General features: G+C 65.9%; 118 protein-coding genes and 3 pseudogenes (1 of these 121 cut by a window edge). 67 read left to right on the top strand and 54 right to left on the bottom strand.

All coding sequences use genetic code 11. The features are described from left to right. Window positions 1-494, top strand: partial view of an aspartate transaminase gene (locus tag JYA52_RS07395; RefSeq protein WP_205652540.1) — the 3' portion only. 715 nt of this gene lie to the left of the window's left edge; only the last 494 of its 1209 coding nucleotides appear in the window; its start codon lies off the left edge, out of view; it ends in the stop codon at window positions 492-494. 25 nt (window positions 495-519) lie between these two features. Next, window positions 520-1197: a 4-carboxy-4-hydroxy-2-oxoadipate aldolase/oxaloacetate decarboxylase gene (locus JYA52_RS07390; RefSeq protein ID WP_205652539.1), complete on the top strand. Its 678-nt coding sequence runs from the start codon at window positions 520-522 to the stop codon at window positions 1195-1197. Window positions 1198-1291: 94 nt separating this feature from the next. Here the strand turns inward: JYA52_RS07390 and JYA52_RS07385 are convergent, their stop codons facing one another. The 3 genes from JYA52_RS07385 to JYA52_RS07375 form a co-directional block, all read right to left on the bottom strand. Next, entirely contained in the window at window positions 1292-3100 is a 1809-nt protein-coding gene (locus JYA52_RS07385) for an HNH endonuclease (RefSeq protein WP_205652538.1), read from the bottom strand. A gap of 180 nt (window positions 3101-3280) precedes the next feature. Then, window positions 3281-3514: a hypothetical protein gene (locus JYA52_RS07380; RefSeq protein WP_205652537.1), complete on the bottom strand. Its 234-nt coding sequence runs from the start codon at window positions 3512-3514 to the stop codon at window positions 3281-3283. A 130-nt stretch (window positions 3515-3644) separates the two neighbouring features. Beyond that, entirely contained in the window at window positions 3645-4565 is a 921-nt protein-coding gene (locus tag JYA52_RS07375; protein ID WP_205652536.1) for a LysR substrate-binding domain-containing protein, read from the bottom strand. Between the two features lie 556 nt (window positions 4566-5121). On the opposite strand from JYA52_RS07375, the gene JYA52_RS07370 reads away from it, so the two are divergent. The 11 genes from JYA52_RS07370 (at window position 5122) to JYA52_RS07320 (ending at window position 15052) form a co-directional block, all read left to right on the top strand. Continuing rightward, a complete protein-coding gene (locus JYA52_RS07370; protein WP_205652535.1) occupies window positions 5122-5910 on the top strand; it encodes a LamB/YcsF family protein in 789 nt (262 codons plus the stop codon). Between the two features lies 1 nt (window position 5911). After that, window positions 5912-6637 carry a 5-oxoprolinase subunit B family protein gene (locus tag JYA52_RS07365; protein ID WP_205652534.1) on the top strand — a complete coding sequence of 242 codons (726 nt, stop codon included), beginning with the start codon at window positions 5912-5914 and terminating at the stop codon, window positions 6635-6637. Further along, window positions 6634-7647, top strand: coding sequence for a 5-oxoprolinase subunit C family protein (locus JYA52_RS07360; protein WP_205652533.1), 1014 nt, complete (start codon window positions 6634-6636; stop codon window positions 7645-7647). Before JYA52_RS07365 ends, JYA52_RS07360 begins: the two co-directional genes overlap by 4 nt. Before the next feature lie 54 nt (window positions 7648-7701). Beyond that, entirely contained in the window at window positions 7702-9039 is a 1338-nt protein-coding gene (locus JYA52_RS07355) for an MFS transporter (protein WP_205652532.1), read from the top strand. A 94-nt stretch (window positions 9040-9133) separates the two neighbouring features. Next, the gene (locus JYA52_RS07350; protein ID WP_205652531.1) at window positions 9134-9883 is read left to right on the top strand and encodes an SDR family oxidoreductase; all 750 of its coding nucleotides are present in this window, start codon (window positions 9134-9136) and stop codon (window positions 9881-9883) included. Window positions 9884-9947: 64 nt separating this feature from the next. After that, the gene (locus tag JYA52_RS07345; protein WP_205652530.1) at window positions 9948-10889 is read left to right on the top strand and encodes a 2-hydroxyacid dehydrogenase; all 942 of its coding nucleotides are present in this window, start codon (window positions 9948-9950) and stop codon (window positions 10887-10889) included. Further along, window positions 10889-11659, top strand: a complete 771-nt coding sequence (locus JYA52_RS07340; protein WP_205652529.1) for an SDR family oxidoreductase — start codon at window positions 10889-10891, stop codon at window positions 11657-11659. The genes JYA52_RS07345 and JYA52_RS07340 overlap by 1 nt, the downstream gene beginning before the upstream one ends. Beyond that, entirely contained in the window at window positions 11659-12723 is a 1065-nt protein-coding gene (locus JYA52_RS07335; protein WP_205652528.1) for an L-idonate 5-dehydrogenase, read from the top strand. Before JYA52_RS07340 ends, JYA52_RS07335 begins: the two co-directional genes overlap by 1 nt. 11 nt (window positions 12724-12734) lie before the next feature. Next, window positions 12735-13277: a gluconokinase gene (locus tag JYA52_RS07330; RefSeq protein ID WP_205652527.1), complete on the top strand. Its 543-nt coding sequence runs from the start codon at window positions 12735-12737 to the stop codon at window positions 13275-13277. Window positions 13278-13425: 148 nt separating this feature from the next. Further along, window positions 13426-14349, top strand: coding sequence for a DUF817 domain-containing protein (locus JYA52_RS07325; protein ID WP_205652526.1), 924 nt, complete (start codon window positions 13426-13428; stop codon window positions 14347-14349). Between the two features lie 187 nt (window positions 14350-14536). Further along, complete coding sequence (locus tag JYA52_RS07320) at window positions 14537-15052, top strand: OsmC family protein (RefSeq protein ID WP_205652525.1); 516 nt, start codon at window positions 14537-14539, stop codon at window positions 15050-15052. Here JYA52_RS07320 and JYA52_RS07315 read toward each other — a convergent pair. Then, window positions 15049-15519 (bottom strand): NUDIX hydrolase, encoded by a 471-nt coding sequence (locus tag JYA52_RS07315; protein ID WP_205652524.1) that lies wholly within the window; start codon window positions 15517-15519, stop codon window positions 15049-15051. The two genes, JYA52_RS07320 and JYA52_RS07315, sit on opposite strands and share 4 nt — an antisense overlap. Window positions 15520-15628: 109 nt before the next feature. Between JYA52_RS07315 and JYA52_RS07310 the strand changes: the two genes are divergently transcribed. Then, window positions 15629-15994, top strand: coding sequence for a VOC family protein (locus tag JYA52_RS07310; RefSeq protein ID WP_205652523.1), 366 nt, complete (start codon window positions 15629-15631; stop codon window positions 15992-15994). A gap of 19 nt (window positions 15995-16013) precedes the next feature. Here JYA52_RS07310 and JYA52_RS07305 read toward each other — a convergent pair whose 3' ends face one another. From JYA52_RS07305 to JYA52_RS07290, 4 genes are all read right to left on the bottom strand, one after another. After that, the gene (locus tag JYA52_RS07305) at window positions 16014-16490 is read right to left on the bottom strand and encodes a TspO/MBR family protein (protein WP_240460056.1); all 477 of its coding nucleotides are present in this window, start codon (window positions 16488-16490) and stop codon (window positions 16014-16016) included. A 130-nt stretch (window positions 16491-16620) separates the two neighbouring features. Beyond that, window positions 16621-18381 (bottom strand): acetyl/propionyl/methylcrotonyl-CoA carboxylase subunit alpha, encoded by a 1761-nt coding sequence (locus JYA52_RS07300; RefSeq protein ID WP_205652522.1) that lies wholly within the window; start codon window positions 18379-18381, stop codon window positions 16621-16623. Next, complete coding sequence (locus tag JYA52_RS07295) at window positions 18381-20111, bottom strand: 5-oxoprolinase subunit B/C family protein (protein WP_205652521.1); 1731 nt, start codon at window positions 20109-20111, stop codon at window positions 18381-18383. Before JYA52_RS07295 ends, JYA52_RS07300 begins: the two co-directional genes overlap by 1 nt. Window positions 20112-20162: 51 nt before the next feature. After that, complete coding sequence (locus tag JYA52_RS07290; protein ID WP_205652570.1) at window positions 20163-20921, bottom strand: LamB/YcsF family protein; 759 nt, start codon at window positions 20919-20921, stop codon at window positions 20163-20165. A gap of 106 nt (window positions 20922-21027) precedes the next feature. On the opposite strand from JYA52_RS07290, the gene JYA52_RS07285 reads away from it, so the two are divergent. From JYA52_RS07285 to JYA52_RS07275, 3 genes are all read left to right on the top strand, one after another. Beyond that, on the top strand, window positions 21028-21753 hold the full coding sequence (locus JYA52_RS07285) for a GntR family transcriptional regulator (protein ID WP_240460055.1): 726 nt from the start codon (window positions 21028-21030) through the stop codon (window positions 21751-21753). Window positions 21754-22092: 339 nt separating this feature from the next. Further along, complete coding sequence (locus JYA52_RS07280) at window positions 22093-23454, top strand: MFS transporter (protein ID WP_205652520.1); 1362 nt, start codon at window positions 22093-22095, stop codon at window positions 23452-23454. After that, window positions 23451-24248 carry a putative hydro-lyase gene (locus JYA52_RS07275; protein WP_205652519.1) on the top strand — a complete coding sequence of 266 codons (798 nt, stop codon included), beginning with the start codon at window positions 23451-23453 and terminating at the stop codon, window positions 24246-24248. Before JYA52_RS07280 ends, JYA52_RS07275 begins: the two co-directional genes overlap by 4 nt. Before the next feature lie 44 nt (window positions 24249-24292). Here the strand turns inward: JYA52_RS07275 and JYA52_RS07270 are convergent, their stop codons facing one another. After that, on the bottom strand, window positions 24293-25087 hold the full coding sequence (locus JYA52_RS07270; RefSeq protein ID WP_205652518.1) for a carbon-nitrogen hydrolase family protein: 795 nt from the start codon (window positions 25085-25087) through the stop codon (window positions 24293-24295). 32 nt (window positions 25088-25119) lie between these two features. Here JYA52_RS07270 and JYA52_RS07265 point away from each other — a divergent pair, with 32 nt between their 5' ends. Continuing rightward, entirely contained in the window at window positions 25120-25776 is a 657-nt protein-coding gene (locus JYA52_RS07265) for a GntR family transcriptional regulator (protein WP_205652517.1), read from the top strand. A 7-nt stretch (window positions 25777-25783) separates the two neighbouring features. Here JYA52_RS07265 and JYA52_RS07260 read toward each other — a convergent pair whose 3' ends face one another. Next, window positions 25784-27205 carry an MFS transporter gene (locus JYA52_RS07260; protein WP_205652516.1) on the bottom strand — a complete coding sequence of 474 codons (1422 nt, stop codon included), beginning with the start codon at window positions 27203-27205 and terminating at the stop codon, window positions 25784-25786. A 153-nt stretch (window positions 27206-27358) separates the two neighbouring features. Here JYA52_RS07260 and JYA52_RS07255 point away from each other — a divergent pair, with 153 nt between their 5' ends. Beyond that, on the top strand, window positions 27359-28045 hold the full coding sequence (locus JYA52_RS07255) for a DUF2848 domain-containing protein (protein WP_205652515.1): 687 nt from the start codon (window positions 27359-27361) through the stop codon (window positions 28043-28045). 72 nt (window positions 28046-28117) lie between these two features. Here the strand turns inward: JYA52_RS07255 and JYA52_RS07250 are convergent, their stop codons facing one another. Beyond that, complete coding sequence (locus JYA52_RS07250) at window positions 28118-28768, bottom strand: FadR/GntR family transcriptional regulator (protein ID WP_205652514.1); 651 nt, start codon at window positions 28766-28768, stop codon at window positions 28118-28120. Between JYA52_RS07250 and JYA52_RS07245 the strand changes: the two are divergent. The 6 genes and pseudogenes from JYA52_RS07245 to JYA52_RS07220 form a co-directional block, all read left to right on the top strand. Continuing rightward, window positions 28748-29104: pseudogene (locus JYA52_RS07245) on the top strand (RpiB/LacA/LacB family sugar-phosphate isomerase); the annotation flags it as partial. The gene JYA52_RS07250 and the pseudogene JYA52_RS07245 overlap by 21 nt on opposite strands. Further along, the gene (locus JYA52_RS07240) at window positions 29088-29942 is read left to right on the top strand and encodes a triose-phosphate isomerase family protein (RefSeq protein WP_307869331.1); all 855 of its coding nucleotides are present in this window, start codon (window positions 29088-29090) and stop codon (window positions 29940-29942) included. The pseudogene JYA52_RS07245 and the gene JYA52_RS07240, both read left to right, overlap by 17 nt. Then, window positions 29939-30739: a sugar phosphate isomerase/epimerase family protein gene (locus JYA52_RS07235; protein ID WP_205652512.1), complete on the top strand. Its 801-nt coding sequence runs from the start codon at window positions 29939-29941 to the stop codon at window positions 30737-30739. The genes JYA52_RS07240 and JYA52_RS07235 overlap by 4 nt, the downstream gene beginning before the upstream one ends. Window position 30740: 1 nt before the next feature. Continuing rightward, complete coding sequence (locus JYA52_RS07230) at window positions 30741-31601, top strand: phosphogluconate dehydrogenase C-terminal domain-containing protein (RefSeq protein ID WP_205652511.1); 861 nt, start codon at window positions 30741-30743, stop codon at window positions 31599-31601. Between the two features lie 131 nt (window positions 31602-31732). Further along, window positions 31733-32065, top strand: a complete 333-nt coding sequence (locus JYA52_RS07225; RefSeq protein WP_205652510.1) for an ArsR/SmtB family transcription factor — start codon at window positions 31733-31735, stop codon at window positions 32063-32065. Window positions 32066-32078: 13 nt separating this feature from the next. Continuing rightward, a complete protein-coding gene (locus JYA52_RS07220; protein ID WP_205652509.1) occupies window positions 32079-32576 on the top strand; it encodes an SRPBCC family protein in 498 nt (165 codons plus the stop codon). 27 nt (window positions 32577-32603) lie between these two features. Here JYA52_RS07220 and JYA52_RS07215 read toward each other — a convergent pair whose 3' ends face one another. The 3 genes from JYA52_RS07215 to JYA52_RS07205 form a co-directional block, all read right to left on the bottom strand. Then, window positions 32604-33890: an ATP-binding protein gene (locus tag JYA52_RS07215; protein ID WP_205652568.1), complete on the bottom strand. Its 1287-nt coding sequence runs from the start codon at window positions 33888-33890 to the stop codon at window positions 32604-32606. Window positions 33891-34337: 447 nt separating this feature from the next. Next, window positions 34338-34541 carry a hypothetical protein gene (locus JYA52_RS07210; protein ID WP_205652508.1) on the bottom strand — a complete coding sequence of 68 codons (204 nt, stop codon included), beginning with the start codon at window positions 34539-34541 and terminating at the stop codon, window positions 34338-34340. A gap of 360 nt (window positions 34542-34901) precedes the next feature. Next, the gene (locus JYA52_RS07205) at window positions 34902-35633 is read right to left on the bottom strand and encodes a GntR family transcriptional regulator (RefSeq protein ID WP_205652507.1); all 732 of its coding nucleotides are present in this window, start codon (window positions 35631-35633) and stop codon (window positions 34902-34904) included. Window positions 35634-35681: 48 nt separating this feature from the next. Between JYA52_RS07205 and JYA52_RS07200 the strand changes: the two genes are divergently transcribed. From JYA52_RS07200 to JYA52_RS07190, 3 genes are all read left to right on the top strand, one after another. Beyond that, on the top strand, window positions 35682-38558 hold the full coding sequence (locus tag JYA52_RS07200; protein WP_205652506.1) for an FAD-binding and (Fe-S)-binding domain-containing protein: 2877 nt from the start codon (window positions 35682-35684) through the stop codon (window positions 38556-38558). 4 nt (window positions 38559-38562) lie between these two features. Next, window positions 38563-39555 (top strand): zinc-binding dehydrogenase, encoded by a 993-nt coding sequence (locus tag JYA52_RS07195; protein ID WP_205652505.1) that lies wholly within the window; start codon window positions 38563-38565, stop codon window positions 39553-39555. 236 nt (window positions 39556-39791) lie between these two features. Continuing rightward, on the top strand, window positions 39792-40583 hold the full coding sequence (locus tag JYA52_RS07190) for a ZIP family metal transporter (protein WP_205652504.1): 792 nt from the start codon (window positions 39792-39794) through the stop codon (window positions 40581-40583). 15 nt (window positions 40584-40598) lie between these two features. Here the strand turns inward: JYA52_RS07190 and JYA52_RS07185 are convergent, their stop codons facing one another. After that, the gene (locus tag JYA52_RS07185) at window positions 40599-41309 is read right to left on the bottom strand and encodes a TetR/AcrR family transcriptional regulator C-terminal domain-containing protein (protein WP_205652503.1); all 711 of its coding nucleotides are present in this window, start codon (window positions 41307-41309) and stop codon (window positions 40599-40601) included. Between the two features lie 106 nt (window positions 41310-41415). Between JYA52_RS07185 and JYA52_RS07180 the strand changes: the two genes are divergently transcribed. The 3 genes from JYA52_RS07180 (at window position 41416) to JYA52_RS07170 (ending at window position 43507) form a co-directional block, all read left to right on the top strand. Next, the gene (locus JYA52_RS07180; protein WP_205652502.1) at window positions 41416-42090 is read left to right on the top strand and encodes a DUF2306 domain-containing protein; all 675 of its coding nucleotides are present in this window, start codon (window positions 41416-41418) and stop codon (window positions 42088-42090) included. Between the two features lie 421 nt (window positions 42091-42511). After that, the gene (locus JYA52_RS07175) at window positions 42512-42754 is read left to right on the top strand and encodes a hypothetical protein (RefSeq protein WP_205652501.1); all 243 of its coding nucleotides are present in this window, start codon (window positions 42512-42514) and stop codon (window positions 42752-42754) included. A gap of 528 nt (window positions 42755-43282) precedes the next feature. After that, a complete protein-coding gene (locus tag JYA52_RS07170) occupies window positions 43283-43507 on the top strand; it encodes a hypothetical protein (RefSeq protein ID WP_205652500.1) in 225 nt (74 codons plus the stop codon). 20 nt (window positions 43508-43527) lie between these two features. On the opposite strand, the gene JYA52_RS07165 is transcribed toward JYA52_RS07170, so the two are convergent. Together JYA52_RS07165 and JYA52_RS07160 are read right to left on the bottom strand one after the other, a co-directional pair. Beyond that, window positions 43528-44547, bottom strand: a complete 1020-nt coding sequence (locus tag JYA52_RS07165) for a matrixin family metalloprotease (protein ID WP_205652499.1) — start codon at window positions 44545-44547, stop codon at window positions 43528-43530. A gap of 223 nt (window positions 44548-44770) precedes the next feature. Then, complete coding sequence (locus JYA52_RS07160; RefSeq protein ID WP_205652498.1) at window positions 44771-44953, bottom strand: hypothetical protein; 183 nt, start codon at window positions 44951-44953, stop codon at window positions 44771-44773. Here JYA52_RS07160 and JYA52_RS07155 point away from each other — a divergent pair. Continuing rightward, window positions 44952-45146, top strand: a complete 195-nt coding sequence (locus tag JYA52_RS07155; protein WP_205652497.1) for a hypothetical protein — start codon at window positions 44952-44954, stop codon at window positions 45144-45146. The two genes, JYA52_RS07160 and JYA52_RS07155, sit on opposite strands and share 2 nt — an antisense overlap. Before the next feature lie 117 nt (window positions 45147-45263). Then, window positions 45264-45860, top strand: a complete 597-nt coding sequence (locus tag JYA52_RS07150) for a DnaJ family domain-containing protein (protein WP_205652496.1) — start codon at window positions 45264-45266, stop codon at window positions 45858-45860. Here JYA52_RS07150 and JYA52_RS07145 read toward each other — a convergent pair. Then, window positions 45857-46186, bottom strand: coding sequence for a DUF6221 family protein (locus JYA52_RS07145; protein ID WP_205652495.1), 330 nt, complete (start codon window positions 46184-46186; stop codon window positions 45857-45859). The genes JYA52_RS07150 and JYA52_RS07145 overlap by 4 nt on opposite strands. Window positions 46187-46328: 142 nt before the next feature. Between JYA52_RS07145 and JYA52_RS07140 the strand changes: the two genes are divergently transcribed. After that, the gene (locus JYA52_RS07140; RefSeq protein WP_205652494.1) at window positions 46329-46664 is read left to right on the top strand and encodes a hypothetical protein; all 336 of its coding nucleotides are present in this window, start codon (window positions 46329-46331) and stop codon (window positions 46662-46664) included. 1 nt (window position 46665) lies between these two features. Here the strand turns inward: JYA52_RS07140 and JYA52_RS07135 are convergent, their stop codons facing one another. Continuing rightward, a complete protein-coding gene (locus JYA52_RS07135; RefSeq protein WP_205652493.1) occupies window positions 46666-47337 on the bottom strand; it encodes an FMN-dependent NADH-azoreductase in 672 nt (223 codons plus the stop codon). A 231-nt stretch (window positions 47338-47568) separates the two neighbouring features. On the opposite strand from JYA52_RS07135, the gene JYA52_RS07130 reads away from it, so the two are divergent. Next, window positions 47569-47979: a winged helix-turn-helix transcriptional regulator gene (locus JYA52_RS07130; protein ID WP_205652492.1), complete on the top strand. Its 411-nt coding sequence runs from the start codon at window positions 47569-47571 to the stop codon at window positions 47977-47979. Between the two features lie 30 nt (window positions 47980-48009). On the opposite strand, the gene JYA52_RS07125 is transcribed toward JYA52_RS07130, so the two are convergent. Together JYA52_RS07125 and JYA52_RS07120 are read right to left on the bottom strand one after the other, a co-directional pair. Continuing rightward, window positions 48010-48231, bottom strand: a complete 222-nt coding sequence (locus JYA52_RS07125; protein ID WP_205652491.1) for a hypothetical protein — start codon at window positions 48229-48231, stop codon at window positions 48010-48012. A gap of 149 nt (window positions 48232-48380) precedes the next feature. Further along, on the bottom strand, window positions 48381-48542 hold the full coding sequence (locus tag JYA52_RS07120; RefSeq protein ID WP_205652490.1) for a hypothetical protein: 162 nt from the start codon (window positions 48540-48542) through the stop codon (window positions 48381-48383). A 134-nt stretch (window positions 48543-48676) separates the two neighbouring features. On the opposite strand from JYA52_RS07120, the gene JYA52_RS07115 reads away from it, so the two are divergent. After that, the gene (locus JYA52_RS07115) at window positions 48677-49288 is read left to right on the top strand and encodes an NADPH-dependent FMN reductase (protein ID WP_205652489.1); all 612 of its coding nucleotides are present in this window, start codon (window positions 48677-48679) and stop codon (window positions 49286-49288) included. Here the strand turns inward: JYA52_RS07115 and JYA52_RS07110 are convergent. The 3 genes from JYA52_RS07110 to JYA52_RS07100 are packed head-to-tail and all read right to left on the bottom strand — an operon-like array spanning window position 49285 to window position 53487. Then, on the bottom strand, window positions 49285-50817 hold the full coding sequence (locus tag JYA52_RS07110) for a carboxyl transferase domain-containing protein (protein WP_205652567.1): 1533 nt from the start codon (window positions 50815-50817) through the stop codon (window positions 49285-49287). The two genes, JYA52_RS07115 and JYA52_RS07110, sit on opposite strands and share 4 nt — an antisense overlap. Window positions 50818-50819: 2 nt before the next feature. Further along, window positions 50820-52049: a CaiB/BaiF CoA transferase family protein gene (locus JYA52_RS07105; protein WP_205652488.1), complete on the bottom strand. Its 1230-nt coding sequence runs from the start codon at window positions 52047-52049 to the stop codon at window positions 50820-50822. 49 nt (window positions 52050-52098) lie between these two features. Continuing rightward, complete coding sequence (locus JYA52_RS07100) at window positions 52099-53487, bottom strand: SLC13 family permease (protein WP_205652487.1); 1389 nt, start codon at window positions 53485-53487, stop codon at window positions 52099-52101. A gap of 132 nt (window positions 53488-53619) precedes the next feature. Here JYA52_RS07100 and JYA52_RS07095 point away from each other — a divergent pair, with 132 nt between their 5' ends. From JYA52_RS07095 to JYA52_RS07075, 5 genes are all read left to right on the top strand, one after another. Next, window positions 53620-54321, top strand: coding sequence for a FadR/GntR family transcriptional regulator (locus JYA52_RS07095; RefSeq protein WP_205652486.1), 702 nt, complete (start codon window positions 53620-53622; stop codon window positions 54319-54321). Window positions 54322-54325: 4 nt separating this feature from the next. Then, window positions 54326-55057, top strand: coding sequence for a glutamine amidotransferase (locus JYA52_RS07090; RefSeq protein ID WP_205652485.1), 732 nt, complete (start codon window positions 54326-54328; stop codon window positions 55055-55057). A gap of 213 nt (window positions 55058-55270) precedes the next feature. Continuing rightward, window positions 55271-55669, top strand: a complete 399-nt coding sequence (locus tag JYA52_RS07085; RefSeq protein ID WP_205652484.1) for a cupin domain-containing protein — start codon at window positions 55271-55273, stop codon at window positions 55667-55669. A 238-nt stretch (window positions 55670-55907) separates the two neighbouring features. Next, window positions 55908-56924, top strand: coding sequence for a magnesium and cobalt transport protein CorA (locus JYA52_RS07080; protein WP_205652483.1), 1017 nt, complete (start codon window positions 55908-55910; stop codon window positions 56922-56924). A gap of 273 nt (window positions 56925-57197) precedes the next feature. Continuing rightward, the gene (locus JYA52_RS07075) at window positions 57198-59306 is read left to right on the top strand and encodes an Ig-like domain-containing protein (protein WP_307869330.1); all 2109 of its coding nucleotides are present in this window, start codon (window positions 57198-57200) and stop codon (window positions 59304-59306) included. Between the two features lie 80 nt (window positions 59307-59386). Here the strand turns inward: JYA52_RS07075 and JYA52_RS07070 are convergent, their stop codons facing one another. Then, window positions 59387-59911 (bottom strand): hypothetical protein, encoded by a 525-nt coding sequence (locus JYA52_RS07070; RefSeq protein WP_205652482.1) that lies wholly within the window; start codon window positions 59909-59911, stop codon window positions 59387-59389. A 294-nt stretch (window positions 59912-60205) separates the two neighbouring features. Beyond that, window positions 60206-61042: an alpha/beta fold hydrolase gene (locus tag JYA52_RS07065; protein ID WP_205652481.1), complete on the bottom strand. Its 837-nt coding sequence runs from the start codon at window positions 61040-61042 to the stop codon at window positions 60206-60208. Between the two features lie 165 nt (window positions 61043-61207). Between JYA52_RS07065 and JYA52_RS07060 the strand changes: the two genes are divergently transcribed. Together JYA52_RS07060 and JYA52_RS07055 are read left to right on the top strand one after the other, a co-directional pair. Next, window positions 61208-62254, top strand: coding sequence for an LLM class flavin-dependent oxidoreductase (locus tag JYA52_RS07060; protein ID WP_205652480.1), 1047 nt, complete (start codon window positions 61208-61210; stop codon window positions 62252-62254). A gap of 101 nt (window positions 62255-62355) precedes the next feature. Beyond that, window positions 62356-62601 (top strand): hypothetical protein, encoded by a 246-nt coding sequence (locus tag JYA52_RS07055; protein ID WP_205652479.1) that lies wholly within the window; start codon window positions 62356-62358, stop codon window positions 62599-62601. Between the two features lie 36 nt (window positions 62602-62637). On the opposite strand, the gene JYA52_RS07050 is transcribed toward JYA52_RS07055, so the two are convergent. The 3 genes from JYA52_RS07050 to JYA52_RS07040 form a co-directional block, all read right to left on the bottom strand. Then, entirely contained in the window at window positions 62638-63303 is a 666-nt protein-coding gene (locus JYA52_RS07050) for a nucleoside/nucleotide kinase family protein (protein WP_205652478.1), read from the bottom strand. Between the two features lie 46 nt (window positions 63304-63349). Continuing rightward, complete coding sequence (locus tag JYA52_RS07045) at window positions 63350-63859, bottom strand: sensor histidine kinase (RefSeq protein ID WP_205652477.1); 510 nt, start codon at window positions 63857-63859, stop codon at window positions 63350-63352. A gap of 105 nt (window positions 63860-63964) precedes the next feature. After that, the gene (locus JYA52_RS07040; RefSeq protein ID WP_205652476.1) at window positions 63965-64195 is read right to left on the bottom strand and encodes a hypothetical protein; all 231 of its coding nucleotides are present in this window, start codon (window positions 64193-64195) and stop codon (window positions 63965-63967) included. A gap of 142 nt (window positions 64196-64337) precedes the next feature. Here JYA52_RS07040 and JYA52_RS07035 point away from each other — a divergent pair, with 142 nt between their 5' ends. After that, window positions 64338-64952: a TetR/AcrR family transcriptional regulator gene (locus JYA52_RS07035; protein ID WP_205652565.1), complete on the top strand. Its 615-nt coding sequence runs from the start codon at window positions 64338-64340 to the stop codon at window positions 64950-64952. A 51-nt stretch (window positions 64953-65003) separates the two neighbouring features. On the opposite strand, the gene JYA52_RS07030 is transcribed toward JYA52_RS07035, so the two are convergent. The 3 genes from JYA52_RS07030 to JYA52_RS07020 all read right to left on the bottom strand — a co-directional run bounded on the left by JYA52_RS07030 (window position 65004) and on the right by JYA52_RS07020 (window position 66158). Next, the gene (locus JYA52_RS07030) at window positions 65004-65588 is read right to left on the bottom strand and encodes a mucin-associated surface protein (RefSeq protein WP_205652475.1); all 585 of its coding nucleotides are present in this window, start codon (window positions 65586-65588) and stop codon (window positions 65004-65006) included. Between the two features lie 95 nt (window positions 65589-65683). Next, window positions 65684-65914 carry a hypothetical protein gene (locus JYA52_RS07025; RefSeq protein WP_205652474.1) on the bottom strand — a complete coding sequence of 77 codons (231 nt, stop codon included), beginning with the start codon at window positions 65912-65914 and terminating at the stop codon, window positions 65684-65686. Then, a complete protein-coding gene (locus JYA52_RS07020) occupies window positions 65901-66158 on the bottom strand; it encodes a hypothetical protein (protein ID WP_205652473.1) in 258 nt (85 codons plus the stop codon). The genes JYA52_RS07025 and JYA52_RS07020 overlap by 14 nt, the downstream gene beginning before the upstream one ends. Before the next feature lie 335 nt (window positions 66159-66493). On the opposite strand from JYA52_RS07020, the gene JYA52_RS07015 reads away from it, so the two are divergent. The 3 genes from JYA52_RS07015 (at window position 66494) to JYA52_RS07005 (ending at window position 68569) form a co-directional block, all read left to right on the top strand. Beyond that, window positions 66494-66943: an Hsp20/alpha crystallin family protein gene (locus tag JYA52_RS07015; RefSeq protein WP_205652564.1), complete on the top strand. Its 450-nt coding sequence runs from the start codon at window positions 66494-66496 to the stop codon at window positions 66941-66943. A gap of 151 nt (window positions 66944-67094) precedes the next feature. Further along, window positions 67095-67565: a transglycosylase SLT domain-containing protein gene (locus tag JYA52_RS07010; protein ID WP_205652472.1), complete on the top strand. Its 471-nt coding sequence runs from the start codon at window positions 67095-67097 to the stop codon at window positions 67563-67565. Beyond that, window positions 67562-68569 carry a cation diffusion facilitator family transporter gene (locus JYA52_RS07005; protein WP_205652471.1) on the top strand — a complete coding sequence of 336 codons (1008 nt, stop codon included), beginning with the start codon at window positions 67562-67564 and terminating at the stop codon, window positions 68567-68569. The genes JYA52_RS07010 and JYA52_RS07005 overlap by 4 nt, the downstream gene beginning before the upstream one ends. A 2-nt stretch (window positions 68570-68571) precedes the next feature. Here the strand turns inward: JYA52_RS07005 and JYA52_RS07000 are convergent, their stop codons facing one another. Beyond that, window positions 68572-69315, bottom strand: coding sequence for a GAF and ANTAR domain-containing protein (locus JYA52_RS07000; RefSeq protein ID WP_205652470.1), 744 nt, complete (start codon window positions 69313-69315; stop codon window positions 68572-68574). Window positions 69316-69540: 225 nt separating this feature from the next. On the opposite strand from JYA52_RS07000, the gene JYA52_RS06995 reads away from it, so the two are divergent. Next, the gene (locus tag JYA52_RS06995; RefSeq protein ID WP_205652469.1) at window positions 69541-70413 is read left to right on the top strand and encodes an NAD-dependent epimerase/dehydratase family protein; all 873 of its coding nucleotides are present in this window, start codon (window positions 69541-69543) and stop codon (window positions 70411-70413) included. 37 nt (window positions 70414-70450) lie between these two features. Here the strand turns inward: JYA52_RS06995 and JYA52_RS06990 are convergent, their stop codons facing one another. After that, window positions 70451-71197 carry a FadR/GntR family transcriptional regulator gene (locus JYA52_RS06990; protein ID WP_240460051.1) on the bottom strand — a complete coding sequence of 249 codons (747 nt, stop codon included), beginning with the start codon at window positions 71195-71197 and terminating at the stop codon, window positions 70451-70453. Window positions 71198-71329: 132 nt separating this feature from the next. Between JYA52_RS06990 and JYA52_RS06985 the strand changes: the two genes are divergently transcribed. From JYA52_RS06985 to manD, 7 genes are all read left to right on the top strand, one after another. Continuing rightward, window positions 71330-72613, top strand: a complete 1284-nt coding sequence (locus JYA52_RS06985) for an ABC transporter substrate-binding protein (protein WP_205652468.1) — start codon at window positions 71330-71332, stop codon at window positions 72611-72613. Between the two features lie 85 nt (window positions 72614-72698). Continuing rightward, a complete protein-coding gene (locus JYA52_RS06980) occupies window positions 72699-73637 on the top strand; it encodes a carbohydrate ABC transporter permease (protein WP_240460050.1) in 939 nt (312 codons plus the stop codon). Continuing rightward, the gene (locus JYA52_RS06975; RefSeq protein ID WP_205652467.1) at window positions 73634-74524 is read left to right on the top strand and encodes a carbohydrate ABC transporter permease; all 891 of its coding nucleotides are present in this window, start codon (window positions 73634-73636) and stop codon (window positions 74522-74524) included. Before JYA52_RS06980 ends, JYA52_RS06975 begins: the two co-directional genes overlap by 4 nt. A gap of 9 nt (window positions 74525-74533) precedes the next feature. Further along, window positions 74534-75682, top strand: coding sequence for a galactonate dehydratase (gene dgoD, locus JYA52_RS06970; RefSeq protein ID WP_205652466.1), 1149 nt, complete (start codon window positions 74534-74536; stop codon window positions 75680-75682). Between the two features lie 8 nt (window positions 75683-75690). Beyond that, window positions 75691-76395 carry a bifunctional 4-hydroxy-2-oxoglutarate aldolase/2-dehydro-3-deoxy-phosphogluconate aldolase gene (locus JYA52_RS06965; RefSeq protein WP_240460049.1) on the top strand — a complete coding sequence of 235 codons (705 nt, stop codon included), beginning with the start codon at window positions 75691-75693 and terminating at the stop codon, window positions 76393-76395. Further along, on the top strand, window positions 76392-77366 hold the full coding sequence (locus tag JYA52_RS06960; protein ID WP_307869329.1) for a sugar kinase: 975 nt from the start codon (window positions 76392-76394) through the stop codon (window positions 77364-77366). Before JYA52_RS06965 ends, JYA52_RS06960 begins: the two co-directional genes overlap by 4 nt. Window positions 77367-77426: 60 nt before the next feature. Further along, window positions 77427-78656, top strand: a complete 1230-nt coding sequence (manD, locus tag JYA52_RS06955; RefSeq protein WP_205652465.1) for a D-mannonate dehydratase ManD — start codon at window positions 77427-77429, stop codon at window positions 78654-78656. Between the two features lie 86 nt (window positions 78657-78742). On the opposite strand, the gene mmsB is transcribed toward manD, so the two are convergent. The 6 genes from mmsB to JYA52_RS06925 form a co-directional block, all read right to left on the bottom strand. Beyond that, complete coding sequence (gene mmsB, locus JYA52_RS06950) at window positions 78743-80062, bottom strand: multiple monosaccharide ABC transporter permease (protein WP_205652464.1); 1320 nt, start codon at window positions 80060-80062, stop codon at window positions 78743-78745. Between the two features lie 5 nt (window positions 80063-80067). After that, entirely contained in the window at window positions 80068-81597 is a 1530-nt protein-coding gene (mmsA, locus tag JYA52_RS06945) for a multiple monosaccharide ABC transporter ATP-binding protein (protein WP_205652559.1), read from the bottom strand. Between the two features lie 97 nt (window positions 81598-81694). Beyond that, entirely contained in the window at window positions 81695-82822 is a 1128-nt protein-coding gene (gene chvE, locus JYA52_RS06940) for a multiple monosaccharide ABC transporter substrate-binding protein (RefSeq protein ID WP_307869328.1), read from the bottom strand. Window positions 82823-83186: 364 nt separating this feature from the next. Continuing rightward, a complete protein-coding gene (locus JYA52_RS06935; RefSeq protein WP_205652463.1) occupies window positions 83187-84773 on the bottom strand; it encodes an alkaline phosphatase D family protein in 1587 nt (528 codons plus the stop codon). Window positions 84774-84851: 78 nt separating this feature from the next. Next, window positions 84852-85049 carry a hypothetical protein gene (locus tag JYA52_RS06930; RefSeq protein WP_205652462.1) on the bottom strand — a complete coding sequence of 66 codons (198 nt, stop codon included), beginning with the start codon at window positions 85047-85049 and terminating at the stop codon, window positions 84852-84854. A gap of 112 nt (window positions 85050-85161) precedes the next feature. After that, window positions 85162-85374: a hypothetical protein gene (locus JYA52_RS06925; protein WP_205652461.1), complete on the bottom strand. Its 213-nt coding sequence runs from the start codon at window positions 85372-85374 to the stop codon at window positions 85162-85164. A gap of 156 nt (window positions 85375-85530) precedes the next feature. Here JYA52_RS06925 and JYA52_RS06920 point away from each other — a divergent pair, with 156 nt between their 5' ends. Further along, window positions 85531-86310 carry a phosphatase PAP2 family protein gene (locus JYA52_RS06920; protein WP_372433757.1) on the top strand — a complete coding sequence of 260 codons (780 nt, stop codon included), beginning with the start codon at window positions 85531-85533 and terminating at the stop codon, window positions 86308-86310. 61 nt (window positions 86311-86371) lie between these two features. Next, window positions 86372-86677, top strand: a complete 306-nt coding sequence (locus JYA52_RS06915; protein WP_205652460.1) for an MmcQ/YjbR family DNA-binding protein — start codon at window positions 86372-86374, stop codon at window positions 86675-86677. Here the strand turns inward: JYA52_RS06915 and JYA52_RS06910 are convergent. After that, entirely contained in the window at window positions 86648-86980 is a 333-nt protein-coding gene (locus JYA52_RS06910; RefSeq protein WP_205652459.1) for a MerR family transcriptional regulator, read from the bottom strand. The genes JYA52_RS06915 and JYA52_RS06910 overlap by 30 nt on opposite strands. A gap of 140 nt (window positions 86981-87120) precedes the next feature. Between JYA52_RS06910 and JYA52_RS06905 the strand changes: the two genes are divergently transcribed. The 5 genes from JYA52_RS06905 (at window position 87121) to JYA52_RS06885 (ending at window position 90422) form a co-directional block, all read left to right on the top strand. Beyond that, a complete protein-coding gene (locus JYA52_RS06905) occupies window positions 87121-87543 on the top strand; it encodes an Hsp20/alpha crystallin family protein (protein WP_205652556.1) in 423 nt (140 codons plus the stop codon). Window positions 87544-87710: 167 nt separating this feature from the next. Then, complete coding sequence (locus tag JYA52_RS06900) at window positions 87711-88109, top strand: J domain-containing protein (protein ID WP_205652458.1); 399 nt, start codon at window positions 87711-87713, stop codon at window positions 88107-88109. Further along, complete coding sequence (locus JYA52_RS06895) at window positions 88106-88492, top strand: hypothetical protein (protein ID WP_205652457.1); 387 nt, start codon at window positions 88106-88108, stop codon at window positions 88490-88492. The genes JYA52_RS06900 and JYA52_RS06895 overlap by 4 nt, the downstream gene beginning before the upstream one ends. 120 nt (window positions 88493-88612) lie before the next feature. Next, window positions 88613-88759: a hypothetical protein gene (locus tag JYA52_RS06890; protein WP_205652456.1), complete on the top strand. Its 147-nt coding sequence runs from the start codon at window positions 88613-88615 to the stop codon at window positions 88757-88759. A gap of 94 nt (window positions 88760-88853) precedes the next feature. Next, window positions 88854-90422: a GH1 family beta-glucosidase gene (locus JYA52_RS06885; protein ID WP_205652455.1), complete on the top strand. Its 1569-nt coding sequence runs from the start codon at window positions 88854-88856 to the stop codon at window positions 90420-90422. Window positions 90423-90461: 39 nt separating this feature from the next. Here the strand turns inward: JYA52_RS06885 and JYA52_RS06880 are convergent, their stop codons facing one another. The 3 genes from JYA52_RS06880 to JYA52_RS06870 form a co-directional block, all read right to left on the bottom strand. Beyond that, on the bottom strand, window positions 90462-91520 hold the full coding sequence (locus JYA52_RS06880; RefSeq protein WP_205652454.1) for an App1 family protein phosphatidate phosphatase: 1059 nt from the start codon (window positions 91518-91520) through the stop codon (window positions 90462-90464). Window positions 91521-91611: 91 nt separating this feature from the next. After that, window positions 91612-92343, bottom strand: a complete 732-nt coding sequence (locus JYA52_RS06875; RefSeq protein WP_205652555.1) for a DUF72 domain-containing protein — start codon at window positions 92341-92343, stop codon at window positions 91612-91614. 2 nt (window positions 92344-92345) lie between these two features. Continuing rightward, complete coding sequence (locus tag JYA52_RS06870; protein ID WP_205652453.1) at window positions 92346-93080, bottom strand: GAF and ANTAR domain-containing protein; 735 nt, start codon at window positions 93078-93080, stop codon at window positions 92346-92348. Between the two features lie 149 nt (window positions 93081-93229). On the opposite strand from JYA52_RS06870, the gene JYA52_RS06865 reads away from it, so the two are divergent. The 3 genes and pseudogenes from JYA52_RS06865 (at window position 93230) to JYA52_RS06855 (ending at window position 96060) form a co-directional block, all read left to right on the top strand. Further along, on the top strand, window positions 93230-95032 hold the full coding sequence (locus JYA52_RS06865) for a glycoside hydrolase family 15 protein (RefSeq protein WP_205652452.1): 1803 nt from the start codon (window positions 93230-93232) through the stop codon (window positions 95030-95032). 93 nt (window positions 95033-95125) lie between these two features. Then, window positions 95126-95308: pseudogene (locus JYA52_RS06860) on the top strand (DUF1508 domain-containing protein); the annotation flags it as partial. Between the two features lie 62 nt (window positions 95309-95370). Then, window positions 95371-96060 carry an HAD family hydrolase gene (locus JYA52_RS06855; RefSeq protein ID WP_205652451.1) on the top strand — a complete coding sequence of 230 codons (690 nt, stop codon included), beginning with the start codon at window positions 95371-95373 and terminating at the stop codon, window positions 96058-96060. Window positions 96061-96114: 54 nt separating this feature from the next. Here JYA52_RS06855 and JYA52_RS06850 read toward each other — a convergent pair whose 3' ends face one another. Then, on the bottom strand, window positions 96115-96390 hold the full coding sequence (locus tag JYA52_RS06850; protein ID WP_240460044.1) for a hypothetical protein: 276 nt from the start codon (window positions 96388-96390) through the stop codon (window positions 96115-96117). 171 nt (window positions 96391-96561) lie between these two features. Between JYA52_RS06850 and JYA52_RS06845 the strand changes: the two genes are divergently transcribed. Continuing rightward, window positions 96562-97737, top strand: coding sequence for a zinc-dependent alcohol dehydrogenase (locus JYA52_RS06845; RefSeq protein WP_205652450.1), 1176 nt, complete (start codon window positions 96562-96564; stop codon window positions 97735-97737). A gap of 139 nt (window positions 97738-97876) precedes the next feature. Here the strand turns inward: JYA52_RS06845 and JYA52_RS06840 are convergent, their stop codons facing one another. The 6 genes from JYA52_RS06840 to JYA52_RS06815 form a co-directional block, all read right to left on the bottom strand. Next, the gene (locus tag JYA52_RS06840) at window positions 97877-98233 is read right to left on the bottom strand and encodes a VOC family protein (protein ID WP_205652449.1); all 357 of its coding nucleotides are present in this window, start codon (window positions 98231-98233) and stop codon (window positions 97877-97879) included. A gap of 44 nt (window positions 98234-98277) precedes the next feature. Then, window positions 98278-99441, bottom strand: a complete 1164-nt coding sequence (locus JYA52_RS06835) for a serine hydrolase domain-containing protein (protein WP_205652448.1) — start codon at window positions 99439-99441, stop codon at window positions 98278-98280. A 203-nt stretch (window positions 99442-99644) separates the two neighbouring features. After that, window positions 99645-100457, bottom strand: coding sequence for a bifunctional allantoicase/(S)-ureidoglycine aminohydrolase (locus tag JYA52_RS06830; protein ID WP_205652447.1), 813 nt, complete (start codon window positions 100455-100457; stop codon window positions 99645-99647). 10 nt (window positions 100458-100467) lie between these two features. Further along, window positions 100468-101742: a DUF6986 family protein gene (locus JYA52_RS06825; protein WP_205652446.1), complete on the bottom strand. Its 1275-nt coding sequence runs from the start codon at window positions 101740-101742 to the stop codon at window positions 100468-100470. Window positions 101743-101745: 3 nt separating this feature from the next. Then, complete coding sequence (gene aceB, locus JYA52_RS06820; RefSeq protein ID WP_205652445.1) at window positions 101746-103344, bottom strand: malate synthase A; 1599 nt, start codon at window positions 103342-103344, stop codon at window positions 101746-101748. A 25-nt stretch (window positions 103345-103369) separates the two neighbouring features. Next, a complete protein-coding gene (locus JYA52_RS06815) occupies window positions 103370-104854 on the bottom strand; it encodes an NAD-dependent malic enzyme (protein WP_205652444.1) in 1485 nt (494 codons plus the stop codon). A 225-nt stretch (window positions 104855-105079) separates the two neighbouring features. Between JYA52_RS06815 and JYA52_RS06810 the strand changes: the two genes are divergently transcribed. Beyond that, window positions 105080-105835 carry an IclR family transcriptional regulator gene (locus JYA52_RS06810; protein ID WP_205652443.1) on the top strand — a complete coding sequence of 252 codons (756 nt, stop codon included), beginning with the start codon at window positions 105080-105082 and terminating at the stop codon, window positions 105833-105835. A 95-nt stretch (window positions 105836-105930) separates the two neighbouring features. On the opposite strand, the gene JYA52_RS06805 is transcribed toward JYA52_RS06810, so the two are convergent. The 3 genes and pseudogenes from JYA52_RS06805 to JYA52_RS06795 all read right to left on the bottom strand — a co-directional run. Further along, window positions 105931-107412: a nucleobase:cation symporter-2 family protein gene (locus JYA52_RS06805; RefSeq protein ID WP_205652442.1), complete on the bottom strand. Its 1482-nt coding sequence runs from the start codon at window positions 107410-107412 to the stop codon at window positions 105931-105933. Between the two features lie 174 nt (window positions 107413-107586). Next, window positions 107587-108495, bottom strand: a complete 909-nt coding sequence (gene pucL, locus JYA52_RS06800; RefSeq protein ID WP_205652441.1) for a factor-independent urate hydroxylase — start codon at window positions 108493-108495, stop codon at window positions 107587-107589. 524 nt (window positions 108496-109019) lie between these two features. Then, window positions 109020-109156 (bottom strand): annotated as a pseudogene (locus JYA52_RS06795) (IS481 family transposase); the annotation flags it as partial.

Genomic DNA, 109156 nt, shown 5'->3' with positions numbered 1-109156 from the left:
TGTCCAAGGCCTACGCGATGACCGGCTGGCGGCTGGGATACGCGGCCGGGCCCGCCCCGCTGATCGCCGCGATCAACAAGCTCCAGTCCCAGATCTCCTCCTGCCCGTCCTCGGTGAGCCAGGCTGCCAGCGCCGCCGCGCTCACCGGCGACCAGGGCTTCGTGCGGGAGAGCGTAGAGATTTACCGCAGCCGGCGCGATGCGGCAGTCGCCGGACTTAACGCCGTCGACGGCCTGTCATGCGCGACGCCGGAAGGCGCCTTCTACGCCTACGTCAACTGCGCGGGGGCCATCGGGAAGACGACGCCGGAAGGGACCGTCATCCGCGATGACCAGGACTTTGTTCTCTACTTGCTCGACCACGCGTCCGTGGCGGCGATCCCCGGATCGGCCTACGGGCTGGGGCCGTACTTCCGCATCTCCTATGCCACCAGCCTCGACATCATCGAAGAATCCATCGCCGCCATCGACAAGGCCGTCCAGGCCCTCAGCTGATCCGCACCCAACGAAGGAAACCGCCGTGATTCACGTCAAGACCAATATCGACCGACCCGACGCCGACGCCGTAAGCCGCCTCGCGAAATTCTCGTCCGCCACCATCCACGAGGCACAGGGACGAAAGGGAGCGCTGAGCTCCAAGATCAAGCCGATCGACAGGAGCATGTCCTTCTGCGGCCCCGCCACCACTGTCCGGTGCGCGCCCAGGGACAACCTCATGCTGCAGGTGGCCATCCACTACGCGGAGGCCGGGGACGTCATCCTGGCCGCGGCGGGGGAGTACGAGGAAGCCGGAACGTTCGGCGACGTCCTCGGCAACGCGATGAAGGCCAAGGGCCTCGCCGGCTTGGTGACGGACTCGGGTGTCCGCGACACCCAGGACCTCATCGAACTGGGCCTGCCCGTCTTCTCCGGCAGCATCTCCATCAAGGGCACCGTGAAGGAAACCATCGGCCCCATCAACCACCCGGTGGTCTTCGGCGACGAAATCATCTACCCCGGCGACGTCCTCCGCGGCGATGCCGACGGTGTGGTGGTGGTCCGGAAGGACGAGATCGAGGAAGTCATCCGCCTCTCGCAGGAACGTGACGACGCCGAGTGCGAACTCATCGGCCTGTACAAGGCCGGCGGCACCACCATTGAACTGTGCAAACTCACCGAGGTCCTGAAGGCCAAGGGCCTGCTCGTCGAACAGGCCTAGTCAGGTAGCGGTCTAGCTGCCGTGCTTTGTGCTCTCCCGCCTTCAGTTCCCGCGACCGCGGCATGCCCGGCGCCGCCCTCGCCCTTTATTCGCCCTAAGGAGACGTGCCGCTCAGTTCGGACTGGCGTGTTTCGCGGATGCCGGCTCCGGGCAGGTTGGCTTCACTCACCCCCGTACCGGGCAGACTGGATCCGGGCAACGGGGGTGCGGTGGAGCGGTAGCTGTGGCCGGTTGGCGTGGTGATTTCTATGGTGTGCCAGGGTCCTGGTCTGGGTTGTGCCTTCCAGCCGGAGAGTTCTTTGGTGTGGTTGCAGGCCTCGCAGAGTCCCGCGCCGTTGGCCAGGGATGTTGGGCCGTCATCGTGCCAGGGGATGATGTGGTCGAGGTGGCGGATTGGGGCGTCGCAGTATGGTGTGCGGCAGGTGTCGTCGCGGATTTGGATGAAGCGGCGCAGTGGTGCCGGGAAGAGCCGCCTCCGGGAGTCCATGCCTACCAGGTCGCCGGTCTCCGGTTCCGTGTACAGACGGCGGAGCCACACCTTCAACTCTCTTACGGCGTGCTGGCCTCTGGTTGAGTGAGACGCGTTTGAGCTTCCAGCCCGAGGTTCTTGTCCCTGCATCGGTGGGTGTTCCGGTGCTTGTTGGCGTTCCGGTGCCTCTTCGTCGCTGATGAGGTTGCGGGCCCAGGCGGCGGGCACGATGCCGTAGCCAGCAAGCCTTGCGGGTTCGCTGTCGGCTTGGAGGAGGGTGCGGTCGGTCATGACGACGTTGAGCTCGATGCCGGTGATGCCGCCGGGGGTGCCGGTGGTCCATTCGACGAGGGTGTCGGCCTTGATCTGCCCCAGGCTGCGCGGGTCGCCGGCGGCGTGGAGGGCGTCGGCGTGCCGGGTCAGGGCCGCGTACACGGCGACTCCCTGATGGGCGGGCAGCAGGGCTGTCAGGTAAGTCATGCAGTCCGGTGCCGGGCGCAGGCTCACGGACCGCTCCGACGCGGCATGGCTCGCCCTCTGCGTCACCGAGCGCGAGTCCCTGCGGGTGGCGGCCGCCCTTACCGTGGCGATGACGGCCCTGGTTCCGGCGCCGGCGAAGGTTCCGGTGTCGGCGGCTAGTTCCTCATCGACGGCGGTCCGGTCGGCCACAGTCAGGCAGGCTGTCTCTTTCACGACATACAAGGCGCGCTCTTCATTGAGCTGGCCGGTGTCCAGGGCGGCCAGGGTGTGCGGCATCTCGGTGACGAGCGCCTTCGACATGCCGAGCAGCCGGCCGCCGCGATGCGGGGACTCGCCCCGGGCCAGCGCGATCTGCTCGGCCGCGCCCATGCCGTGTTCCCTGGGGCGCTTCTTGCCGAGATCCTCAGCCGACAGAGAGCTACGGCGGGCCTGCTCGAGATCTGCCTGCGCCCCGAGTTCAGCTTGTTCCTCGCGATGCCGGATGTCGAAGGCCACGGCCGCCCGCGCCTGTTGCCCGGCAATCATGCACTTGAGCTTCTCCCACGCCTGCATCTGGTCGATCAGCCCGGCGCCGTCGGCGGTGAGGTCTGCCCTCAAAAGGAGAGCAGCCGCCGCGAACCGGTCCCCGACACTCAGCCTAGGTGTATCAGCGCCGGAGGCAGTGGAGTCGGCGCTAGAGGCGTCTGCGAACAGGACGTCGGCAAACAGGGCTTCGGGAAACGGGACCTCCGGAAAAGATCCCGGATACTCATCGTCGACCGGAACGCCGTCGTCCAGGAAGATGTCGTCCGCGAACTCATCGAACGGAAAAGCCTCGTCAGAGAACCAACCGTCCGGAACCGCGACGAAGGGGAAGACCGTGTCTGGGAAAAGGTCGTCAGGAAACGCGGCAGCGTGCAGGGCGTCGCCGTGCGGCACCCTTGCTGTCAGTGCCGAATTCCCGTTGCCCTCCATGAACTCAGTCTGCCAAGGGGGTGCGACATTAAAGTGGGCGACTAGGCACCAGATGTGGGTGCAATCTAAAAGTTTTTTCGCATCCGCCCGAGAAGGAAACTGGGTAGCAGGTCCGGTGTTCCCAACCGTCAGAACGCCCTGGGCTGCCACCCAGTTGGGCGGCCGGAGGGGTAGGGCCGGTCAATCGCGGTGAGGCACCTGATAGGCCGGGGCGCCAACGACGGCATCCTCCAAGAACCAGATCGTCGATCCGCTGCTGCTGACCGGCATGATGCTGCCTTCAAACACGAAAACCGGATTGCCGGAGCGGTCCTCAGGGCGCCAGAACCCATTAGCGGGGCAATGTGAACCGGTTTTAGCCATTAGTCCCAGGCTTGCGCCGGAAGTTCTCCTGGTGGTGCTGATCTTTTTCATTGCAGGCTCCCCATTGATTGGTTGCGAAATGTTGCCGCAATTTCTCGGCTTGCTTCCAATATTAGAATCCTGGGCGCTTTGCTACTAAGACCAATGATAGGTGGCCTAATAAGCTGAGGTTATGAGCTGGCTACCGGGCGTATTTATTGCTCAGCATTTCCTGAAGCATTTCCTTCAGCACCAGAAGCACCGCCGACGCCGCCTCGGAGAGCGGGTCATGGTCCGGCGTGCACAGCGCTATCTTGCACTGCAGCGCGGGATCCACGATCCGCAGGACATGGAAGTCCTCCTCGTGGAACAGGGCGTCAGCGGCTGACTTGGGCATGATCGTGGCGCCCAGGTCCGCGCGCAGGAGCCGGGCCAGCGACGGCACCGACTCCACCTCGCCCACCAGCTGGAGTTTGAGCCCGCGGCTGTCAAAGCCGCCTTCCACCACCTGGCGCAGGGTGTGGATCTTCTCGGGGAGGAACAGCCCGAAGCCGGCGGCTTCCTCCAGCGTGATTTCGCCATTGTCCGGTGCCGCCCCGAACCTGTCGGCGTTGACCACAAAGTGCAGATCCTCAACGATCATGGTGGTGAACTGGACGCCGCGGATGGGGCCGGGCTCGTAGATGAGGGCCATGTCCAGCCGGCCGTTCTTGATCGCCTCGCTCAGCACGCCGCCGTAGATTTCCGTCACGTGCAGGACGATGTCCGGGTACCGGCGGCCCACTTCGCCGATGATCCGCGGGGTCAGGCTCGACGCCATGCTGTACGGGGCGATGGCAATGGAGACTCGCCCGGACGGCGCGGCCCCCGACGCGGCGACGTCCTGCCGCGCCTGCTCCACCAACCGCAGGATGGACTGGGCGTGCCGGTACAGGGTGTGCCCGGCGGCCGTGGGCTTGACGCCCTGCTTGCTGCGGATCAGCAAGCGCTGCTTCAGATCCGTTTCCAGGGCCGACACCTGCTGGCTGAGGGCCGGCTGGGCCACATGCAGCGCCGCCGCAGCCTTGGTGATGCTTCCCGAATCCACGATCTGGACGAAGTACGCAAGCTTCCGCGTGTCCATGGCCGCCTTCTCTCTCTGCGGCGTCCCGGACCCGGAAAGGTCATAAGCGGATGTAGTGGAGGGATACGCAATAGGTCTTTGTGTGATCCACATCGCAGACACTAGGTTGAACCCAGAACGCTATTTCACTAATCGTACATTCTAGCTCCTCCGGTGGCATGCAATTTTGAGATGACGTCAGATGCATTTCGCATAAAAGCGGTGTTTACCGGAATGGACACCTTCCTTTTACATTTCTGAAATATGCGCTCCATAGCTTGAATGCATTCGCGATTCCGCGGCGGCAAGGCAGATTCTGATGATGGGAATGAGGTGACACGCATGAGGGCAGCACTCCACGGGGCACCCGTCATAACCGGCACCTATCCCGTGACATGGATTACGTCTTTGTGTGAGCCAATTCGCGGTGCCAGACTTTTTGACAGACGCCCGGCAGGCCGGGCCGCCGGACCGCAAGCCCCGAACAGGGCAGGTTCCCGGCATTCACTTCACTACCGGAAGCTGACCTTCGCGCCCCGCGGCGCAACGGTGCAGCCAACACCCCAGGAGGGCTCACATGGGACCCACAGTTGATCTCGTGGCAGATCTCGGAGAAGGCTTCGGCGCCTACTCGATGGGCGACGACGCGGCCTTGCTCGAGGTGGTTTCCAGCGCCAACATCGCCTGTGGATTCCACGCGGGAGATCCCGACATCATGAACGCCACCGTCGCCGAATGCGTGCGCCGCGGCGTCAGCATCGGCGCACACCCGAGCTTCCCCGACCTTCGGGGCTTCGGCCGCCGCGCCATGGACCTCACCGCGGACGAGGTCCGCAACGACATCCTCTACCAGTTCGGCGCACTGAGCGCCTTTGCCGCGTACCACGGCACCGGCGTCGCCCACATCGCACCCCACGGCCGCCTCGGCAACCTCGTGGCCACCCGCGCCGACTACGCCGAAGCTGTGTCCGACGCCGCCGCCCGCATCAACCCGGACCTGATCGTCCTGGCCCAGGACGGCGAACTGGCCGACGCCGCAGCCGCGCGGCGGCTCCCCGTGGGCATCGTGGGCATCGCCGACCGCGCCTACGAGGCAGACGGCACCCTGGTGCCGCGCAGCCGCCCCGGCGCCGTCATCCACGACCCGTCAGCCATCGTGCACCGCACCATCCGGATGGTCTGCGAAGGGCTCATCGAAACCGTGGCCGGCACCGACCTGCCGATCGTCGCCGACACCGTCCTCCTGCACGGGGACACCCCCGGCGCCGTCCAGCTGGCCCGCCAGGTCCGCGCCGAACTTGAACGCGCCGGCGTGACCATCGCCCCGCTCGCCCAGGTGCTCGCCGCCAAAGTGAAGGCTGCCTGACATGTCCGCCACCACCACGCCCACTCCGGTGGAAGTCTTCGAGTCCGGGGACGCCGCGCTGCGCGTCGTCGCCTCATCCCCCGACAGTGAGGCCAACTGGAGCACCGTGCATTCCCTCGCCGAATGGCTGGAGGCTGCAGGGGCCGACGGCGTCCACGGCGCAGTGCCCACGTACGACTCCCTGCTCGTGGAATTCGACCCCGGGGTCACCTCCGCACGCCAGGTCCGGGCCTTTGTCCTCCTGGGACTGCGCCAGCTCGACTTCATCGGCGCGCCTGCCCGGGCGCCCCGCGAGTTCAGCGTTCCCGTGGTCTACGGCGGCGAGTACGGCCCGGACCTGGAACGCGTTGCCGAGCACGAGCAGCTGTCGGTCGAGGAGATCATCGCACTGCACACCGCCAAGTCCTACGTCATCCGCTGCCTCGGCGCCCCCGCCGGCTCGCCCATGATGGATGGCCCCGATTTCCCGCTCCCCGTGCCGCGGCTGAAGGACCCCCGCCTGTCCGTTCCGGCAGGTGCCGTGGCCGTCGCGGGCCGGCAGGCAGTCATAGCCCCGGCCGTGGCGCCGGGTGGATGGTGCGTCATCGGCCAGACACCCCTGACCGTTCTCGACGCCACCAGCGAACCGCTCGTTCCCTACGTTCCCGGCGACCGGCTGCGGTTCCACCGGATCCGGCCCGAAGAATTCGCTGGCTACGTTGGCCGGAAACTGGACGCGGCACGATGAGCGGCTCCCTGATCATCCAGCAGCCCGGTAACTCCGTGGTCACCGACCTCGGCCGGTTCCGCGGACCCCGGTTCGGGCTGCCCGTGAACGGTGCGCTGGACCAGTTCTCCGCACGCGCCGCCAACATCCTCGCCGGCAACGACGACGGCGCGCCGCTGCTGGAGATCACCGCCCTGGACTTCCGGATGCGTGCCACCACGGACATCCTCATCGCCGTCACCGGTGCGCCCCTGCACCTCACCGTGGGCGGCCACGAATGCCAGCAGTGGGAACCGGTCTCCGTCCGTGCCGGCGAAACGGTGGCCGTCCGCCAGATCACCGGCGGGCTGCGTGCCTACCTTGCCGTCCACGGCTCGGTGGAGGCCCCCGTCCTGCTCGGCAGCTGCGCCCCGGACACCGTCGTCGGATTTGGCCTTCGCCTGGCCGAAGGCACTGAACTCAAGACCTCGCGGAGCGTCCCGCCCATCCGGCAGCCGTACTTCGACCTGCCGCTGTTCCGGCTGGGACTGACCCGGCCCGAATTCAGCAGCCACTCGGTCGTGGAGGTTACGGACGGGCCCGACGTGGACGAATTCGGCGACACCGCCGGCCTGCTCTACACCACCGAATACACCGTCAGCGCCCGGAGCAACCACATCGGGCTGCGCCTCGGCGGGGACCTCCCCGAACGCCAGTCGAGCGCCGAGGTGCTCTCCCGCGGCGTCCCGGTGGGAGCGATCGAGGTGCCGTCCCGGGAGGAACTCCTGGTGCTGCACCGCGGCCGCGGAGTCACCGCCGGCTACCCCGTCCTGGCAGTGGTCACCAGCCGCTCCCTGGACGTGCTGGCCCAGGCCAGGCCGGGCCACACCATAACCTTCCGCAGGACCACCGTCCCCGACGCTACAGCGAAGTACCGGGCGGCCCTGCGGGAACTGGAGAACCTCCGTTCGACAGTCAGCACCGTCTTCGCCCTCCTCGGCATCGGCAGCCAGCCCGGCTGGCGACAACTCGCCCCGGCGGCCGGAAGCTAACCCCCCTCCCGTCAGAACCAAAGCCTTGTTACCATCCCCTTAGTAAGGAAAGCCATGTCAACTTCTACGCACGCGGCCCAGCCGCAAGAGCGGCTCAGCAGCAAGCAGACCCGCAAAGTTGTGACTGCCGGCTGCGTCGGCATTTTCGTGGAGCTCTACGACAACGGCATCTTCGCCTTCATGGCCGGAACGCTTGCCCTTGTCTTCCTGGCACCCGGAAACCCGGACAACGCACTGTTGTTTGTCTTCGCCGGCTACGCCGTGTCGTTCTTCGTGCGCCCACTCGGCGCCGTCGTCTGCGGCGTCCTGGGGGACCGCATCGGACGGCAAAAACTGTTGGTCTTCGTCATCCTGCTGATCAGCGTCGCCACGGCAGGCATCGGCCTGCTGCCGGCCTACTCGGCCATCGGCATCGCCGCCCCGATCCTGCTGGTGCTCCTCCGCATGCTGCAGGGCTTCTCCGTTGGCGGCGAAGCCGCCGGTGCCATGACCTTCCTCGCCGAGCACGCCCCTGAAGGCAAGCGCGGCATCATCACCTCCTACGCCCAGATCGCCTCCTTCGCGGCCCTGCTCACCGGCACCCTCGTGGCGTTCTCCATGTCCCCGTGGCTCACCCAGACCGCGATCGACGGCGGCGGCTTCGGCTCCTTCGCATGGCGCATCCCGTTCCTGGTCGCCATCCCCATGGGCGTCATCGGCTGGTACATCCGCAAGGCCATCGCGGACACCCCCAACTTCGTGAAGCTGAAGGAAGAGGGCGGACTGTCCAAGAACCCGCTGAAGGAAGCCTTCGCCTCCGCCGAACACCGCCGCGCCATGCTCCTGGCCCTGTTCATCCCGCTGATGAACGGCTCCGGCTACTACGTCCTGTTCTCCTACATGCCCACCTTCCTGAAGGGCAAGCAGCTCAACTTCACCATCGGCGAGGCACTCCTCGTCACCGCCTGCAGCCTGGTGGTCATCTGCATCGCCATCCCGTTCATGGGCGCCCTCTCTGACCGCGTCGGCCGCAAGAAGGTCATTGCCGGCTCCGCAATCGCCATGGCCATCCTCGGAATCCCGGCCTACGCCCTGATCGCCACCGGCGAGATGGCACTGGCCATCCTGGGCGCGTGCATCATGGCAGTGGTCTTTGCCGGTCACACCGCAGTGATCCACATCCTGATCGTCGAGCTGTTCCCCACCCGCGTGCGGTACTCCGCCTACGGCCTGGGCTACAACATCTCGTCGGCACTCTTCGGCGGCACCGCGCCGCTGCTGATGACCTGGCTGATCTCCTCCACCGGCAACATCTACATGCCGGCCTTCTACGCCGTCATCACCGCGCTGGGCACCCTCGCCGCCGTCAGCACAGTCAAGGACCGGGCACACCTGCCGCTCCGCGACGCCTAGCCACCCACCATCCGAACAGCAGTGCGCTGCCCAACGGCAGCGCACTGCACCACTTGCGGGGCACCAGCGCCGCCGCACCCACCAGGAGACTTACATGCCTTTTTCTGACTACTCAACAGCCGTCGTCACCGGCGCGTCCACCGGAATGGGCGCCGCGATCGCCGAACGCCTGGCAAAGCGGGGACTCACGGTCCACGCCCTGGCCCGCAACGAGGAGCGCCTGAAGGAACTGGCCGACAAGACCGGGGCCGTACCCCACGTCGTCGACCTGACCGACACTGCGGCGCTGGCCGCCGTCGTCGGTGAACTCGACGTCGACGTGCTGGTGAACTGCGCCGGTGTGTCCCGGCCCGGGAACATCCTGGACTCCAGCGAGGGCGACATCGACGAACTCATTGACGTCAACCTGCGCGGCCTGCTGCAGCTGACACGGCTGGTGCTGCCGGGCATGGTGGAGCGCGACCGCGGGCACGTCATCAACATCAGCTCCATCGCCGGCCTCTACAACTTCTACGGCCACACCGTCTATCACGCCACCAAGGCCGCGGTGCACCAGATCTCCCGGCAGCTGCGCAACGACACCGTGGGCAAGCGCATCCGCGTCACCGAGATCTGCCCCGGACGCGTCGAAACCGAGATTTTCGGCCGCAACATGGGCGGCACCCCCGAGGCCATGGAAGAGGCGTGGAAGACATACTACGAAGGCTACGAGTCGCTGACCACGGACGACATCGTCAACGCGATGGACTATGCCATCGAAACACCCCGGCACGTGAACGTAGGCATGCTGGAACTTATGCCCACCTTCCAGGTCCCCGGCGGGCTCACGTTCGACCGGCGCTAGCCGCGCTGAGGCCCGCCCTGCCCTGCACACCCCCACTTCACCCGCAAGACCGATAGGTTTCCCGATGCAAACAGTCCGCACCGTCAGCTTCCCCGACCGGCAACTGCTCGCCGATCTTTCACCCCTTCCCGCAGGGCTCAGAGGAGTCGTGTGGGACCTGAAGTCGGATCCCGACGGCGGTACGCTGAACGAGATCGACGGCGTCATCCTCCCGTACATCGACGCCTCCGCGGTGCTGGGGTCGCTGGCCAAGGTTGAGAACGTGAAGTTCGTCCAGACGCAGTCCACCGGATACGACGGTGTCATCGAAGCGGCCGGTCCGGCGGCCTGCGTCGCGAATGCCTCCGGTGTGCATGCGGCCGCGACGGCGGAACTTGCCGTGGGGCTAATTTTGGCGAAGCTGCGCGGCATCGACCAGGCCGTCCGGGACCAGCAGTACGGCCTCTGGCGGCCGGAGCGGCGCCGGTCCCTGGCGGACCGGCGCGTGCTGCTGGTGGGCGTCGGCGGGATCGGGCATGAGATCGCCCGCCGCCTGGAACCCTTCGAAGTGACCATCACCCGGGTAGGAAGCTCGGCGCGGACCGACGAGCACGGCGAAGTCCACGCCTCCACGGAACTGACCGCGCTGGCCGCGACGCACGACATCCTGGTGACGGTGCTGCCGCTGAACGAGCAGACCCATCAGCTGATTGGCGAAGAGGTCCTCGCCGCCCTGCCCGACGGGGCCCTCGTGGTGAATGTCGGCCGCGGCCCGGTGGTGGACACCGCCGCCCTGACCAAGGAAGTTCTGTCCGGGCGCCTGCAGTGCGCGCTCGACGTCGTTGATCCGGAACCGCTTCCGCAGGACCATGCGCTGTGGTCCACGCCCAACGCGCTGATCACCCCGCACGTCGGCGGCAACGCGTCCGCCTTCCAGCCAAGGATCCTGAAGCTCCTGCGGCAGCAGCTCGAAGCCCTCGCCGCCGGGCAGGCCCCGGCCAACCTCGTGCAGCGCGGCCCCTTCTAATGAATTCACTGTTTGATCTGACCGGACGGGTTGCGTTGGTGACCGGTTCAAGCCGGGGGATCGGCAACGCCCTGGCCCGGGCCCTGGCGGACGCCGGGGCCACCGTGGTGCTGAACGGCATCAATGCGGAACGGCTCAAGGACGCCGCAGCGGCGATGGCCGCCGAGTACGCGCCGGGGCGGGTGCACAGCTGTGCGTTTGACGTCACCAGCGACACCGAGGCCGCGCGGGGCATTGCCTGGGTCGAGGCGAATGTCGGGCCGCTGGAGATCCTGGTGAACAACGCCGGCATCCAGCACCGTGTGCCGATGCTGGAGCTGGATTTGGCGGACTGGGAGCGGGTGATCTCCACCGACCTGACCAGCGCTTTCCTGGTGGGCCGGGAAGCGGCCCGGCACATGATCCCGAGGGGCCGCGGCAAGATCATCAACATCTGCTCGGTGCAGACCGACCTGGCCCGGCCCACCATCGCCCCCTATATCGCGGCCAAGGGCGGGCTGCGAAACCTGACCCGCGCCATGACCGCCGAATGGGCCGGTTCGGGCCTGCAGATCAACGGCATCGCGCCCGGGTACATCCATACCGAGATGACGCAGAACCTGGTGGATGACGAGGAGTTCAACGCCTGGATCCTGGGCCGCACGCCGGCGCACCGGTGGGGCACCGTCCAGGACCTGGCGGGACCGGCGGTATGGCTGGCGTCCAGCGGCTCGGACTTCGTGAACGGCCAGACCATCTTCATCGACGGCGGAATGACGGTGGTGGTCTGATGTCCACAAGCACAGCCCTTCCTGTCTCCGGTCCTGCCGTCGTTGCCCACGCCAAGGGCGACCTGCGTATCGACGACCTCTCCCTCCGCGCTCCCGCTGCAGATGAGGCCGTCGTCGAGGTCCTGTATGGCGGCATCTGCGGTTCGGACCTGCACTACTGGCTGCACGGTGCCGCCGGTGAGTCGATCCTGAAGGCTCCCCTGGTGCTCGGGCACGAGATCTCCGGCCGGGTGGTCCGTGCCGCGGCGGACGGGACCGGCCCCGCCGCCGGCACCCCGGTGGCGGTCCATCCGGCCACCCCGGGCCCGGGCGCCGCCCGGTATCCGGAGGACCGGCCCAACCTCTCGCCCGGCTGCACGTACCTGGGCAGCGCCGCCCGCTACCCGCACACCGACGGGGCGTTCAGCCGGTATGTGAACCTGCCGGTGCGGATGCTGCGGGCGCTGCCGGAAAGCCTCGACCTGCGCACCGCGGCGCTGGTTGAACCGGCATCCGTGGCCTGGCACGCGGTGTCCCGGGCCGGAGACGTCGCGGGCAAGACCGCGCTGGTGATCGGCAGCGGCCCCATCGGTGCGCTGGCCGTCGCGGTGCTGAAGCGGGCCGGCGCCGGCCGGATCGTCGCCGTCGACATGCACGCCAAGCCGCTGGAAATCGCCGCGGCCGTGGGTGCGGATGAGGTGCTGGCCGCCGGGGACGCCGAGGCGATCGCCGCCGTCGAAGCGGACATTGTCATTGAGTCCTCCGGCAACCACCACGGCCTGGCCTCGGCCATCCAGGGTGCTGCGCGCGGCGGGACGGTGGTGATGGTCGGGTTGCTGCCCACCGGCCCGCAGCCGGTCCTGATCTCCCTGGCCATCACCCGGGAACTCGACCTGAAGGGCTCCTTCCGCTTCAACGATGAAATCGATGACGTCATCGCCGCGCTGGCTGACGGCACCCTGCACATCGAACCGGTCATCACCCACGAATTTCCGGTGGAAGCGGCTGTCGAGGCCTTCGAGGTTGCCCGCAACTCCGCGGAATCCGGCAAGGTGCTGCTGAGCTTTGGCTCCGCAGGCAAGTGAAGGACGAAGACATGACCACGAACCTCCCGCCTTTGGTTGTCATGGGCGTTTCCGGATGCGGAAAGTCCACCATCGGCGCCCAGTTGGGCGAGCGGCTGGGCGTCCCCTTCTTTGACGGAGACGACTTTCATCCGCCCGCCAACAAGGCCAAGATGGCGGCCGGCATCCCGCTCGACGACGACGACCGGGCGCCGTGGCTCGCCGAAATCGGTGCAGCCCTGGCTACGCCGGCCGGGGGTGCCGGCTCCCGCATCATCGCCTGCTCGGCGCTCAAGCGCAGCTACCGCGACCTCTTGCGCAGCTTCGCGCCGGACCTGGTGTTCATCCATCTCTCCGGTGAGGCCGCAACCATTTCCCGGCGGCTGAACGGCCGGGCGCACGAATACATGCCGAGCAGCCTGCTCGCCTCCCAGCTGGCCACGCTCGAACCACTGGCGTCGGCTGAGGCCCACATTCTCGTGGACATCCTCGATGATCCGGCGTCGTTGGTGGACGGGATCGCCAGCCGGCTGGAAACAAGCGGCAGCCGGGCCGCCGTCGACGCCGAGGCGTAGCACCGCCGGGCTCAGCCGGCGCCAGCATCTCGTCCTTTGGGCTACCGTGGATTGCGCGAACCACGCCGGGTTGGCTGCATGACGCGGTCTCCTGGGGTGGTTCTGGAAAAATACACAGTGCCACTCGTGGCGGGGGAACGGGGTAACCATGCGCAGCTTCACGTCCGTAGAGCGTCGAATCGATGAACGTGCACATCGGCTCCTGGACCGGGCACCTGCCGACGGCATCCGTTCACGGCTCCTCGAGTTTGCCGTCTTCGGTTTGAAGCAGGCCTGGGCGTGCATCTTTGGCGCCGCGCTCCTCGCTGTGATCCTGGCGGCCCGCCTGTGGTATCCCGACGACGCCGAACTGGCCAGGAATGATTTCCTGACGCTCGCGGCGGTTGCCATCCAGATCCTCATGATCGCCACGCGGCTGGAAACCGCCCGTGAACTGCGCGTGATTGTTCTCTTCCATCTGGTGGGCACGGTGATGGAGCTGTTCAAGACCGACGTCGGGTCGTGGACCTACGAGGCCGAGGGCTTCCTGCGGATCGGCTCGGTTCCGCTCTTCAGCGGCTTCATGTACGCGGCGGTCGGGTCCTATATGGTCCGTGTCTTCCGGCTCTTCGACCTGCGCTTCGCCGACTATCCGCGGCGGTGGGACACGGCGATCCTGGCCGCTGCCATCTACGCGAACTTCTTCACGCACCACTACATCTTTGACGCACGCTGGTTTTTGCTGGCCGCCGTCGTGGTCATCTTCGGCCGGTGCCTGATGCACTTCCGGGTGTTCCGCAGGCAGTTCCGGATGCCCCTTGTCCTGGCGTTCCTGCTCGTGGCCCTGTTTATTTGGGTCGCCGAGAACATCGCGACCTGGTCCGGGGCCTGGCTCTACCCAAGTCAGCTGGACGGCTGGCACATGGTCTCACTCGACAAACTCGTCTCATGGTTCCTGCTGATGATTATTTCGGTGGTTCTGGTGGCGTGGGTCTACAAGCCGTCCCCGCCCGGGGAGGACCGGGACGCGGGCGACGGCACGACGGAAGCCGGCGAGTCTCCTGCTATCACCGCGGCCACCGCGGAACGCTAGCAGACGACGGCGGGGCCTCCCGCCGTCGTCCGTTCCGGCCGGCTCCATTCGCCCTCGGCGCATGTGTGCGTGGGAGCCGGCTCTCCGCTGTCAGCGCCTGCCAGCCGCCGGGCATTTCGCCTCGGGACCGTGCGGTGTATTCTTTGGTCCGTCCTGACCGGATCCTGTTGCGGAAGTGGGTACAGACATGTCGCAGTCGGAAATAGCCCAGGCGATCACAAGCTCCCGGCAGTACCTGAACGACCGCCCGGAAAAGGCCCGCTCCCGCGACTCGAAGGCCACGGCCGTGCTGGAGGAGGGCCTCCGCGTACGGGTTGAAGGGCCGCGCGGCTGGTCCCTGGTGACGGACATGGCCCCAGGCGTCGGCGGGAAGGGTTCCGCGCCCACGCCTGGCTGGATGCTCCGCTCCGCGAGCGCCGCCTGCCTGGTCTCCCTCATTGCGATGCGGGCTGCTGAGGCGGGAGTGGATCTGTCCCTGCTGGAAGTCGAAGTCGACAGCGAATCTGACAACCGCGGCCTGCTGGGACTCGGTGATGACGTCCCGGCGGGCCCCCTCGGCCTGCGCACGTTGGTCCGTGTGGCGGCCGCGGACGCTGACGATGCCACCCTCCGGGACATCGTTCAGTGGGCGGACGAGCATTCTCCCGTTGACGACGCGGTCCGCCGCGCGGTCCCGGTGGAACTGGTCGTCATGACTGGCTAGGCGAGCTCAAGCAGCTCAATGAGCGCATCGAGGATGGCCACTTGCCCCTTCACCAGCTTCGTGCGGGCTTCCGGTACGGTGAACCACCCGGCGCCGTCGATCTCGGGATAGTCGCGGATAATCCCGGACCCTTTGGGCCATTCCAGCGAAAATGTGTTGCTCACGATCCGCTCGGGCTCGAAGTCCGCTTCGGCTGCGAAGACCGTGATGATCTTGCCTGAAGGTTGCCGAAAAGCGCCCAGCTCGATGTAGTCGCCGGGTGGCGCAGGGATGCCGATTTCCTCGGCAAATTCGCGCATTGCCGCAACGAGCGGATCCTCGTCGTCGAGGTACTCGCCCTTGGGAATGGACCAGGCACGCTCATCCTTGCCGGCCCAGAACGGCCCGCCCATATGGGCTATCCACACTTCCGGCGGCGCGTCCGCGCCGTGCCGGTACAGCAGGATGCCTGCGCTTCGAACCGTCATGTGCCCTCCACGACCCAAGGCTACCGCGGGGGCACAAGCAGCGCGCCATTGCGCCGGGACGCATTCGGCCCTACGGTGGGTGCGTTTTCATCCGGGACCAGGAGGAGCGATGTCCGGCGAGCCAGCATTCTTTGAGATCGGTGTAGAAGATCCCCAGCGGGGCAAGGCGTTCTACGGGGCGCTGTTCGACTGGGACTTTACCCCCGGGCCCTCCGCAGGAGGAGGATTCCTGATCGGCACATCCGGGATCTCCGGCGGCATGCACGGAGGGGACCCGGGTGCCGTGCCCTACCTGTTTTTCCGCGTGGACGACATGGATGCTGCCTTGGACAGGGTGCGGGCCCTCGGCGGGTCGGTCGATGAACCGGAGCTTGGCGACGAGACGAGTGCCGGGGAGTACGGCAGGTTCAAGCTCTGCAAAGACGACCAGGGCTCAGCCTTCGGCCTCCACGAACCGCCCAAGCGGGCAGGCTAGCTATGCCGCTGCGCCCGCCTCAGTTGTGTATGGCTGCGTAGAGGTTCAGGCTTCCCGAGAACACGAGCCACGAAACGTACGGCAGCATCAGCAGCCCAGCCGCCCTGCTGATGGGCCCGAAACGCAGGACCGTAAGAGTTACTGCCGCGGCGAGCGCTGCAAGAATTCCAAATGCCAGCCACAAGGCCGCAGGCCCCAGCATCGGGTACATGCCGAAAAACATCGGCGGCCACGCCAGGTTCAGCGCCAACTGGATCCCATAGAGCCTGAGCGCGCCATTCCGGGGGAACTGCCGCCAGACCAGCCAGGCCGCCACAGCCATCGCGGCATACAGGGTCAACCAGACCGCGGCGAACATCCATCCGGGCGGGGTCCACGGCGCCTTCTCGGCTGCGGCATACCAGCCGTCCGCGTTCATCCTGATCGGCAGGGACCCCAGCGCCGACACCATCCACGACACCGCCACAAAGCCGAGCAGCGCGGCGGCCTGCGACAACCACGGCCGCCTGCCGGGGTGTGGCGGGCTCGGGGCCCCATTCTCGACATTTGACCGCACCCACTCACTGTGAACAATCGCGGGCACTGCCGTCAAACGACGGCGGGAGTCCCGCCGTCGCGCTCGGCTCTCAGCCAATCAGTGCAAGAACGGAGCCGGCGGTGACCAGCTCACCGGAAGCTGCTGTAACACCGGAGAGGATTCCTCCCCGGTGGGCGGGGACGCTGCTCTCCATTTTCATGGCCTCCAGCACGAGCACCGGGTCACCGGCGGTTACCTCGGTCCCGGGTTCTACCAGCCACTTGACCACCGTGCCGCTCATCGCGGCGCGGAGTTCCGCCGGGTCGCCGGCAGCCCCGGAGCCCGCACCGGCGTCGGCTGGGATGTGTGAAACTCCGTCAGGAAGCGTCTGCCCTGACCGCGCCCAGCCGTCCAGCAGGGCGGCCGGGAGCCCGACGGCGAGCCGGCGCCCGTCCACATCGACCGTAATGGTGCGCCGGGCACTCTCGGGGCCTGTGGTGCTGAAGCCGGGATCGGCCGGGATGAGGTCGGCAAAGTCCGTTTCGATCCACCGGGTATGGATTCCCAGCCCGGTTTCGGAGGTGAAATCCGGGGACTCGAGCACGGCGCGGTGGAACGGCAGGACGGTGGCAACTCCCGTGATATTGATTTCGGCCAGCGCCCGGCGGGCCCGGCGCAACGCCTGCTGGCGGTCCGCGCCGGTGACGATCAGTTTGGCGAGGAGGGAGTCGAACTGCGGTGCCACGAAGGAGCCGGAGCGGACGCCGGTGTCCAGGCGGATTCCGGGGCCGGTGGGTCCGTGGAATTCGCCGATGGTGCCGGGGGAGGGCAGGAATCCGCGGCCAACGTCCTCGGCGTTGAGCCGGAACTCGAAGGAATGGCCGCGGGCTGCCGGGTCCTCGGTGATGCGCAGCGGTTCCCCGGCGGCGATCCGGAACTGTTCCTGGACGAGGTCGATCCCGGTGGTTTCCTCGGTGATGGGGTGCTCCACCTGCAGCCGGGTGTTCACCTCGAGGAAGGCGACGGTGCCGTCGGCGGCGACCAGGAACTCCACCGTGCCGGCGCCGGAATAGCGGGCTTCGCGGCAGACTGCCTTGGCGGCGTCGTAAATCTGCTGCCGCTGCGCGTCACTGAGGAACGGCGCCGGGGCTTCCTCGACGAGCTTCTGGTGCCGGCGCTGGAGGGAGCAGTCGCGGGTTCCGACGACGATGACGTTGCCGTGGGTGTCCGCGAGCACCTGCGCTTCAACGTGGCGCGGCCGGTCCAAGTAGCGCTCCACGAAGCATTCGCCCCTGCCGAAGGCGGCCACGGCTTCACGCACGGCCGAGTCGAACGACTCCTCGATCTCGTCCATCTTCCGCACCACCTTCAGCCCGCGGCCGCCTCCGCCGAAAGCTGCCTTGATGGCGATCGGGAGCCCGTGCTGTTCGGCGAAGGCGCGGGCCTCGGCGGCGGAATCCACGGGTCCGTCACTGCCGGCCACCAGCGGAGCACCGGCGCGTACCGCGATTTCGCGGGCAGTGATCTTGTTGCCCAACTGCCGGATGGCCTCCGGCGAGGGGCCGATCCATGCCAGCCCGGCGTCCAGCACGGCCTGGGCAAAGTCCGCGTTCTCGGACAGGAAGCCGTACCCGGGGTGGACGGCATCCGCACGGGACTCGGCAGCCACGTTGAGCAGCTTCCCGATGTTCAGGTAGGTGTCAGCGGGAGAGTTGCCGCCGAGGCTGAAGGCCTCGTCCGCAGCGGCCACATGCATGGCGTCGGCATCGATGTCTGCATAGACGGCGACGGATGCCAGCTGCGCGTCGTCGCAGGCTCGGGCTACGCGGACGGCGATTTCACCGCGGTTGGCAATCAGGACCTTGCGCATTAATTACTTCCCTTTCTGGGGGAGCCGGCCGGTTCACCGGCGGGGGCTTCGTTGGCACCGGGGTTGGGGGTGGTGTATTCGGGGGAGATGCGGAAACGGATGCTTCCGCCGATGGGAACCTGGGCGGCCAGGTCAAGCTGGTGGTCCACCACCACGCCGATGACGGGGTAGCCGCCGGTAATGGGGTGGTCCGCGAGGAAGAGCACGGGCAGGCCCTCAGGCGGCATCTGGATGGCGCCGGCCACTGTCCCCTCGCTGGGGAGTTCGCCGGTACGGCCGCGCTGCAGGGGTGTCCCTTGCAGCCTCATGCCCACCCGGTTGGATTCCGGTTTGACGGTCCATTCCTGCCCGCACAGTGAATCCAGGCTGGCCTGGTCGAACCAGTCGGCGCGCGGGCCCGGGACGATGTCCAGCACGGTGACCCCGTCGTGCGGGTAGTCGGGCTGGAGCTCCGGACTGCCTACGACGCCTGATTCAGCCTCGCCGCCGGCGGGCAGCAGCTGCCCCGCGGCCAGGGGCGCCGGCCCGATTCCGGACATGGTGTCCGTGGAACGGCTGCCGAGGACGGGGTCGGCTGCCACGCCGCCGCGGACTGCCAGGTAGCTCCGGAAGCCGGCTTCGGGAACGCCGATGGTGAGGATCTCGCCGTCGAGGAGGGCGAACGGTGAGGCCACCGGCACGGTGCGCTGCCTTTCGGTTTCTCCGGAACCGTTGTCCGACGGCGTGACGACAGAGAGTGCCGACGGCGCACCGGCAACGGCCAGGACCTGGTCTCCGACGGCCTGCACTTTCAGGCCGCCCGACACTGTCTCGATGGCGGCGGCCGACGGGGCGTTCCCCACGAGCCGGTTGGCCCTGCGGAGCGAGGCCCGGTCGAGTGCCCCGGCCGCGGAGACGCCCAAGGCAGAATGGCCCTGCCGGCCAAGGTCCTCGATCAGGCTGTGGATTCCCGGGGAAAGGACACGGAGCCCTGAGCCGGCCTCAACGACCGGCCGCTCCGCTTCCGGCGCAGCGGAAGCGGAGGGCTCCGGCGCCATCTGGACCACGTCGCGGACCGCGCGGAACCGGACGCGGTGGCCCGGGCTTGCCAGCGCGGGTTCGGGACGGTCGAGGTCCCACATGCGGGCTCCGGTGCGGCCGATCAGCTGCCAGCCGCCGGGGGACCTGCGCGGATAGACGGCGGAATAGTTTCCGGCCAGCGCCACGGACCCCGCGGGGACAGCGGTGCGCGGGGAGCTCCGGCGGGGAACTTCGAGCGCCTGGTTCTCTCCCACCATGTAGCCGAAGCCAGGGGCGAAGCCGGCGAAAGCCACGGTCCAAGTCTGATCGCAGTGCGCTGCGATCACACCCTCCACACCGAGGCCTGTCAGTTGCCCCACTTCGGCGAGGTCTTCGCCGTCGTACACGGTGTCGATGACCACCAGCCCGCCGTCCTGCGGCGTCGGGGCCGCGAGGTCCAGCTCCAGGAGGATCCTGCCAATGCGTCGGGCGGCTGCCGGCGACTCGGCCCTGACCATGACGGTCTCGGCAGCGGCCAGGACGTCCTGCTGTCCCGGAAGCGGCGCCTCAAAGAGCGCCGCCTGCAGGGCGAGCACGTCCTGCAGTCCGGAAAGCTCTGCAAGCACCGTGCGGGTTCCCACGGGCCGCACGGAGCGGACTCTGCCCGGGCGGGCCGCGTTCGCCGGCTGGGCCAATGAAGCGACTGGAGTTTCACGTTTGGTTATTGCCATCAGATCCTGAATTCTGCTGTTCGTTGCTGGTTGGCTGCCGGTGGTTGCTGGCTAGGCAAAGGCTGTGATGGTGATTCCGGCGTCATCCAGCGCGGCTTTCACTGCCACGGCCATGGCGACGGCGCCCGGCGAATCGCCGTGGACGCAAACGGATTCCGCCTGGATTTTCAGGTCGGAACCGTCAATGGCGCAGATGGTTTCGCCGGCGGTCATTCGGAGGACACGGGCGGCAACCATGTCCGGGTCTTCGAGCACGGAGCCCGGCTGGGAGCGGGAGGCCAGTGTGCCGTCCGGGTTGTAGGCCCTGTCGGCGAAGGCTTCGGAGACTGCGCGGAGCCCCGAGGCCTCGGCAAGCCGCAGGACTTCCGATCCGGGCAAGCAAAGAATGGGCAAGCCCGGGTCCACGGACTTCACCGCCTCCACGACGGCCCGCGCCTGTGCGGTGTGGTGGACGATCGCGTTGTACAGGCCGCCGTGCGGCTTAACGTAGCGGACGCGGGCGCCGGCCGTGGCAGCCAAGGCCTGCAGCGCGCCGATCTGGTAGACGACGTCGTCGGCCAGCTCCCGCGGATCGACGTCCATGTACCGGCGGCCGAACCCCGCCAGATCGCGGTAACCGACGTGTGCGCCGACCACGACGCCGGCCTTCGCGGCCGCCTCGCAGGTAGTCCTGATGACGCTCGGATCGCCGGCGTGGAATCCGCAGGCGACGTTGGCGCTGGAGACCGACGCCATCATCGCGGCATCGTCACCGAGGCTCCATCGCCCGAAGGACTCACCGACGTCGCTGTTCAAATCTATTGCGTGCATTGTGACCCTCATCTCAAATTCGTCCTTGGATAAGCATGCACCCAAACAACAAAATGTTCAACAATCCAACAATCCAATTGTGGTTGGTTCGTGTAGATTCGGACGTATGGCCCCTGTTAACGCGAACTCCGAAACTTCCCCGCTCCGCGGATCATCGGCTGCGCCGCAAGGCGGGCCGGCGGGAATCTCCCGGCTGCGCGTGGCTGTTCCGTCGGTGGCAACCCGCGTCGCCAGTGAACTCCGGCTGCAGATCGCCGAAGGCGTGCTGCCGCCGGGGACGAAGCTCAAGGAAGAGGCGCTGTCGGAAGAGCTCGGCGTCTCGCGCAATACCGTGCGCGAGGCCTTTGCCGAACTCGCCAGCGAGCGTTTGGTTGTTCGCCAACCCAACCGGGGTGTCTTCGTTGCCAGTCTCGAGGTCAGCGACATTCACGACGTCTATGCGGTCCGCCGCGCGATCGAAGTGAGTGCAGTCCGCGGCGGCGGAAGCCCCGAAAGCGTTGCCGCCGTTCGGGCCGCCGTCGAGGAGGGGAAGCGCGCGGCTGCCGCCGGCGACAGTGAAGGGCTCGGCACGGCCAACCAGCACTTTCACGGCGCCCTGGTGGCCATGGCTGGCAGTGAGCGGCTGAACACCATCATGTCGCAGGTGCTGGCCGAGATGAGGCTGTTCTTCCACAGGGCCGCGATAGACGGCGGCTTCTATCAGGATTACCTGGCGGACAACGAGCAAATCTGCACGGCCCTAGAGGCCGGGGATGCCGAGCTGGCCGCTGAGCGCCTGCTGGCTTATCTCGCCAGGTCCGAAGCGCACCAGACTGCAGTCCATACGTCCTAGCTGATGCTTCTCACCATTCCATAAGCGCGAACGGACACTGAGGCCCCACTGCCGAGGGCCACAAGTGTCCGTTCGCGCTTAACCAGTGCAGCCTTTCCTGCCCTTTGACGGTGTGAGCCTCTTGACCCTGTGATCTGCGTCGCGTAGATTGTTCAACACGTTCTGGATTGTTCTACATTTCCACAATCCAACAGAATCTCCGCTTTCGGCGGCTGTCCCTGGAAAGCCGCCAACCAGCCTTACTGCCCGCGCCCTGTCAACGTCGCAGGCCGGGCAGACTGGCGCACCAGCGTATCCGTAGCAAGACGGATGGAACCCACACTCTCCATGGAGGAACAAATGGCCAATCAATCAGTAATGGCCGCCGGGGGTCCGAAGCCCGCCGTAGGGCGCAAGGACATGTACAAGGCATTCGCGGCAAGCCTGACCGGCACCGCGCTGGAGTTCTACGACTTCGCGGTTTACTCCGCCGCGGCTGCGATCGTTTTCCCGCTGATCTTTTTCCCCGCCTCGGACCCGGTAACGGGCACCCTGCTGGCGTTCTCGACCTACGCCGTCGGGTACATTTCGCGGCCGGTAGGCGGCATCATTTTCGGCCGGCTCGGAGATGAGATTGGCCGCAAGAAGATCCTGGTCATCACCCTGATGCTGATCGGCGTGGCCACATTCCTCATCGGTCTGCTGCCCACCTACGACAACATCGGCATCATCGCTCCTGCCATCCTCGTCTTCCTGCGGTTCGCCCAGGGTGTGGGCGTTGGCGGGGAATGGGGCGGCGCGGTTCTGCTGTCGAGCGAGTTCGGCGACCCGAACCGCCGTGGCTTCTGGGCCTCGGCCGCGCAAATTGGACCGCCTGCCGGCAACCTGATGGCCAACGGCGCCCTGGCCGTGCTGACACTTTCCCTCTCCGAGGAAGCGTTCCTCGACTACGGCTGGAGGATTGCGTTCCTGATCTCGGCGCTCCTGGTGGCCTTCGGGCTGTGGATCCGCCTGAAGCTGGAGGACACCCCCATCTTCAAGGCCATGGAAGCAAGGGGAGACAAGCCCAAGGCGCCGATCAGGGAAGTCCTCGCTACCCAGCGCCGGCCCCTCGTGGCCGCGATGCTCAGCCGTATCGGCCCGGATGTGCTCTACGCGATGTGCACCGTCTTTACCCTCACCTACGGCATTCAGGAACTCGGATTCGATCGCGGCCAGGTGCTGGTGGCCGTACTCATCGGTTCAGCTCTCCAGATCTTCACCATGCCGCTCGCCGGTGCCATCTCTGACCGCATCAACCGCCGGCTCGTCTACGGCATCGCGGCAGTGGCCGCTGCCGTCTGGGCGTACCTGTTCTTCATCGTCCTCGACGGACGGTCCCCGGTCATGCTGGTGGTTGGGACGGTTCTGGGCCTGCTGTGCCACTCCTTCATGTACGGACCGCAGGCTGCCTTCGTCGTCGAGCAGTTCACCCCGCGGCTCCGTTCCACAGGCAGCTCACTGGCCTATACCTTCGCGGGAATCATCGGCGGCGCCATCGCACCGTTCATGTTCACCCTGCTGCTGAGCACCTACAACAGTTGGGTTCCGGTGGCCATATACCTCAGCGTCGCGTGCCTGCTGACCGTGATCGGCCTTGCCCTCGGCCGGGACTCCAACGTGGCCGAAGACGAGGAGTATCTGCAGGCTTCAGCTGAACTGTCGGGGAGCGCCGTCCGATGACGCAGACGAACGCCCGGGTGGCGCCTTCCGAAGCGCGTTTGCAGTTCCGCAACGGCCTCGTCACGCCCACCTCCGGATGGAGCGACGGCTACACCCAGGCCAATCTGATCGCCGTGACCGCCGACTACGCTGACGAATTCCTGGAGTTTTGCCGGCTCAATCCCAAGGCCTGCCCCGTTATCGACGTGATACCGGCCGGTCAGTCTGAAAGTGCGCTCGCCCCGGGCTCGGACATCCGCAGCGACATCCCTGCCTACCGGGTGTGGAAGGACGGTGTACTGGCGGCCGAAGTTCCGGACGCCACCTCGATATGGCGCGACGACATGGTGGGCGTGCTCATCGGGTGCAGTTTCACCTTCGAGGCAGCGCTTGCCAAGGCAGGAATCCCCCTGCGCCACACCGAAACAGGCCGCAACGTTCCCATGTACCGCACCAATGTCCCATGCACTCCCGCAGGGCGGATCCACGGTCCCATGGTGGTTTCGATGCGGCCGATGCCGCCTGAGCTGGTCGAAACCGCCGTCAGGGTGACCGCGGAGGTGCCCAAGGTCCACGGCGCACCGGTGCACGTCGGATCACCTGAGGATCTGGGCATCGCTGACATCGCCCGCCCCGACTTCGGCGACGCGGTGGAGATCCGGCCCGGGGAAGTGCCGGTGTTCTGGGCCTGCGGTGTGACGCCGCAGAGCGCAGTGATGGCGTCCAGGCCAGCGTTCGCGATCAGCCATGCTCCCGGGCACATGTTCATCACGGATGTTCCGGAAAGCACCTACCGGGTGCCGGCAGGGGAATAGCCCCGAAGCAGGGTGTTCCGGCTGCCGGGCTGGAAGCCCGCCGTCTAGAAACTCCTCGCGTTGGCCAGCACGGGCAGCTTTCCGCGGACGTCGGGGATGACGGAGGTGTCAATATCGACGACGGCCAGTTCGGGTTCGCGGCCCAGGGTCACCAGGGGCGAGCCCAGCGGGGACACCACGGCGCTGTGGCCAATGCCGGTGGGCGCAGCGCCGGCGGAGGGCAGTCCGATGCTGGCAGGATCGCCCTGACCGCAGGCCACCACGAACGTGGTGCTGTCCACGGCGCGCGCGCGGACCAGCAGGTCCCATTGCTCGGCCTTTCCTTCCCCGGAGCCCCATGACGCGCAGACGATGTTGACGTCGGCTCCGGCCCGGGCGTTGGCGGTAAACAGGGCGGGGAAGCGCACGTCGTAACAGGTGGCCAGGCCGATCACCGTGCCGTTGAGTTCGAAGGTCACCGGGGACGTGCCGGCGTCCACTGAATCGGACTCGGCAAAACCGAAGGCATCAAAAAGATGGATCTTGTCGTAGGACGTGTCGATGCCCGGGCCGGTGACAAGAAGCGTATTGCGTACTCGCCCGTCGTTGCCGGGGGTGAACATGCCTGCCACGATGGCGATGTCCAGGTCCCCGGCAATGGTGCGGACGGCCGCGGCCCACGGGCCGTCCAGTGGTTCCGCAATGTCGGCGAGGGTGTTCCCGAAGGCCCGCATCGCCGCTTCCGGGAACACCACCAGCTCCGCTCCGGCGGCTTCGGCCTGGGTGGCGTATTCTCGGATCAGTTCCACGTTGTCCGCCGGATTGGCGCTGCTGACTATTTGGGCCACTGCTAAACGCATCAAATTACTCCAGTCTGTTGTATACATAATGTATGCGAAAAAGTTCGGGGACGGCGGCGTCCGGCCGGGAGAAGGCCTACGCGTACCTGCGAGAAAACATTCTGATCGACCCGGAGATGCAGGGACGGTTCCTCAATGAGCAGGAACTTGCCGCCGAAATTGGGGTTTCCCGCACGCCGGTCCGCGAGGCGCTTTTGCTGCTTGTGTCCGACGGGCTGGTGGAGCTCATCCCGCAGCGCGGCGCCTACGTTCCGCCGGTGACCGGGCGCGAGATCTCCGAACTGATGGAACTGCGGGGAGTGCTCGAAAGCCATGCCGCCCGGCTGGTCATTGAGCAGGGCGCGGTGCCGGCCGACACCATGCGGGACACCCTGGGCCAGCAGGCCAACCTGCCGGACACGCTCAGCGCCGAGGCCGCCCGGGAATTCATCCGCCTGGATACGCTCTTTCACCAGCAGCTCATCGACGCCGCGGCCAACGAACTCATCTCCCGCACCTACAGCAAACTCCATGTCCGGCAGATCCTGGTGGGCGTTTCCGCGCTCTTCCGCGCCGGGGGCCGGCGCGAGCAGGTGTGCGCCGAACACCAGGACATCCTCGATGCCCTGGTGTCCGGCGACGCTGCCAAGGCGCAGCAGGCGATCGACCATCACCTGGCCGTCACCCGCGACCTCCTGCTCCGTACCTGAGCACGGTCTATTTGGATTCCGCGGCGCCGGACGGCTGGGTTGCCGCCCCGGTTCCTTCCAGCAGCAGGCGGTAGTCCAGGTCCTCCACGGTGTCGTTGTCCCGGCCGAGGGCCAGTCCCACCAAGGTGACGGCCGCGGCCACGGCAACGTAGATGGCCACCGGAATCCAGGTGCCGAACTGGGACAGCAGCAGCGTGAACATCAGCGGGGCGATGGCGCCGCCGATTACGCCGGCGAAAGTGTAGGCCAGCGAGCTTCCGGTGGAGCGGAGCCTCGGGGAGAACTGCTCCACGATGAAGGCGGCCTGGGGGCCGTACATGAAGGAGTGCGCCATCAGGCCCAGGACGATGCCGATGATGAGCATCGGCTGGTTGTTTCCGCCCAGGATGCCGAAGAAGACGAACGTCCAGACTGCACCCACCACAGCGCCGACGCCGTACACCAGGCGGCGGTTGAAGCGGTCGGAGACGGCCCCCGCCAGCGGGATCATGAACAGCTGGAATGCGGAGCCGACCAGGACGGCCGTGAGCACCTGGTTGCGTTCGTAGCCCAGTACCTGAATGCCGTAGGTGAGCGTGAAAACGGTAAACAGCGCGTACAGCACATCCGGGCCCACGCGGCACAGGATGGCAGCGATCAGTGGGCGGAGTTCCTTGCGGAAGACCTCCTGAATCGGGGCGTGGGGCTGCTCGCCGTGCGCCTGGATTGCCTTGAAGACGGGAGTGTCCTCGAGCCTCAGCCGGATCCAGAGGCCGAATGCGACCAGTAGGGCCGACACGAGGAAGGCGATGCGCCAGCCGAAGCTGAGGAACTGCTCCTCGGTGAGTGCGAGGGTCAGGACGGCCAGGGCGCCGTTGGCCAGGAGGTTGCCGGCGGGCGGGCCCACCTGGGCTGCGGAGGCCCAGAAGCCGCGGCGGTGGGGATCGCCGTATTCGCTGGAGAGGAGGACGGCGCCGCCCCATTCGCCGCCCACGCCCACGCCCTGGGCGAACCGCAGCAAGACCAGGATGATGGGGGCGACGATGCCGATGCTGGCGTACCCCGGGAGCACGCCGATCAGCACCGTGGCCACGCCGATGATCATTAGGGTGGTCACCAGGACCTTTTTGCGGCCGATGCGGTCCCCGAGCCTGCCGAAGATGATGCCGCCGACCGGGCGGGAAACGTAGCCCACCGCGTAAGTGGAGAAGGCAAGGATGGTGCCGGTCAGGGGATCGGACGCCGGGAAGAAGACGATGGGAAATACGACGGCGGCCGCCGCCGAGTAGACGGCGAAGTCGTACCACTCGAGCGCGGTGCCGGTGAGGCTGGCCGCGAAGGCCTTGAACAGGCCCTTGGGGTGAATCGTCGGGTGCGGCTGCGGCTGCGGCTGCGGCTGCGGGTGCGGATGCGGCGCTGGGCCGGAAGCCGGAACTGGGTGGTTGGCCATGGTGTTGTCCTCCATGAGGGTTTTTATGAAGTGACGCCTGTCACGCTGGCGTTAAATGTATACATTACGCATACTGGATGTACATTGGCGACCGTTTCCGGTTTCTGGTTTGTAAAAGTTTTTTCGGCAGCACATGCAAAGGACGGATCCACGATGACGACTCTGAGCTTTCAACTTCCCGACGGCAGCACCCGGAACGTAGAGGTCAAGCACCTCCTGAACGCTGGTTATGCGGGGCGCGAGCAGGATGAGGTCCAGGCCCACATAGCCGAGCTGGCTGAACTTGGCGTTCCGGGCCCCGCCACTACTCCCGCCCTCTACCCAGTGTCCCCCTATCTGGCGCAGCAGGTAACGGAGATTCAGGTGCAGCACGGACGGACATCAGGGGAGGCCGAGTGGGCCCTTGTTATCACCGAGGAAGGCGTGCTGCTCACCGTGGCCTGCGACCATACCGACCGGGAGCTCGAAGTGCATGGCGTGGCGTGGAGCAAGAACGCCAGCCCGGACGTTTTGGGGCGCAAGGCCTGGCGCCTGGATGACGTGCGGGACCATCTGGACCAGATCACCCTGAAGGGCTGGGTGGGGAAGGGGGACACTCCGGATACCCTCATCCAGGACAGCGCGCTGGGGGCTCTGCTGACCCCGGACTACTGGCTGGGCGTCCTCACTGAACGCGGACTGAATGAGCCTGGAACCGTCCTGATCTCCGGCACAGTGGCCATGACCAGCGGCGTGGATCAATTTGCCCGCAGTTGGAAAGTGGAAATGGCCGACCCTGTGACCGGCCACTCGGTGGATGCCCAGTACGTCGTGGAGCAGATGGCAGAGCCCATCGGCTGAACCGCCGTTTCTGTAAAACGGAAGAGGTCGACGGCGGGAAGCTTCCCGCCGTCGCCCTCTTCCGTTTGCCGGTTACTCGCCGGCCTCAAGGCGGTCGGCGTCGTAGCCCGCCAGCAGGCGCCTGGCAGCCGTCTTCATGTGGGAGCGCATTGTCGCGGTGACCGCGGCGTCATCCCGGGACTTGAGTGCGCGGAAGATTTCCGTGTGCTCGGCGAGGGCGGCGGCCGCGTGCCCTTCGTCGGTCAGGGCGCGGTCCACCCAGATCCGCAGCAGCGAACGGATGCTTTGAAGCAACTCTTCGAGGACCTGGTTGCCTGAGCTGGCCGCAATTTCGCGGTGGAAAGCGGCATCCGCCTCCACGAATGCCTTGAGGTCATCAAGGCTCTGTTCCATGGTGTCCAGATTGGCCTGCATGCGGTCCAACGCCTCATCGCTGATCCGCTGCGCCGCCAGCTGGGCTGCCTGCACTTCAAGCCCGCCGCGGAGCTCCACCAGTTCCCGGGTCCGGGGGGCGCCGAGCATGAGCCCCCAGCTGAGGGTGCGGGGGAGCAGCTCTGAGACGCCGTCGCGAAGGTACGTTCCGGAGCCGGGCCGGACAACCACGATACCGAGGATCTCGAGGGCGGCCAGCGCCTCGCGGACGGCCGAGCGGCCCACTCCCAGGGATGCGGCCAGCGTGCGCTCGGCCGGCAGGCGCGTTCCGGGGGCGACGCCACGAGCCACACGCCCTACCCGTCCGTGGCCATTGCCGCCGCCGAACTGATCGCCGCCGGCAAGGCCGACCGCGCGCTTCTCGTCTGCGGCACCGGGCTCGGCGTCGCCATCGCCGCGAACAAGGTCCCCGGCGTTCGCGCCGTCACCGCGCACGACAGCTTCTCGGTGGAACGGTCCGTGCTGAGCAATAACGCCCAGGTCCTCACCTTCGGCCAGCGCGTCGTCGGCCTCGAACTGGCCCGTCGGCTCGCCCGCGAATGGCTCACCTACACATTTGACGAAAGCTCCGCCTCGGCCGAGAAAGTCACCCTGATTAAGGACTATGAAGGTGTCACTTCCTGCTAACCGCCGCGCCGGCGCAACCGGCCCTCAGCGCCCCAGTGCAGTGATCGGCGTCAGCCTGAAGATGTACTTCGGCTACGAACGCACCCTCGAGTACTGCCGCGAAGTGGCCACCATCGCGTTCGCGCACCCGGCCGTCCAGAGCGGTGACATCGAGCTGTTCGTGCTGCCCACCCTGCCCGTATTGCCCGAAGCGGCCCGCATCCTCGGGACCGCCGGAGCAGCCGCCGGCGCCCAGGACATCTTTTGGGAGGACGAAGGGGCCTTCACCGGCGAGGTCGGCGGCAAGACGGTGGCCGAGCTCGGCGGCAGGTACGCGGAGGTCGGCCACGCCGAGCGCCGCCGGATCTTCGGCGAGGACGACAGGGTCATCGGGCTCAAGACTGCCGCTGCCTACCGCAACGGCCTCACCCCTGTCCTCTGCGTCGGCGAACTGCAGCAAGGCTCCGTGGAGGAAGCCGTCACCCGCTGCACCGCCGAGATCGATGCCGCGCTGAACCGCGCACAGTCGCTCGGGCCCGCCGCCCGGACCATCGTGGCCTACGAGTCGCAGTGGGCCATCGGCGCACCCGAACCCGCAACCCCGCAGTACATCAGCGCCGTCATCGCCGGCCTGGACGCGCACCTGCGCACCCTGCCCGGCCAGGCCGACAGCCGTGTCATTTACGGAGGCAGCGCCGGCCCGGGCCTCATCAGCCAGCTGGACCCCGCCGTCGCCGGGCTCTTCCTGGGCAGGTTCGCGCACGACCCGAGGGCGCTCAAGACCATCCTGGACGAGGCCGCCGAACGGCTCGGTCTGCTGGAACCCCGCCTGCTGGAACCCGTGGGAGGAAGGGCATGAGTTCAACCATCGGACTCAGCAGCTACGCCTTCTTCTGGCAACTCTCTGACAAGGTTTCCGAACCCCTCACCATCCACCAGGCCCTGGAACGTACCGCGGCCTTGAGCGTGGAGCTCTTCCAGATCTGCGACTACGCGCCGCTGGAAGGCATGACGGACTCGGAGCTCAAGGAGATCCGGGCCACGGCCGACCGCCTGGGCATCGCACTCGAGCTGGGCACCAAAGGCATCCGTCCGGAGCACCTGCGGAAGTTCCTGCACATCGCCGGGATCCTGGGCGCACCGCTGCTGCGGACCATGTTCAACGTTCCCGGGCATACCCCCGCTGCGGAGGAGGCGGTGGCGATCTTCAAGGAGGTGCTGCCGGAATTCGAGGCGGCCGGGGTGAAGATCGCGGTGGAAACCTACGAACAGGTGCCCACCTCCCGCATCCTGGAGGTCATCCGCGGCGTGGACAGCCCCTACCTGGGAATCTGCAGCGACCCTGCCAACACCGTGGCGGCACTGGAGATGCCGCGCGAGGTGATTGACGCCGTCGCGCCGTATGTCCTGAACATGCACATCAAAGACTTTGCGTTCAGCCGCAAGGAGGGGTGGGTGGGCTTCACATACTCCGGCGCACCGCTCGGCGAAGGCCTTCTCGACTATGACTACATGGCCGGAAAGATTCAGCCCCACGAAAGAAACATCAACCAGATCGTCGAACACTGGCTGCCGTGGCAGGACTCCGAGGCGGACACCATCCGCCTCGAAAACCAGTGGACCCAACAGAGCATCGATTTCCTAAGGAGCAAATGAAATGTCAGCAGAAAACTTGACCGTCGCCGTCGTCGGAGCCGGAGGCAAAATGGGGCTGCGTGTTTCAGCCAACCTCCAGAAGAGCGCCCACACTGTCTTCTACAGCGAGAACTCGCCCGCCGGGCAGGAACGCGTCCGCGCCGAAGGACGCGAGATCAGCAGCACCGAGGACGCCATCAAGGACGCCGACGTCGTGATCCTCGCCGTCCCCGACACCGTACTGGGCGTCGCGTCCCAGGGCGTGGTTCCGCAGATGAAGTCCGGCGCCATCCTCCTCACCCTTGACCCCGCAGCCGCCTACGCCGGCCTGCTGGCCAAGCGCGACGACGTGGTCCAGGCCGTGGCGCACCCGTGCCACCCGTCCGTGTTCCTGGAGCGCACCACCAAGGAAGAATGGGCCGACACCTTCGGCGGCCAGGGCGCCCCGCAGAACGTCGTCGCCGCGATCGACGAGGACACCCCGGCAGCAACCCGCGATTCGGCCGAGGCCGTCATCCGCACCATCTACGCCCCCGTGATCGACGTCCACTGGGTCACCGTCAAGCAGCTCGCCATCCTCGAGCCCACCCTGGTGGAGACCGTGGCCTGCATGATCGGCACCCTCCTCAACGAGGCCCTGCACGAGACCGTCAACACCTGCGGCGTCCCGGAGGAAGCCGCCAAGGCCATGCTGTTCGGCCACGTCCAGATCGCCCTCACCAACGCCCTGCGCGGCTCCAACCCGTTCTCCGAGGCCTGCGAAATCGCCATCCAGTACGGCAAGGACACCATCATCAAGGACGACTGGAAGAAGATCTTCGACGATTCCGAGCTCGACGGCGTCATCGCCAAGATGCTCAAGCTGGACGCAGTCAAGCGCTAAGCCGGTCAGCGGCCATACGCACCAACAACGAGGTCGACGGCGGGACGTTCCCGCCGTCGGCCTTTTTGCGTTACGGGCGGCAGCGAATTTGTCGTTGACACGCGGACCCCACCGGCATACCCTACAACCAAATGGTTGTAGATCAGATGGGCGATGCTGAACTTGACCGCCTCTTCCAGGCGTTCGCCGATGCCACCCGCCGGGACATCATGCGCCGGGTGGGCGTGGGTGAATACTCAGTGTCCGGCCTTTCCGCCCTCTACACCATGAGCTTCGCCGCCGTTCAGAAGCACGTGGCGGTGTTGGAGCGCGCGTCCCTCGTTACGAAGGAAAAGCGCGGAAGGGAGCAGATCGTGCGGGGCAACCATGAAGGCCTGCAGAAAGCCCGGCGTCTGCTTGATGAATACGAGGCGATCTGGCGGCAGCGCGCCGGGCGGATTGCCGACATCCTCGCTGAAGAATAGGAAGGGTCCGGCAATGACGGTTATCAGTTCCACGAAGAATCCCGAGACGCTGAGCTACACCCTCGTGGCCGAGTTCGACGCCGATGTCGAGCGGGTCTGGCAGATCTGGGAAGACCCACGGCAGCTTGAACGCTGGTGGGGTCCGCCCACCTGGCCGGCCACGTTCAGCAAGCACGAGTTCACCCCGGGTGGCGAGGCCAGTTACTACATGACCGGCCCCGAAGGCGAGAAGGCCGGCGGCTGGTGGCGGATCACCAGCATCGAGGCCCCGTACCGCCTCGAGTTTGACGACGGGTTCGCGGACGACAACGGCGCTCCGGACGCGGAGATGGGCACTATGCATGCGACCGTCACGCTGGAGGACATCGGCGGCCGCACCCGGATGTCCGTCCTGTCTAAATTCGAGTCCGAGGAACAGATGGGCAGGATGATCGACATGGGCATGGAGGAGGGCATGCAGGAGGCGGCAGGCCAGATCGACGCCCTCCTTGCCGAACACTCCCGCGCCTGAGCGGGCTTTGGCCACCCCCAGCGCCGGCTACACCCTGGCAATCCGTTCGATGTCCTCCAGGAAGTCCTTGACCACCGGTTCGGTGACGGTGGCGCGGGTCCCCTCGATGGCCTGCAAGTAGGCGTGGGTCGTCAGGACCTGTTCCTCCGGCACCGGCTGCGGTGCCTGCACCGCACGTTCGAGGGCCTGCTGGGAAGCCTTCCTCGCCGCAAACTCGATATCCGCCGGCGAGAACCGCTCGCTGGCCAGGGCCAGGGCCTCCAGGTCGATCTGCGGGGACACGGCCGGCGGAATGTAGCGGTTCCAGATTGCTCTGCGGGCGTCCAGGTCCGGCGGGCCGATGGGAATGACATAGTCGAAGCGGCCGTGGCGGAGGAAGGCCTTATCCAGCGAACGGATGAAGTTCGTGGCGCAGATCAGCAGGCGGCCTTCCTTTTCCCGGAACGCCGGGATGATCTTCAGGAGTTCGTTGGTGACCCCCTGGAGGGCAGACGATGCCTCCCCTGTGCGGGCGGCGGCTATTTCTTCGACCTCATCGATGAACACAACGGCATGTTCGAGGCGGCTGATCTCGAGGAATATCTGCCGCAGGGCACCGGCGAGACCCTGGGGGTCGGAGGCGAGCCGGGACGGGAAGACTTCGACAAAAGGCCAGTCGAGCCGGGAGGCAACCGCCTTGGCGAAGGTGGTTTTGCCCGTGCCGGGAGGCCCGAACAGGACCACGGAGCGCGGCGGGGTCACGCCCAGGGACTTGGCGAGCTCGGTGCGTGCCAGCGGCAGGATCAGCCGCTGTTCGATCAGCGCTTTTTCGCGCTGCATTCCGGCCAGCGCTTCCCAGAGGCCGTGGGGGAGGAGGCGGCCACCCAGCTGGCTCAGCGGCTCCCGCTCGCGGGGCTGCAACGGGATGGTTCTCTCAAAGTAGTGGAGGTCTTCCTCCACCCTGTACTCGCTGTTGCGGAAGGCGCGGACCCTGGTTTCCGACGCTGGCAGGAGCGCCGAGATCCGCCGGATGCCCTGGCTGGTGAGCCTGTCTTCCATCCCGGCCAGGAGTGCGCTCCCGAGCCCCTGGTCGCGCCACTCGCGGTCCTGTGCGAGCAGGACCATCCAGGCCCGGCCATCGTAGATTCTGCACGCTGCCGCCCCGACGACCCGTCCTTCCCTCGCGGCGACGACCGCCACTCCGTTGGAGCACGCATCGATGATCTCCGCGAGGCTGTAGACGGGGTGGGCACCCGGTGTCCTGGAGTCCTGCCAGACGCTGATGAGCTGGTCGAGATCATCCGAGTGAAAGTCGCGGACGCTCCAAGGCTGGATGACGGGCCTTCCGGCGGCTGTCACGACCGTGTCCGCGGCAGTGGTGGCCGTCATCTCAATCCGTTTCTGGGCAAGCGCAGAAGAAGCATTCCTCCCCGGTACTGCAGTCAAAGTTCTCTCCCGGGAGGATCGGATCGGCTTCGCGCCGCTGCTGTACGTCAGTGGTTTGGGGGGAAATCAGAGCCGTCATTGGATCCGTCGCCTTCTTGTCGGGGTGGCTGCGCGCCGAAGCGTGGGCAGGCGTCACGTCGTTGTGAGCCCTGTCCAGTATGAAAGGAAAATTACATCAGGAAAAGCGATCAGATCTGAACGTTAAAGATTGGAAAAGCCAATGGCTCAAGGCCTGGCCCTGGGTTGTCCTGGTCGCCGGCGAAGCGAAAGGACGACGGCCGGAAAGCATCCCGCCGTCGTCCTTCGCATTCCACCCCGGGTGTTGCCTAGTGTTGCCTAGCGCGTAACGTCCTCGAAGGTCGGGGTGCTGCGGTTCAGGCTGACCGTAAAGGTGTTGGGGCCGCTGCAGGTCACTGCAATGCTGTGCTTGGGGGCGTTCGCCCGGGCGGACAGGTCCTGCACGACCGTATCCAGTGTGTGGTCGATGGCCGACCGGTCCCAGATCTTCAGGGTGACGGAGTCAGTGGTTTCGAACGTCATTATTCGGTGCCTCATTCGTGTATTCGGTCATGGGCCTTGCGTCGGTGCGAAGCCCGGAACGGGTCAATCCGTGAACGATCGGAGACCTCTGTGAAGCTCGGGTGAGCTCACTGGCGAGGCCTCTTTGCGTCCACCAGGTTGGGTACAGCTGTGGTTCTCAGCCACTGAATCTCTACGCGTCAGCATGAACGTCAGGGCCTCGCCGGACGGGAAATCGTGTTCCCGGCCGTCCTTTCCATGATGCCCGGCGGGGCGCCAGCGTCTCAAGCTGATTTGCGATCATTGCGCGTGAGACTGCTCACACGCCAGCTTTCGCACCGCCCCCCTGGCGCGATGGTGGCCGCCGTGCAGGCCTTCGGGTTACCCGACCAGACGCCGCCACAGGTTTGATTCTTCACTGGGGTCTTCGCCCCGCTGCAGCAGGGCGCGGCGCAGCAGGAGGCGCCCCGTTGTCCGTAGATGCTGCTCCATGGCAGAGGACGCGGCCTTCGGGTCGGATGCTTCAAAGGCCTGGACGATGGGGAGGTGGTCGATCAGCACTTCCTCCAGCGACCGGTCCACGCCGACGGTGGAGGCGTCCACCAGCCGGACGGCATCCCGTAGGTTGTTGACGATGCTCTTGGTCCTGCTGTTGCCCTCGGCGTCCATCAGCGCGGTGTGCAGTTTCTGGTCGTGCCATTCAAACAGCGACACATCGTTGGCGGCGGCGGCCTTTTCCATCGCGGCGTACTCCGCCTGCACCGCCGTCCGGTCGTTGCCGTCGGCCTGACGCGTGGCGCGCCCGACGGCGGGCACCTCCAGTGCCAGCCGGATGGAGAAGATTTCGGCAATGTCGTGTGGGGTGGGCAGGACCACGCGGAAACCGCGGTTCCGCTCAAACCTGATCATCCCCGTTTCGCCCAGGCGCAGCAGGGCCTCGCGCACGGGGCTCCGGGAGATGCCCAGCTCCTCGGCCAGCCGGTACACGGAATAGAGCTCCCCGGGCAGCAGCGCGCCCGAACGCACGCCCTGCCGCACGGCTTCGATGGTTCGTTCCGTGAGCGAATCGGGTCTGGAGTCCAGCGGTGAGAGGGCCGGTAACGGTGGTGCCACGGAAAAAGTCTATAGGAGAGGCGTGGCCTAACATGTAGCATGTTACTCATGACCGCTCTTCCGTTCCCCGCCTCATTGGCTGGTGACCTCCGTCGTCGTGGCGTCAAGGACGTTCGTGACGACGAGACCACCCGCTCCGCATACTCAAGCGATGCCTCCTTGTACCGCGTCAGGCCTGCCATGGTGGTCTTCCCGCGGGGCGCGGAGGACGTTCTCACAACACTGGAAATGTGCAGGGAGCGGGGGATGCCGGTAACTTCCCGCGGTGCCGGCACATCGGTGGCCGGAAACGCCGTCGGCTCCGGTGTGGTGTTGGAATTCAGCCGCCACATGAATAACGTGCTGAGCCTGGACCCCCAAACGAGGACTGCCGTCGTGCAGCCGGGTGCAGTTCATGCCGTCCTGCAGAGAAGGGCATTGGCGGAGGGGCTGCGCTTTGGTCCTGATCCTTCCACGCACAGCCGGTGCACCATCGGCGGGATGATCGGCAACAACGCTTGCGGATCCAGGACGCTGGCCTACGGCCGCACGGTGGACAACGTCGAGCACCTGGACGTGGTGACGGGCTCGGGACAGCGCCTGCTGCTGGGACCGGACGGGACGCCCGCCGTTCCGGAAACCGAGGCGCTGCGCACGCTGGTGCAGGGCGGGCTGGGCACCATCAGAACCGAACTGGGTCGGTTCGGTCGCCAGGTGTCCGGTTATGCACTGGAACATCTGCTCCCGGAGCGTCAGTTTGACCTGCGCCGGGCCCTTGTTGGAAGTGAGGGGACCCTCGCGGTGATCCTGGAAGCAGGCGTAAGGCTCGTCGCCGACCCCGCATACCGCACCATGGTGGTCCTGGGCTTCGCGGATATCGGGTCCGCGGGTGACGCTGTGATGGACGTCATGCCGTTCAGGCCCACCGCCTGCGAGGGCCTGGACTCCCGGATTGTCGACGTCGTCCGCGCCCAGAAAGGACCGGGGGCTGTGCCCGAGCTGCCCGCGGGGGCTGCCTGGCTTTTCGTCGAGGTTGCCGGGGATGACCCAGTGGAGGTCCTCGACCGGGCGCACCGGCTTTGCGCCGCCTCCGCCGTGTCCGCCCGCCTTGTGGCCGACCCCGCCGAGGCGTCAGCGCTGTGGAAAATCCGCGAAGACGGCGCCGGCCTTGCCGGCAGGTCGCCGGCAGGCCTGCCTGCCCATTCGGGATGGGAGGACTCCGCTGTGCCGCCGGAGAAACTCGGCGACTACCTGAGGGACTTCGACAACCTGCTGCTCGAGCACAGGCTTGTTGGTTTCCCCTACGGCCATTTCGGAGACGGCTGCGTCCATGTCCGCCTCGACGTCCCGTTCGGCCGCAGCGACGGCACGGCTGTGTTCCGGACGTTCATGACCGAGGCCGCCGAACTGGTCGCCCGCTACGGCGGATCGCTCTCTGGCGAGCACGGTGACGGGCGTGCCAGAAGCGAGCTGCTTCCCTACATGTATTCGCCCTCGGCCATCGAACTCTTCGGCAAGGTCAAAGCGATCCTCGATCCCGACGGGCTGTTGAATCCCGGCATCATCGTGGAGCCGCGGCCGTTGGACGCGGACGTGCGGGTGGCCCAGGCGAGGCCGCTGCGCCAGGGCCTGGGATTCGGTTACCTGCACGATGGAGGCGACTTTAGCGAGGCCGTGCACCGGTGCACCGGCGTCGGCAAATGCCGGGCTGACAATGAGGACGGAAAGGTGATGTGCCCGTCGTTCCTGGCCACGCGCGAGGAGAAGGACTCCACCCGCGGCCGTGCCAGGGTCCTGCAGGAGATGATCAACCGTGGCGGGCAGGGATGGCGTTCCCCCGAGGTCCACGAAGCCCTGGACCTGTGTCTTTCATGCAAGGGCTGCGCGTCAGACTGCCCCACGGGTGTGGACATGGCCGCATACAAAGCGGAGACGCTGCACCAGAGTTACCGGGGCCGCCTCCGGCCCGCCTCACACTACTCCCTGGGCTGGCTGCCCCGCTGGGCCCGCCTGGCCTCGCGATTCCCCCGGCTGGTCAACGCGGCGACGAAACTGCCGGGGCTGGGACCGCTTGGCCTCCGCCTGGCCGGAGTAGATTCCCGCCGCAGCATTCCCAGTTTTGCCGTCCAGACGTTCCACTCATGGTTTGACCGGCGGCGGACGGGGCTGCCAGGCAGCGGCGCAGCGGGGCGTCCTCCCGGCACCGCCTCCCAAGGCCCGGTCTTGCTCTGGGCGGATTCCTTCACAAATTACTTCACGCCGGAAGTGGGACGGTCCGCCGTCCGCGTATTGGAAAGCGCAGGATTCGACGTCCAAATCCCCAGCGCTCCGCTGTGCTGTGGCCTGACGTGGATCTCCACCGGACAGCTCGACAGCGCCCGGAGGATCCTCGGCAACACCGTCAGCGAACTGCAAAAGTTCGCCGCCTCAGGCATTCCGATCGTGGGGCTGGAGCCGTCCTGCACAGGAGTGCTCCGGTCGGATGCCGCAGAGCTGCTCGGCGCAGACGTAGCGCGCCCCGTCGCGGAGGCAACCCATACACTCGCCGAACTGCTGGCCAAGGTTCCCGGCTGGACGCCTCCTTCATTGGCAGGAAAGGCCGTAGTGGCACAGCCCCACTGCCATCATCACGCCGTCATGGGCTGGAGCCCCGACGCGCAGTTGCTGGAACAGGCCGGCGCGGATGTGCAGCAGCTTGGCGGATGCTGTGGCCTCGCCGGAAACTTCGGCGTGGAACAGGGCCATTACGAGGTGTCCGTGGCAGTCGCCGAACAGCAGCTTCTTCCCGCTGTGCGGTCGGCAGACCCCAAGACGGTCATCCTGGCGGACGGGTACTCTTGCCGGACGCAGCTGTCTGACCTTGCCGAGAGGCGGGGAATCCACCTGGCGCAGCTGCTCGATGCCGCCGCCCAGCCAACCCCATCAGTAGAAACGTTCGAGGAGTAGACCCATGCGAGCCGCCTTTATGCCGGAACCCGGAAAGATAGCTGTCGGTGACTTTCCCGTGCCGGTTGCGCAGAACGACGGCGAGGTCGTCGTTCGGATGGAACTGGCCTCGATTTGCGGCTCAGACGTCCACAACATCTTTGACGGCTTCCAGAATCCGGCCGCGCTCGGGAAGCCGGGCTATCCCGGGCATGAAGGAATCGGCCTGGTCGCGGCAAGCCGTTCCCCGCACTTCCGGCCCGGCGACCGGGTCCTGACCGTTCCCCGGGGCGCGGAGGGCGCATGCTTCGCAGAACTGCAGCTGATCCGGGACACCTACCTCGTCCCGGTACCGGACGGGGCAGATCCAGCACGCGCCCTCATGGCCCAGCAGTACGGCACCACCCTCTACGCGATGCGGACATTCTGGCCGGAGGGGGAGGAACGGGCCAAGGACACGTGCGCGATCATTGGTGCGGGGTCCGCCGGGCTATTCTTCGTTCAGCTCGCGAAGCAGATGGGCTTCCGGCAGATCATCGTGTCCGACCTGAATGCGGAACGCCTTGCTGTTGCCGGCAGGCTCGGTGCTGACGCCACGGTCCACGCACCGGGGGAGTCCATTGTCGACGCGGTGGCGGAAATGACGGGTGGCGGCGGGGCAGACCTTGTCATCGAAGCGGCCGGGTACGACCAGTGCCGGGCGGATGCCATCGAGGCCGTCCGCACACTGGGTATCGTCGGCTATTTCGGGTTTCCGGAACATCTTGGCGATGCCAAGTTTCCGCAGTACGCCGCGTTTCGCAAGGTCGCCCGGATCCAGTGGGCGGGAGCAACGCAGTCTGAACCCGGACTGCGCTCCTTTCGGGACGCAGTCCGGGACATCCACGAGGGACGAATCGAGGTCGACTACTGCCTCGGCGAGCGTTACGACCTCGAAGATCTCCCCCGCGCCGTGCACGTCGCGCGCGAGCAGGGGCATGGGAAAGTGAAAATCCTGGTCGGTCTCGCCGGCCGCTAGCGTGTGCCCAAGGCGGAGCCAGCCCCAGCTCTTCTGCGCCACGAAGGGCGGTCCGTTCCAGGTGGGCTCCGGGTGTCCGGATTCTTCAGAATATGCTTCGTTGGCGGCGGCGACGGCGTGGAACGGAAGGCGAGGCTGCTCGAACACGCGCGAGCCTGAGCAGCGCTGTTTCAATTCCGCCAACGGACCGGCCCCCAGCCCTTCCCCTGTGTGACGGCCGCTCCTAAGCTGTGCGTGTGGGGATGTCGCTGCTTTTTGGCGTGGTGGCTTCGAGCGCCCTGATCGTGGGCGCTCTTATTGGTGTCCGTTTCGAACTGCCGAAGCGGCTCCTCGCGATCCTGCTCTCCTTCGCCGCCGGGGCGCTGATCACCGCGCTGAGTTTCGAACTTTTCGAGGATGCGTACCAGCGCGGCGGGATTGTCCGGGCCGCGCTGGGACTGCTGGTCGGTGCCGTCGTGTTCACTGCCCTGAGCGCGCTGCTTGACCGCTGGGCGCAGCCGGGATCCCAGGACATACCTGCCGACGAGTTCCGGGGAAGTGCCAAGCTGGACACCAACGCTGCCGCCGCTGAGAAGGCGCCGGGCGCCGTGTCCACGCGTGGCGCGGCAGGGATGGCGCTGCTGGCCGCCGTGACGCTCGATGGAGTTCCGGAGAACATCGCACTGGGCGTTTCGCTGGGGGAGGGGACCGGCGGGCTGGCGCTGCTTGCCGCTATCTTCGTCTCCAATTTGCCGGAGGCGCTGGTGGGTGCATCGTCCATGCGCAGCCAGGGCCGGTCGGGCGGAGCGATCATGGGGCTCTGGACCGTCTGCGCCGTGCTGCTCGTGGCTGCCGTGGTGCTGGGGGCAGGACCCCTGTCCGGCAGCGATCCGGAGACCATTTCGCTGCCGCTGGCGTTCGCCGCAGGAGCCGTGATTGCCTCGCTCGCGGACACCCTGATGCCCGAAGCCTACGAGCATGGCGGCCCGGCCGTGGCCCTCAGTACGGCCGCCGGCTTTGTGCTTTCGTTCGTGCTCTCCCTCGCCTGATCCGGGATCCGCAGCCTAGGCGTGGTTTGAGGTCCAGCCCTGCCTGCTCAGCCGCTCGAAACCGTCGAGGAGGAGGTCGAGGGCGAACTCGAACTCGAACTGGTCGTCGCAGCCCGTCCCGACCACGGAACCCTCGTCGTGTGCCGTGGTCGTGGCGATCGCCGCAATGTTCGGAAACTGCTCCGCCATCTGGCGGAACATAGCGGCCTGCGCTTCCGCAGGTACAACGGCTTCGACGGTCCCGCCGTCAGGAGAGTCGAACAGCTCCTGCGTGAATCCCCACATGCGGCTGCCGAGGGCGTGCATCACATGGTGGGTGAGATCGGCCGAGAAGCCTCCCGCCAGGAACATTCCGGCGAACGAATCCATATATCCGAGCACGGTCGGCGTCTTGTTGGTCCGGGATTCGAGGACCGGGCGGGCCCAGGGGTGCCGCAGCAGCGCCTGCCGCGCTGAAAGCACCCTCAGCCGGACCGTGTTCTTCCAGTCTGCCCCGCCGGCTGGAGGATCAATCTCGCCGATCATGGCTTCGACCATCCCGTCGAGTAGCTCCTCCTTGTTTGCGACATGCTTGTAGAGCGCCATCGGCACCACGCCGAGCTCTTGGGCGAGCCGCCTCATGCTCAGCGACTCGATGCCGGCGTCATCCGCTAGCGCGACGGCCGCAGCCAGGACACGGCCCCTGTTCAGGGACGCGCGCCGAGTCTCCTCACGTTGCTGAGTCATGGTCAAACCCTCCCGGTGGTCAGTTCCCCTTGACAAGTGTACGGCGTACACCTAACTTCGAGGCATCTGAGGTGTACGCCGTACACCAGCAACCGAAGGACTCGCCATGCCAGCGGTAACTGCCAGTTCCCCCCGTTCTGTCCGGCGCCCCCGTGCCCAGTGGCCCGTCCCCGTGGCCCTGATCCTTGTCAGCCTCATCCCGGTGATCTTCGGGACCCTGCGTCTTGCACAGTTGACGGGAGGCGCCGAGGTCACCCCGGAAAATGCGCGGTTCTTCGATTCGCCGCTGCCTTTGCTGGTCCACATCCCCGCGGTCATCGTGTTCAGCCTGCTCGGGGCGTTCCAGTTCGTTCCGTCGCTCCGCCGGGGGAGTCGCGGCAAGGTTGCTTGGCATCGGCTCGCTGGCCGCGTACTGGTTCCGGCAGGACTGCTCGCCGCGCTGTCAGGCCTCTGGATGGCGGTTTTCTATGACCTTCCGGAAGGGGACGGCGACGTTCTCCTTATCCTCCGGCTGGTCTTCGGTTCGGCCATGGTGATGAGTATCGTTTTGGGGATGCTCGCCGTGCTGTGCCGTGACTTTGTCCGGCACGGTGCGTGGATGGCCCGCGGCTACGCCATCGGAATCGGTGCGGGAACCCAGGCTCTGGTGTCCATCCCGTGGATTCTTCTGGTCGGCCAGCCTGACGAACTGACCCGGGCCGTGCTTATGGGGTCGGCCTGGGTGATCAACCTTGCAGTGGCTGAGAGTTTCATCCGTCGGCGCCTCAAGAGGCCTGCTTGAGTCTGCGCTGCAAGGTGACCTAAGAGGACGGCGGCGGGAGGTCCCGCCGTCGTCCTCTGACAGGCGCGTGAGCATCTGGATACAAAGCCGAAACGTTCAGACGCTGTCACGAAACATGACCTCGCTACGCTAATTCCTACATTGATAAATGCAAGTCGCTGGATGCATCGAAAGGAAAAAGCCATGCTTTGGAATACTTTGAGTCAGTCTTTCAGTTCCCAGCAGAATGATGGAAACTCCCAATTCGGCGGTGCCGATTTCACCGCTGATTTCCCGCAGGGTCAGTTGACGTCCGCTGCTTGGGAAGGCTGGTGGCACAGCACAGCCCAGGCCTGACGCACCAATGCCCGCAAGGGATAAAGCCGTCCCCGGCAGGGATGAAGCTCGTATGAAATCAGTGCGGCAGTAATCTCGTGGGCCCGTGAGATCTCATCCGGAATTCGTGCGCGGATTTCCTGATGCGGCGGCCCAGCCTTTGCAGCGGCCTGATCGCTGCCACCGAAAAAAGGAGGCCCACGAGACGCGCTATTCCGGCCAGCAGCAACAGGATTGTGAAGATCGCAATGGCTGGCAGGAACAGGATGATTACGGTAATTATTGTGACAAAGTAGGCGAGCGCAAAACCAACGATCGACGCCTGATCCATCTGGAATCCCATCAATAGCCACGTTCGTGGCTGGGCGGTGCCGCAGACTCCCTCCGCGGCCCTGGGTAGTGCGGTCCCCGACCGTCTGCACGGCCGGGGACCACTTTGCGGGAGGGTCCGCGCGCTGCTGCTGCAAAATGCGCTACAAGGCGCTGTGGCGTCACAAAAAGCTAACCGCCCCTGGAGGCAGCGTTAGCGTGTTCCGGCATCCCGTCCCGGTCCATTAAGGCGTGGATCTGTCGTCGATGATTCTCCTTTGTCTGGAACAATCGTGTGAAGCTTTGCGTGGCCCCTGATCATCAACATCACACACCTCCTGTGATCGCCATTGATCCGATGCAGTCCGCTGATACAAGTTTTTATAGCACCGCTGCGGGCGGCCGACAAGGGTGCAAGCCGGGCCGTCAGCGTGGCCTCAGCCCTCAAACGTGCCAGGGCGTCAGCGGGCCGGTCTGCGGCCCGGCACGTCGCGCTCCGGGTATTATTTGGGTATTTTCAGGAGCCCAGTAGGCTGGGCGAAATACGGCCGGAGTCCGGAAGGCGGAGATGACTAGAGTGAACAAGGCTGCGAAGAGGATGGACGCCCGGGAGGCTTTGAGTCGTGCGGAGCGGCAACTCCGGGCGGGCGGGCGGGCTGCGAGGACCGCGTGGCTGGTCCTCGGCATTTTGGCCGCCGCTGTGACGGCATCGGTGATTGTGTGGCAGATCCTGGACCGCAGCGAAGAACCCGACGTGGCGTCGGACGAGGAAGCCAAGACGGAACACATGTAGGGCCTCGCCGACCTGCCTCGTCACAGCTCGGGAACACACGGGCCGCGGCCCAGCAGGGCAAGTCCTTCGCGGTCCCCGTCGGCGAATCCCGTGACGTCGGTTCCCTCCGGATGCATCAGCTGGGTCGGATCATCCACGTGGTCGAGACCCAAAACGTGCCCCAGTTCGTGCATGATGACGGCGCGGGCATAGGCGGAACCGTCAGGCCACCGGAGCATCTCGGCAACATCAGGCGCATCGAGCTCCACCTGTCCGGCAACCAGCACGTAGGGGCGTCCAGGGGTGTAGGCATATCCACTGCCTCCTAGCCCGTCCACGTCACCGGCCAGATCCGGGCTCTCCTGCGGCGTGGACCAGGCGATCAGCACGGGTGCCCATCGCTTGCCGTACAGGTCCGGCTGGTACGCCTGCCGTTCCGGGCTGGGAGCCTCAGTGGTGGTGCCGTCGTACACGAACTGCAGGCCTGTCGCCGCTGACACCTCGGCGACGGCCTGGCGGATCAGTGCATTCGACCCCGGTGGTGCATTGTCGGGCCGGACCACGTAGTGGACGGGGCGGCAGGGATCGTAGGCAGCGTACGGCTGGCCTGCGTCCGGAGACTCCTGCAGCTTGTAGGCACTCGAACCGGTGAAGGCCGGGGGCAGCCCGAGAGGAGTGGCCGCGGCTTCAACGCCCGGAGGTGGCAGCGGAGCTCCGGGGAGATAGGGGAGCACGGCCGGCAGCACGTAGCGGTCAAACAACGCAGGGGTGAAGTACAAGCCCGCAAGCAGGACCAGGCTCAGCGCAATAGCCAGATACCGGCGCCAGGGGCGGATCGCTCCATAGCGGTAGCTCGGCCGGCCGGCATATAGGTTTTGCCCAGGCGTGCTGCCCGAACGCCAGGGCCCGGGATCCGCCCGGGTTCCAAACGCTTCATCGATGGCCCACTGCGGAACGCGGCCGCTGGCCGAATGCCGTGCGGCCTCCGTCCTCCCGTCGATCGTAACGACTGTGCGATCTGAGGACGGACCGGCGTACTGGTCAGGATTTGGACGCTGCATCCGTTCCTACTTACCGCCGGCCCGCAGGCACAGCCGGAACCCCTGGCTATCAAGCATTTTTCCCCCCATGGAAAGTGGTCAGCGCCCAGCGCGATGAGTCACTCTAACAACGGCTTCTCAGGGAATCCGCAGGGGAACCGCAGGTTTGCCATAGTTCCGCAGGGGTGCAGGGATTCCGAGGCAAGAGGACGACGGCGGGAGGCCCCGGCGTCGTCCGCGGGACCTACGTGGGCAGGTAGCCGCCCGGCTGAATAATCACGTACCGGCTACGGGTTACGGGGTTGGCCGGCAACCCTACTGTGTAATGCATGAGGTGGTCGGGCGTCTGCAGGAACACCAGGATGGGCCTGCGCGCGCTGGACTGGGCGACCGCCACCGACACTGCCGGAGGGATCGATCCGACCATGAATAATCCGAGGGCCAAGGTTCCAGCCACCCTTGATGCCAACGCCGACGCCGACACGAATGTGCTCGCCCCCATCGGACCCTCGGCGCCCCCCGCTGGCGTTCCGGACGGAAAAAGCAAGAAGATGGCCGGCGACGTGCCGGGCGCCGCTCCGGTCCGGGGGGCCATCGGAAACTGGCCTGACCCCATGTAGGCGGCAGGGACCGGCCGGCGGTGTGCCGTCCGCCCGCCAGGCCGTTGAAAGGCGCGCGGCGCGTCGGAATACTGGAAGCCAGGGCAAGAAACTCCGGGCCGAAGGCGGTGGTGAACGATGGCCGACGGGGCAGGCGGCGACTTCAGGCGAAGGATGGAACGGCTGGCTGAGCTGCGTACCGTTCGCGGTGCCGGAATCACAGGCCAGGAAGAAGCCGAGCTGAAGGCCGCCGAGGAGGAGGAACGGCAAAAACGCAAGAAGGTTTCGGACGCCGCCAGGGTCGAATACCTGATCCGGGACGCTATGGCCCAGGGAAAGTTCGACAACCTGAAGTACGCCGGTAAACCGATTCCAGGCCTGGGCGAGGGCTACGATCCGGACTGGTGGGTCAAGGGCCTGATCGAGCGTGAGCACATCACAGGGGTTGGCCCGAAGGCAATTCTCCTCAGGACCGAGGATGCGGAGCTGGACGCACGGCTGGATTCCCAGTACTCGGAGAAACAAGTGCGCGACATCGTTGACGACTTCAACGCGCGCGTCATTGATGCACGGCGCCAGCTCCAGGGCGGTCCGCCGGTCATCACCAAAACCCGTGATCCCGACGTCGAAGTGCAGCGCTGGCAGGAGCGGCGGCGCGCTGCAGCTCCAGCCGCACCGCCGGAGCCGGAACCCCGGCGGCCGTGGTGGCGGCGTCTCTGGACCGGATCCTCCTAGGCCCGGCCGGTGGTGAGCCAGTCCGGCTCGAAGTCAGGGTGGTCCGAGTAGGGCAGCGCGAGGGCGTTCAGGGAAAGAGTGGTCCATTCCAGCGCCTCCGGAATCCATTGTGTGTCTTCCCGGTAGGGGTTGGTGAGCAGCGTTGCCAGTGCCGTCTGCCGGGCTGCCTCGACTATGCCGATGATCCTGCGCTTCGCCGCGCACTCCATCAGCAGGCGTTGTTCGTACCACTGCCCCGATTTCGAAAGCGTCTTGTCACTGAGCAGCTTCCGGGCCGCGTCCTCATCCTCGGTGATGCGCGCGGACAGGAATTCGACAATGTCCACAATCCGAGCGTAATTGGCTGAAGTTGAACCCGATAGGCCGACGCCTCAGGTTAATCACTGATTGGGGGATTACAACCGGGCTCGCACGGGCTACGGTTTCACTGGGGGACAATTCCTTCCGCCTGCGAGCAAAGGAGTTCCAATGGGTGGCGTGTGGCTTCGCACGATCAGCCACAGTTTGGTCCGGGCCGACCAAATTACAGAGATCGCGTCCGCCCGCGGGTCCGTCCACGAGGAATCGGGCTATTCGTTGAAAGTGGTTGTCGATGGAAAGGGCCACGTCCTCATCGACAACAGCGACCTCCCGGGTACCTTGGCCCAACGACTCGACCACGCCCAGCAAATGCAGGATGCGCTGTTGACGGCAATAGATGCGGCCAGCGCCATCGGCCCCGCGATGGTCATCAGCCATGAACCGGATACCGAGCGCTGGACGCTTTCGGCAGCCGCTGACCTGGCAGGCGAACCCGCGTCCTAGCCTAGGCCACTCCCAAGGCCTCTCCTGCCCTGAGGTGGCTGGCGAAGGTTCCGGCCAGCTCTCTCAGCCCGGCTTCAGCTACACGCCGGGCACCGTCGGCGTCGTCGTTTGTCGCGGTTGGTGCCAAACGCACGTGGGTATTGTCCGTAATGCCCACGAAGTTCAGCCAGTCTGTGAAGAACGTGCTGCTGAAATCGGAACCGAACGCAGGGGGCAGCCCCGGGGCATACACGCCGCTGGTGTGAATGGCCACGGCCTTTTTCTCCTCGAGGAGGCCAAGGTAGCCGTCCGCAGGGTCGAAGGCGAAACTCCATCCTGGCTGCGTGACGATGTCGATCCACTGCTTGAGCGCGTATGGCACGCCGGCGTTCCACATGGGGATGTTGAACACGTAGGCATCCGCGGTGGCAAACTGTTCGAACACGGCACGTGCGTCTTCCCATGCCTGGACTTGCTCGGGCGTCTGGTCAGCACCGGAGAAAACAGCCATCTTGGCAGCGGCAGCGGGCTGGCCGAAGTTAGGAAGGGCGCCGGGGTCGAACAGGTTGAGCGTTTCAACGTCAAAGCCCTCGTCGGCGGAGTCCTGGACGGCGGCGATGAAGTGGCGGGCCAGCCGCAGTGAATCGCTGCGGGACCCCCGCGGGGAGGCGTTGATGTGGAGGATGGTGGCCATAGGTTGTCCTTCTCGGCTTGGTGGTTTTCTGCCGCTTCCCATCCTTCGTGGAGCCTGCGGGGCACGGAAGAACGCACTTGGATCTGCCTAAGGAACCCCGGAGTGCCTGCAAGCTTTTGATGCGGCAGCAGGCTGCCGCATCAAAACTTGTTACGGGACGTAAGGACTCAGCCGCGAAGAGTGACTAAGCTGGTGCCGCGAACGCAGGAGCAGCACAGGAGGGTGGGGGCCATGACTCTTACAGCGGACCAGAAGCGCCGCAGGGCGCAGCAGGATTACAACGGCGGACTCGGGCTGTGCCCGGCGCGGCAGCTCCTGGAAACGATCAGCAGCAAGTGGGTCACCCTGGTGATGCTTGCCCTGGCCGACGGGTCACTGCGGCACAGTGAGCTGCGCCGCCATGTTGCCGGGGCCAGCCAGAAAATGCTGACATCCACGCTGCGTTCACTGGAACGCGACGGCCTGGTGTCCCGCACCGTGACATCGTCAGTTCCTGTCCGCACCGACTATCAGTTGACTCCCGTCGGGCGCTCACTGCTCGACGTGGTGTACAGGCTGAAGGGTTGGGCCGAGGACAACATGGACGATGTGGCCCACGCGCGCATGGCGTATGACCGCGGCAGGCTCACACGCGTGGAATGACTTCCCGGGGGCGTTAGGGTGTGAGGGGCGTCAGGGTGTGAGGCCGCTGGCGTCCTCCGGGCCCACGAAATGGCAGGAACCGTGATGTCGTTCAGGCAGGATGCAGGTGCGGCCGGTGGCGAGATGGACGTTGCCGCAACGGCCGGACCGCGCCACGTCCTCGCGGACGTGAACGCTTCGCAGGTCAGGCCGTTCGTCGGCGCGCACCGATTCGCGGACGGTTTCAGACGTGTCGTGCTCGTGACTGTTCATGCCTCGTGACTCCTCGTCGAGTGGCTGCCCCCAGTAGCAAGGCCAGTCAGTTGGACCCTGAGACTCAATTCTCGTCCCCGCGGATTAACGGTGGGTTACGGCCATGTTAGATCCACAGCGGCCGGCTGTCAGCCCCGTCAAATACTTCTTCAGGAAGGTCCGGACGCCTTTTGCAGGGGCTCGTCCGGTGAATCAGCGCCCTCTGCCGGGTCCTGCGAGTGCATGCGGAGATCAGTAGGATCGGCGGTATCATCCCCTTCGGCAGGAGCCTCGCTGTGGATCCGCTGCATTCCTTCCAGGTTCTCACTCATGACTGGCGCTCCTTCTGCTGCCGTTGTGTGCCGCGAACATCACCTGTGTTCATCTAGCTCCTGCCGGCCGCGGCCTGTCAAGGACCCCCACAACGCTCTGGCCGGGACGATTGTGGTGTGCTGAACTGTGTGGCATGGCAACTCACAAGATCGGATACTTCGTTGGCAGCCTGGCCACCGGATCAATCAACCGCACGCTGTCCAAAGCACTCATCAAGCTCGCGCCGGAGGACCTTGAGTTCACGGAGATCCCCATCAGGGATCTGCCGTTGTACAGCTACGACTACGACGCCGACTTCCCGCCGGCGGGGCGGGCCCTGAAAGACGCCATCGAGGCCTCCGACGGGATCCTCTTCGTGTCTCCCGAATACAACCGTTCCATCCCGGGAGCGCTGAAGAACGCCATCGATTGGGGCTCACGGCCCTGGGGCACCAACTCGTTCGCCCGCAAGCCCACCGGCATCATCGGGGCGTCGCCGGGCAGCATCGGCACCGCAGTGATGCAGTCCTCCATGCGGGCCGTGCTGTCCTTCCTCGACGCACCGCAGCTCAACGCCCCGGAGGCCTACGTTAAGTTCAAGCCGGACGTTTTCGGGGCCGACGGCGAGATCACGGACGAGTCCACCGCCGCATTCCTCCGCCATTACATGGAGGAGTACTGCGCGTTCGTCCAACGGGTCCTGGCCGCCAACGCACCCGGCCACATCGGCGACCCGGTGCCCGACGCCCAAAAGCTGTCCCGCTAAGCCGGGCTGGCGTCTGCGGCGCGGCAGCCGCCCAGGGCCCTGTATTTCTCCAGCCGGCGGGGCAGCAGGTCGCTGGTCCTGGCGGACGCAAGGGTCGCCAGCTCGTACTCAATGGCGTGCCCCAGGCGCTGGCAGAATGCCTTGCCCTCGAACGCGGCGTCGGGGCGTTCGTCCACGATGTGCTCCACCATGCCGTGGGTGTACAGCGATGCCACGTTGACGCCCTGCGCCTCGGACATGGCCGGGGCAAAGTCGGTGCTGCGGTGCACGATGGCGCTGGCGCCTTCGGGCGGCAGCGGCGAGAGCCAGGCGTGCTGCGCCGCGATGGTCCGGTCGGCCGGCAGCAGGGCCAGCGCCCCGCCGCCTGCTCCCTGGCCGAGCAGCACGGACACTGTGGGGGAGTTGAGGCCGATCAGGTCGTGCAGGGAACGGGCGATTTCGCCGGCCAGGCCGCCTTCCTCGGCTTCCTTGGAGAGGGCTGCGCCGCCGGTGTCGATGACGGTCAGCAGCGGCAGGCCGAGCTCTTCGGCGAGGCGCATGCCGCGGCGGGCTTCCCGGAGGGAGGCCGGTCCCATGGCAGTCTGCTGTGAGGGCCGCGGCCTGGTGTGGCCAATGACGACGCAGGACTTCTGGCCGAAGCGGGCGAGTGCCAGCAGCAGCCCCGGGTCCTTTTCCCCCTGGCCCGTGCCGTTGAGCGGGAGCACGTCCCGGGCGCCGTAGGCGAGCAGCTGCCGCAGGTCCGGGCGGCGCGGGTTGCGGGAGATTTCGATTGATTCCCAGGCGCCGGCGTCGGACGGTCTCACAGACAGCGTCCGTGGCGGACGGACGCGCGGGTGCGGGCCGGTGACCAGAATGCCCAGGGCGCGGTCGATGACGTCGGACAGCTGCCAGGGCGGGACCACCGCGTCGATAAGCCCCTTGTCGAAGAGGTTCTCTGCCACCTGGACATTCTCCGGAAAAGGGGTGCCGTAGAGCGCGTCGTAGACCCGCGGCCCGAGGAATCCGAGGAGCGCGCCGGGCTCGGCCACGGTGATGTGTCCGAGGGAGCCCCACGAGGCCATGACGCCGCCCGTGGTGGGATGCCTGAGGTAAACGAGGTAGGGCAGGCCGGCCTGCCGGTGCGCCCGGACGGCAGCGCTGATCTTCACCATGGACAGGAACGCGACGGTGCCCTCCTGCATCCGCGTGCCGCCCGACGCCGGTCCGGCCAGGAGGGGAAGCCCCTCCCGGGTGGCGCGTTCGACGGCGGCCACGATCCGTTCCGCCGCGGCGAGCCCGATGGACCCGGCCAGGAAACGGAACTCGCTGACGATGACGGCCACCCGGCGGCCGCGGATGAGGCCCTCGCCGGTCAGGACGGATTCGTCCACGCCGGTCTTCGACCGGGCCGCAGCCAGCTCCTGCCGGTACTCGGGACTCGGATCCGGGTCAACCACCGGGGTGTCCCAGCTGCGGTAGGAGCCGGGATCGAGCACGGCGGCAATGAGTTCGGTGGCGTCCAGGTGCCTGACTTTCAGGTCCGCAGGCATGGTCATCGGCCCTCTCCGGCGGCGGACGCGTCGGCTGGCACCAGGCCGAGCCACTGCCGGATCTGCTCTCCGTCCTGGTCCAGCAGCGGCGGCGCGGTGTGGGTTTTGAGTGTGGTTTCTGCGGTGTCGGCGGGGCTGAAGAAGCGCAGCGGCGGGCCGGGCAGGCTCACGTTGCCGAGGATCTTGTGGTCGACGTCGATCACCAGGCCCTGCGAATGAACCTGTTCCCAGGCATAGACTTCGTCCAAGGTCCGGACTTTGCCGGCCGGGATCCCGGCTTCGTTCAGCCTGGCGAGCAGGGGTTCGGCGTCGTAACCGGCGAACGCGCGCTCCACTTCTTCGATGACCTGTTCCCTGTTGCGCACCCGCTCCGCGTTCGTGGCGAACGCGGGACGCGACGCATCGATTCCGAACGCCGCGGCGAACGTGGTCCACAGCTTCTCGCTGCCCACACTGATCTGGACCCGGCCCTGCCGGCAGTGGAAGAGCCCGTAGGGCGCGATGGACGGGTGGTGGTTGCCCTGCGCCTTGGGCGTTTCGCCGGCCACGGTGGCCCGGGTGCCCTGGAAGGCGTGCACGCCAATCAGTGCCGCGAGCAGGGAGGTACGCACGATCTGCCCCTGCCCCGTCCGTTCCCGCTGCAGCAGTGCGGCGAGCGTGCCGAAGGCCCCGTACATGCCGGAGAGCAGGTCCGCGATGGGCACTCCCACGCGCTGGGGGTCGTCCGGCCCGGATCCGGTCAGGGACATCAGTCCGGCTTCGCCCTGGAGGATCTGGTCATATCCGCTGCGCCGGGATTCGGGCCCGTCGTGGCCGAAGCCGGTGATGGACAGGACCACGAGCGCCGGGTTCAGCGCGTGCATCTCTGCGGCAGAGAACCCAAGCCGGTCCAGTACGCCGGGACGGAAGTTTTCGATCACGACGTCGGCGCGCTCCAGCAGTTCGCGGAGCACTGTCCGCCCGTCGTCGCTCTTCAGGTCAAGGGCGATGGATTCCTTGTTGCGGTTGCAGGACAGGAAGTACGTGGCCTGGGGGTCGTCCTCGGGGCCGACGAACGGAGGCCCCCAGCCGCGTGTGTCGTCGCCGGTGCCGGGGTTCTCGACCTTGATGACCCGGGCGCCGAGGTCCGCCAGCATCATGCCGGCGTGCGGGCCGGCGAGGGCGCGGCTCAGGTCCACTACGAGGTAGCCGGTGAGGGGGCCTTCAGCCCGGGGTGTGGATTCAAAGCTCATGGGGATATTCCTTTTCTTGCGCGAGGGGAGGCTGTTGGCGATGTCCCGGCTACATCCAGCCCGGGACCACCATGACCAGCCAGGCGATGGCGGGCCCGGCGGCGACGACGATGCCGCTGTAGGCCAGGATCTGCTTGTAGAACTTGTCCTTGTCCACGTCCTCGGGGGCGTTGGCCAGCACCAGTGCGCCGTTGGTGCTGAACGGGGAGACGTCCACGATCGTGGAGGCGACGGCCAGCGCCGCGATGACGCCGACGGCGCCGATTTCACCGCTGGCCAGGAACGGAACGGCCAGCGGAATGAGGGCCGCCAGGATGGCGGTGGACGAGGCGAAGGCAGAGACCACGGCGCCGATGTAGCAGATCAGCAGCGCGGCCAGCAGGGGCATGCCGAGGTGCGCCACGCCGTCGGACACGAACTTGATGGTGCCGGCTTCCTCAAGGACGCCCACGAAGGTGAGCATGCCGCAGATGAGCAGGACCGTGGACCAGCTGATCTTGTTGATGGCACCCTTCTGGGCGGCCGGCGAGACGAGGGCCAAGACGATGGCAATGGTGATGGAGACGAAGCCGACGTCAACCTTGAATCCCAGCGAGATGACGGCGAGCGCGATGAGGCCCGCAATGGTCACCAGCTGCGCAACGTTGGCGCGCGCACGGCTGCCGTCGGACGAGCCTCCCGCCGGTGAGGAACCGGGCGTTTCCTTGCCGGCCGTGCCGGAGGGAGTGCTGTCAGGGCTGCAGTCCCGCAGGGTGGCGCCGGCCGCTCGGGCGCCAACGCTGACGGCCATGCGGGACTCTGCAGCCTGCTCCACGAGCCGGCCGGTCCTGGTGCTGAGCAGTTTGCTGCCGCCCAGGACGATGAACAGCACCACGGCGATGGCGAGGTTGAAGATAAAGCTCGCGAGGAAGATGGCCATCGGGCTGGCATCCAGCTCCGTCTTGGCGATGATGCCGTTGACCGTGACGCCGTAGACGGCGATCGGGGAGAATCCGCCGGCCTGGGCGCCGTGGATGACCATCATGCCCATCATCAGCGGATTGATTTTGTGCTTGGCGGCGAAGCTCAGCGCGATCGGCGCAATGATGGCGACGGCGGCGGGAGACAATGCCCCGACGGCCGTGATGACGGCGGTGATGGCGAACATGACCCAGGGGATGAGGGCCACTTTGCTGCCCACGAGCCGCACGGCGCCGCGGACCAGCAGGTCGATGGTGCCGTTGTTCTGGGCGATGGCGAAGAGATACGTAACCCCGACGATGGTCAGGAACAGGCCGCCGGGAAAACTGGCAAGAATGTCGCTGGTGGACATGCCGAGGACCACGGAGCCCAGCAGGAATGCACCCACGAAAGCCAAGGCGCCCATGTTCAGGGGCAGCACCGTGGCCAGCAGGAACATCACCGCCAGGATGATGATGGACAGGACGGGAGCGGACATCGTTGTTCCTCCGGATTGAGAGATTTGTGTGATGTGGGTTACTGGCTCACTGGCCTAGCCTCCTAGACACTAGGTGACTTTGTCAATACTCCTCCGCTAAGCTGGACCGAGGACGTCGCCGGAAGGATGCGCATGCCCAAGAAGTCAGCAACGCAACAGATATCCCGCGTCTCGCGGCCCCGGCTCTATGAGCAGCTCGTGGAGCAGCTCATGGAGTTCATAGAGTCCGCGCAGCTCGGGCCCGGAGACACCCTTCCTGCGGAGCGGGACCTGGCCGAGCGGCTGGGCGTCTCGAGGGCCACACTGGCCCAGGCGCTGGTTGCCCTCGAGGTCCTCGGCGTGATCGATGTCCAGCACGGCACCGGCGCGGTGCTGGTGTACCGGCCCAACGTTCCGTCGGTGCTCAAGGGCCTGCGCGAACACCGCAGCCGGCTGCCGGAAATCGTCGAAGCGCGCAGCACGCTTGAGGTCAAGCTTGCAGAGCTCGCCGCCGCCCGGCGCACCGAGGCGGACATGAAGGCGATCGACAAGGCGCTGGACGCCATGGCGGAAGAGGTGGCCTCGGGAGCCAAGGGAGCGCACGGCGACGAACAGTTCCACCAGGCCGTCACCACAGCGGCCCACTCCGCGGTCCTGGCCCAACTCATGACCTTCATTGCGGGGATGATCCTGGAGACGCGCCTCGAATCCCTGGGCCAGCCCGGCCGGCCGGAACAGTCGCTGGCCTCGCACCGGAAGATCGCCGAGGCCATCCGAGCCCAGGATCCCACTGCCGCCGCGGCGGCGATGCTGGAGCACATCACCCTCGTCTCCGACGTCGCACTGCTGAAGTAGGACCATGAAACCTTTTCTGCTGCTCGCATCGCGCGCTGAAGACGCCGCGGCGGAGGACGAGTACGAGGCCTACCTGCGCTACGGGGGGCTGGATGAAAGCCAGCTGCGACGGATCAGGATGGAGCAGGCGCCGCTGCCGGACCTTGCGCTGGAAGACTATTCGGGAATCATCGTGGGCGGCAGCCCGTTCACGTCGAGCGATCCTCCCGAAAAGAAGTCTGAAGCCCAGCACCGGGTGGAGCGCGAACTGTCCGCGCTGCTGGATCGGATCGTGGCGGCGGACTACCCGTTTCTGGGCGCCTGCTACGGCGTCGGCACGCTTGGCCGACACCAGGGTGCCATCATCGACAGGACCTACGGGGAGCAGCTGGGTGGCGTGACCATCAGCCTGAGTCCCGAGGGCCTGCAGGATCCGCTGCTGGCAGGCATGCCCGCGGAGTTCACGGCCTTCACGGGCCATAAGGAAGCGTGCACCGTGCCACCCCCGCACGCCGTGCTGCTGGCGAGCTCGGCGGCTTGCCCGGTGCACATGTTCCGGATCAAGCAGAACCTCTATGCCACCCAGTTCCACCCCGAGCTGGACGCCGAAGGCCTGGTCACCAGGATCGACATCTACCGCCACGCCGGATATTTCCCGCCGGAGTCCGCCGAGGAACTGATGGCGGCGGCCAGGACCTTCACCGCGACGGAGCCCATGAAGATCCTGCGGAACTTCATCAAGATCTACGGCCGGTAGCCGCGGCTTCCTGGCCATTGACTTCGGCCGGGCGAGGACTACGGTTGTACTACTTCAACATGGATCTGTTGATGCGCGTGCGCTGAGGGGGGAGCCGCAGAGTGTGGATTGTTGCACAGCCAGGCCACGGCCGGCGATCCACATTCCCTCAGCTCGTCTCCGTTCCGGAGCCTCCACAATTCAAGGTCTCAACCTAGTCCCAGGCAGCGTCCAATGACCGCTAATTTCGTATCAGCTTTCTCCGTAAAATCCTTCGACGTGCCGGATAAGAAGAGGTATCCGGCCAAGGCGGAGGTGGATCTCGTCAGCGTGAACGACTACTCCGTCGCCCGTCTGATCCTCGCTCCCGGCTGGCAATGGTCCGAGTGCTCCAAGCCCACGGAACAGACGGAGTTCTGCCAGCACAACCACCTCGGGTTCTGCATCTCCGGAACGCTGGAGATCGCCACGCCGGACGGCCTCAAATCCACCATCCGTGCCAACGACACCTACGCGATTCCGCCGGGCCATGACGAATGGGTGCTGGGTTCCGAGCCCTTCGTCGCCGTGGAATTCCTCGGTGCGGCATCGTTCGGCCGGCCGTCCAGCCGCGGACAGCACGCACGCATGTGAACATCGGCGCATAGCCACGACCGCAGGGAGCGGGGCGGCCGTCCCCAAGGTTTTCCCACCGTTCAGCGCCTAGAGTCGGTTTTGTAGCAGCCGGCTGTATCTGGTGGGGAGGCCGGGCACGGACTGCTCGGCCCGCTGGGGGCCGTGCAGTCCGTGTTGCGTTGCCTCCGCTGTCAGTGGGTGTCCTCGGGGCGTGTCCTCGAGGCAAGGCGGCCGGTCCAACGAAGGAGTCGCTGCCATGACCATTGTCGACAACGCGGTGTACGTGGCAGGCCGCCGGACGGCGGATCCGGAAGGCCTTGAGGAGACGTACTTCCTGCTGCGGCAGCGGCAGGGAATGGCCTGGATCGGACTTTACCGGCCGGACGCGCGAGAGCTGCGTTCCGTGGCCGATGAGTTTGACCTCAGCCCGCTCGCAGTCGAGGACGCCCTGAGCGGACACCAGCGGGCGAAGCTGGAGCACTACGGCGACACCCTGTTCATGGTCCTGCGCCCCGCCCGGTACCTGGACGACGTGGAAAAGGTGGAATTCGGCGAAATCCATATCTTCATCGGGCCGGACTTCGTGGTCACCGTCCGGCACGCCGAATCACCGGATCTCGCCAGGGTGCGCCGGCGGATGGAATCCGAGCCTGAGTTTCTCGCCCTGGGTCCGGACGCCGTGCTGTACGCCATCCTTGACCAGGTGGTGGACGAATATGAACCGGTCGCCACTGGCCTGGAGAACGATATCGATGAAATCGAGGATGACCTCTTCGGCGCCGATCCGGACGTGTCCCGGCGGATCTATGAACTCTCCCGCCAGGTGATCACCGTCCAGCGCGCCACCGGGCCGCTGGCGGGAATCCTTCAGGCACTGATGGCAGGAACGCCGGACCATCACCCGGGCCCCGACCTGCAAGATCACCTGAGGGATGTTCTTGACCACGTCCTGCGGTTGAACGAGCGCATCGCGTCCTTCCGTGCCCTGCTCCAGAACGCGCTCGCTGTCAACGCTGCCCTGGTCGCGCAGCGGCAGAACGACGAAATGCGCCGTCTCACTGAGTCCAGCTTCGCCCAGAGCGAGCAAGTCAAAAGGATCTCGGCCTGGGCGGCCATCCTCTTCGCCCCGACCCTCATCGGCACTATCTACGGCATGAACTTCCGGACCATGCCTGAACTCGACTGGGTGTTCGGATACCCCATGGCCGTCAGCCTCATGGTGGGCATGGGACTGGCCCTCTACATCACCTTCAAACGCAACAACTGGATCTAGCCGGCAGGAGCACGTTACGGGGCGGCCTGCCTTCGGTCTCCGGCGGCCAAAAGCGCAGGATTGTGCCGGATTTTCCCCGGTTTATGCCCAAGATCCCGAGGATCACCGAAGCTTTGAGACACCTCCGGCCACCAGCCAGAAAAGCAAAAATACACTGGATCAAACAGCCGTTGATTCTCTCCCGCCGGACCTACTCCTCCAAGGAAGCCCAAAATTCGCCCTCCGCTTTCTGCCCGCCCTGCCCTGGCCGCTCTGCTCCTCACGGCTCTCGCTGTGACGGCCACGGGGACCCCAGCCGGAACCGCGGCCACTCCGGAGGCCGGCTCCACTTCGAACCCCAACGCCGCGGCACCCCAGTCCGGCACGGTCCGCTACCTGGTGCGCTATGCGTCCGGGACAGATGTGGCACATGAGGCCCGGAGCCTGCGCTCGCGGAACATCGCCGTCGGCCGCACATTCTCGAAAGCGCTGCGCGGCGCCGCGGTGACGGCGACGCCCGCCCAGGCCGCGGAGCTGAGGCGCTCCGCGCACGTGGCGGCGGTCGAAATCGACGCCCCCGTGAAGGCCGCCGAAACTCAGCAGGCGGCACCGTGGGGCCTGGACCGCATCGACCAGCGCGCCCTGCCCCTGTCCGGGTCCTACACCTCTGCCGCTGCCGGCGCCGGCGTGAACGCCTATGTGGTCGACTCCGGTGTCCTCGCTGCGCACACGGAGTTCGCGGGCCGGGTCGCCGCGGGATGGACGGCCGTGGCTGACGGCCGCGGAACAGGGGACTGCAACGGCCACGGAACGCACGTGGCCGGGACCGTCGCGGGCAAAACCTACGGCGTTGCCAAGGCGGCCACGGTGATTCCCGTGCGCGTCCTGGACTGCACAGGCTCCGGCTTCAACTCCGATGTCATCGCCGGGCTCGAGTGGGTGGCCTCCCACCACCAGGCCGGAACACCGGCCGTGGCCAACCTCAGCCTCGGCGGCACCGCCAGCGCCATGGTGGATGCGGCAGTGCAGGGCCTGATCAACGACGGAGTCACGGTGGCCGCAGCGGCGGGCAACTCCGCCGTCGATTCCTGCAGCAGTTCCCCGGCCCGGGTGCCGGACGCGCTGACGGTCGCCGCGAGTGACGCCTCGGACCGGCAGGCGGCCTTTTCCAACTTCGGCGCCTGCGTTGACCTGTACGCGCCGGGTGTGGCAATCACCTCCGCCAGCATCGCCTCGACCACCGCGACGGCTTCCATGAGCGGAACGTCCATGGCCACTCCGCACGTGGCCGGCGCGGCGGCTGCCGTTCTGTCGCGCTCTCCTGAACTGAGTCCCGCAGCGGTGGCATCCCGGCTGCTCTCCGGCGCAACGCCCGCAGTTATCGCGGCTGCCGGTGCAGGCACACCGAACCGACTGCTGTTCTCGGACCCGTCGGCGGGCACACTCTCCGCCCCGACGGTCTCCGCCCGTACGCCGGCCGCCAATGCCACCGCAATCGCTGTGGCGAGTCCGGTGACTGCCACCTTCAGCAGGGCGGTTCAGGGCGTCAGCGGCGCCACCTTTTTCCTGAAAAACCAGGCCGGGGCGGTGGTCACCGCGACAGTTACCTACGACGCGACGTCCCGGATGGCCACACTGCGTCCGTCAACGGTCCTGGCAGCGTCGCAGAAGTACACCGCAACGCTGACGGGCGGCGCTTCCGCCATCCGCGACACGGCGGGCACGCCCCTGGGCTCCGAGAGCTGGGGCTTCACCACCGCGGCGGCCCCTACGGTCACGGCGCGGACTCCGGGGGCCGGCAGCACCGGCGTTGCCGTCGGAAGCAACATCACCGCCACCTTCGGCACGGCCGTCCAGGGAGTCACCGGCAGCAGTTTCCTGCTGAAAAGCGCCAGCGGGCGGGTCATTCCCGCGGCCGTCACGTACAGCGCAACCACGCGGACGGCAACGCTTGATCCGGCAGTCAATCTACTGAGTGACACGAAATACACCGCCACCCTCATCGGCGGCACGGCAGCCATCCGGGACGCGGCAGGCACTCCGTTGACGGGTACCAGCTGGACATTCACCACCGGCCCGGCGCCGGTCATTACTAGCGTGACCCCGCGGCCCGGGGCAGCGCTGGTGCGGCGGGCCAACGACATCGCGGTGACCTTCAGCGAGGCCGTCCAGGGTGCGGGCACGGGCTCGATCTTCATGAAGAACACCGCTACGGGCGCGACGGTGGCCGCGACGGTGTCCCGTTACGGAACCACCAACCAGTGGATCCTGAACCCGTCGGCCACGCTGGCCGCCAAGACCAGCTACACAGTGACCGTCACCGGAGGGCCGGCAGCCATCCGGGACCTCGCCGGCAACAGCCTGACGACGTACAGCTGGACCTTCACCACCGGGTCGTTCTAAAGCCACCACACATGAACGCAGAACGACGGCGGCACCGCGGTGCCGCCGTCGCTGCTGCTTTAGCTAGTTATGGCTGTCGGTTAATAGCCTCCGTGGAAGCGGATCGTCAGGGTCTCGCTCTTGTCAACGTCTGAACTCCTGGACCACTTGCCCTTGCCGTCCTTGTCCTTGTCAAAGGTGATCTTCACGACATGAAGTACCTTCACGCGATCTTCTTTGCGGTCCTGGTCGACACGGGCCTTGGTGCTCTCGTGTACAACGTCGTTCTTGTGGACCCGGACGTCACCGTCCCGGTACTTGATGCGGTCGTAGCCGTGCTTCGTTTCCTTCACAATCCACTGCTGCCAATGCACCTTGACATTCTTGTCGCACTTGATCTTGAAGGAGAAGTCCACCCTGGCGAACTTGTGGTAACCCTCTTTGTGGATCTTGATGAGGTCCGGTTTCTTGGCTTCAACCCAACAATTGACCCGTTCGGAATGCGATGGTGCGGCGCTGGCCGGGCCAGCCAAGGCAACTGGACCTGCGACGAGGCCCAGGGAAAAAGTTGAGACCAGTGCGAGCTTGGCTGCGAGGGGGCGCCGGGTTGGTGAGGTGATGGTCATTGTTTTGCTCCTGCATAGCGATGCGCGTGTTATCTGGGTCGGGCAGCACTAGCCGATCACGTGGCGCGTGGAGACCTATCAACCACTTCTGCCGCATTATGATCGTCCGCCTGCTTCAACAGGCGGGCTCGGAGCCGGATTCATTTTCAAGGCAAGTCCTTGGATCCGGTAATTCCAAGGTTACCCCCGTAAGTGAATGTGAGCGATTGTTTTGGGCGAATTGTAACCATTAGGGGTTGCCTGGGAGGGACGGACTGACGGCGGGAACCCGCCGTCGTCCGCCACGTCCGGACGCTACTTGTTCAGGAAGCTGAGCAGCGCCTTATTGACCTCATCGGCGTGCGTCCAGAGGAGGCCGTGCGGAGCGCCCTCGATTTCCACATATTCCGCGTCCGGGAGGGCCTTGGTGAACTCCCGGCCGGTGGCATCGATCGGCAGGATGTTGTCCGCGGTGCCGTGGAGGATCAGCGTGGGAACGTCGATCTTGGGGATGTCGGCGCGGAAGTCGGTGAGCCAAGTGGGCTGGGCTGCCACCGAGGCAAAGGCGCCCGCATTGGCGGCAAGATTCCAGCTTGCCCTGACAGACTCCTCACTGAGACGCGGCGTTCCCAGGAACGTGTCGCTGTTGTAGAAGTTCTTGAAGAACTCGGTGAAGAAGGCGTAGCGGTCCGCTGTGACCGCCTCGGTCAGGCCGTCGAACACTGACTGGGGGACTCCGGTGGGGTTGTCGTCGGCCTGCAGGAGGTACGGTTCCAGCGATCCGAGGAAGGCGGCCTTGGATACGCGTGCCGAGCCGAACGTTGAGAGGTAGCGGGCAACCTCGCCCGTGCCCATGGAGAAGCCGACCAGCACAGTGTCGTTCAGGTCGAGCCTGGTGAGGAGGGTGTTGAGGTCGGCTGCGAACGTGTCGTACTCGTAACCGGTGGTGGGCTTGCTGGACTTCCCGAAGCCGCGGCGGTCATAGGTGATGACGCGGTAGCCGGCGTCAAGCAGGGCGGCGGTCTGCTTCTCCCAAGAGGAACCGTCCAGCGGGTAGCCGTGGATCAGAACGACAGCCTGGCCGGTTCCGTGGTCTTCGTAGTAGAGCTCGATGTCGGTGCTGTTTTCCTGTCCAACGGTGATGTAAGCCATGTCAGCATTCCCTTCGGTCTCATGAGAACGGACGTCCTCAAGCGCTGATACCAACTTATCCGGCCTGGCCGCCGGCCGGGATGCGCGTGCGGCCTGTTCGCGGACGGCTTGTCGCCGGCCTGTTCGCGGAGGAATGGCAGTGGCCGCGGGAACGTTGGAGGAATCATGAAACGTATCGGCTTCCTGTCATTTGGCCACTGGGGTCCCGTCCAGGGATCCCACACGCGAACAGCACGTGATGCCCTGTTGCAGGGGATCGACCTGGCGGTCGCCGCCGAGGAACTGGGCCTCGACGGCGCATTTTTCCGTGTTCACCACTTCGCCCGGCAGCAGGCGTCGCCGTTCCCGCTGCTCGCGGCCATCGCCGCCCGGACCAGCCGGATCGAAGTGGGCACCGCCGTGGTGGACATGAGGTACGAAAATCCCTTGTATATGGCGGAGGAGGCCGCGGCCACGGATCTCATCAGCGGCGGCCGGCTGCAGCTTGGCATCAGCCGGGGCTCACCCGAGCCGGCGAGGAACGGTGCCGCTGCGTTCGGCTATGTCCCGCACGAGGGCGAGACGGATGCGGACATGGCGCGCCGCCACACGGCGGACTTCCGGAGGGCTGTCGCCGGTGCCGGGGTGGTGGAAGCGGACCCGCGGTATGCCGGCGGGACAACCGGGTTGCTGCCTATCCAGCCAAGGTCCGAGGGGCTGGGCGAGCGGATCTGGTGGGGCGCGGGAACCCGCAAGACTGCTGTCTGGGCCGCCGAACTCGGGATGAACCTGATGAGCTCCACGCTGCTGACGGAGGACACGGGCGTGCCCTTTGACGAACTGCAGGCCGAGCAGATCGCGTTGTTCCGTGAGGCGTGGGCAGCCGCCGGCCACGGCCGCGAACCGCGCGTTTCGGTCAGCCGGAGCGTGTTGCCCCTCGCCGATGAGGAGGACCGCCGCTATTTCGGACTCAGTGCACTGCGCGAGGGGCGGGACCAGGTGGGAGCACTGGACGGCGTCCTGTCCCGCTTCGGCAAAAGCTATGTCGGCGAGCCTGACGCCATTGCCGCGGACCTGGCGGCGGATGCCGCCGTGCAGTCCGCGGACACCCTCCTGGTGACTGTTCCGAATCAGCTGGGCGTGGCGTACAACGCGAAAATGCTGGAGACCATCGCCACGCACGTGGCGCCGGCCCTGGGGTGGCAGCCGAGAGGGTCAGCTGCCCGCACATAGACTGGGTCTTGCTGAGCCGCGGGCCCGGAGTGAAACGGTCCTTTTGCGGCGCAGGCCGCCGGAGGGCGGACGACCTGCAGTCCAGAGTGAAAGGCAGTTCCATGAGCGACCCCAACAACCCGACGCACGAATCCGCTGACCTCCAGGGTCCTGGCGACCCCGACGCCGCCGAGGCCCGGCAGCCCCGCCCCAACGCGGGCGCTCCGCACAATATCCGTGAAGAACAGCTGACCCAGGGCGCCGGCACCGTGCCCGCGGGCTATGTGGGCAGCGGCGCGGCGGACTCCGGGCACAAGCCGGAAGAGGCGGCGGACGAATCCGGGCTGTGGGACGCAGAGGAAAAGTAACCAGTCACTTCGCTGGCTACGGCTCCGGCTACGGCGTCAGCGCCAAAGGATGACCCGGTCGGCCCGGTCCCGGGTGGCTTCTATGAGCCGCGCGTTCGCTTCGTCGGACCCGTTCGCCCAGGCTTCGGCTGCAGGGCGGTCCATGCCGAAGACCATATGCCGCTCCACGAGGCGCGAGAGTCGCAGCGCCGGGGGAGTGTCGATGAACCACACCTCGTCCAGCTGCGACCGCACCCGCTGCCACGCGGGGTTCTCGGCCAGCAGGTAGTTCCCCTCAGTGATGATGAGCGGCACCGAGGCCGGCACCGCTACGGATGCTGCCACCGGCTCGTCGATGGACCTGCGGAAATCCGGTGCGTAGACAACGTCCTCGTCCCGCCGCGCCAGCCGCTGCAACAGCGAGAAGTACCCGCCGACGTCGAACGTGTCCGGGGCGCCCTTGCGCTGCTTCAGCGGCGTGCCGTCGATGATGGCGTTTCCCAAGTGGAAGCCGTCCATGGGAACTACCAGCGCCGCCCCTGGGCCAAAGAAATCTGCGAGCGAGGCGGAGAACGTGGACTTGCCGGCACCGGGGGCGCCGGCCACACCCAGCAGAATGCGGGAACCGTCGGACATCCGGAGGCGCAGGTCTGCGACGGCCTGCTGGATGTCCGGGGAGTCGAAGGCCCGGGACACGGCCGACTGGGCGTTGGGCATAGTCATGGAATGAATTTTAGGCCAGGCTAAGCCGGGCCTGGCCAGGCCCGGGTCAGTCCAGTGGAATCGTGACGGTGACCTCGGTGCCCGCTCCGGGTTCCGAAGAGATGGCGACCGTTCCGCCGGCTTCCTGCACCTCCGCGGACATCGTCCGAAGCCCGCTGTGGCCGCCGTCGGCAGTACTGGCCTGGGGGAAGGCCTTGCCGGAGCCAGTGCGGCCCGCTGAACGCTGGCCGAACCCGTTGCCGTTATCGGCAACGGTCAGACGGATGCCGTGGAAGACGGCCGTGAGCCGGACCGTCACATCAGTGGCATGCGCGTGCCTGAATGCATTATTGAGGGCTTCCTGAGCTGACCGGTACAGCAAAGAGGCGCAACTGGCCGAGATCTCCAGCCCGTGATGCGGCGTCTCCCAGTGGACGCAGGTGCCCTGGCGGCGCAGGGGTGCGGTCAGTCGGTCGATGCAGCCAGCGAGTCCAAGCCGGTGGAAATCCGCAGATTCAGGAACCCCACCCGTGCCCCTTGCCCCGGCCACTCCTCCGAGAGATGCTGAGCTGTTCATGGCGGCCCCGCCTCCTTGCATCCTGATGGGCTGTTGCATTCAGGATGGCGCGGGAGAATCAGGCTTAGCGCGGGATATCCTCAGGATCGGATCAGGATTGTCGGCTCACGTCCAGGGCTGGAGCACCTGCTGGGGATAGGTGACCGCGTCCGCGGCGTCGAGTACTTCGAGAGCCGTCATGTGGGCGGCCGCGGCCACTTCGCGTATCGGTTTGCCGTGCGTCACGGCTGCTGCCACCGCTGTCTGCAGTGTCACTGCGGCGGGCTCGTGCTCTGCGTTGGCGGTTTCCAGAGTGGCAACCGCTTCCTCTACTGCCCGGATGTCGTCATCGTCCATCAGTGCACTCCTATCTCTGCTCCATTGCAGTAACCTGTGCTGCGGCGTTACCGGATGGGTTCCGGGGCGCTGCGTCATGTTGATAAAAACAATAGGACAGACAGGTCTGTCTCGGCCAGTCCCACGGTAGAGTATTTTCTTGATGAACGCACCTGAATCAAAAGAGGGCACATTGCTGCCCCAGGGGGTACGTGCCGGTCAGAATGAACCCCTGCACCGGATACTGTCCACCGCCTACGAGCTCTTCTCCCGCCGCGGCATCCGCGACGTCGGCATCAATGAGCTGATCGAGCGATCCGGGGTGGCAAAATCCACCTTCTATCGGCACTTCCCCTCCAAAGATGCGCTCGTTCTTGCCTTCCTCGCCCTTCGCGACCAGGTGTGGACCGTGGACCTCATCGTCGCCGAAGCCAGGCGCAGGGGCAACACTCCTGAGGAGCGCCTCCTGGCTATCTTCGACGTGTTTGGCGACTGGTTCCAGCGTGATGATTTCGAGGCCTGCACCTTCATCAACGTACTCCTTGAAATGGGCCCCGAGCATCCCCTGGGGGAAGCCAGCATCGGCTACCTGGCCCGGATCCGCGGCCATCTCAAGGCGCTGGCCGAAGAAGCCGGCCTGCGCGACACAGAGGAGTTCGCCCGCTCCTGGCACATCCTGATGAAGGGCTCCATCATTTCCGCCACGGAGGGTGACTTCCTGGCGTCCAAACGCGCCCAGCAGATGGCCGGCTGGCTGATCGCCCACCACCGGAGCTGAGGCGGCGAGCTGCGGCTTCGGGCCATTCGCTGCCACCTGCGGCTGATGTCCTCACCCCTCCGTCTTTCCTTTTCCCTTCCCTGACCCATTGCCCGGGCTGTCGCCAGGGCCTTTGCCGCCGTTTCCGTTGTCCGGTGCGGGGGACGGCAGCGGCAGGGGAGCCAGGGTGGCCGGAGCCGGGCGGACGGCGATGTTTGGAGCCGCAGCCGTTTCTGTGGCTTCTGCGGCCACCTTCTCCGCCGCAGCTGCCGCTTTCTCCGCCGCAGCTGCGGCTTTCTCCGCGGCAGCTTTGGACGCGGCGGTCTTTGCGGCCATGGCCGCGCGGAGGTCTGCCCGGACGGCTCCGATCGCCTTCATGATGCTTTGATGGCGTTTGAAGGAGACATCCCCGTCAGCTGCGGCCCGGGTGAGATGGTCCACCAGTTCATCAAGGGTCCGCAGTCCAACTGCGGGGTCAGCGTTCGCGGCGGCGGTGCTGACGGCCAGGACCCGCGCCTGCAATTCCCTGCCGGTCTGCGGGTCCAGGTCGCCAGGAGCTGCAGCGCAGCCCGAGAGCGCGGCAACGGTGAGGCACGCAGCCGCCAGCCTGGCGGCGACGTGTAACCGCCTGCCCCTGCGGTCCAGTAGATCCTTCATGCTTCACAGCCCTATCCGACGTTCCCCGCTGAGGGTTCTGCCCCAGCAGTACCGGTGCCGTTCGTTAACGGCAGCCGAATAAATCATAAGGGTACTTAGCTTTGATCGGGGACGCGGCTGATGACCAGGGGGCGCCGCGAGTTTTCAAACAGGTGGCACAACAGCGCCTGCTCGGGGCTGCCGGGGTGGGCAGCGAGATGGCGCAGAAGCCTGAGCCTGACCTCCGACTGGGGATCTGTGGCCGAAATGATGTCCAGGATCAGGTCAATGACCTGCTGGCGCAGCATGGTCCGGTCCTGCCGGCCGGGGACACTAGCGGCCATCACGGCCCCCACGGTTGTCGGCACCGGTCAGGGATGCCGCGTCTTCTTGCCTCTCCCTTAATCCGACCCCGTCTAATCCGACACCGTCGTTGTACGCGCTGTGCCTGGTGGCCGGGCTCGCACCCGGCACGTTGGGCACCACGATGCCTGGAATGTGTACCGGCGCCGGCTCAGCTAACGCCTGGCTCCACACCTGCAGTCCGGCGATGGCGATCGCAGGAAGACCCAGGAGTAACAGCTTCTTCATCGGGGCTCTCCTTCAACGGGCTTCACTGCCGGACACCGCCTAATATCCTGCCGCGCACCTGTGAAAATCTCGGCGTGCCATCCCCACAATCCGGCGGGCGGCGCAGGATTTGGGGGGTGAGGGAAGCAGCATGGTCCCCGCACGGGGCGACCCCAGGGTTTCTACCAGGAACTCCCCGGCTGATCCCAAGGAAGCCAGCGGGAAGCGCTCCGGCATCCGCCGGAAGGAGCCTTAACAAGCGGCTGCGCCCGGCGTAGCTTATTGGTGTTGGATGCATCCCGGCCCATCCGCTTTCATGCCAAAACAGGGCCGGACACAGACAGGAGGTAACAGTGATGGCCAACATTCTCCGCCGTGCCGGTGTTGAGTTCCCGGAGCCGTTCCGCCGGTTCCTGGAAGGAGATCTGGACTCCTGGCTCCGCGTGGAGGAGTACCGCGAGGGCGGTGACCTGGTGGTCAAGGCGGAGGTTCCAGGAATCGACCCGGACAACGACGTCGACATCACCCTGGCGGGAAACCAGCTGGAGATCTCGGTCCGGCATGAGGAAAAAACCGAGCACAAGGATAAAGACGGTTACCGCTCCGAGTTCCGCTACGGCACGTTTGCACGCACAGTCAGCCTGCCCGGTCCCGTCAGCCAGGAAGACGTCCGCGCCTCATACACTGACGGCATCCTGGAAGTCCGCATCCCCTTGCCCGAAGAGCCCGCCGCCGGAGCCCGGAAGATCCGCGTCTCACGCGGTGCCGCGACCTCGCCCGGATTTGGTTCCGCCGCCCAGGAGTAAAGCCCTCAGCGAGTCACTGCGTTATCGCGGAGCCCCTGGGGCCCGCGTTGGATAGAGTCGACCTGCATGCGGCCGTGCCGGCTGGCCGTGTGCAGGCCCGGTCGACGAGAGGGACGCAGTGCAGTGGATCAGACAAACGGTAGTTCGGCGCATGGCGGTGCTGTTCGCCGTCGTCTTACTGGCCGGAGGGCTGGGCGGGTGCGGAATTTCAATGCCCGGAGACCCGGACGGAACCCTGGAGCGGGTCTCGGGGGGAACCCTGCGTGTTGGTGTCACGGACAACGGCAAGTGGGCCAGTATCGGTGACGGGCAGGAACCCCGGGGCATCGAACCAGGTCTGGTGCGCTCCTTTGCCTCCTCCATCAGTGCCACGCCCGAATGGGCCGCGGGGAGCGAGCAGGAGCTGACCAAGGCGCTCAAGGAGGGTGACCTGGACCTGGTGATCGGTGGTTTTGCTGCCGACACACCGTGGGCCACGCATGCCGGAACCACGCGCCCGTATACGGAGTCGAAGGACGCGTACGGTAAGACCGTGAAGCATGTGTTCCTGGTGCCGCTGGGCGAGAACGGCTTCCTGCTGGCCCTGGACCGCTTTCTCTTGGAACAGGACGTGCAGGCATGAGCCGCACGGGTACTGCCGGCAAGTTCGGCAACACCGAACTGCCCCAGGAGCAAAAAGACGCCCTGCAAAAGGCGATCCGGTTCGAATGGATCACCCTGGCATTCCTGACGGTGTCGACCGCTCTCGTATTCCTGGTACTGGGCAATTCCCAGGCCATGAAAGCTGCATGGATCGAAGACCTCCTCTCCTTCCTGCCGCCCATCGCCTTCCTGCTGGCCGCCCGGCTGATTCGCCGGCCTCCGACGGAGAAGCATCCGTACGGCTATCACCGCTCGGTGGGGATTGCCCACCTTGTTGCCGCGGTGGCACTGGTGGCCATGGGCTCCTTCCTGATTGTCGATTCCGGCGCCGGCCTGCTCAGCGCGGAACACCCGACGATTGGCGGCATCGAGCTGTTCGGGCACACCATTTGGCTGGGCTGGCTGATGGTCGCGGCGATGCTGTTGACCGCAGGCCCTCCGGTGTATTTGGGGCGGGTCAAGATCAAACTTGCCGAAAAGCTCCATGACAAAGTGCTCTACGCAGACGCGGACATGAACAAAGCCGACTGGATGACCGCGGGGGCGGCTGCCGTAGGCGTTCTCGGCATCGGCGTCGGCCTTTGGTGGGCAGATTACGCGGCCGCCCTCCTGATATCGGTCAGCATTCTCCGCGACGGAGTGAAGAATCTTCGCGGTGCGGTGGGGGCGCTGATCGACACCCGGGCCCATACCGTGGACGACTCCGCACCGGACCCCCTCAACCGGCGGATCGACGTCTACCTGAAGGGTCTTCCCTGGGTCAGCCAGGCCGCCTCACGCATCCGCGATGAGGGGCATGTTTTCCACATCGAGTCCTTTGTGGTGCCGGCCGGGGGAGCCGTTCCGTCCCTGGAAACCTTGGAGGACGCTCGCAAAGCCTGTGCCGGGCTCGACTGGAAGGTGCAGGACCTGGTCATCATCCCGGTGGCGAAGTTGCCGAAGGAGTTCCTGCCCGGGCTGCGGTCGCCGGGTGCGGAGTACTGAACCTAGCCCTCGTAGTGGGTTTTGGCCGGCCCCTGGCCGAGTGAATCGACGATCGCCGACGCAACGCTGTGGAGCTTGGTGTTCCGTGTGCTGGAGGCTGCCTTCAACAGCTGAAATGCCTCCTCCTGACTGCACCGGTTCTGGGCCATGATGACCCCGACGGCGACATCAATCACCGTCCGCGACTCCAGTGTGGCCTTGAGGTTTGCGGCTGCCTCGCTGTAGTGGGCAAACCGCACCGCGAGGCGCAGTGCCAAGGACGTCTGGGTGACAAAGTCCTCGGCCAGGTCCAGGACGCGTCCCTCAAACCTTCCGGGGCGGTGCGAGTAGAGGTTCAGGGCGGCGCGGGTCTCGCCCTCAAGCGGGAAGGGGATCGCCAGGATGGAACGCACGCCCTGGCCCAGCACCTTGCGGGAATACTGCGGCCACCGCGCATGCTCCTCGAGATCGGGGATATGGACGGTTACCTGCTCGCGCGAGGCGGTCATGCAGGGTCCGTCACCGAAGTCGTATTGGATCTCGTCCATGGCCTGGGCCTCAGGGGTGCTGCTTGCCACGGTGGCGGCTTTGCGGTGCCGCAGCAGTGTGATGCCGCAGAGGACTTCGTCGCCGGGCTCGGACAGGCTGCGGGCGGAAACCCGGGCAAGCTCGTGGAGGAATTCCTCCACATCCGAGCTTGCGAGCACCATCTCATTCAGGTGCTCCGTGATTGACGTTTCAGATTTTGCGGTCGACTCGCTGGCCACGATTCCCAGTACCGTTTCGCTCAGGTCAAGACGAGCCGGCGGCGCAGCGCATACCACGGAGGGGAGCGGGTAGCGGCAGCAAAGAGCCGGATCGAACAAACTATCCAACGGCCTTCTGCTAAACCGTACCGAGAAATTATATACACCAGTTCGGAGCGCATTTTGACTGCGCCGGCGCACCCTCCCGCCTAGGCTGGGGAAGAGGGCGAACCAGAGGAGACCACCATGAGAATTGCTGTAACGGGCGGAAGCGGAAAACTTGGGCGCAGCGTGGTCCGCAGGCTAACGGAGGACGGTCACGCCGTCCTGAACCTGGACCGGACGGGCGAGAGGAGCCCCGCGCTGGCCATCGTTGACTTGCGGAACTACGGCCAGGTTTTGGATGTGGTCCTTGGCCTGGATGACCGGCATCAGGGCTTTGACGCGATCGTCCATCTTGGTGCCATACCGGCGCCGGGGATCGTGCCGGATGCCGCAACGTTCGAAAACAACATGCTCTCCACGTACAACGTGTTCCAGGCGGCCCGCAGGGCCGGCATCAAGAAAGTCGTTTACGCCTCCAGCGAGACGGTGCTGGGACTGCCGTTCGACGTCGACCCTCCCTATATCCCAGTGGACGAGGAGTATCCGGCGCGGCCGGAGAGCACCTACTCGCTGGTGAAGCACCTGGAGGAGCAGATGGCGATCGAAATGACGCGGTGGGACCCGGAGCTCAGCATCACCGGGCTGCGGTTTTCCAACGTCATGGACCCCGAGGACTACGAGGAGTTCCCGTCCTTCGACTCCGATGCCACCTTGCGCAAGTGGAACCTCTGGGGCTACATCGACGGGCGCGATGGTGCCCAGGCGGTGGCGCGGGCCCTGGAGAACGGCAAGCCCGGGTTCGAGGCGTTCATCATCGCCAATGAGGACACGGTGATGAGCCGCTCCAGCGCCAGCCTGGCCGCGGAGGTGTTCCCTGACGTCCAGGTGACCAAGGAGCTCGGGGAGCACGAGACCATGCTCTCCATCGACAAGGCCAGGAGGCTCCTCGGATTCGCGCCCGAACACAGCTGGCGGAACTACCACTCGAACCGCACCACGCCCACCGAAGACTGAGCGCGAACGGACACTTGCGGCCCCTGGTGCCGGGGCCTTAAGTGTCCGTTCGCGCTCGGTGGGGGTGGTGCTGCGACCAAATGTCCCCCATTTCCTCAGTGGACTGTTCCACGATCCTGCTCATGGCGGAGTGCGCGGCCTCGGCTTCGCCGCGCTGGATGGCGCTCGCCACGTCCACATGCAGCTGCAGCGCTTCGTGGTGCGGAAGATGGGGCATCAGGCCGTGTTCCGTGCGGCCGGAGAGAACCTCCCGCACCAGGTTGTGCAGCTGGGAGAACATCGGATTGCCTGACGCCCTGAGCACCGCAGCGTGGAATTCTATGTCCAGGGTGAGGAACTCGTCCTGTTTGTCGCCCTGCCCGGCCGCCCACAGCCGGGCAGCCAGGGACACGAGCTCGCTTCCGCCCTCCAGCGAAACGCGCTCCGCGGCGAGCCGTGCGGCTTGCGGCTCTATTGCGCCGCGGAGTTCGTTCAGCGCGCGCAGCTGGTCAAGCCGGCCAGGGGACGCCAGGCGCCAGCGGATGACCTGGGGATCGTAAAGATTCCAGCGTTCCTCGTCCTGGACAACGGTTCCGAGCCTGCGCCTGGATTCCAGCATGCCCATGGAACACAGCACCTTCGTCGCCTCGCGGACCACCGACCGGGCCACCTTGTGCTCGGCTTCCAGCTCGTCGATACGGAGTACCGTGTGCGGGGCGAGCGTGCCGTCGGCAATAGCCAGGCCCAGCCGTTCCAGAAACGACGCGGGCGAATCTTTAGGATGCTCCGCCATTGGAGTTTGCATAAATAAATCATACGGGTTGCGCAAGAGGGGTTGTTTAAGTCTGCCTTATTTGCCATGATCGCTGGCGGAGCGAATGCAAGGATGCGTTCGCGGGCGGCCGGATGATCTCCGGCCCTGAGTCAAGGAGTCGTAATGAAGCGACGTTCAGTAGTGCAGTATGCGGCCGTCGCCGCGGCCCTCTCGCTGGGGCTGACCGCCTGCGGAGGCGGAAGCAGCGAGTCGAAGGGATCGGATACCGTCAGGGTCACCCTTGCCAACCATGTCTGGACGGAGGGCATCAAGGCCGCGGTTCCTGAGTTCGAGAAGTCCACCGGGCTGAAGGTTGAGCTCACCCAACTCGGCGAGGACCAGCTGTCTGACCAGTACAACGTCAAGCTCAACGCGGGCAGCGACGAAATCGACGTCATGATGTACCGCCCGCTCCAGGAGGGCAAGGCTTTCGCCAAGAACGGCTACCTGGCGGACCTGACCAGCAAGGTTGCCGAAGACGCGGACTGGAACTGGAAGGACTACCAGGACGGCCCCGTCACCGCCTCGACCTTCGAAGACAAGGTCATGGGCGTTCCCATCATCACCGAACGCGAGGTGCTCTACTACCGCAAGGACCTGCTGAAGGCCGCCGGTCTTGAGGTGCCCAAGACCATGGAGGAGCTCGAGGCCGCTGCCAAGAAGATTTCCTCTGCGGACACCGCAGGATTCGTGGCCCGCACCGGCAAATCCGCCGCGGTTACCCAGTTCTCCAGTTTCCTGTACAGCTTCGGCGGCGACTTCACCGACGAAAGCGGCAAGTCCGCCGTCGGCACCGAGGAAGCGAAGAAGGCCTACGCCTTCTACGGCGGCCTCATCAAGAACTACGGCCCCAAGAACGTCAGCACGGACATGAGCTGGCCCGAGGCCATGGCGATCTTCACCCAGGGAAAGGCCGCCTTCTACACCGAGGCGGATTCCCTCTACAAGAACGCCACGGATCCCGCCAAGTCCAAGGTGGCTGACACCGTGGGCTTCGCGCCGCTGCCGGCCGGACCCGCCGGTTCCAAGCCGTACAACATCCCGTCGTGGGGCCTGGCCGTCAACGAGGCCTCGGCAAACCAGGACAACGCGTGGAAGTTCATCCAGTGGGCCACCAGCAAGGAGCGCACCCTGGAGGCACAGAAGGCCGGCGTCCCCGGACCCCGCGCTTCCGTCTGGGCCGATCCGGCCGGAACCTCCACCTACCCGAAGGACCTCGCCGCCGCGATCGCCGTGAGCGCTGAAAACGGCGTGGGCCACGACCGTCCGCAGGTCCTGACCGTGGGCAAGGCCCGTGAGATCGTCGGCGGCCCGATCGTCGCCTCCATCACCGGCGCCGACGCGTCAGCAGCAGCTGACACCGCCAACGCCGCGTTCCAGAAGTTCCTGGACGACGAAAACAAGTAACCAAAGCGCGACGGCGGGATACCCGCCCGGCTGTTGTCCCGCCGTCGCCCGCAAACACTTTCACCCCCAACTTCTTAGGTGAACCATGTCTGTACTGACCCCTTCCCGGACTTCCGGACGAACGGCCAACGCCCAGGAGAATTTCTCCGCCTGGGCCAACCGCCACCGGAAGTGGCTGTTCGCAGCGCCCGCCATGATCTTCGTGGGCGTCCTCATCATCTTCCCGCTCGCCTGGACCCTCTACCTCAGCCTGACTGACTCCCAGGGCTCGGTACGCGCGGCCTCGGACTTCGTGGGCCTCGAAAACTACCTCACGGTCCTCACCGATACCGAACGCTTCTGGCCAGCCGTGGGCCGCACGATGTCCTTCACCCTCGTGGCGCTGGCCTGCGAAATCATCCTCGGCATGGCCATCGCCCTGCTCCTGTGGCGTCCGTTCCGCGGCGAGAAATGGGTCCGGGTGGCCATCCTGCTGCCGCTCGTGGCCACCCCCGTGGCAGTCGGCATGATGTGGCGGCTGATCTTCGATCCGAACATCGGCTTCGCCAACCAGCTGCTGGGCCTCCTGGGCATTCCGCCGCAGCCGTGGCTCTCCGGGCAGGATTCCGCCCTCCCCACCACCATCTTCATGGACGTCTGGCAGTGGACCCCCATGGTGGTCCTCATCCTCCTGGCCGGGCTGACCGCCCTCTCCGACGAGCCGGACGAGGCCGCCCGCATGGACGGCGCCACCGCACTCCAGCGCTTCTTCTACGTCACCCTGCCGCTGATGATGCCCACCGTGATCGTGGCCATCCTGCTCCGCGGCATTGACGCGCTGAAGACCTTCGACATCCTCTACGCCACCAAAGGCAAGGGCGGCGGTTCCTTCCACGAGGTGGAGACCCTGAACGTCTACGCCTACGGACTGAGCTTCGACTACAACCAGTACGGGCTGTCCTCCGCCGTGCTGATCCTGTTCTTCATGATCATCATTGGCTCCATGTGGCTGCTGACCATGCGCAAGAAAGCGGCAAGCAAATGACCCTCCTGCACGAAAACACTGAACCACAGGCGCCGGTGAGGCAGCGGCAGGCAGCAACCCGCCGCAGGAAGCCGCTCCGCAGCCGCGCCTACAAGACCTTCCGCGTCGTGGCCCTCATCACGGTGGTGCTGTTCCTCATCGCGCCTCTCTTCTGGATGCTGCTGGCCTCCTTCAAGACCAACGTGGACATCTACGACGCCGGCAAGTCCTTCCTGTTCACGCCCACCGGCGAAAACTACGCCAACGTGCTGCAGCGCAACAACTACTTCGTCTTCATCTTCAACAGCTTCTGGGTGGCCTTCGTGTCCACGGCTCTTTCGCTGGTCCTGGGCGTTCCGGCCGCCTATGCCATGAGCCGCTTCACCATGCACCGCTCGGCGCTGGTGGTCCTGATGGCCCGCGTTATCCCCGGCGTCTCCCTGCTGGTGCCCTGGTACTACGTCTTCTCCAACCTGAAGATGGTGGGCGGCTTCGAGGTGCTGATCCTCAGCCACATGTTCGTCGCCCTGCCGCTGATCGTGTACATCATGATGAGCTACTTCGATTCGCTGCCGCTGGAACTCGAGGAGTCGGCCCAGGTGGACGGACTCACGCCGATCGGCGCGTTCCGCCGCATCACCCTGCCGCTGTCCGTGGCCGGCATGGCCACCGCCGGGATCCTGTCCTTCATCTTCTCGTGGAACAACTTCATGTTCGCCCTGGTCCTGTCCGGCTCGAAGACGAAGACCCTGCCCGTGGCCATCTTCGACTTCGTCTCCTACGCCAGCATCGACTGGGGCGGCTTGATGGCCGCGGCCACCGTGGTGACCATCCCGATCATGATCATTGCGCTCTTCACGCAGAAATACATCGTGTCCGGCATGACCGCCGGCGCCACCAAGGGCTAGGGATACACCGTGACGCGCATCAGCAGAATAGAAACCTTCCTCGTCCCGCCGCGCTGGCTGTTCGTCCGCATCGAGACCGACAGCGGGATCGTCGGCTGGGGAGAGGCAAGCTGCGAGGGCCGCAGCGAAACCGTCCGCACCGCCGTCGACCAGCTCTCCGAGCTGCTGATCGGCCAGGACGCCCTCCGGATCGAGGACCACTGGCAGGTCATGACCAAGGGCTCTTTCTACCGCGGTGGCCCCATCCTGGCCAGCGCCGTGTCCGGGCTGGACCAGGCGCTGTGGGACGTCGCCGGCAAGCATTTCAACGCCCCGGTCCACCAGTTGCTGGGCGGCCCGGTCCGCGACCGGATCCGGATGTACGGCTGGGTGGGCGGCGACGAGCCCAACGAGGTGGCCGACCAGATCAGCGCGCAGCTGGAAGTCGGACTCACCGCAGTGAAGATGAACGCCAGCGGCCGGATGAGCCCGGTGGCCTCGGTGGCTGAGCTCGACGGCGTGGTCCGCCGGGTGGCCGCCGCCCGGGAAGTCCTGGGCGACCACCGGGACGTGGCAGTCGACTTCCACGGCCGCTTCAGCCTGGCCAACGCCCGCCGCGTGGCGCCGCTCCTGGAGCCGTACCGGCCGTTCTTCCTCGAGGAACCCGTGGTTCCCGAGAACACCCACCTGCTGCGGGAATTCACCTCCTCCACCACCACGCCGGTGTCCACCGGGGAGCGGTTGTACAGCCGGCAGGAGTTCCTACCCGCACTGCAGGCCGGAATCGCCGTGGCGCAGCCTGACCTCTCCCACGCCGGCGGCATCACCGAGGTCCGTAAGATTGCCTCCCTGGCCGAGGTGTACGAAGTCCAGCTGGCGCCGCACTGCCCCCTCGGCCCGCTGGCACTGGCCGCCTGCCTGCAGGTGGGCTTCGCGACGCCCAACTTCCTGATCCAGGAACAGAGCATCGGCATCCACTACAACCAGGGCGCGGAAGTCCTCGACTACGTGGTGGACAAATCACCCCTGAAGTTCGTGGACGGGCACATCGAAAGGCTGACCGGGCCCGGCCTGGGCATCGAGATCGATGAGGCCGTGGTCCGGGCGGCCGACAAACAGGGACACGCCTGGCGCGGTCCGGTATGGCGGCACCCCGACGGCTCCTTCGCAGAGTGGTGAGCGGCAGCATGGCCAAGCACGGAATGGAGAAGTCCACGATGGAGGACAGCATGACCCCCGAGTTGTTGCTCGATGGAATCCGGGACACCCGGCTCGTCGCGATCGTGCGCGGCACGGACGGTGCGGCTGCCGCGAAGGCTGCGCTCGCGGCGATGGAGGAGGGCTTCCGGTTCGTTGAAATTGCCCTGACCACGCCCGGCGCCCTCGAAGCCATCCGCGATGTCCGGGCGGCGGCACCCGAGGGTTGCTTTGTCGGTGCCGGGACCGTCCTCACACCGCAGGATGTGGAGCGCGTCGCCGACGCCGGCGGCCAGTTCATGGTGACGCCGGCACTCGCGGAGTCCATCGACGAGTCGGCACGGCGGGGCATCCCGGTCCTGGCAGGGGCCCTGACCCCCACCGAAGCCTACGAGGCAATGAACCGCGGCGCCACGGCCGTCAAGCTCTTCCCCGCCTCCATCGGCGGACCGCGTTACCTCAAGGCGCTACGTGATCCGTTTCCGGACATCCCGTTCATCGCCGTGGGCGGCGTCGGCCTCGACGAAGCGGCCGGCTACTGGGAAGCGGGCGCCATCGCCGTCGGACTCGGCGGGCCGCTGTTTGGCGACGCCGGCTCCGGCGGGGACCTGGCTCCCGTGCGGGAGCGTGCCCGCAGCTTCGTCCGCCTGGCAGCCGACTTTGGCCGCCGAACGGCTGCGGCGGGTTCGCGGTGACGGCCGCCGTCGACCTCCTGACCTTGGGCGAATCCATGGTGTCGCTGAGGTCGGGAGGTCCGCTGTCGGCAGGAGGCAGCCTGTCGATGCACGTGGCCGGTGCCGAGTCCAATGTTGCGGTGGGCGTGGCACGTCTGGGGCACACCGTGCGCTGGGCGGGCGTGGTGGGGGAGGACCCGCACGGCCAGTTCATCCTGCGGCAGCTGCGCTCCGAGGCCATCGCACTGCGTCACCGTGAAGACGGCGAGCGCAGCACGGGCGTGATGTTCCTGGAGCAGCGGACCGCAGATGTCAGCCGCGCCTACTATTACCGCTCGGGATCGGCAGGGTCCACGCTCAACATCAGCGACGTCGACGCCGCGTTGCGGGGCGGAGCCAGGGTGGTCCACCTGACCGGAATCACCGCCGCCCTCAGCCCCGAGGCGCGGCGTGCAGTGGAGTACGCCGCCGAACGCGCCGCCGGGGAAGGCATCCTGGTCTCGCTGGACGTCAACTACCGGGCAAAGCTCTGGTCACGGGACGAGGCGCGCGCTGCCCTCGCCCCGATTGTCCGGCACGCCAGCATCGTGGTCGCCTCCGACGATGAGCTGGACCTCGTGGCGTCGGGCACGGATGTGGCTGCAGGTTCCGCGGAGGCCGAGGTCCTGATGGCCAAGCGGCTCCTGGAACACGGCGTGCGGGAGGTGGTGGTCAAGCGGGGTGCCGCCGGCGCCGGCGCCCACACCGCCGACGGGCGCTGGGAGGTGCCGGCCGTGCCGGTCACCAGCATCGATTCCGTCGGTGCCGGGGATGCCTTCACCGCCGGCTACCTCTCTGCGCTGCTCGACGGCGACGACGTGGCCGGGCGCCTGCGGCGCGGCGCCCTCGCGGGAGCCTTCGCCGTGAGCACGGCCGGTGACTGGGAAGGCCTGCCGCGCACCGCCGAACTCGCGCTGCTCGCGAACCACGCCGCCGGAAGCACCCAACGCTAGCCTGACGGCCGGGAGGCCGTAACCATTCATTACCGATTGAAGAGAAAGCCTGGACCTGTTGTGAAAATCATTGCCGCGGAAGTGTTCGTGACGAGCCCCTCCCGTAATTTCGTGACGTTGCGGATCACCACCGAGGACGGGGTGACCGGCATCGGTGACGCCACGTTGAACGGGCGTGAGCTGGCGGTGGCCGCGTATCTGAAGGAGCACGTGGCGCAGTTACTGATCGGGAAGGATCCGCACCGGATCGAGGACACCTGGCAGTTCCTGTACCGGTCCTCGTACTGGCGCCGGGGCCCGGTGACGATGGCGGCGATAGCCGCGGTGGATATGGCCTTGTGGGATATCAAGGGCAAACTCGCGAACATGCCGGTGTACCAGCTGCTCGGCGGGGCGTCGCGGAACGGCTTGCGTGCGTACGGGCACGCCTCGGGCGCGGACATTCCGTCGCTGTTTGATTCGGTGCGGGAGCACCTTGAGCTCGGCTACAAGTCGGTGCGGATCCAGACCGCGGTGCCGGGGATCAAGGCCGTGTACGGTGTGGCGGCGCAGGCGCAGGCCTCCGGGGAGCGGTATGACTACGAGCCGGCCGGGCGGGGCGCGTTCCCGGTGGAGGAGGACTGGGACACCCGGGCCTACCTGCGGCACCTGCCTACTGTGTTCGAGGCGGTGCGGAACGAGTTCGGTCCGGAGCTGCCTTTGCTGCATGACGGGCACCACCGGATGACGCCGATCCAGGCGGCGAAGCTGGGCAAGGCGCTGGAACCGTACGACCTGTTCTGGCTGGAGGACTGCACCCCGGCCGAAAACCAGGAAGCCCTGCGCCTGGTGCGGGCGCACACCACCACGCCGCTGGCGATCGGCGAGATCTTCAACACCGTGTACGACTACCAGACCATCATCAAGGAACAGCTGATCGACTACGTCCGGGCCGCGTCCACGCATTTCGGCGGGATCTCGCCGCTGAAGAAGGTCATGGATTTCGCCGCGCAGTACCAGATCAAGTCCGGCTTCCACGGGCCCACGGATATCTCCCCTGTGGGGTTCGCCGCGCAGCTGCATGTGGGCCTGGCGATCCACAACTACGGCATCCAGGAATACATGCAGCACTCGGCCGCCACGAACGAGGTGTTCGAGCAGTCCATGACGTTCACCGACGGGTACCTGCACCCGGGCGACAAGCCCGGCATCGGCGTCGAATTCAACGAAGAAGCCGCCGCGGCCTACCCGTACCAGCAGGCCTACCTGCCCTACAACCGCCTCGTCGACGGAACAGTCCACGACTGGTGACGACCTCGCCCACTTAAGAACAGCCCGCGCCGTCCTGAGGCTTCAGAACGGCGCGGGCTGTTGCTTGGTTGGGGCGGGCTGCCGGGTCAGTGGTTCTCGGCCTGTGCCGGGTGGGAGGCAGAGGCGACCGACACGGGGGTCTTGGCCGCGGGTTTGGGCTCCTGGGGCTCTCCGACGGCGGACGGCGGGGTGGTCTTCCATTTGAAGCGTTTGCCGAGGGTGGATCCGCTGCCGCCGCTGCGGTTCTTGTTGAAGATGTCGAAGCCCACGGCGAGCAGGAGCACCAGGCCCTTGATCAGCTGCTGGTAGTCCGTGCCCAGGCCGAGGATCGACATGCCGTTGTTGAGGACGCCCATGATCAGGCCGCCCACCATGGCTCCCGCCACGGTGCCGATGCCGCCCTGGACCGCAGCGCCGCCGATAAATGCCGCGGCGATGGAGTCCAGTTCGAAACCCGTGCCGCCTGCCGGCTGGGCCGAGTTCAGTCGGGCCGTGAACACGAGACCGGCCAGGGCCGCCAGCACACCCATGTTCACGAAGAGCCGGAACGTCACGGCCTTGGTCTTGATGCCCGAGAGTTCGGCCGCGTGGAGGTTCCCGCCGATCGCGTAGGTGTGCCGGCCGAAGATGCTGTTGCTCATCAGGGCGGAGTAGACGATGACCAGGACGGCCAGGACGATCAGCACGATCGGTGTGCCGCGGTAGCTTGCCAGCAGGAACGTGATGCCGAGCATCAGCAGCGCGATGAAGGCTGTCTTGATGGCGAACCAGGCCATGGGTTCGTTTTCGAGGTTGAACTTCCGGCGGACCCGGCGCTCCTTGATGGACTGGAAGAGGATGGCTGCCGTGCCTCCGACGCCGAGGATGACGGTCAGCCACTCCAGCACCGAGGTGCCGCCCGAAATGTCAGGGAGGAAGCCGCCGCCCAGGGCCCGCAGCTCGTCCGGGAACGGGGTGATCTGCTGGTTTTTCAGGGTGATAAGGGTCAGCCCGCGGAAGATGAGCATCCCGGCGAGGGTGACGATGAAAGCCGGGATGCCGACGTACGCGATCCAGTACCCCTGCCAGGCGCCCACGAGGGCGCCGACGAGCAGGCACGCTGGGATCGCGATCCACCAGGCCCAGCCCCAGTGCACGATCATCACACCCGATACGGCGCCGATGAAGCCGGCGATGGAACCGACGGACAGGTCGATGTGGCCGGCGATGATGACCATGACCATGCCGATGGCCAGGATCAGGATGTAGCTGTTCTGGACCACGAGGTTGGTGACGTTCTGCGGCTGCAGCAGGATGCCGTCGGTAAGGACCTGGAACAGCAGGACAATCAGGATCAGGGCGACGAAGATGCCGACCTGGCGGAGGCGGCTTGCCAGGAAGCCGAGGGATTCTCGTAGGGCGGACATGGTGGTCATTCCTTCTCTTGGGTCATGTAGTGCATGAGTGTCTCCTGGGAGGCCTCGGCGATGGGAACCTCGCCGGTGACGTGGCCTGCAGACAGCGTGTAGATCCGGTCGCAGATGCCGAGCAGTTCAGGCAGTTCGGAGGAGATCACGATGACGGCTTTCCCCTCGGCGGCAAGTTCGGCGATGATCGTGTAGATCTCGAACTTGGCCCCCACGTCGATGCCCCTGGTGGGTTCGTCCAGGATCAGGACATCGGGGTCGGAGAACATCCATTTGCTCAGGACCACCTTCTGCTGGTTGCCGCCGGAGAGCTTTCCCGTGATGGCTGCGACCGAGGGCGCCTTGATGTTCATGCTCTTCCGGTAGCGGTTGGCCACGGTGGTTTCCTGGTTCTTGTCCACCCAGCCGCCCCTGGACAGCTTGCCGAGGGCCGCCATCGAGATGTTGCGCTTGATGTCCTCGATGAGGTTCAGGCCGTAGTGCTTGCGGTCCTCGGTGGCGTAGGCAATGCCGTGGCGGATGGCCTCGGGCACGGAGGACGTGTCGATTTCCTCTCCGTACTTGAACACCTTCCCGGAGACAGCCCGCCCGTAGCTGCGTCCGAAGACGCTCATGGCCAGTTCGGTCCGGCCGGCGCCCATGAGGCCGGCCAGCCCGACGACTTCGCCCTTGCGGACGTTGAGGCTCGCGTTGTGGACCACGGTGCGGCTGTGGTCCTGGGGGTGCTGGACGGACCAGTCCTCGATGCGGAGGACTTCCTCGCCGATCCGGGGGGTGCGTTCCGGGTAGAGGCTTTCCAGGTCGCGGCCCACCATGCCGCGGATGATCCGCTCCTGGGTGATCTGGCCCTGGTCGAGGCGCAGCGTCTCGATGCTCTTGCCGTCCCGGATGATGGTGACGGCGTCCGCCACCTTGCGGATTTCGTTGAGCTTGTGGCTGATGATGATGCTCGTGACGCCCTGGCCCTTCAGATGCAGGATGAGATCCAGCAGGTGGTCCGAGTCCTCGTCGTTCAGCGCCGCCGTCGGCTCGTCCAGGATGAGCAGCTTTACTTCCTTCGAGAGGGCCTTGGCGATCTCGACCAGCTGCTGCTTTCCTACGCTGATGTGCTGGATCGGCGTGACCGGGTTTTCGCTCAGCCCCACCCGTGCGAGCAGTTTGGCCGCTTCAAGGTTGGTCTGGCGCCAGTTCACCCAGCCGCGCGAGGCGATCTCGTTTCCGAGGAAGATGTTCTCCGCGATGGACAGGTACGGGCTCAGGGCCAGCTCCTGGTGGATGATGACGATGCCGCGTTTTTCGCTGTCGTTGATGGTGGAGAAGTCGCACGGCTCGTTTTCGAAGAGGATGTCGCCGTCAAAGGTGCCGTGCGGGTAGACGCCGGAGAGCACTTTCATGAGGGTCGATTTGCCGGCTCCGTTTTCACCGCAGATGGCGTGGACCTCGCCGCGGTTTACGTCCAGGGTGACGTCCTGGAGCGCTTTGACGCCGGGAAAGGTCTTGGTGATTCCCCGCATTTGAAGGATGGGTACGTTCATGGTCATTCCCGCTGACTGGTTGGTGCCGGGCTCCTGCGGGTGCAGGGCCCGGTGGGGGAGCGGCCCGGCCGGATGCCGGGCCGCTCCCTTCGCCGCGCTACTTGACGTCGGCCTCCGTGTAGTAGCCGGAGTCGATGAGTTCCTGCTTGTAGTTGTCCTTGGTGATGATCACGGACTCGAGCAGATATGCCGGGACCACCTTGACCTTGTTGTTGTAGGTTTTGGTGTCGTTCGTCTCGGGCTGCTCGCCCTTCAGGACGGCATCAACCATCTTCACGGCCTGTTCACCCAGCTTGCGGGTGTCCTTGAAGATCGTGGAGTACTGCTCCCCGGCGATGATGGACTTGACGGAGCCCTTCTCCGCATCCTGCCCGGTCACGACCGGAAGGTTGCCCTTGGAGTAGCCGCCGGTGCTGGTCAGGGCGGAAATGATGCCGATGGACAGGCCATCGTAAGGTGACAGCACGCCGTCGAGCTTCTTGCCCGAACTGTAGGCGGAGGTGAGGATGTCCTCCATGCGCTTCTGCGCAACGGGTGCCTGCCAGCGCAGGATGGCGGCCTGCTCGAACTTGGTCTGGCCGCTGGGAACCTTGATGGTTCCGGCGTCCATGAACGGCTTCAGCGTGTCCATGGCACCGGTCCAGAAGAAGTTCGCGTTGTTGTCGTCCGGGCTGCCGGCGAACAGTTCCACGTTGAACGGGCCCTTGCCGTCCACCTTCTTGCCGCTGGCATCCAGAAGACCCAGGCCCGTCAGCAGGGAGGTAGCCTGCTGGACGCCCACCGTGTAGTTGTCAAAGGTCGTGTAAAAGTCCACGTTCGGTGTGCCGTTGATCAGCCGGTCGTAGGCGATGACCTTGACGTTCTGCTCCTTGGCCTTTGCCAGGACATCCGTCAGCGTGGTGCCGTCGATCGCGGCGATAATCAGGGCCTTCGCACCCTTGGTCAGCATGTTCTCAATCTGCGACACCTGCGTGGGGATGTCGTCGTTGGCGAACTGCAGATCCGTCTTGTATCCGAGGTCCTTCAGGGACTTTTCGACATTGCCTCCGTCGGCAATCCATCGCTCAGACGTCTGCGTCGGCATCGAAATGCCTACGAGAGAGCCGGCAGCATCGGTGCTGGCGGCGGGATCCGCGGTGCTGCCGGGACGGCTGCCGCAGCCGGTGGCTCCGACGGTCACGGCCAGGGCGACGGCGACGGCTCCCAGGAGTTTCTTGAAACGCACGTTGTTCTCCTTCCGCGGCTGACTCAGGCCGCGAATTGCTGCTGAGCCGGGAGGCATCTGCGCCTTCCGACGGGACCGGCATTGGGCTCCGGTCGGCTGCTGCGCGATCCTGAGGCCCGCACACCAGGGGGCTTTGCGATCAGGCGGCATCCATGCCGCCTTTACTCAATTCTGTGAAGCTGCTGCGCCTTGTGAGCGCTAACAATTACGAGAATAGCTCACGCCTTATTGTGGGTCAACACACATGTTTGCCGGAGCAGGGCCCTTTTTTGCTGGGCCTATTTGCCTGGGCCGTTTGGCTGGCGAAGCCGCCGGGCAGCGTTGCGGCCCGGCGGCTGAGTGCAGGCTGCCGCCCCCGGGTGCCCTAGCCGCGGCGCTGCAGTCCGGGAACGCCGTCCTGGATGCCGAAGGTGGCCTTGGTGCTGACCGCGGAGCCGGGTGCGGAAACGTAGTCGAGCACCCGGTAATCAGCGGTCATGGCGTCCCTGGTGATTGTGGTCCGGACGTAGCCACGCTGGTCGTTGTAGAACTTCAGGTGCGGATTCCAGGCCATGGTCGGATCCGTGACGGAACCCGTTCCGTTTCCGTTGGACGTGACGGAGGTGCATACCAGTTCCGAACCCACCACGGGCGCGTGGGGATCCTTGAAGTCCACCTTCACGTCGTTGGCCCAGCTGCGGTGGACGTCACCGGTCAGTACGACGGCGTTGCGCACCTTTGCGTCCACCCAGCCCTGCGTGATCCGGCGCCGTGAGGCGGCATAGCCGTCCCAGCCGTCCATCGACACGTCGTCGATGTCCGGCGCCTTGTTGCGGTCGCGCTCCGCGAAGAACACCTGCTGGCCCAGAATGTCCCAGCGCGCCGTGGACTTCCGGAAGCCGTCCAGCAGCCACTGCTCCTGCCCGGGGCCAGTGATGGTCCTGTCCTCCGCAAGGCGCTCGCCGACGTTTTTCCGCCAGCCGTCGCCGGCTAGCTGGTCGTCGCGGTACTGGCGGGTGTCCATCATGTGGAAGTTTGCCAGCTGACCCCACTGGACAGTGCGGTAGATCTTCATGTCGGCGCCGGCGGGAACAGACGGTGCGCGCAGCGGCATGTTCTCGTAGTAGGCCTTGAATGCGGCCGCCCTCCGGGTGCGGAAGTTGCTGGCGGAGTCGTTGAGCTGGGCGGGGTCCGCATTCTCCGGCGCCTCGTCCGCCCAGTTGTTGTCCACTTCGTGGTCATCCCAGACCACCAGCCATGGTGCCGCGGCGTGGGCAGCCTGGAGGTCGGCGTCGGACTTGTACTGCGCGTGGCGCTGGCGGTAGCCCTCCAGCGTCACGGTCTCTGGACCCTCATGGTCGCGGACGTTTCCGCCGCCCACCACATAGGAGTCCTTCTTGTACTCGTACTGGTAATCGCCGAGATGGAGGACCAGGTCCGGCTGGTCTTCGGCGAGGCGGCGGTAAGCGGTGAAGAAGCCGTGCTCGTACTGGGCGCAGCTGGCGAACGACATGGCCAGCGCAGCCGGCGTCTCGTACCAGGCCGGGCTGGTCAGTGTGCGGCCAACAGGGCTGATGTGGCGGCCGGCGCGGAAGCGGTAGAAATATTCGCGGCCCGGCGTCAACCCGCGCAGTTCGACGTGCACCGAGTGGGCACTCGCAGGAACAGCCTGCTGGACACCACGCCGGACCACCCTGCGCATGGCGGGGTCTTCGGCCACCTCCCACGCCACGCCCACCGTGCGTGTCGGCATGCCGCCGAGGCCGTCCTCCGCCAGCGGGCTGAGGGCCAGGCGCGTCCAGATCACAAACCCGTCCGGCCACGGATCGCCGGAGGCAATGCCAAGGGTGAAGGGATCGGCCGGGAGGCTTGCCTCCGAGTTCCGCTGGTCGGCGACGGCCGTGCCCGGCAGGGCGATGACGAGGCCGGCACCCAGGCCGGCGGTGATGAGCGTTCTGCGCGAAATGTCCATGGCCCGAACCTAGCCAGCCCGTTTGGACAGCCGAGGTCGCGCGCGTGAATCCCGGGTGAACGCCCGTCCGCCCTTGGGCTACTGGGAAGGCTGTGGCACCTTGCAGGCCATCTTGGGGTTGACCCCCATGTAGTTCAACGGCCCGGCGACGATCGTAATCGCCACGGTTCCGGCCTCGGTGCACGAGTCCGGCGAACCGCCGAAATATCCCCGCTGGAATGCGGCGAAGGCGCCGATGATGAGCCAGATGATCACTAGCGTTCCGACGATCCTCATGGAATCCTCCGTAGCCCCGTTGCCACTCCAGTGTGTGTCCAATTATCCACCGCGGGCGGGTTCCAGGACAGGGCGCGCCGGAGGAACACTGGAGCGCGCCGGGAAGCCGAGGTCAGCTGGGCTCTGTTGTTTCCACCGGGGTTTGTTCCACGTCCGGGGTGTCCTCGGCGGTGGCTACCGATGTTTCTCCCGGCGCCGAAGTGTCCGCGGCCTCGGTCCCCTCTTCCGGCTCGAAAGTGTTGGCCTCGCCGGCGCCGAGCCCGACGCCGTTTTCCGAGCCCGGAACGGTGCCGGCCTCGCCGGTGCCAGTGCTTTCGGTGCTCATGTCGTCTCCTGAATCCTCGTGGGGCTGGGAAACCCACGGTAACAGCGGCAGCCTGGCTTCGTAAGGGCCCCGGCCGCTTCGCCGCGCGTCCGGGCAGGAAGGGGATAATCTTCAACACAGAACCGTTCATTTCATCGTGCACAGTCAGGACACCGCGTGGCAGACGAACCAGCAGGCAAGGCGGGGTGGTGGCGGGTATTCCACGACAAGTTCGTGGTCGAGGAACGCTACATGGATGCCAGCGCGCGGAAGGCGCTGTACATCACTGCTGGTGTCCTCGCCCTGGCGGGCGCATTCGTCTTCTTCCTGACGCTGACGGACGTGCTTCAGCAGGACGGCCTGGCCGGCGCCGATGAGTCGGCCCGGAGGTGGCTGCTCACCACCCGTTCGGAGGCGCTGACCGTTGTCATGATCATCCTGGCGGTTGTCTTCGGCCCGGTTGCGCTGCCGATCATCGTGCTGGTGGTTACCCTCGCATGGGGCATCCTGGCCAAACACGCCTGGCGACCGGTCCTGCTTGCGGCGGCCATGGTCACGGGCGTCGGACTCGCCCAGCTCATTGGCCATGCCGTCGAACGCACGCGTCCGCCTGTCGAACTCATGCTGTTCGGTGCCGACCATACATTTTCGTTTCCCTCGGGGCACGTGCTCGGTGCCTCCGACTTCCTGCTCGTGACCGCTTTCCTGGTCTTCTCCCGCCACCGGCGTCCGAAGATCACCATCATCGGTTTTATCGTCGCCATCATCGGCGTAATCCTTGCCGCCCTCAGCAGGCTCTACCTGGGCTACCACTGGGTGAGCGACGCCGTGGCTTCGGTGTCCCTGTCCCTGGTGGTGCTCGGGGCCGTGATTGCTGTGGACACGTGGCGGACCGCCAGGGTGCCGGGCGAAACGGTGACCGGAGAACTGTCGAAGGCTGATTCGCCGGCGGACTAACCGTGCCGCCGCAGCGTCCTGCGAGGGTTGCTGCGGATTCCGGCCGGTGCCAGGGTGGGGCATGGCCACTGAAGACGATGTCCGCCGAATCTGCCTCGCACTGCCCGGAGTCACGGAGCGCAGCAGCTGGAACCAGCCCGCGTGGTTCGCGAAATCCCTGATGGCCCGGATGTGGGACGAAGGCGTGCTGACGGTCAAGACCGCGGAGCGTGAGGCCCTCGCGGGTACTGACCCAGACACCTACTTCTGGACGCCGCATCACGAGCGGTCGCCCCAGCTGGTCCTGATCCGGCTGTCACGGCTCGACGACGGCGAACTCGCCGAGCTGTTGGAAGAATCATTCCTGCTGGCCGGCGGGCGGATATGAGTCCAAGAGCCGGGCGTTGCGGGCACGGGCGCGTTCAAGCTGCCGGCGGAGCCTGGCGTTGTCCACTTCGAGTTCCAGCACTTTCGCCACTCCTGCCAGGTTGAGTCCCTCATCAAGGAGCTCACCGATCCGCCGCAGTACCGCGAGGTCCGAATCGCTGTATTGCCGCGTCCCTCCGGAGGTCCGCCCGGGCGTCAGCAATCCGCGCCGTTCGTACAACCGGATGTTTTGTTGGCCGGTTCCGAGCAGATCCGCCACCACGGAGATTGCGTAAAGGCCCCTGCCTTCGTCCTGATCTGCCACGGTGCTTCCCTCGGTTGAGAATAATTTGATGTGCCTCTTGCACCAGTTTGACACCAGTGCTATAAAAAATCTATATCCACCACCATAGATGAGCTGGTGGATTACGGTGAAATACCTACATGCTGAAGGAGTGGGAAATGATGCTAATCCGTACCGACCCGTTCCGTGAGCTGGACCGGCTCACCCAGCAGGTCTTCGGAACCGCCGCCCGACCGGCTGCCATGCCCATGGACGCCTGGCAGGAGGACGGGGAGTTTGTGGTGGCCTTTGATCTTCCCGGCGTCCTGCCGGAGAAGGTAGACCTCAATGTGGAGCGGAACGTCCTTACCGTCAGGGCTGAACGCCAGGACCCCACGCAGCCCAATGTGGAGCTGGTGGTGGCCGAGCGGCCGCGCGGAGTTTTCAGCCGTCAACTGATCCTCGGAGACACTCTGGACACGGAGAACATCAAGGCGGGTTACGACTCCGGCGTCCTGACGCTTCGTATCCCCGTGGCGGAACAGGCAAAGCCGCGCAAGATTGAAATCGAACGCAAGGGCGAGCTCCACCAGATCGGAACCTGAGTCCGGCGGTCCATGGCAGGGCTGTCCGGCTCTATCGCCAGGGCGGCTTCCGGCTCAGGCCGGAGGCCGCTCCTGGTCATCAGCGGTCCGCCTGGTCCCGAGGCCGCTGAGCCAGTGAACCCTGTGGACCGACTGAACCCTCTGGACACCAGGAGAGGGGCACTCCCATGCCCGGCAATTCCCCGGATCACTACGTGGCACTGAACGTGCCGCGGACGGCCACCCAGCAGGAAATAGCGCGTGCCTACCGGTCCCTCCTCCGAACGCACCATCCGGACCTGGCCGGTCCCACGGCAGCACCCGCTGAACTGCAGCTCATCATGCAGGCCTTCGAGGTGCTCCGCGACCCGAGGCGGCGCCTTGCGTACGACCGCGACTTTCTGAGGAATGAGCAGAGGGCTGCGGCGGCCGGCCCCAGGGAAGGCCCGTCCGGAGACCATTCCCGCGAGGTTCCCGTGCGGCACGTCCGGCACGAGGACCCACCACTGCGGGCAACACCCGTCCGGTGGGAAAGCGGGCCCTGGGCCACCATCCGTTTCGACCCCCGAGGAGAACGACGACGATGAGCGATTGGCGAAGATACGATTCCCACCTGATCCCTGCCTTTCATGAGCGGTTTGAAGAACGCTGGGGCAAGAACACCGCGCCGTTCCTGGATCCTGAGGCCCACGAGGAGCCCCTTCCGCGTGCGCAGTGGATCAACCCCGCCACCGGCGCAGCCCTGGCCGTCGTGCCTATCTGGACGGACGACGACCGCCAGCACCGGTCGTTTGGGGTCTTCTACCTGCCGCCGGGAGGGGACATCTGGGTGCTCCGCCCCGGCTTCACCGGCTACCTGGAACCGGGGGAGGACGCTTCAGAGCATCTGCTGGCCCTGAGGAACGACGCCTTCAAGAAGGCCGTCGCCCACGCAAAGGATTTCTTGTTCGGCCCCGCAGTGATGCACTGAGCGGCTGGGCGTACGCAACGTCCGATGCCTGCGGCCGTCGCGGGTGCTACGGGCCTCGTCAGGTGGAGCGGCCTGTGTCATTCTGGAAGGCACCGCAAGTGCCGACGAAGGAGAATTGCCATGTTTTCGCCGAGGGGTTCGTTTTCCAGCTTCAGCGTCAACGACGTGGCGCAGGCCAAGGCGTTCTACGGACAGGTCCTCGGGTTGGACGACGTCGAGGCGGCAGTCGACGGGCTCAACGCCGCAGGCGTCCGGACCAAAACGTGATTTCAGTGATCAAGGGTGGTGGCCTGCTGGCCTGAGCCGCCATTTTCAGGCAAACTTCTTCTTCTGCCCATTTCGAAAGACATAGAGGTCCTCCATGCATGCCTCCGCCAAAGAGTTGGCCGCGAAGATTCCGCCGGGCTTCACGCTGGGGGTGGCCACCGCCGCCTTCCAGATAGAAGGCGCCCTTGACGAGGACGGCCGGGGGAAGGCCGGCTGGGACGTCTTCGCGGCCAAACCCGGCACCATCGTGGACGGCCACAGCCCGGCCGTCGCCTGCGACCACTATCACCGCATGCCGCAGGACGTGGCGCTCATGAAGGAACTGGGCATCGATTCGTACCGGTTCTCACTGTCCTGGCCCCGGATCCAGCCAGGAGGCAGCGGGCCCGTGAACCGGGCCGGGCTGGATTTCTACGACCGGCTGCTCGATGAGCTTCTGGAAAACGGGATATCCCCCATGGTGACCCTGTACCACTGGGACACGCCGCTGCCGCTGGACGAGGCGGGCGGATGGCTCAACAGGGACACCGCCTACCGGCTGGCGGAATTCGCCGCCATTGCCGCGGCCGCGTACGGGGACCGCGTGGCCCGCTGGGTGACCATCAACGAGCCGGCCACGGTGACCACGAACGGATACGCGCTGGGCCTGCACTCACCGGGGAAGGCGGACTTCGCGAACGGGCTGCCCTCGGTCCACCACCAGCTGCTTGGCCACGGTTTGGCGCTCCAGGCGCTGCGGGCGGCCAAAGTGCCGGGGGAGATCGGCATGACGAACGTGTACTCGCCGATGGTGCCCAATTCAGCCAATCCACTGGACAGGCTGAGCGCCGGGGCCATGGATGTGGCACAGAACCGCCTCTATGCGGACCCCGTCCTTGCCGGGAAGTATCCCGACCTCGTCCGCCTCGGGAAGTTCTTCTCCTCGTTTGAGCATCCCGACGAAGACATGGCCATCATTTCGCAGCCGCTGGACTTCTACGGGCTCAATTACTACATGCCCACCAGGGTGGCGGCCGGCGGAGGAGACAGCCCGGTTCCGGCTGCCATGGCGGAGGCCATCGGGGACGATCTCAGCAGCACCACCCCGGGCGCGCCGCTGCACATTGAGCCCTGGCCGGACACCGAGACCACGGCCTACGGCTGGCCGGTCAAGCCCGCATACATGGCCGTCGCCCTCAAGGAGATGGCAGAGCGGTATCCGAACCTTCCGCCGGTCATCATTACCGAGGGCGGCGCGAGCTTCGAGGACATCATCGTCCGGGACAAATCCACCAACCGCAGCTTCATTCCGGACGAGCGCCGCCTGCGGTACCTCTCGGACCACCTCGGCACCGCGCTCCGTGCCACGGCACCCGGCGGCGAGGCCGAGGCGGTGGATCTTCGCGGTTACTACGTGTGGTCACTGATGGACAATTTTGAGTGGTCCGGGGGGTATAACCAGCCGTTCGGGCTGGTGCACGTGGACTTCGAGACGCTCGAGCGGACACCCAAGGCGTCCTTCTACTGGTTTCAGGAGCTTCTGGAGGAGCGGACACTGGTTGCTGCCGCAGGAGCCGCTGTCGCCGCCGCCGCTGCCCCCCGAGGCGCAGTTCCCGAAGGCGCTGCCCCCGAGGGCGCGGACCGCGGAATGTCCGACGGCGGTGCGTCGCCGCTGGCCGGCTGAGCTGCCAGTTCAACTCAGATCAGGCCAGCTCAGTTCAGTTCAGATCAGTTCAAGTTCCTTGAGCTTCCGTGCAATGCCGGCGCCGTCGGGCGAGTAGATCCAGGGCACGGAGGAGGCACTGTGGTCTCCGTTTTCCGAATGTCCGCCAGCCAGTACGGACTCGCTGACGGAGAGCTGCCGGATGGCGATGGCGGCCACCCTGTCTGAATGCTCCTGGGTAAACGCGGAGTAGATCTGTTCGTCATGCTGGCCGTTGTCGCCGATCAGCAGCCAGCGCATGTTCGGAAATTCGGCGGCCAGGCGCTCCAGGTTTTGGCGCTTGTGGTCCTGGCCGCTGCGGAACCACCGGTCCTGGGTGAGTCCCCAGTCCGTGAGCACGAGCGCGCCGGAGGGATACATGTTGCGCGTGAGGAACCGGCCAAGGGTTGGCGCGGCGTTCCAGGGCCCGGTGGACAGGTAGATCACGGGGGCATCTGGGTGTTCCACGGTCAGCCGGTCCAGCAGCACAGCCATGCCCGGAGTAGCCATCCTGGCCCGCTCGCTCAGCACGAACGTGTTCCACAGGGCAAGGAAGGGCCTTGGCAGGGCCGTGACCATGACGGTGTCGTCGATGTCAGAGACGATGCCGAACCTGGTCTCCGGACCGATGACGAAAATGCTGGCCTCTGCCGGTTCGGTGCCTTGGGACCGCAACACAGCCGTGTGCCAGCCCGGGGAAAGGGAGACCCGGACATCAATGTCGATGAGCCCGCCCCTGTCGGCCCTGACCTTCGTCACGGTGCCGCCCACTTCGATTTCCACTTCGGATCCCGGGATGGGAACGCTGGTGAAGGCGCGCCAGCCCCGGACGTTCTGGGTTCCGTTCTTGGCGGCATGATCGGCCCGGCTGCCGGGCACGGGCTTGCTGGCCAGCACCACCCTGCCGAGCACCCGGACCCACTCGGTGGAACCGTAGCCCTGGTACGCGATGGTCTTGGGTTCGAACTTCCACCGCCGGGCAAGCTTCAGACGGGCGGTGTTGATCCCGTCGGAGAGCCGGTGGGCCAGGCGGAAAACGTGTGTACCTGACAAAGAAGATTCCTGTGACGCCATGTCCATGCCTTCACTCTGCCACAGGCCCCGGTCCGGCGGGCCGTTGCATGCCTCTGTTACCTGACCCGGCCGGCTTTCGCCCGTTCCGGCACGCCAGTCAGCCGTCCCCCAGCAGCCACCGCAACGTGTCCGCGTTCCGCACCGCGTTGCCGCCGCCGTCGTTGTTGAAATAGGCGTACACGTCCTTGCCCGCGCCGCGCCACTCACGGATCCTTTCCGCCCACCAGCGCAGGTCCTCGTCGGAGTACGAGCCGCCGTACAGGTGCTCGTGGTCCGGGCCGTGCAGCCTGACGTAGACGAAGGGTGCCGTGGCTCTCAGGATGCACGGCAGGTTGGCTCCGCTCATGACGCAGTAGGCCGCTTCGTGGCGCTCCAGCAGGCGGTAGACATCCGGATGGTCCCAACTCGGGTGCCGGAACTCCACACTCACCCGGATCCATTCGGGCAGGGCTGCCAGGAAGTAATCCAGCCGGCCATCGTCACGCGCCAGGTTCGGCGGGAGCTGGACCAGCAGGACGGCGCGTTTGTCACCGAGTTCGTGCCAGCACCGGGAAATCCTCTCGATCCAGACTTCCGGGCCGTAGAGTTTCTTGCCGTGCGTGAGGCCGCGGGGGGCCTTGAGCGACAGGGCGAACCCGTCGGGAAGCCGCCGCCGCCAACTGGCAAATGACGTGTCCCGCGGCCATCGGTAGAAACTGGCGTTCAGCTCCACCGTGCTGAACCTCGCCACATAATGCTGCAGCCTGTCGCGTGCGGGAAGCCCCGGCGGGTAGAGCACGTTCTCCCAGTGGTCGTAGCTCCAGCCTGACGTGCCGATATGAACGGGCACGGTCACTCGAAGTGCGTGGTCAGGTGTCCTCCGCCGGCCGACTCCACGATCGCGGCAGCCACGTCGCGGAGCTTCCTGTTGCGGTTGCTGGAGGCGGACTTGATCAGCGCGATGGCCTCCTCCTGGCTGCAGCGGTTCTGCGCGATGATGATGCCCACCGCTGTATCGATGATGGTGCGTGACTCCATCGCGGCTTTCAGGTTCGAGGCCGCGTCGCTGTGCTGGGCTATCCGGACGGCGAGGCGCAGGCCTTTGGCGGCCTGGCGGACGTAGCTGACGGCGCGCTCTATGGCATCGTCGTCGAACGCATTCGGCTTGTCCGAATAAATGTTGAGGCCGGCACGGGCGTTGCCCCCGGGGAGGTCGAACGGCACCGCCAGAACGGAGCGGATGCCGGCCTTGAGGACAGTGTCGTTGTAATCAGGAAATGCCGTATCCAGTTCAAAATCAGGTACATGGACGATGACGCCTTCCCGGCACGATCGGAGGCAGGGCCCGTCCTTGAACTGGTACTGGATCTCGTCCACCGCGCGCGCCTCTTCGCTGCTGCTGGCCACCGTGCCCGCCCTGCGGTCCCTCAGGAGCGTGATCCCGCAATACAGCTGGCCATGGGGTCCGGACAGTTGTTCGGCCGAGTAACGGGCGAGCTCGTTGAGGAAATCCTCGACGTCCTGGGTCTCCAGCAGGAGGTCCTGGACGTAGCCCGTCACGTCAGTCTCGTTCAGACGACTATCCAAAGGAGGCTCCTGTTCTGCCCTGTCACCGGTCGTATGGCTGGCCGGAGATCAGGCTCAAAGTCGTGGTCCGCGGCAGCTGCCCTACCCTCATCTCAGGCTACACCCGGGTTGCTCTCGTGCGGACGTTCCAGCTATGGCACTGTAAGGGCATGGTACGCATCGAGGATTATGCGGTGGTGGGTGACCTTCACACCGCGGCCCTAATCAGCACGGAAGGTTCCATCGATTGGCTGTGCCTGCCGCGCTTCGATTCGCCGGCCTGCTTCAACGCCTTGCTGGACACGCCCGAGTCCGGACGCTGGAAGATCGCTCCGGCCGGCGCGGGGGAGTGCACCCGGCGGAGCTACCGCAGGCATACCCTGATCCTCGAAACGGAATGGGAGACCGACGACGGTGCCGTCCGGGTCATCGACTTCATGCCGCCCCGTGACGAAGTGGCAGACATCGTGCGGATTGTTGAGGGAATTCACGGCCAGGTCAGGATGCGGGGCGAGCTGGCCCTCCGTTTCGACTACGGCCACATCATGCCCTGGGTGCGCCGCGACAGCCGCGGGCTGCACGCCATCGCCGGGCCGGACTCCGCCTACCTGGCCACCAACGCGCCCCTCCGGGGGGAACACATGCACACCGTCAGTGACTTCACGGTGAAAGCGGGCGAACGCGTGCCCTTCGTGCTGACATGGGCGCCCAGCCATGTCCGCCGGCCGCGGGCAGTGGACCCCGAAGCTGTCCTGGAGTCCACGGAGAAGTTTTGGCGTGACTGGTCCGGGCAGTGCAAGGTATCAGGTCCCTACAAGGACGCGGTGGAGCGCTCGCTCATTACGCTCAAGGCCCTCACCTATGCCCCCACCGGCGGCATCGTGGCAGCCGTGACCACGTCCCTGCCCGAGCAGTTGGGTGGACCGCGGAACTGGGATTACCGCTTCTGTTGGCTCCGTGACGCCACGCTGACGCTGCAGTCGTTGCTGGCCGTTGGCTATACCGCGGAGGCCGCCGCATGGCGGGACTGGCTGCTGCGGGCCGTCGCGGGTGATCCCGCGGACCTGCAAATCATGTACGGCATCCACGGCGAGCGCCGACTGCCCGAGATGGAGCTGCCGTGGCTTTCGGGCTACGAGGACTCGTCCCCGGTGCGGATCGGCAACGGCGCAGCCGGACAGTTGCAACTGGACGTCTGGGGCGAAGTGCTGGACTGCCTGTCGCTCACCCGCAATTCCCTGCTCACGCATCCGGACGAGGCGTGGGACGTCCAGGTGGCGCTGATGGAGTACCTCGAAGGTGTCTGGAACCAGCCGGACAACGGGCTGTGGGAGATGCGCGGACCGAGGCGCCATTTCACGCACTCGAAGGTCATGGCCTGGGTTGCCGCGGACCGGATGGTCAAGGGCGTGCGGGAATCGGGGCTGCCGGGACCCGCCGACCGCTGGGAGGCGCTGCGGGATACGATCCGGAACGATGTCATGACCCACGGCTTCGACGCTGACCGCAACACGTTCACCCAGTCCTACGGCCGCCCCGAACTGGACGCCAGCCTGCTTCTCATCCCGCGTGTGGGGTTCCTGCCGCCTGACGATCCCCGCGTGATCGGCACCATCGACGCCATCCAGCGCGAGCTGACTGAGGACGGTTTCCTGCTCCGGTACCGGCCCGAAGTCAGTGACGACGGCCTCCCGGGGGGCGAAGGCGTCTTCCTCGCCTGCTCCTTTTGGCTGGTGGAGGCGCTCCTTGGCGCGGGCCGCCACCGGCAGGCGACCCAGCTGTTCGAACGCCTCCTGGCGCTGCGCAACGACGTGGGCCTGCTGAGCGAAGAGTGGGGGGTCCAGAGCGGCCGGCATCTGGGAAACACACCGCAGGCCTTCAGCCATTTCGCCCTCGTGACGAGCGCCCTGCAGCTGCAACAGCGCCGGACCAAGCGAAGCAACAGGCCGCTGCGGGCAGGAACTGCGTTGTAGCTACCGTTTCCTGACGAAAACCGCTCCATTCGCCGGATCACTAAGTATACTTACTAACACCTATCCGACTGGCAAAGAAGGAGGAGGGCTGGAATGTCTGGATATTTTGAGCTGGTTGATGCCCCTGATGGCGGCTACCGGATCCGGCTGCTGGACGGCACTGGCGCGCTGATGGCTGTGTCCGTCACCTTCCCGACGAAGCGGGCGGCCGTGGCCGGGGTGGCCCGTGCCCGCGAAATTGCCGGGACAGGTCTGATCCGCGATAACTGCAGCGATGCCGTGGTGCGGTCGGCACTTCTTTCCCCTGGATCCTATGAGGCGGAACGCTGAGGCGGGGCATGCGTGCCGGGAGCCTGCGCCGGAAGGGGGTGCTGTTCGACGTCGACGGCACCCTGGTCGATTCCGCCTATATCCATACGCTCGCCTGGTGGCAGGCGTTCCGCCAGTCCGGTTTTGATGTGCCGATGGCGCGGATCCACCGCTGCGTGGGGATGGGCGGTGCGCGGCTGGTGGACCACCTGCTGCCGGACGGACGGGACACGGCCGTCGATGAGGATGTCCTCGCGGCCCACTCCGGAATATTCGGCACCTACTGGCCGGCCCTGAGGCCCTTGGACGGAGCGCGGGATTTGCTGGCGCAGTGCTGTGAAAGTGGCCTGGCGGTGGCGCTTGCTTCCTCGGCCCGGGATCAGGACCTCAAGGCCCTCCGCTCCAGCCTGGCCGCCGATTCCTTCATCGATGCGGCCACGAGCGCCAACGACGCCAAGGAGAGCAAGCCTGAGCCGGACATACTCGTCGCGGCACTGCGTGCCGTTGGGATCGAAGCGTCCGATGCCGTCTACGTGGGGGACGCCGTGTGGGATGTCTATGCCGCAGCCAGGCTGGACATCCCCACCATCGGCGTTACCTGCGGCGGGACGAGCGAGGCGGAGCTCCGGGAAGCGGGCGCCGTCGAAGTGTACGCCGGGCCGCGTGACCTGCTGGATAACCTCAGGGACAGTGCCATCGGGAGGCTTCTCGCGGGATAGCGAGCCGGATTACGGGCCCGGTAATGCGCCGCGCCGCCTATCGCTTGCGCCGCCTCATGCCGTGGCCGGCCCGGTCGTGGCCTCCCCGGGTGCCGGGCTGTCGGATGCAGGTTCATCGGCGTAGTCGCCCTTGTTCCATGACACAGTAACCGCAACCGATCCGTCGTCGTGCCTTGCGACTTGGGTGACCACTTCCGGAACCATTGCGCCCATGGCGAGGATCTTTGCGCGGTACGTGGTGACCAGTTCCTCAAGGCTGGACTCGGTCCACTCGCCGGGACGTATCCGGGTGGAAATCTCCACGGGTTCGGGCTGGTACAGCGTCATCATGATGCCTTTCCTTCGGTGGCGGGGGCAGTTCCTACGCTAGGAGGCTTCGGGGGCTGAAACAAGAGAAAAGGAAAGTGGGCTTACCTTTTGCCATGGGCCGCCGGAATGCTACCTTGACTGTGCGGCACCATTGATAAGCATGCTGATCTTTTTCCATTGAAGGAAGGGACCATGAAGGCACTGACTTGGCAAGGCAAGCGCTCCGTGAGCGTGGAGGAAGTTCCGGACCCCGTCATCCAGGAGCCCACCGACGCGATCATCAGGATTACCTCCACGGCGATCTGCGGTTCGGACCTTCACCTCTACGAGGTGCTGGGACCCTACATGCACAAGGGCGACGTTCTGGGCCACGAGCCCATGGGCATCGTGGAGGAGGTGGGGGCCGGCGTCACCAACCTGGCCAAGGGCGACAGGGTCGTGGTCCCATTCAACATCGCCTGCGGGCGCTGCTACATGTGTAGCCAGGGGCTGCAGTCACAGTGCGAGACGACCCAGGTCAGACAGAAAAACTCGGGGGCCGCGTTGTTCGGCTACTCGGAACTCTATGGCTCCGTGCCGGGCGGCCAGGCGGAATACCTGCGGGTCCCGTTTGCCGACTATGGCCCGGTCAAGGTCCGCCAGGAGCTCCCCGATGACCGCTACCTGTTTCTGTCCGACATCCTTCCCACGGCCTGGCAGGCCGTGAAGTACGCGGACGTCGCCGCCGGCGGGACGCTGGCCGTGCTTGGGCTCGGTCCCGTAGGCCAGTTCGCCTCGAGGGTCGGAACGCACCTGGGACTGCGCGTGGTCGGAGTGGATCCGGTCCTGGAGCGCCGCGAGATGGCTGCAAGGCACGGCGTCGAAGTCCTGGACTACTCCAAGGGCGTGGCTGATGAGCTCCGCGAGCTAACGGAGGGCCGCGGCGCCGATGGTGTGGTGGACGCCGTCGGCATGGAGGCCCATGGTTCGCCCGTGGCGGGATTCGCGCACCAGGCCCTGGGTCTGCTGCCGGACAAGCTGGCGCAAAAAGCCATGGAAACCGCGGGCGTGGACCGGCTCGCGGCCCTGCACACGGCCCTTGACGGGGTCCGCCGCGGCGGAACCGTGTCCCTGAGCGGCGTGTACGGAGGCCCGGCCAGCCCCATGCCGCTGCTGACCATGTTCGACAAGCAGATCCAGCTCCGGATGGGGCAGTGCAACGTCCGCCGGTGGACGGATGAGCTGCTTCCGCTGGTGGAGGACGACGCCGACCCGCTGGGTGTCATGGATCTGGTCACCCACCGTGCGGGGCTGGCCGAGGCGCCCGCGCTGTATGACAAGTTTCAGAAGAAGGAGGACGGCTGCATCAAGGTTGTTCTTCAGCCTTAGGGCGCCGAATTGGGCCGGTGTCCAAAGTGGTGGACCAGGATTCGTTGTTCAAATCCACGAATTTCTTAGTCCATGCGTGTCCCTTCGTTGTCGGCTGCCGCTCGTCACGGGCCCTATTGGCTGTAGGGAAGGCTGGCAGTCAGGCGGAAGCGTCGACGACGCAGAACCGGTTTCCGTCCGGATCTTCCAGGACGATGAAATCGGGGTCCTCCGGATACAGGTCCCAGTCCACCTGCGAGGCCCCCAGCCCCAAGAGCCGCTCCACTTCGCCCGCCTGGTCGTCGGCGTACAGGTCCAGATGGATGCGCGGATGCGGCTGCACGGGCGTTTCGCTGAGCATGAGGGCAAGCCTGGCGCCTTCGCCCTTTTGCGGGACCAGGACCACCCACGTTTCATCGCCCTCCTCGCGGGGGACATAGCCAAGGGCATCACACCAGAAGGCGGTGGCACGGGCGACGTCGTTCACTCCGAGGACAGTTGTTCCGATCGTCAGCATGGTCTCATGCTGGCGTGAGGCTGTTGATGTTGCAAGGGGCGTGGTCAGCACATGCTGTTCAGTGTGTGTTCGGCGACGTCCATCATTTCCAGGACGAGCGGGTTGTCCCCCAGAATAAAGGGCGCAGGCGGATAGGTGAGGGCCACGGTCACCTGCCTGGTTCCATCCGCGCTGGTCATTGAGACGGTCCCGTAGCCCAGGAGGTCTCCCGGATGGCCGTAGGCGAAGCCGTTGGTGCAGGTGTCGTTCCAGATCCACAGGCCGAGGCCGTAGAATCCGGCGGTGTTGGGAGTCTGCATCTCCTTCAACGTGGCGGGGCTCAGGAGCTTTCCCTGCATGAGGGCTGAATAGAACGTGTTCAGGTCCTGCACGGTGGATACCAGGCCCCCGGACGGCGACCCTGTGAGAACTGCCGGGGACGTCACATCCACGCGCTGGTCCTCGATGACCAGATAGCCGTGTGCGATGCCCGACGGCGGGGTCCTGGCGCCGATCATGAATGTGCCGCTCATCCCCAGCGGGCCGGTGATCTGCTCACTGATGACGTCACCGATCGGCTGTCCTCTGAGCCTCTCCACCAGCAGCGCCAACGCCACGTAGTCCGACTCCGAGTACTCGAACCCCTGGGCGAGCCGTTTCTCCCACGTCGTCCTCCCTGCCCAGGCAAGCCGTTGGGTCAGGCTCAGCCTGGTGTTGATCACTTCCTTTAGCGGCCTGGATGCAATCAGTTTCGCCGCGTAGTCCGGCATTCCCGACGAATGGCTGAGCAGATCGCGCACAGTGACCGGAAATGGCGGGTGCACGACGCGGCCAAGGTCCGGCAGGTGCTCGCTGACAGCGTCGTCGAGGCCAAGCCTGCCTTCCTCCACGAGCTTCAGGACGGTGACTGCCACCATGGATTTCGTCACGCTGGCGACTTCCACGGGATCGGAGGGCTGCACCGGTTCCCTGGTCTCGAGGCTTCTGACACCGATTGCCCGGGACCATTCTTCGCCCTTGTTCCTGACCTGCATCAGGACGGCCGGAGCGCCGTCATCGATCATGGTCCGGCCGAAGTTCTCGAGTTCGGCGAAGGCTGTGGCGGAAGCCGTTGGCTGCTCAGGCGGATCCGGTGACCCCGTGCAGCCGCCAAGGGAGGCGGCCAGGAGAGCGGCGGACATGGCCGCAAAGCATCGCAGGAAGGAGACCGGAAGCCTGAACCCTGGCATGCCATCAGATCCTTTGCCCGGGCCGGCGCTGAACCTACGACACCGAGGCCAGCTTGCCGGCACGAATCATGTTCCCTCGCGCGTTCCGTGGCGGTCAAGAGCCCGTACTCCGCTGACGGGGTCGCCGGAAACGCGCGGGGTCGCCGGAAGCCCACGGCGAATTCGCAGGCTTCCGGCGACCTGGGCGACCAGACAGGGACCGGCTAGGTCAGGCGGATCTGGCGGTTCATGTCCTTGTACAGCAAGTAACGGAACTGGCCCGGGCCGCCGGCATAGCAGGCCTGCGGGCAGAAGGCTCGCAGCCACATGAAGTCGCCGGCCTCCACCTCAACCCAGTCGTTGTTGAGCAGGTACATGGCCTTGCCCTCGAGGACGTACAGGCCGTGTTCCATGACGTGGGTCTCCGGAAACGGGATGACCCCGCCCGGCTGGAACGTCACAATGTTCACCTGCATGTCGTGTGCCAGATCGCTGGAATCCGTGAAGCGGGTCGTCTTCCAGGCGCCGTTGGTATCCGGCATCGCGGTGGGTTCCACCTCGGCATCACTGGTGACGAAGGACTTTGCCTCGTAGCCCTCCAGCCGCTCGTAGGCCTTGCGGATCCATTGGAAGGAGACAATGTCATCCGAGACGTTCTCCAGACCCCAGGTAGCACCCGCGGCCAGGTAGGCGTAGCCGCCTTCCTCAAGCTGGTGCAGTTCGCCGTCGAGGGTCAGGTTGACCTTTCCCTTGGTGACGAAGATGACGCCTTCGACGCCGGGCTCAAACTCGGCCTTGGGAGCGGCGCCGCCCGGGCCGATTTCCACGATCAGCTGCGAAAACGTGGTGGCAAACCCGGAGATCGGGCGGGCCAGGATCCAGGAGCGGGTGTTGGAGAAACCAGGCAGGGTGCTGGTCACGATGTCGGTCATGACGCCCTTGGGGATGACCGTGTAGGCCTCCGTGACGATGGCCCGTTCCGTGGTGAGGTGGGTCTGCGGCGGCAGGCCGCCCTGGGGGTAGTAGTACTTGCCCATCATTGGATCCTTACTTCGAAATGGTGTGGGCCAGCCTCGGGTGGGCCAGGCCGGTGAGTTGGGGGATTCCGACGCCGGCAAGCGCCTGGACCTCTTCGCCGCCTACGGCGCCGCACTGGACGCCGCGCAGCACGAATGCGGCCAGCGCCCGGGCGGTGGCGGGCTCGTCCATGACCCCGCCTTCGGTGCGGTCCACATAGTTGCGTAGCCGGGCCGCCGCGGCGGGCAGCCCTTGGCGGTAGAACGCGTACGTTGCAGCGAACCGGCTGGGCAGCTGGGCCGGATGCAGGTCCCAGCCCTGGTAGTAGCCGCGTTCGAGGGAACGCCGCACCAGCCGGCCGTGCAGCTGCCAGGCGTTTTCCACGTTGTCGCCAACCGGAATGATGTTGGTGGAGCCGTCCGAGAGCCGGATGCCGGTTCCCGCGACGGCCAGCTGCATGACCTCTTTGGCGAAGTCCGCCACCGGGTGCTCCATGGACTGGTACTCGGCAGAGATCTGCAGCGACGCCGAGTAGTCGTAGGTGCCGTAGTGCAGCCCGCTGATCCGGCCGGGAACTGCGTGCGGAAGCTGTGCCACGGGCGAGGTCCCGTCCGGGCCGAGGATGAGCTGCGGTGTCTCCACCTGCACCTCGAAGCGCAGGCGTCCGGCCGGGAGCGAATGGAGTTCCTCGAGCCGGGATACGGCGAACTCCATTGCCTGCACCTGGGCCACCGTGGTGACCTTCGGCAGTGTCAGGACCAGGCCGTCGGGCAGTTCGCCTGCTGCGGCCAGGCCGGACACGAAAAGGTCCAGCGTGCGCAGGCCGCGGGCCCTGGTGGGGGCCTCGAAGCACTTGAACCGGATGCCGATGAACGGAGGCGCGGAGCCGGCGGCGACCGCTGAGGCCACGGCGGACGCAGCGGCAACGGCGGCGGCGTCCTCGGCGTCGTCGCCCCTGTCTCCAAAGCCGTCCTCGAAGTCGAGGCGGAGGTCCTCGATCGGTTCGCTGCCCAGCTTGGCCTCCACCCGGGAGGCGACGGCGGCAGTGAGTTCCGCGTCCTGGCCCAGCAGCGCGCCCAGGCGGGCGAGCCCGCCGTGGGCTGCCGCCGTCGTGAGCGCCTGGGCGCCCCAGTCAGCGGTGAGCGACGGCGTGAACCGGTCCGCGGGCACGTACACCGTGTGGACGGGCTGGCGGGAGCCGTCGTCGCCAGGGTAGTTCTGCTCCAGCAGCCGGTCGGTGGCCGCCAGCTGTGAGTCGATCCGGGCGAGATCAGCCGCGCCGAGTGATGGTTCGGGTACCGCCATGCTTCAGCCCACCAGTTCGTAGGCCGGGGTGGTGAGGAAGTCCGTGTAGTCCTCGGAGAGGCAGATGTCCGCGATCAGGCTGCTGGCGGGCTGGTAGTAGCGATCGAAGGCCTCCTCGCCCACCTCGCCGCGAAGCTTCTCGGTTTCCTCGGCCAGGATCTTCGTGACCAGTTCGCGGGTGACGGTGTTGCCGGTGTCCGCCAGGACCACCTCGTTGCGGATCTGCTGCCACACCTGCGAGCGGGAGATCTCCGCCGTTGCGGCATCTTCCATGAGGTTGTGGATGGCCACCGCACCGTTGCCGGAGATCCACACCGCCGTGTAGGCGACGGCAACGTAGAGGTTCAGCCGAAGCCCGGCCTCGGTGACCTGGCCGTCGGCCGAGGCGATGTCCAGCAGCTGGCCGGCGGTCACGGAGACCTCCGGGCGCTGCTTGTCCAGCTGGTTGGGCTTGTCGGCGAGGACCGCATCGAACACTTCCTTGCAGACGGGGACGAGGTCCGGGTGGGCCACCCAGGAGCCGTCGAAGCCGTCGTTCGCCTCGCGGGTCTTGTCCGCGCGGACCTTCTCGAAGGCCTGGGCCGTGACTTCGGGTTCGCGGCGGTTGGGGATGACGGCCGCCATGCCGCCCATGGCGAAGGCGCCGCGGTGGTGGCAGGTTTTGACCAGCAGTTCCGTGTAGGCGCGCATGAAGGGCGCGGTCATGGCCACGGTGGCGCGGTCCGGCAGCACGAAGCTGGCGCCGGCGTCGCGGAAGTACTTGATGATGCTGAACAGGTAGTCCCAGCGGCCGGCGTTCAGGCCGGAGGCGTGGTCGCGGAGTTCGTAGAGGATCTCGTCCATCTCGAACGCGGCGGGGATGGTCTCGATCAGGACGGTGGCGCGGATGGTGCCCTGGTGGATGCCGAGGAAGTCCTGTGCGAAGACGAACACCTCGTTCCACAGGCGGGCCTCGAGGTGGCTTTCCATCTTCGGCAGGTAGTAGTACGGGCCCTGGCCGTTGAGGATCAGCTGCTTGGCGATGTGGAAGAAGTGCAGCCCGAAGTCCACGAGGGCACCCACGGCGGGTACGCCGTCGATCAGCAGGTGCCGTTCCTCCATGTGCCAGCCGCGGGGGCGGGCCACCACGACGGCGAGCGGGGCGTCGGTGCGGAGCCGGTACTCCTTGCCTTCCGGGGACGTGTAGCTCAGGGTCCCGGTGGCGGCATCACGCAGGTTCAGGATGGCGTCGATGACGTTGGCCCATGTGGGGGTGCTGGCGTCCTCGAGGTCCGCGAGCCATACCTTGGCGCCGGAGTTCAGCGCATTGATGGCCATCTTGGCGGGTGAGGCGGGACCCGTCATCTCGACCCGGCGGTCCTGCAGGGCCGCCGGTGCCGGCGCAACCTTCCAGTCGCCTTCGCGCACGTCCTGGGTGTCCGGCAGGAAATCCAGGCTGCCGGTCCTGGCCACGTGCTCGCGCTTCGCGGCCCGGGCCTGGAGGAGTTCGGCGCGCGTGCCCGCGAACCGCTTGTGGAGCTCTTCGACGAACGCGAGGGCCTTCGGTGTGAGAATCTCCTCTGCCCGCTCGATCGGCCGGGGGTCTGTGACTGTGATAGCCATTGTGGGTCCTTTCCAGGGCTGAGAATCAGGCGTTGGCGAGGGCTGCTGCTGTGTTTGCAGCTGCAGCTGCATGTGCTGCTGCTTCCATTGTGTCCCCCGTCGCTGCCGGTGACGTGTGAACTCCGGCTGCGGCGTGGGCTGCGGCGGCCACTGCTGCTGCGACATCTGCGGCCACGTGGGGGTCGAAGACGCTGGGGATGATGTAGCTGGCGTTGAGCTCATCGTCAGCCACGCGGTTGGCGATGGCCTCGGCGGCGGCCACCAGCATCTCGGGGGTGATGTCGGAGGCGCCGGCGTCCAGCAGCCCGCGGAAGAAGCCCGGGAAGGCCAGCACGTTGTTGATCTGGTTGGGGAAGTCGCTGCGTCCCGTGGCCACCACGGCGGCATGCTTGGAGGCGATGGCAGGGTCGATTTCGGGCGTCGGGTTGGCCATGGCAAACACGATGCCGTCCTTGGCCATCGAGGCGACCTGTTCCTCGCCGATCACGTGGGGTGCGCTGACGCCGATAAACACATCCGCACCATTGAGGGCCTCGTGCAGGGTGCCTGAGAATCCCTCCTCGTTGGTGTTGGCGGCAATCCAGCTGCGGTGTTCGTCGTTGTACTGCTCGCCGGAGTGGATGGCGCCGGAGCGGCCGGCGGCCACGATGTGCTTCGCGCCCTGGGCCTTGAGCAGCTGGATAATAGCCGAGCCCGCGGCGCCGACGCCCGAGACGACGATCCGCACCTCGTCGAGCTTCTTGCCGACGACGCGCAGCGCATTGACGAGGGCGGCAAGGGTGACGATGGCGGTGCCGTGCTGGTCGTCGTGGAAGACCGGGATGTCGAGTTCCTCGCGGAGCCGGTTTTCGATCTCGAAGCAGCGGGGGGCCGCGATGTCCTCGAGGTTCACGCCGCCGTAGACCGGCGCGAGGGCCTTGACGATCTTGATGATCTCCTCGGTGTCCTGCGTGTCCAGGCAGACGGGCCAGGCGTCAACGTTGGCGAACTGCTTGAACAGCGCAGCCTTGCCCTCCATCACGGGCAGCGCAGCGGCCGGGCCGATGTTGCCGAGGCCGAGAACGGCCGAACCGTCGGTGACCACGGCGATGGTGTTCCGCTTGACGGTGAGGTTCCGGGCGGCGTCGGGGTTTTCCGCGATGGCAAGGCAGACGCGGGCGACGCCGGGGGTGTAGGCGCGGGAGAGGTCGTCGCGGTTGCGCAGGGCCACCTTGGGAACGACCTCCAGCTTGCCGCCCAGGTGCATGAGGAAGGTGCGGTCCGAGACGTTCCGGACCCGGACGCCGTCGAGCGCGTTCAGGGCGTCCTTGACCCGGTTGGCGTGGTCGTCGTCGGTGGTGTTGCAGGTGACGTCCACAACCAGGGTCTCGTGGTGGGACTCGGTGACGTCGAGGGCCGTGATGGCCGCGCCGGCGGCGCCCACGGCCGCGGCGAGCTCGCTGGTGGCGGTGAAGCTGGACGGCGCCTCGACGCGCAGGGTGATCGAATTTCCGGGGCTCGGGTTCGCCATTGAAGGTCCTCCTGGTTGGGCCCATCGCTGGGCTTGGCTTTCGCCGCTGAATGTTTTCGTATTATGGATATTATTATCTACTTTATGGAAACACAAGCCCCTTGGGAAGGTGGATTGGGCGCATCGACGCGGACCCCCGCCGTGCTGTAACTTAGGCTTTCTAAGCAGTTCTTTTCACAATGCGGATAAGAGTTGTCGGAATCTACCCCAGCAGGAGACGACGGAATGGCCGAAAAAGCCGCGGGAGGCGTGCAGTCCGTTGAGCGCGTCTTCGAACTTTTGGAACTCATCACGGATGCCGGGGGAGACGTCACGCTCAGCGAGCTGTCCTCCTCCACCGACCTGCCCCTGCCCACGATCCACCGCCTCCTGCGCACCCTCGTTACGCTCGGCTACATCCGCCAGCTGCCGAACCGCCGCTACGCCCTGGGCCCGCGGCTGATCCGGCTGGGCGAAGGCGCCAACAAGCAGCTGGGAGCCCTCGCGCGGCCGCAGCTCAAGTCCCTCGTGGACCGGCTTGGCGAGACGTCCAACATGGCCGTGCTCGATTCGGACATGGTGATCTATGTGGCCCAGGTCCCGTCCCTGCATTCCATGCGCATGTTCACCGAGGTGGGCCGCCGCGCGCATACCCACGACACGGGCGTGGGCAAGGCCATCCTTGCCCAGCTCGACGACGAGGCGGTCCGCGGGATCGTGAGCCGGACCGGCATGCCGACGCCCACTCCCAAGAGCATTGGCGATATTGACGCCCTGCTGGCTGACCTGAAGCTCATCCGCGAGCGCGGGTACTCCATCGACGAGGAGGAGCAGGAACTCGGTGTCCGTTGCTTCGCCATGGCGGTGCCGAATGCCCCCACTCCGACGGCGATTTCCGTGTCCGGGCCGGTGTCGCGCGTGGACAAGTCCTTTGCCGACCGCGCCGTGCCGCTGCTCCGCGAAGCGGCCCAGGCGATTTCCGACGAATTCAACCAAAACTAACCCCCGTCGTCGTGGTTCCGCTACGGCGCGAACAAGCAGGTAATGCCCCCAGATCTCGGATTTGGGGGCATTAGCTGCTTGTTCGCGCTGGCGGGTTAGTGCTCGGATGCTGTCGAGGCCTGGATCGGGACTTCCTTGCCGTCGCAGTCAATCAGCTTGCCGCCCTCGAAGCGGTCGCCGTCGGCCAGGCACTGCAGGTCCTCCTCCCGGACCACGCGCCCCGTGCCGGCCACGAACACTGACTGGTTCTCCGAGTTGCCGGCCTTGAGGTGGTTGAAGAGCAGGTTCAGCAGGATGGCCATGACGGCGGCCGAGCTGATGCCGGAGTGGAAGATGGTGCCGAACCAGGACGGGAACTGGTCGTAGAACGCGGGGGCGGCGATCGGGATCATGCCGAAGCCGATGGACGCCGCCACGATGATCAGGTTCATGTTGTTCCGGTACTCCACTTTGGCCAGCGTCCGGATGCCGCTGGCGGCAACCGTTCCAAAGAGTACGACGCCGGCACCGCCCAGGACGGGAGTCGGCACCGCTGCGACCACCCGGCCAAGCACCGGCAGCAGGCCCAGGATCACCAGGATCAGGCCGCCTGCGCTGACGACGAAGCGGCTCTTGACGCCGGTGATGGCAACGAGGCCCACGTTCTGAGCGAAGGCGCTCTGCGTGAAGGAGTTGAACAGCGGGGAGATGGCGCTGGAGAGCATGTCGGCCCGCAGGCCGTCGCCGATGCGCTTGGAGTCCACCTTGGTGCCCACGATTTCGCCCACGGCAATGATGTCCGCCGAGGTCTCCGTGAGGGTCACCAGGATGACGATCAGCATGGAGATGATCGCGGCGATCTCGAACGTGGGAGCACCGAAGGCGAAGGGGGTGGGGAAGGCAACTATTTCGCCCTGGCCCACCTTGGAGAAGTCGGCCATGCCGAAGACGAAGGCAATCCCCGTGCCCAGAACCATGGCTAGCAGGATGGAAAGCCGGGAGATCGCTGCGCTGCCCACTTTGCTGAGCAACAGGACGATTGCCATGGTGGCGGCGGCCAGGCCGATGTTGGCCATGCTGCCGTAGTTGGGTGCCTTGCTGTTGCCGCCCATGGCCCAGTTGGCCGCGACCGGCATCAGCGTCAGGCCGATGGTGGTGATCACCGTGCCGGTGACCACCGGCGGGAAGAAGCGAATGATTTTGGAAAACAGCGGCGTAATCAGCAGGCCGATCAGCGAGGCCGCAATCACGGAGCCGAAGACGGCTTGGATCCCGCCGCCCCCGTGGACGATCGCCACCATGGTGGACACTCCGGCAAACGAGACGCCCTGGACCAGGGGCAGCTGGGATCCGAAGAACCGGATGCCGATCGTTTGAAGGATCGTGGCCAGGCCGCCCACAAAGAGGCAGGCGGCGATCAGGAGCCCGATGTCCTGCGATGACATGCCGGCGGCCGCACCGATGATCAGCGGCGGGGCAATGATGCCGCCGTACATCGTGAGGACGTGCTGGAACCCGTAGGCAAAGGTGGCCCCAAGCGAGAGTCGTTGGTCTTCGGGGCGGGCGGCCGCTGTGCGGGCTTTTTTCTTGGTGTTCATGGCAGACTTCCTTGGTTCATGGCAGACGCCTTCGTCTGGCTAACAATGTCTGGCTAACGGGTATGGCTGAAAGATGTGGGCGTTGGCCGCTGGATTTCGACAGGCTCAATCACCGGTGGTTGAGCTTGTCGAAACCAAAGGATCTCGACAAGCTCAACCGTTGGTACTGAGGGCTTAGCAGAAGCCGGCGATGCCGGACCAGGCGATCTCCGCGGGGGCGGCGTCTTCGCGCTGGACGGTGGCCTCGATCAGGCCGTACGGACGGTCGGCGGCAAAGAACACCTCGTTGGGGTTGTCCAGGCCGAACGGCGACAGGTCCACCAGGAAGTGGTGCTTGTTGGGCATCGAGAACTTGATCTCATCGATCTCGCTGTGGGCTTCAAGGACCTTGGCGCCCATGTCGAAAAGCGTCTGCTGCAGGGCGTGGGAGTACTTTTCGGTAAATCCTTCGAGCAGGAGGCCCTTGATGTCCTCGTAGCTCTTGTTGAAGTCCAGCGAGCTGAAGTCCGTTCCGGCCTTGAACCGCCAGCGTGCGGAGACGTCGGTGGCCAGGATGCGGTCGGTGGTCTCCGGCAGGGTGGTGTACTTGTCCTTCGGGTACCCCACGAAGCCCGACTGCGTGGACTTCAGGACGGTCAGGTCCTTGAGCCCGGAGATCAGGTGGGTTGCCGCGCCGTCCTTCACGAGGACTGCGGTGCGGACCTCCTGGCCGTTGCGCACGAAGGAGTGGTCGTGCGCGGCACCGTGGGCCTGGATCCGGTCCCAGCTGTAGGATTCCGCTTCCCAGCGTCCGCCGGTGACCCAGTCGAAGCTGGAGGTGAAGTGCTCGCCCAGGCGCAGCAGGAACGCCTCCGGTGAGCCGATCCCGTCCTTGGCGAACGCGTAGATGGTGTTCTTCTGGGTGTCCGTTGCCACGACGTGGCTGTTGTCGCCTTCGAGGTGGGCGGCGGCGAAGTCGCCACGGAGCTGCGAGGTGACGTTCAGGTCTTCGATTTCGTGGCGGGCCGTGTCCCGGGTGATTTTGACGACCCGGACTTCGGCCTTGCCGTACTGGTTCTGGCCGAGGATGATTTTGCTGCTCATGGTCTGTTCCCAACTTCCGTGAGGTGGAACCTAGGTTCCATCATTGAAATTAAGCGCGCATTTCCAGCGCGTTTCCGGTGGTGCCGACCCAACAAAAAAGAGCCGGCATCCATTGATGCCAGCTCATTACGACCCTGCCTGCTGCTCCCAGGTTACGTGACCCACGCCACGAATTGCTTAAAGCGTAGCCGAGTCCAGGCGGTGGTGTACATCACTTTCTGAAAATCCTGATTGTGACCGGAGCACTCCGGAGCCATTGACCCGACGGTCCGCGCGCCCTAATATTTTCATATAGCAATAAGTTCATTCCGCAATACGAAAAAACCTAGGGAGGATCAGATGTACCCGCAGGACCAGTTCCCCGTTGCACCGGCCGAGACGGCCAGCCCCTCAGTCCCGGAGTTCTACCTCCCCCGCGGAGGCGGAGCGGATCCGGATTTTTACCTTCCCGCGGACCGTACCCACGCACCCGGCCCCATCTCCCGCTGGATTCACAGCCTTCCGGTGTTTGGTCGCCGGCGGCCCTAGGTGTAATTCCCACGGAGGTTATGAACGCGGCTGATGGGAGTTTTTCCTCCGATGCCGGTATGGGTCCTGTGATGATTGTACTGATGTAGCCAATCGGGGTACGTGGCTGCTCGCTCGGTTTCTGATGTGTAGG

The sequence above is a fragment of the Arthrobacter pascens genome (assembly GCF_017052465.1).
GTDB classification, from domain to species: domain Bacteria; phylum Actinomycetota; class Actinomycetes; order Actinomycetales; family Micrococcaceae; genus Arthrobacter; species Arthrobacter pascens.
The sequence above is the reverse complement of the archived record's forward strand: the minus strand, read 5'-3'. Positions and strand labels throughout refer to the sequence as shown.

Bases quoted from the DNA above. Each gene is read 5' to 3' on its own strand.
- JYA52_RS07385 (WP_205652538.1), bottom strand. From the start codon at position 3,100: ATGGAGGGCAACGGGAATTCGGCACTGACAGCAAGGGTGCCGCACGGC.
- JYA52_RS07380 (WP_205652537.1), bottom strand. From the start codon at position 3,514: ATGAAAAAGATCAGCACCACCAGGAGAACTTCCGGCGCAAGCCTGGGA.
- JYA52_RS07375 (WP_205652536.1), bottom strand. From the start codon at position 4,565: ATGGACACGCGGAAGCTTGCGTACTTCGTCCAGATCGTGGATTCGGGA.
- JYA52_RS07370 (WP_205652535.1), top strand. From the start codon at position 5,122: ATGGGACCCACAGTTGATCTCGTGGCAGATCTCGGAGAAGGCTTCGGC.
- JYA52_RS07365 (WP_205652534.1), top strand. From the start codon at position 5,912: ATGTCCGCCACCACCACGCCCACTCCGGTGGAAGTCTTCGAGTCCGGG.
- JYA52_RS07360 (WP_205652533.1), top strand. From the start codon at position 6,634: ATGAGCGGCTCCCTGATCATCCAGCAGCCCGGTAACTCCGTGGTCACC.
- JYA52_RS07355 (WP_205652532.1), top strand. From the start codon at position 7,702: ATGTCAACTTCTACGCACGCGGCCCAGCCGCAAGAGCGGCTCAGCAGC.
- JYA52_RS07350 (WP_205652531.1), top strand. From the start codon at position 9,134: ATGCCTTTTTCTGACTACTCAACAGCCGTCGTCACCGGCGCGTCCACC.
- JYA52_RS07345 (WP_205652530.1), top strand. From the start codon at position 9,948: ATGCAAACAGTCCGCACCGTCAGCTTCCCCGACCGGCAACTGCTCGCC.
- JYA52_RS07340 (WP_205652529.1), top strand. From the start codon at position 10,889: ATGAATTCACTGTTTGATCTGACCGGACGGGTTGCGTTGGTGACCGGT.
- JYA52_RS07335 (WP_205652528.1), top strand. From the start codon at position 11,659: ATGTCCACAAGCACAGCCCTTCCTGTCTCCGGTCCTGCCGTCGTTGCC.
- JYA52_RS07330 (WP_205652527.1), top strand. From the start codon at position 12,735: ATGACCACGAACCTCCCGCCTTTGGTTGTCATGGGCGTTTCCGGATGC.
- JYA52_RS07325 (WP_205652526.1), top strand. From the start codon at position 13,426: ATGCGCAGCTTCACGTCCGTAGAGCGTCGAATCGATGAACGTGCACAT.
- JYA52_RS07320 (WP_205652525.1), top strand. From the start codon at position 14,537: ATGTCGCAGTCGGAAATAGCCCAGGCGATCACAAGCTCCCGGCAGTAC.
- JYA52_RS07315 (WP_205652524.1), bottom strand. From the start codon at position 15,519: ATGACGGTTCGAAGCGCAGGCATCCTGCTGTACCGGCACGGCGCGGAC.
- JYA52_RS07310 (WP_205652523.1), top strand. From the start codon at position 15,629: ATGTCCGGCGAGCCAGCATTCTTTGAGATCGGTGTAGAAGATCCCCAG.
- JYA52_RS07300 (WP_205652522.1), bottom strand. From the start codon at position 18,381: ATGCGCAAGGTCCTGATTGCCAACCGCGGTGAAATCGCCGTCCGCGTA.
- JYA52_RS07295 (WP_205652521.1), bottom strand. From the start codon at position 20,111: ATGGCAATAACCAAACGTGAAACTCCAGTCGCTTCATTGGCCCAGCCG.
- JYA52_RS07290 (WP_205652570.1), bottom strand. From the start codon at position 20,921: ATGCACGCAATAGATTTGAACAGCGACGTCGGTGAGTCCTTCGGGCGA.
- JYA52_RS07285 (WP_240460055.1), top strand. From the start codon at position 21,028: ATGGCCCCTGTTAACGCGAACTCCGAAACTTCCCCGCTCCGCGGATCA.
- JYA52_RS07280 (WP_205652520.1), top strand. From the start codon at position 22,093: ATGGCCAATCAATCAGTAATGGCCGCCGGGGGTCCGAAGCCCGCCGTA.
- JYA52_RS07275 (WP_205652519.1), top strand. From the start codon at position 23,451: ATGACGCAGACGAACGCCCGGGTGGCGCCTTCCGAAGCGCGTTTGCAG.
- JYA52_RS07270 (WP_205652518.1), bottom strand. From the start codon at position 25,087: ATGCGTTTAGCAGTGGCCCAAATAGTCAGCAGCGCCAATCCGGCGGAC.
- JYA52_RS07265 (WP_205652517.1), top strand. From the start codon at position 25,120: ATGCGAAAAAGTTCGGGGACGGCGGCGTCCGGCCGGGAGAAGGCCTAC.
- JYA52_RS07260 (WP_205652516.1), bottom strand. From the start codon at position 27,205: ATGGCCAACCACCCAGTTCCGGCTTCCGGCCCAGCGCCGCATCCGCAC.
- JYA52_RS07255 (WP_205652515.1), top strand. From the start codon at position 27,359: ATGACGACTCTGAGCTTTCAACTTCCCGACGGCAGCACCCGGAACGTA.
- JYA52_RS07235 (WP_205652512.1), top strand. From the start codon at position 29,939: ATGAGTTCAACCATCGGACTCAGCAGCTACGCCTTCTTCTGGCAACTC.
- JYA52_RS07230 (WP_205652511.1), top strand. From the start codon at position 30,741: ATGTCAGCAGAAAACTTGACCGTCGCCGTCGTCGGAGCCGGAGGCAAA.
- JYA52_RS07225 (WP_205652510.1), top strand. From the start codon at position 31,733: ATGGTTGTAGATCAGATGGGCGATGCTGAACTTGACCGCCTCTTCCAG.
- JYA52_RS07220 (WP_205652509.1), top strand. From the start codon at position 32,079: ATGACGGTTATCAGTTCCACGAAGAATCCCGAGACGCTGAGCTACACC.
- JYA52_RS07210 (WP_205652508.1), bottom strand. From the start codon at position 34,541: ATGACGTTCGAAACCACTGACTCCGTCACCCTGAAGATCTGGGACCGG.
- JYA52_RS07200 (WP_205652506.1), top strand. From the start codon at position 35,682: ATGACCGCTCTTCCGTTCCCCGCCTCATTGGCTGGTGACCTCCGTCGT.
- JYA52_RS07195 (WP_205652505.1), top strand. From the start codon at position 38,563: ATGCGAGCCGCCTTTATGCCGGAACCCGGAAAGATAGCTGTCGGTGAC.
- JYA52_RS07185 (WP_205652503.1), bottom strand. From the start codon at position 41,309: ATGACTCAGCAACGTGAGGAGACTCGGCGCGCGTCCCTGAACAGGGGC.
- JYA52_RS07180 (WP_205652502.1), top strand. From the start codon at position 41,416: ATGCCAGCGGTAACTGCCAGTTCCCCCCGTTCTGTCCGGCGCCCCCGT.
- JYA52_RS07170 (WP_205652500.1), top strand. From the start codon at position 43,283: ATGACTAGAGTGAACAAGGCTGCGAAGAGGATGGACGCCCGGGAGGCT.
- JYA52_RS07165 (WP_205652499.1), bottom strand. From the start codon at position 44,547: ATGCAGCGTCCAAATCCTGACCAGTACGCCGGTCCGTCCTCAGATCGC.
- JYA52_RS07155 (WP_205652497.1), top strand. From the start codon at position 44,952: ATGAATAATCCGAGGGCCAAGGTTCCAGCCACCCTTGATGCCAACGCC.
- JYA52_RS07160 (WP_205652498.1), bottom strand. From the start codon at position 44,953: ATGGTCGGATCGATCCCTCCGGCAGTGTCGGTGGCGGTCGCCCAGTCC.
- JYA52_RS07150 (WP_205652496.1), top strand. From the start codon at position 45,264: ATGGCCGACGGGGCAGGCGGCGACTTCAGGCGAAGGATGGAACGGCTG.
- JYA52_RS07140 (WP_205652494.1), top strand. From the start codon at position 46,329: ATGGGTGGCGTGTGGCTTCGCACGATCAGCCACAGTTTGGTCCGGGCC.
- JYA52_RS07135 (WP_205652493.1), bottom strand. From the start codon at position 47,337: ATGGCCACCATCCTCCACATCAACGCCTCCCCGCGGGGGTCCCGCAGC.
- JYA52_RS07130 (WP_205652492.1), top strand. From the start codon at position 47,569: ATGACTCTTACAGCGGACCAGAAGCGCCGCAGGGCGCAGCAGGATTAC.
- JYA52_RS07125 (WP_205652491.1), bottom strand. From the start codon at position 48,231: ATGAACAGTCACGAGCACGACACGTCTGAAACCGTCCGCGAATCGGTG.
- JYA52_RS07120 (WP_205652490.1), bottom strand. From the start codon at position 48,542: ATGAGTGAGAACCTGGAAGGAATGCAGCGGATCCACAGCGAGGCTCCT.
- JYA52_RS07115 (WP_205652489.1), top strand. From the start codon at position 48,677: ATGGCAACTCACAAGATCGGATACTTCGTTGGCAGCCTGGCCACCGGA.
- JYA52_RS07110 (WP_205652567.1), bottom strand. From the start codon at position 50,817: ATGCCTGCGGACCTGAAAGTCAGGCACCTGGACGCCACCGAACTCATT.
- JYA52_RS07105 (WP_205652488.1), bottom strand. From the start codon at position 52,049: ATGAGCTTTGAATCCACACCCCGGGCTGAAGGCCCCCTCACCGGCTAC.
- JYA52_RS07100 (WP_205652487.1), bottom strand. From the start codon at position 53,487: ATGTCCGCTCCCGTCCTGTCCATCATCATCCTGGCGGTGATGTTCCTG.
- JYA52_RS07095 (WP_205652486.1), top strand. From the start codon at position 53,620: ATGCCCAAGAAGTCAGCAACGCAACAGATATCCCGCGTCTCGCGGCCC.
- JYA52_RS07090 (WP_205652485.1), top strand. From the start codon at position 54,326: ATGAAACCTTTTCTGCTGCTCGCATCGCGCGCTGAAGACGCCGCGGCG.
- JYA52_RS07085 (WP_205652484.1), top strand. From the start codon at position 55,271: ATGACCGCTAATTTCGTATCAGCTTTCTCCGTAAAATCCTTCGACGTG.
- JYA52_RS07080 (WP_205652483.1), top strand. From the start codon at position 55,908: ATGACCATTGTCGACAACGCGGTGTACGTGGCAGGCCGCCGGACGGCG.
- JYA52_RS07070 (WP_205652482.1), bottom strand. From the start codon at position 59,911: ATGACCATCACCTCACCAACCCGGCGCCCCCTCGCAGCCAAGCTCGCA.
- JYA52_RS07065 (WP_205652481.1), bottom strand. From the start codon at position 61,042: ATGGCTTACATCACCGTTGGACAGGAAAACAGCACCGACATCGAGCTC.
- JYA52_RS07060 (WP_205652480.1), top strand. From the start codon at position 61,208: ATGAAACGTATCGGCTTCCTGTCATTTGGCCACTGGGGTCCCGTCCAG.
- JYA52_RS07055 (WP_205652479.1), top strand. From the start codon at position 62,356: ATGAGCGACCCCAACAACCCGACGCACGAATCCGCTGACCTCCAGGGT.
- JYA52_RS07050 (WP_205652478.1), bottom strand. From the start codon at position 63,303: ATGACTATGCCCAACGCCCAGTCGGCCGTGTCCCGGGCCTTCGACTCC.
- JYA52_RS07045 (WP_205652477.1), bottom strand. From the start codon at position 63,859: ATGAACAGCTCAGCATCTCTCGGAGGAGTGGCCGGGGCAAGGGGCACG.
- JYA52_RS07040 (WP_205652476.1), bottom strand. From the start codon at position 64,195: ATGGACGATGACGACATCCGGGCAGTAGAGGAAGCGGTTGCCACTCTG.
- JYA52_RS07035 (WP_205652565.1), top strand. From the start codon at position 64,338: ATGAACGCACCTGAATCAAAAGAGGGCACATTGCTGCCCCAGGGGGTA.
- JYA52_RS07030 (WP_205652475.1), bottom strand. From the start codon at position 65,588: ATGAAGGATCTACTGGACCGCAGGGGCAGGCGGTTACACGTCGCCGCC.
- JYA52_RS07020 (WP_205652473.1), bottom strand. From the start codon at position 66,158: ATGAAGAAGCTGTTACTCCTGGGTCTTCCTGCGATCGCCATCGCCGGA.
- JYA52_RS07015 (WP_205652564.1), top strand. From the start codon at position 66,494: ATGGCCAACATTCTCCGCCGTGCCGGTGTTGAGTTCCCGGAGCCGTTC.
- JYA52_RS07010 (WP_205652472.1), top strand. From the start codon at position 67,095: ATGGCGGTGCTGTTCGCCGTCGTCTTACTGGCCGGAGGGCTGGGCGGG.
- JYA52_RS07005 (WP_205652471.1), top strand. From the start codon at position 67,562: ATGAGCCGCACGGGTACTGCCGGCAAGTTCGGCAACACCGAACTGCCC.
- JYA52_RS06995 (WP_205652469.1), top strand. From the start codon at position 69,541: ATGAGAATTGCTGTAACGGGCGGAAGCGGAAAACTTGGGCGCAGCGTG.
- JYA52_RS06990 (WP_240460051.1), bottom strand. From the start codon at position 71,197: ATGCAAACTCCAATGGCGGAGCATCCTAAAGATTCGCCCGCGTCGTTT.
- JYA52_RS06985 (WP_205652468.1), top strand. From the start codon at position 71,330: ATGAAGCGACGTTCAGTAGTGCAGTATGCGGCCGTCGCCGCGGCCCTC.
- JYA52_RS06980 (WP_240460050.1), top strand. From the start codon at position 72,699: ATGTCTGTACTGACCCCTTCCCGGACTTCCGGACGAACGGCCAACGCC.
- JYA52_RS06975 (WP_205652467.1), top strand. From the start codon at position 73,634: ATGACCCTCCTGCACGAAAACACTGAACCACAGGCGCCGGTGAGGCAG.
- JYA52_RS06965 (WP_240460049.1), top strand. From the start codon at position 75,691: ATGGCCAAGCACGGAATGGAGAAGTCCACGATGGAGGACAGCATGACC.
- mmsB (WP_205652464.1), bottom strand. From the start codon at position 80,062: ATGTCCGCCCTACGAGAATCCCTCGGCTTCCTGGCAAGCCGCCTCCGC.
- mmsA (WP_205652559.1), bottom strand. From the start codon at position 81,597: ATGAACGTACCCATCCTTCAAATGCGGGGAATCACCAAGACCTTTCCC.
- JYA52_RS06935 (WP_205652463.1), bottom strand. From the start codon at position 84,773: ATGGACATTTCGCGCAGAACGCTCATCACCGCCGGCCTGGGTGCCGGC.
- JYA52_RS06930 (WP_205652462.1), bottom strand. From the start codon at position 85,049: ATGAGGATCGTCGGAACGCTAGTGATCATCTGGCTCATCATCGGCGCC.
- JYA52_RS06925 (WP_205652461.1), bottom strand. From the start codon at position 85,374: ATGAGCACCGAAAGCACTGGCACCGGCGAGGCCGGCACCGTTCCGGGC.
- JYA52_RS06915 (WP_205652460.1), top strand. From the start codon at position 86,372: ATGGCCACTGAAGACGATGTCCGCCGAATCTGCCTCGCACTGCCCGGA.
- JYA52_RS06905 (WP_205652556.1), top strand. From the start codon at position 87,121: ATGCTAATCCGTACCGACCCGTTCCGTGAGCTGGACCGGCTCACCCAG.
- JYA52_RS06900 (WP_205652458.1), top strand. From the start codon at position 87,711: ATGCCCGGCAATTCCCCGGATCACTACGTGGCACTGAACGTGCCGCGG.
- JYA52_RS06895 (WP_205652457.1), top strand. From the start codon at position 88,106: ATGAGCGATTGGCGAAGATACGATTCCCACCTGATCCCTGCCTTTCAT.
- JYA52_RS06890 (WP_205652456.1), top strand. From the start codon at position 88,613: ATGTTTTCGCCGAGGGGTTCGTTTTCCAGCTTCAGCGTCAACGACGTG.
- JYA52_RS06885 (WP_205652455.1), top strand. From the start codon at position 88,854: ATGCATGCCTCCGCCAAAGAGTTGGCCGCGAAGATTCCGCCGGGCTTC.
- JYA52_RS06880 (WP_205652454.1), bottom strand. From the start codon at position 91,520: ATGGACATGGCGTCACAGGAATCTTCTTTGTCAGGTACACACGTTTTC.
- JYA52_RS06865 (WP_205652452.1), top strand. From the start codon at position 93,230: ATGGTACGCATCGAGGATTATGCGGTGGTGGGTGACCTTCACACCGCG.
- JYA52_RS06855 (WP_205652451.1), top strand. From the start codon at position 95,371: ATGCGTGCCGGGAGCCTGCGCCGGAAGGGGGTGCTGTTCGACGTCGAC.
- JYA52_RS06850 (WP_240460044.1), bottom strand. From the start codon at position 96,390: ATGATGACGCTGTACCAGCCCGAACCCGTGGAGATTTCCACCCGGATA.
- JYA52_RS06845 (WP_205652450.1), top strand. From the start codon at position 96,562: ATGAAGGCACTGACTTGGCAAGGCAAGCGCTCCGTGAGCGTGGAGGAA.
- JYA52_RS06840 (WP_205652449.1), bottom strand. From the start codon at position 98,233: ATGCTGACGATCGGAACAACTGTCCTCGGAGTGAACGACGTCGCCCGT.
- JYA52_RS06835 (WP_205652448.1), bottom strand. From the start codon at position 99,441: ATGCCAGGGTTCAGGCTTCCGGTCTCCTTCCTGCGATGCTTTGCGGCC.
- JYA52_RS06830 (WP_205652447.1), bottom strand. From the start codon at position 100,457: ATGGGCAAGTACTACTACCCCCAGGGCGGCCTGCCGCCGCAGACCCAC.
- JYA52_RS06825 (WP_205652446.1), bottom strand. From the start codon at position 101,742: ATGGCGGTACCCGAACCATCACTCGGCGCGGCTGATCTCGCCCGGATC.
- aceB (WP_205652445.1), bottom strand. From the start codon at position 103,344: ATGGCTATCACAGTCACAGACCCCCGGCCGATCGAGCGGGCAGAGGAG.
- JYA52_RS06815 (WP_205652444.1), bottom strand. From the start codon at position 104,854: ATGGCGAACCCGAGCCCCGGAAATTCGATCACCCTGCGCGTCGAGGCG.
- JYA52_RS06810 (WP_205652443.1), top strand. From the start codon at position 105,080: ATGGCCGAAAAAGCCGCGGGAGGCGTGCAGTCCGTTGAGCGCGTCTTC.
- JYA52_RS06805 (WP_205652442.1), bottom strand. From the start codon at position 107,412: ATGAACACCAAGAAAAAAGCCCGCACAGCGGCCGCCCGCCCCGAAGAC.
- pucL (WP_205652441.1), bottom strand. From the start codon at position 108,495: ATGAGCAGCAAAATCATCCTCGGCCAGAACCAGTACGGCAAGGCCGAA.